Raw genomic sequence first — 112,688 nt, 5'->3', positions numbered from 1 at the left:
CTTTCACGCCTGGCGCGACAGCAGCGGCAATCAGATCCTCACCGTGACCCGGCTGATGCGCCTGCGCGACAACACGCCGGTGAAGGTGATGATGTCGCTCAACCGCACCGACGACAACGCCCTGCTGCAGGCTTACCTGCATTCCACTTTGCTCGCTCTGCCACTGCTGCTGGTCTTGATTGGCGCGGGCGCCTGGTGGCTGATGCAACGCGGCCTGAAACCCCTGCGGCACTTCCGGCGCATTGCCGGGCAGGTATCGGCCCAGGATCTGCAGCATCGTTTGCCCGCCACTGGCTTGCCACAGGAGCTGGCAGAACTGGCCAGCAGCATCAACGTCATGCTCGATCGCCTCGACCAAGGTATCAGCCAGTTGTCGCAGTTTTCCGATGATCTTGCCCATGAACTGCGTACCCCATTGAGCAACCTGATGGGCAAGGCGCAGGTGACCCTGGCCCGTGAGCGGGACAACGCCAACTACCGGGAAGTGCTGGAAGACAGCATCGAGGAACTGACGCGGCTCAACCGCATCATCAACGACATGCTGTTTCTCGCCCAGGTCAGCCAGCCTCAAGTGCAGATCGCGCTCAAGCCGATGGCATTGGCCGACGAGGCTGCAAGGGTGGTCGAGCTGTTTGCTTTCAGCGCCGAAGTGGAAGCCGTTGAATTGCGTGTTCAGGGGTGGGGTACGGCGCTGGGTGACCGGTTGATGCTCCAGCGGGCGTTATCGAACCTGCTAAGCAATGCGATACGGCATGGCCCTGAGGGTGAGCCCATCGAACTGCGTATCGAACGCTATGGCAGCGAAGTAAGGCTATCTGTGGAGAACCAGGGGCCTGGCATTGCTGCCGAGCACCAGTCGCGCTTGTTCGAGCGATTTTACCGGGTGGGATCGGGGCGCTCGCGTCTGGAGGGCGGGACCGGGTTGGGGTTGGCGATCGTGAAGTCGATCATGCAATTGCATGGTGGGCGGGTCGAAGTGAACAGCGGCCCCCTTGGGCCTACCCGCTTCACGCTGGTGTTTCCTGCCGAGTAATCGGTCGCCTGTACCGGCCCTTTCGCGGTTTACCCGCGAAAGGACCGGTACAGGCGACCAAGCTATCAGCGTGAAGCCGCCACGATCAGCGCCTTCATCTCGGCCACGGCAGCCTTGAAGCCAACAAACAGCGCATGCGCCACCAGCGCATGGCCAATGTTCAGCTCATTGATACCCTTGATCGCCGCCACCGCCTCAACGTTGTGGTAATGCAGCCCGTGACCGGCATTGACGATCAGCCCCTGCCCCACGCCAAAGGCCACGCCATCGACGATACGCTTGAGTTCCTCAGCCACTTCAGTCGGGGTCTCGGCATCGGCGTAACGCCCAGTGTGCAGCTCGACGGCCGGCGCGCCTACGCGGCGTGAAGCCTCGATCTGCCGCTCGTCAGCATCGATGAACAACGACACCTCGGCACCGGTGCGCGACAGGCGCTCCACGGCGGCCTTGATTCGCGCCTCTTGTCCCGCCACATCCAGGCCACCTTCGGTGGTCAACTCCTGACGGGTTTCGGGGACCAGGCAAATGTGCGCCGGGCGGATCTTCTCGGCAAAGGCCATCATCTCTTCGGTGACACCCATCTCGAAGTTCATGCGCGTCTGCAGCACATCCTTGAGCAGCACCACGTCACGCTCCTGGATGTGCCGGCGGTCTTCGCGCAGATGCACGGTGATGCCATCGGCGCCTGCCTCTTCGGCGTCCAGGGCAGCCTTGACCGGATCAGGGTAACGCGTGCCCCGGGCCTGGCGCAGGGTCGCCACGTGGTCGATGTTTACGCCAAGAAGCATGCGGTTGCTGTGAGTCACGAAAGGCTCTCCTGAAGATTGAGCCCCACAGCATACGTCGTGATCAGCGCTTGCGAAACAGTTCCCGGCTGACCAGCGGTTTTGCGCCCAGGTGAACGGCCAATGCCTGGCGCATCAGGCGCTTGGCGGCGAGCAAGGCGCCCGGGGCGTTCCAATCGGCTTCGGCCAGGGCCATGAGCTCGGTGCCGCGGAACAGGCCGGGTTGCACCAGCTCTACCCGCTCCAGACCGGCATCCACGCGCAAGCGGTAAAGGCCGTCGGCCACGATGACGTGGTCGTTGACGTCATGGTTCAAGGAAAACGCATAACCGAGCTCGTCCAGCAGCCGCCATTCGAACGAACGCAGCAGCGGCTCCAGCGGGCGCCCGGCGGCCAAGGCCTGCAGGGTCAATGTGTAATGCTCGAACAGGGCCGGGAACGGCGCTTCAGCCGGCAGCAGGCGCATGAGCAGCTCGTTGAGGTACAAGCCGCTGAACAGGGCATCACCGTGTAGCCAGGCCGCAATTCCGGCGCTGTCCATGCGACCGACATTCTTCAGCTCACCACGGCCACGCAGTTCCACCTCCAGCGGCACGAACGGCCGCACCAGGCTGCCGCCCTTGCCGCGCGCACGGCGCAGTACAGCACGCATGCGGCCCTGCGGGGTGAAGAAGTCTACCAGCGCACTGGTTTCCTTGTAGGCACGGCTGTGAAGCACATAGGCTGGCTGGCCGACAGCTTGTTCCATAAGTGATCTCTAAAAGCCACATGCAACTGTGGGAGCGGCTTCACCCGCGAATGCGCCAGTGAACCCACCACAGCATTCGCGGGTGAACCCGCTCCCATAGAGATACCTGAGCCGTCTGGTAGCCTTACAGGTCGCCGTAACCCAGCGAACGCAGGGCGCGCTCGTCGTCGGACCAGCCGCCTTTCACCTTGACCCACAGGTTGAGCATGACCTTGGAGTCGAACAGCACTTCCATGTCCTTGCGCGCCTCGGAGCCAATGCGCTTGATGCGCTCGCCCTTGTCGCCAATGATGATTTTCTTCTGGCCATCACGCTCGACCAGAATCAGCGCGTGAATGTGCAGCACATGACCCTGTTGCTTGAACTCCTCGATCTCCACGGTGATCTGATACGGCAGCTCCGCACCCAGCTGGCGCATGATCTTCTCGCGCACCAGTTCGGCGGCCAGGAAACGGCTGCTGCGGTCAGTGATCTGGTCTTCCGGGAAGAAGTGATCGTTTTCAGGCAAGTGCTTGGCGATCTGTGCTTCCAGCGCTTCGAGGTTGTGACCCTGCTGCGCAGAGATCGGCATCACCTCGGCGTTCGGCAGTTGCTCCTGCAGCCACTGCAGGTGCGGAATCAACTCGGCCTTCTCTTCCATGCGGTCGGTCTTGTTGACCGCGATGATCAGCGGGCCAGTCACGTACTGCACGCGCTCCAGCACCAGTTGGTCCTCGTCGGTCCACTTGGTGCGGTCGACCACGAAAATCACCACGTCGACGTCCTTCAGGGCCGCCGAGGCGTTGCGGTTCATGTAGCGGTTCAGGGCCTTGTCGTTGGCCTTGTGCATACCCGGAGTATCGACGTAGATCGCCTGCACGTCACCCTCGGTCTTGATGCCGAGCATGTTGTGGCGGGTGGTCTGCGGCTTGCGCGAAGTAATCGCCAGCTTCTGGCCGAGGATGTGGTTGAGCAGGGTCGACTTGCCGACGTTGGGGCGGCCGACAATGGCGACGTAGCCGCAGCGGGTCGGGTTGTTATCAGTCATTGCCATTCTCCACGCCCAGGGCGATCAGTGCAGACGCGGCAGCTACTTGCTCGGCAATACGCCGGCTAACGCCCTGACCACGGCTCTTGTTGTTCAGCAGCACCACTTCGCATTCGACGAAGAACGTGCGGCAGTGCGGTTCACCCTGGATATCCACCACTTCGTAGCGCGGCAGCTCACAGCTGCGCGACTGCAGAAACTCTTGCAGGCGGGTTTTCGGGTCCTTGTTGGTATCGACCAGGGTCAAGCCCTCGAACTCATCGGCAAGCCAGGCCAGGACGCGCTCCCGTGCGGTTTCCATATCGGCGTCCAGGTAGATGGCACCGATCAGTGCCTCCAGGGCGTCGGCCAGGATCGACTCGCGACGAAAACCGCCGCTCTTGAGCTCACCCGAACCCAGGCGCAAGTATTCGCCCAGGTCGAAACCACGGGCCAGCCGGGCCAGGGTTTCGCCCTTGACCAGCCGCGCACGCAGGCGCGACAGCTGGCCTTCACGGGCCTGCGGGAAACGCTCGAAAAGCGCTTCGCCGGCGACGAAGTTGAGAATGGCGTCACCGAGAAACTCCAGGCGCTCGTTGTTGCGCCCGGCATAGCTGCGATGGGTCAGCGCCAGGAGCATCTGGTCCTGGTTCTTGAAGGTATAACCGAGCTTTCGCTCCAGACGGGCAAGGGAAGCACTCATGCGGCCACCCGTTCGTTGTTCAACGCGTTGTTCAAATCAACATCCTGAAAGACTGTTTGGCTGTGGTTCGCCACGCGATGTGCGGCGAATCTCCCGATCCCTGAGAACACAGCCTATGTCAGAAATGCATTCGGCGCTGTCTGCTGGACAGCGCCGATGGGTATCAATGGATCAGGCCAACCCGCGACAGGTTGGGCAGGTGGCTGAGCTTGGGTTCTGGCCAGCTCATCCACACCGCAAAGGCCTTGCCGACGATGTTCCGGTCCGGAACCATGCCGTGCAGCTCCTTGGGAATGTTTGGGTCATCCCAGAAACGGCTGTCGTTGGAATTGTCGCGGTTGTCGCCCATCATGAAGTAATGGCCTGCCGGCACGGTCCATTGCTGGTCCGGCGGCATGCGGTAACGGCTCATTTCCTTGCGGATCAGGTGTTCGGCCTCGCCGAGTTTTTCCTTGTACAGCTCGGCGCTGCCCAAGGTACCTGGCTCGGTGCCCACCAGTTGTTCGGCAATCGGCTGGCCGTTGACGAACAGCCGCTTGTCGTTGGTGTAACGAACCACATCACCCGGCAAGCCAACCACACGCTTGATGTAGTTGACGTTCGGGTCGCTCGGGTAGCGGAACACCATTACATCACCGCGTTGCGGGTCACCGACCTCGATGACCTTCTTGTCGATCACCGGCAAACGAATGCCGTACGAGAACTTGTTCACCAGGATGAAGTCGCCCACTTCCAGGGTCGGTTTCATCGACCCCGAAGGGATCTGGAACGGCTCGACCAGGAACGAGCGCAGCACCAGCACGATGAACAGCACCGGAAAGAACGACTTGCCGTACTCGACCAGCAGCGGTTCCTTGTTCAGGCGCTCGACCACGGCCATCTCGGGCTGGCTGACGCTGCCCTGGTAGTTGGCGATTGCTGCGCGCCGGCGCGGGGCCAGGAACAGCAGGTCGATCAAGCCCAGCAGACCGCATACGAAGACGGCGATGACTAGCAACAGCGGGAAATTTAGCGACATAGGACCTAGCTATCCAACCTGAGCACGGCGAGGAAGGCTTCTTGTGGAATCTCCACGTTACCCACCTGTTTCATGCGTTTCTTACCGGCCTTCTGCTTCTCCAGCAGTTTCTTCTTACGGCTGACGTCACCACCGTAGCACTTGGCCAGTACGTTCTTTCTGAGCGCCTTGACGGTTGTCCGCGCGATGATCTGGCCGCCGATAGCTGCCTGGATCGCCACGTCGAACATCTGCCGAGGGATCAGTTCCTTCATCTTTTCGGTCAACGCACGGCCTTTGTAGGCCGCGTTGTCGCGGTGCACGATCAATGCCAGGGCATCGACCTTGTCGCCGTTGATCAGTACATCCAGCTTGACCAGGTTGGCCGACTGGTAGCGGTCGAAATGATAGTCCAGCGAAGCATAGCCGCGGCTGGTGGACTTGAGGCGGTCGAAGAAGTCCAGTACCACTTCGTTCATCGGCATGTCGTAACGCACCTGAACCTGGCTGCCGAGGAACTGCATGTCGCGCTGCACGCCACGCTTCTCGATGCACAGGGTGATGACGTTACCCAGGTGCTCTTGCGGTACCAGAATGGTCGCGGTGACGATCGGCTCACGGAAGTCGGCCACAGCCGATACGTCTGGCAGCTTCGACGGGTTGTCGACAACGATGGTTTCGCCGGTTTTCAGCTCCAGCTCGTAGATCACGCTAGGTGCGGTAGTGATCAGGTCCAGGTCGTATTCGCGCTCCAGGCGCTCCTGGATGATTTCCATGTGCAGCATGCCAAGGAAGCCGCAACGGAAGCCGAAGCCCAGGGCGTCAGAGCTTTCCGGCATGTACTGCAGCGACGAGTCGTTCAGGGTCAGCTTCTGCAGGGCATCGCGGAAGTCTTCGAAGTCGTCGGAACTGACCGGGAACAGGCCGGCGTAAACCTGCGGCTGGATCTTCTTGAAGCCTGGCAGCACTTCGACCTCAGGGGTCGAGGACAGGGTCAGGGTGTCACCCACAGGGGCACCGTGAATGTCCTTGATGCTGGCGATGATGAAGCCTACTTCGCCGGCTTTCAGGTCTGCGGTCTGGGTGTGTTTCGGGGTGAATACACCCACGCTGTCGACCAGGTGCACCTTGCCGGTGGACTTGACCAGGATCTTGTCACCCTTCTTGACGCGGCCCTGACGCACGCGCACCAGCGAGACCACGCCCAGGTAGTTGTCGAACCAGGAGTCGATGATCAGCGCTTGCAGCGGGGCATCGATCTCGCCCTCGGGTGCAGGAATGGAGTGAACCAGGCGCTCGAGCACCTCGTCCACGCCCATGCCGCTTTTGGCACTGCAGGCCACGGCGTCGGTAGCGTCGATGCCGATGATCTTCTCGATCTCGTCCTTGACGCGGTCCGGGTCGGCCTGGGGCAGGTCCATCTTGTTCAGCACCGGCATGACCTCCAGGCCCTGCTCGATGGCGGTGTAGCAGTTGGCCACGGACTGGGCCTCTACGCCCTGGCCGGCGTCGACGACCAGCAGCGCACCTTCACAGGCCGCCAGCGAGCGCGAGACTTCGTAGGTGAAGTCGACGTGGCCGGGGGTGTCAATGAAGTTCAGCTGGTAGGTCTTGCCGTCCTGCGCCTTGTAGTGCAGCGTGACGCTGTGGGCCTTGATGGTGATACCGCGTTCACGCTCCAGGTCCATGGAATCAAGCACCTGGGCTTCCATTTCGCGTGCCGACAGGCCACCGCACATCTGGATGAAACGGTCGGCCAGCGTCGACTTGCCATGGTCGATGTGGGCGATGATGGAGAAATTGCGGATATGACTCAAATCACTCACGGGTCAACACTCGAAAAGGCTGCGAGCCGGACGCCCGCCGAAAAATAGCCGGGAATTGTACCTCAAGCTGCCGGGATATGGGAGATTCCTATGTCCGACTGTACACAGCAATCCACCGTCCAATTGTGAATAATCATGAAAAAGGGCAGCCGTAGCTGCCCTTTCTCCCTTGCCAGACCGCTTATTCAGCGAGCTTGAAGGTAATGAAGCTGGCACGGCCCTGACGCAGCACGCGCATCGACACCGAACGGTTCTTCGGCAGCTCCTTGGCGATTTCGGTGAACTCTTTGGCCGAACCGATGGCCTGGTTGTTCAGGTGGCTGATGACATCACCCGGACGCAGACCGATCAGCGCTGCCGGGCCATCCTGCACTTCCTTGATGACCACACCGCCTTTGAGCTCCAGGGATTTCTTCTGCTCGGCGGTCAGGTCGGCGACCGACACACCCAGACGGTTACTGCTGCGCTCTGCACTGCCATCGGCACCGGTGCCGATGTCGGCATCATCGTCCGGCAGCGCGCCGACGCTGATGTCCAGGGTCTGGCGCTTGCCGTTGCGGATGATTTCCAGCTTGGCCTTCTCGCCATCCTTGAGGCCGCCGACCAGGTGTGGCAGGTCGGCCGACATGATGATTGGCTGACCGTTCATGCTCAGGATCACGTCGCCCACCTGCAGGCCGCCCTTGGCTGCCGGGCCGTTTTCCAGCACCTGGGCCACCAGGGCACCGGCCGGTTTGTCCAGGCCGAAGGATTCCGCCAGGTCCTTGTTGACCTCCTGGATGACCACGCCCAGCCAGCCGCGGCTGACCTTACCGTCTTTCTTCAGCTGGTTGGACACATCGATCGCCACATCGATCGGGATGGCGAACGACAGACCCATGAAGCCACCGGAGCGGGTGAAGATCTGCGAGTTGATACCCACCACTTCGCCCTTCATGTTGAACAGCGGGCCGCCGGAGTTCCCCGGGTTGATGGCCACGTCAGTCTGGATGAACGGTACATAGGTGTCGTTTGGCAAGGTACGGCCCTTGGCGCTGACGATACCTTTGGTCACCGAATGGTCGAAGCCGAACGGCGAACCGATGGCCAATACCCATTCGCCCACCTTGAGCTTCTCGGAGTCACCCAACTTGACCGTCGGCAGGTTCTTGCCTTCGACCTTGAGCAGCGCCACGTCGGTGCGCGGGTCGGTGCCGACCAGCTTGGCCTGCAGCTCGCTGCGGTCCGACAGGCGGACGATGATCTCGTCGGCATCGGCCACCACATGGTTATTGGTCAGCACGTAGCCATCGCTGGAAATGATGAAGCCCGAGCCCAGCGACTGCGCCTCGCGCTGGCGGTCACCACGCGGCGAACGCGGCTGCTGCGGCATGTTGCGCTCGAAGAACTCGCGGAACATCGGCGGCAGGCCTTCCAGGTCCGGCATCTGCCCGACGGCGACGCGGTCGGGCAGCTTCTGCTTGGTACTGATGTTGACCACGGCCGGCGAGGCCTGCTCGACCAGGGTGGTGAAGTCCGGCAGGGCTTCCTCGGCCTGGGCGGTGAGCACCTGGCCAAGCATCAGCACGGCGGCGAACATCGTTAGGTAGGATTTCAAACGTGGTATTGACATACGGCTCCCGTCACAACGAGCGGTAGTTTAGAAAGACCCCTGCACAAAGCAGTAAAGGCCAGGCTCCTGAAAGCCTGACCTATAGAAAATTTGCCGGTGGATTGCAAATGACAATGCTTTAATTTCATTTCAGCCGTATGTCCGCCTGCCTTGGCACGGCCCGCAAACGCGCGCCATCACTAGCGCGCCTTGGCATCCTGAGGGCGCATCGACAAAGCGACGCGTTCTGCCGTACCGAGCGGAATTTCGCCCACCACGGTCACCATCACCTTGCCCTTTGGCGTATTCAGGCGACGCGAAACAGCCGAAGTCGGGCCGAGCTGGGTGCGCATGTCGGTGCCGCCATCATCGTTCACCGGTTCGAGGAACACGGAAAAACGTGCGAGGCCATCGTCATACATCAGGCTGCTGACCGAACTGTTGTGTTTGGGGTCGCGGCGTACCGAGCTGTTGACCAGTTCGAACCCGGGTGGCAGCCAGTCCGAGCGCCAGCCAGCAACACTGCCATTGCTGACGGGCGCGCCATGCTGCACAGGCTTGCAGGCAGCGCTGGGGCGCAAGTCATCGTCGCCAGGCGGCTCATCGGTATCGAGGCGGGTCATCTGGAAGCGCTCCAGCAACTGCCCTTTGTCGTTGAGCATCAACGAGCGCAGTGGCAGGCCGGTATTACGGTCCAGGTGCAGTTCGAAGGCATAACGGTGCTGGTCGCGGGGCGTGAGCGTCACGATCACGGCGTCGCGCCCGGCGACCCGTGACTTGCCCGCCACGCTCAAATCGTACCAGCCCATCAGTTTCAGCGGATCAAGCACACGCGGCGCGGTGTCTGGCGGTGCCGCGACACTGCTGACCAAGGTCCCACTGACACACTCCACCCTCCCATCCACACGCACGATTTCCTGGGCGGCGCCATCGAGCTGCAGCAGCCGCTCGCTGACCTTGCCGTCCTCGACCCGGTGCCAGATATCGTGGGAAGAGAAGCTGCCGTTGCGCTCGTAGACGAAAGAGCCTTGGTAGCTCAGCTTTTGCTCGGCCTGTGCCAGCTTGTTCAGCCACTCACTCGCTTGGGGCGAGGAGTTGGCCGCCAATGCTGGCACCATCACGCAGCTGCCAATCAGCAGCGACAACAGAGGTAGCGCGCGCATGATCCTCCTTACTTAACGGTTTTCCAGGCTGGCAGCGCGGGCGTAAGGCAATGCGGTTTCAGTGCCCTTGAGCGCAGATTCCTGCGCATGCTGGCGCAGGTAGCCTGGCAGACGCTGATCCCAGCCGGCTTGGTTCTGCAGCACGCCGTTGGCCATTGGCCCGGTCGGTTGCTCACTGCTCTCACTATAGCCTGCCAAAACGGCCGGGCCTTGTGCTTGTGGCACGCTCAGGCCTTGCTGGGCAGGCTGCTGGGCTGCAAGCTCCGCACCGGTGATCTCGTCCTGGTTGTACATGCGTACACCGGCGAGCACCGCAACGGTGACCGAAGCCGCTACAGCCAGGCGGCCAATGCTGCGCCACGGGCCTTTCTTGACCTTGGCCGGCACCGCTTCGTCAGCCAGCGCAGCAGACACCGCCGAGGCGATATCCAGGTTAGGCAGCAGCAGCTCCTTGTGCATGGCTGCACGGGCCACCTGGTAACGCGACCAGGTGGCACGGGTTTCGGCATCGTCGACGGCGTTCAACACCCGACGCAATTCCAGTTCGTCCGCTTCGTTATCCATCACCGCGGACAGCGATTCCTGCAAAGCTTCACGACTCATGGCGGTTCCTCTCTTGGCTGTCGCCGCTGTCTCAGGTTTCCTGCAACAACGGCTGCAGGGCTTTGTCTATGGCCTCCCGAGCGCGGAAGATTCGAGAGCGCACGGTACCCACCGGACATTGCATGACACTGGCAATGTCTTCGTAACTCAGTCCGTCGAACTCGCGCAGGGTCAGTGCCGTACGCAAATCTTCGGGCAGTTGCTGGATGGTGCGATGGACGGTGCCTTCGATTTCATCCCGCAACAACGAGCGCTCTGGGGACTCGAGATCCTTGAGGCCATGATCGCCGTCGTAAAACTCCGCATCCTCGGAGCTCACATCACTGTCTGGCGGCCGTCTTCCACGGGACACCAGGTAATTCTTCGCCGTGTTGATGGCGATACGGTACAGCCAGGTATAAAACGCACTGTCACCGCGAAAGTTGCCAAGCGCACGGTAGGCCTTGATAAAGGCTTCCTGCGCCACATCCTGGGCCTCGTGGGTATCGTGAACGAACCGCACGATCAACCCGAGAATCTTGTGCTGATACTTCAGCACCAACAGATCGAACGCTCGCCTGTCACCGCGCTGCACGCGCTCGACAAGCTGCTGATCCTCTTCCTGGGTTAGCATGAACACTCCTCGATAAACTCGAAGGAGCGTTGCAACAGCGATCGTTCAGGCTTGCAACCATAGACTCGGGCTTTACGCAAAAGTTCTCCCCTCCAAGCAAGTTTCCTGCAGCCCTTGGTCGGCTTGCACGGAAGACGCGGCGCGGACACGGCCGGCTACGTCGATAATCAGGTTTCGAATACGCAGAGACAGCCCGGACAGGCCTGCCGCCCTGCGTCGCCGCGGCAAATTGTGGCGTGCGGGCAGCCTTCATAGGATTTCCGGCCATGTCGGAAAGTTCCCACAAAGGTTGCCGCAACCTGGCAAGTGGCATGGAAATTGGCCACCCCGGGCTGCTATAAAGGCATCCCGGCCAAGTTTAACGATAGTTTCACAATGCCATCTGCGCGTGACTATTGTGCCGCGCCCCTTCCAAAGATTACTAGTGTCCCGACATGAGCCAACAATTCCAACATGATGTCCTGGTGATCGGCAGCGGTGCCGCCGGTCTCAGCCTGGCACTTAACCTTCCCAGCCACCTGCGCGTTGCCGTGCTCAGCAAGGGCGACCTGGCCAACGGCTCGACCTTCTGGGCCCAGGGCGGGGTCGCTGCGGTGCTCGACAACACCGATACCGTGCAGTCGCATGTCGAGGACACCCTCAATGCCGGCGGCGGCCTGTGCAACGAAGAGGCGGTGCGCTTTACCGTCGAGCACAGCCGGGAAGCCATTCAATGGCTGATCGAGCAAGGCGTGCCCTTTACCCGCGACGAGCACTACAGCGTTGATGACGGCGGTTTCGAGTTTCATCTCACCCGTGAGGGCGGCCATAGCCACCGGCGCATCATCCACGCGGCCGATGCGACCGGCGCGGCCATTTTCACTACGCTGCTGCAGCAGGCTCGCCTGCGCCCAAACATACAGCTGCTGGAGCAACGTGTAGCGGTCGACCTGATCACCGAACGCCGCTTGGGCCTGCCTGGCGAACGCTGCCTGGGCGCCTATGTGTTAAACCGCAATACCGGCGAGGTAGACACCTTCGGCGCACGTTTCACCGTGCTGGCCACCGGTGGCGCGGCCAAGGTCTACCTCTATACCAGCAACCCCGATGGCGCTTGCGGTGACGGTATCGCCATGGCCTGGCGGGCGGGTTGCCGGGTGGCCAACCTTGAGTTCAACCAGTTCCACCCGACCTGCCTGTACCACCCGCAGGCCAAGAGCTTCCTGGTCACCGAAGCCCTGCGCGGCGAAGGCGCACTGCTGCGCCTGCCCAACGGCGAACGCTTCATGCCACGCTTCGACCCACGCGAAGAACTGGCCCCGCGCGACATCGTGGCCCGCGCCATCGACCATGAGATGAAGCGCCTGGGCGTGGACTGCGTCTACCTGGACATCACCCACAAGCCGGCAGACTTCATCAAGAGCCATTTCCCCACCGTGTACGAGCGCTGCCTGGCGTTTGGCATCGACATCACCCGCCAACCGATCCCGGTGGTGCCTGCCGCGCACTACACCTGCGGCGGGGTGATGGTCGACGACCGTGGCCACACCGACGTACCGGGCTTGTACGCGATTGGCGAAACCAGCTTCACCGGCCTGCACGGCGCCAACCGCATGGCCAGCAACTCATTGCTGGAATGCTTCGTCTATGGCCGGGCCGCCGCTGCCGACATCCAGGCGAACCTGGAGGCAGTGGCCATGCCCAAGGCCCTGCCGGGTTGGGACGCCAGCCAGGTCACCGACTCGGACGAGGACGTGATCATTGCGCATAACTGGGACGAACTGCGGCGTTTCATGTGGGACTATGTCGGCATCGTGCGCACCAGCAAACGCCTGCAACGCGCGCAGCATCGCATTCGCCTGCTGCTGGATGAAATTGACGAGTTCTACAGCAACTACAAGGTCAGCCGCGACCTGATCGAACTGCGCAACCTGGCGCAGGTTGCCGAGTTGATGATCCTGTCGGCCATGCAACGCAAGGAAAGCCGTGGGCTGCATTACACCCTGGACTACCCTGGGATGCTGGACGAGGCCAAGGACACCATCCTCAGCCCGCTCTGAACGTTGTAGCGCCTGCGAGATCGAGCGCCGCCCGCGCGGCGCTCGATCTCGCAGGCGCTGAAGCTGCCACGGCGAACACCTGTCAGCCCTGACTCGCCCCCACCTCTGCCCACCTGCGCCGGCTGAACTTCAACCGCACCCGCAAGCGCCGGTGCTCATCAGCCCCTAGTGCATCCCTCGGTACGCATTGGCTCTGCCCCAACCAGCGCCCTGCCCGTTCAAAGCGCAACACCACCAGCCCCGGCAACGCCACGCTGTCCCGGCACAAACGCACCGGCTGCCAGCCACGGGCACGGCTGAGCACCTGCCAGCCACGCACATCACGGCGCAAGCCAACAACGGCATGCTCATGCGTCAACAAGATACGTCGGGGAATGGCCCAGCCAGCGTGGGCAATACAGACGGCGATAACAGAGAGGGCCAGCCACCCGGGCAGCGGGCTCGCCCACACGGCAAGCCACGCCAGTACCTGGCACACCAGATAGGCCGCTAGCAGCAGGCGCGAGCCTTGCCAGCGGCACTCGAAGCACTCACTTGGGCTGGACACGGTCCAGGATAATGCGAACCATGCGCTGCAGCTCCGGGTCTTCAGACTCGGTGCGCTCCATGAACCAGCCGAACATGTCCTGATCCTCGCAACTCAACAGACGCACGTACAGTTCGCGGTCGGTCTCGTTGAGGGTGGGGTAGACTTCCTGGGTGAAAGGCACCAGCAGCACGTCCAGTTCCAGCATGCCACGGCGGCTGTGCCAGAAAAGCCGGTTGAGTTCAGTTTGTTCGACCATGGGGCCCTCCTCGAATGGCCCGCCAGTATACAGCCAGGCACGCGAAGCGACACCGGGCGTTGGTCTAGTCACCTACCTATTTTGTTACCGGCGTTCTATGATGGCCGCCAGTCTTTAGCCACCGCGATGACCCATGGCCGATTCCGCTTTCTTCTGCCCCCTGTCCCACGAGGGCATCCTCGCCGTCCGCGGCTCCGATGCAGGCAAGTTCCTGCAAGGCCAGCTGACCTGCAACATCAACTACCTCAGCCAGGAACACGCCAGCCTCGGCGCCCGCTGCATGGTCAAGGGGCGCATGCAGTCCAGCTTCCGCATCCTGCCCGAAGGCAACGGCTACCTGCTGGCCATGGCCAGTGAACTGCTCGATGCGCAACTGGCCGACCTGAAGAAGTACGCAGTGTTCTCCAAGGCCACGCTGACCGACGAAAGCGCCGCCTGGGCACGCTTTGGCCTGCAAGGTGGCGAAGCTGCGCTGCAGGCGCTGGGGCTCGACGTGCCCGCAGCTGCCGGCAGCACCGTGCGCCATGAGGGCCTGATTGCCATTGCCGTTTCTGCAGGCCGCGTAGAACTGTGGGTGCCGGCAGACAACGCCGACACCGTGCGCCAGGCCCTCGTCGGCGCCCTGCCCGAGGGCAACCTCAACGACTGGCTGCTTGGGCAGGTTCGCGCCGGTATCGGCCAGGTCATGGGGCCGACCCGTGAGCTGTTCATCCCGCAGATGATCAACCTGCAAGCCGTCGATGGTGTCAGCTTCAAGAAAGGCTGCTACACCGGCCAGGAAATCGTCGCCCGCATGCAGTACCTGGGCAAGCTCAAACGCCGCCAGTACCGCCTGGCACTGGACCAGCAGGCCATCCCGGCACCGGGTGCCGAAATTTTCTCGCCCACCCATGGTTCGTCGGTCGGTGAGGTGGTCATTGCTGCTGGCAACGGCGCAGGCTGTGAACTGCTTGCGGTGCTCAGCGCCGAGGCAGTGGAAGATGACAACCTGCACCTGGGGAGCCTCGAAGGCCCGCGCCTGCAGGTACTGACCCTGCCTTACGAACTGGACCGCGACCGGGAAATCCAGCGCTGACCAGCCTGCCCCGCCCTTGTGGCGGGGCCGCACCACCACTGCGGTAGACACGCCCATGAACAAGCTGGCCGAGATGGTTCAAGCACAGTTGCTCGATGCCATCGAAAAGGATGACCTGGTCCTGCCGACCCTGCCAGAGGTTGCCTTGAGCATCCGCGAAGCAGCGGAAGACAGCGAGATCAGCGTAGCGGCCCTGAGCAAGGTGATCGGTCGCGATGCGGCCCTTTCTGCGCGCCTGATAAAGGTAGTCAACAGCCCGCTGCTGCGTGCAGCGGTCGAGGTCACCGACCTGCACACTGCCATCACGCGGCTGGGCATCAATTACAGCTGCAACCTGGCCATTGGTCTGGTGATCGAGCAGATTTTCCATGCCCGTGCGCCGGCCGTTGAACAAAAACTGCGCGACATCTGGGCCAACAGCCTGGAAGTTGCGGGTATCAGCTACGAAATCTGCAGGCGCTACACGCACCTCAAGCCCGACCAGGCTACCTTGGGTGGGCTGGTCAACCAGATTGGCGCACTGCCGGTACTCATTTACGCCGAAGAGCACAACGAACTGCTGTCCGACCCGGTTTGCCTGCATTACGTGATCGAGCAGATCCAGCCGGTGCTGGGGGACAAGATCCTCAAGGCCTGGGAGTTTCCGGAGCAACTGGTCAACCTGCCCAGCCAGGTTCAGGACCTGGACCGGCAGACTGACAAGGTCGATTACATCGATATCGTGCAGATCGCCCGCTGCATCAGCCAGCGCGGGCGCCATCGGCCATTGGCGGCGCTGCCGGCTTATCGCCACCTGGGGTTGCCGTTTGGTACTGAGCTGGAGGTGGAAGAGCTGCTTGAAGCGCGGAGCATGTTCCGCTGAGCAGTGCCAGCCTGTTCTGGCCCTATCTGGCTTGCCGGCGATAGGGCCAGAACAGCAACACATCAATCGGCGATAAAACTCACCCGCACCCGCAGCCCGCCGTTCTCGCCATCATGCAGGCTTACCTGCGCCAGGTGCGCCCGGCAGATCTCACCGACAATCGCCAGCCCAAGCCCGCTCCCTTGCGCACTGCGCCGGTAGAACCGCTCGAACACCCGCTCACGCTCAGCCTCGGGAATACCCGGCCCGTCGTCTTCCACCTCCAGCACCGCCGGCGCCACCACCCGCAAGATCACATTGCCACCCTCTGGCGTGTGCGCCAGGGCATTGTCCACCAGGTTGCTCAACAGCTCGTTGAGCAGCGTCGGCTCACCCTTCAGCCACACAGGCGCCTCGGCCTCCAGGGCCAGCGCAACGCCGCGTTTGTGTGCCAACGGGGCCATGGCCATGCCCAACTCACGGGCCAGCTGGCTCAGGTCCAGGCGCTGCGCGCCGCCCTCGGCAATTGCCCGTGCTCCGTTCTCCACCCGTGCCAACGACAACAGCTGGTTAGCCAGGTGGGTCAGGCGGTCAGTGCCTTGCGCCGCAGATTCCAGCGTCTGCCGCCACGCTTGCGGCTCGGACGAGCGAAGGCCCAGCTCCACCCGCGCCTTCAAGGCAGCCAGCGGCGTACGCAATTCATGGGCGGCATCGGCAATGAACTGCGCCTGGCGCTCGAATTGGCCGCGCAGGCGCTCGGTAAAGTGGTTCAAGGCTCGCACCAGCGGGCCGAGCTCACGCTGCACCTGCACCACCGGCAAGGCCCGCAAGTCATCTGGCTGGCGCTCTTCCACCGCCGTGCGCAGGCGCTCCAGGGGCCGCAATGCCGCACTCACGGCAAACCACACCATCACCAACGCACCCAGCGCCAGCATACCCAGGCGCAACAGGGTGTCGGCCATCAGCCCACGGGCCATGCGCACCCGCGCCTCCTCCGTCTCGGCCACGCGGATTTCCGCCATGCCGTTCATGTTCGGCTCGGTCACTGCCTTCAGCAGGCTGACCACCCGCACATCCTGGCCCAGATAGGTGGCGTTGTAGAACCGCGCAAGCGCCGGGTAATCGTCAGTGCGCGGCGTGCCGGGCGGCGGCGGTGGCAGGTTCTCGTAGCCGGAGATCAGCCGCTGCTTGATGTCCAGTACCTGGTAGTAGATGCGCCCGGCGCTGTCGTAGGCGAACGTATCCAAAGCCACGTAAGGCACATCCGCGCTCAGCGAGCCGTCACGCTGCGACAGGCCAGCGGCGATGGTGCGCGCCGAGGCCAGCAGGGTGCGGTCGTAAGCGGTATCGGCGGCCTCACGGCCATTCCAGTAGGCGCTCAGGCCGCTGGCCAGCATCAGCACCACCAGCAGCAGGGCCAGGTTGCCCAGCAGGCGCCCGCGCAAGCTGCCGTTGTCACGCATCGCGGTGCTCTAGCAGGTAGCCCAGCCCACGGAAGGTGACAATGGCCACCGGGTGGCCGTCGAGCTTTTTGCGCAGCCGGTGGATATAGATTTCGATGGCATCCGGGCTGGCTTCTTCATCCAGGCCGAACACCTGGGCAGCCAGTTGCTCCTTGCTCATCACCCGACCAGGGCGTGCGATCAGCGCTTCCAGCACGCTTTGCTCGCGCGACGTCAGGGTCAGGTTGTCGTCGCCAAGGGCAAAGCGCCGGGTATCCAGGTCGTAGACCAGCGGCCCGCAACGCTGCTGGCGCTCGCCACCGAGCACACTGCGGCGCAGCAACGCCTTCACCCGCGCTTCCAGCTCGGTCAGCTCGAACGGTTTGGCCAGGTAGTCGTCTGCCCCCAGGTTCAGGCCATGAACCCGGTCCTTGACGTCGCTGCGCGCGGTCAGCATCAGCACCGGGACAGTCTTGCCACGGCCGCGCAGGCGCGCCAGCACCTCAAAGCCATCCATGCGCGGCAAGCCGACATCCAGCACGGCCACGGCGTATTCCTCGCTGGCCAGGGCCAGGTCGGCAGCCACGCCGTCATGCAGCACATCCACGGTAAGGCCGTGGCTTTTCAAGGCCTGGGCCACGCTTTCGGCCAGTTGCAGATGGTCTTCGACCAGCAGCACACGCATCGGATTCTCCCTGCTCGGGTGGGGCGGTTGGCGCGGAGTGTACCGCTGTCGCTAAGCCTGTGAAGCCCCTCGTAACAAACCTTTCACGCTGAAAGGTTAGCGAAAGGTTCGTTACCTAGCATCGCACCACGGTCGCCCTTCGCGCCGAAAAAAGCACCAGCAAGGTGCAACGAATAAGAACAATAAACGGAGTCATCGACGATGCTGTCATCGCAGCCGCAGGCGTTCGCGCCTACCCGTTCCTTTGCCGCACGCCCCTCCGCCATCGCCAGCGCCCTTGCGCTTGCCGGTGTCGCCCCGATGAGCCAGGCCGCCTTCTTCGAAGACAGCACGGCAACCTTCGAAACCCGCAACATGTACTTCAACCGCGACTTCCGCGACGGCACCAGCGCGCAGCAATCCAAGCGCGACGAGTGGGCCCAGGGCTTCATCCTCAACTTCGAGTCCGGCTACACCGATGGCACCGTAGGCTTTGGCCTGGATGCACTGGGCATGCTCGGCATCAAGCTCGATTCCAGCCCCGACCGCACCGACACCGGCCTGTTGCCGACCCACGATGATGGCAAAGCCGCCGATGAGTATTCCAAACTCGGCCTGACCGGCAAGGTGAAGATTTCCCAGACCGAACTGAAGATCGGCACCCTGATCCCCGAGCTGCCAACCCTGCAGCCCAACGACGGGCGCATCCTGCCGCAAACGTTCGAAGGTGGCCTGCTCACCTCGAAGGAAATCAAGGGCCTGACCTTCACTGGCGGTCGCCTGGACAAGGCCAAGGACCGCAACGACACCAACTGGGAAGACCTGGCGCTGAACAACAAGAACGGCCGCTTCGGTGGCAGCTTCAGCGCCGACAACCTGGCCCTGGGCGGGCTGGACTACCAGTTCACCGACCGCATCACCGGCAGCTATCACTTCGCCCAGCTCGACGACATCTACCGCCAGCACTTCATCGGCATGGTCGCCACCCAGCCGTGGGGCCCGGGCACCTTTGGCGCCGACCTGCGCCTGGCCGTGAGCGACGACGCCGGTGCGGCCAAGGCGGGCAACATCGACAACACCACCGTCAACGGCATGCTCAGCTACGCCCTGGGCGGGCACAAGGTCAGCGCCGCCTGGCAGCAGCTGTCAGGGGACAGCGCCTTCCCGTATGTCGATGGTGCCGACCCTTACTTGGTCAACTTCGTCCAGATCAACGACTTCGCCGGCGCCGACGAGCGTTCCTGGCAAGCGCGCTACGACTACAACTTCGCCGCACTCGGCGTGCCCGGTCTGACCTTCATGACCCGCTACATCAGTGGCGACAACGTCAGCCGCGCCGCCGGCGGCGAGGGCAAGGAGTGGGAACGCAACACCGAGCTCAAGTACGTGGTACAAAGCGGCCCGTTGAAGAACGTCGCCGTGCGCCTGCGCAACGCCACCTTCCGCTCCAACTTCGCCCGTGACGCGGACGAAGTGCGGCTGCTGGTGAGCTACAGCGTCGCCCTGTGGTAACCCAATAACAACAACGCTCACGGAGATAGACGATGACCTTTTCACTGCGCCGCCTCGTCCTCGCTACCGGCTGCCTGCTGTTGGCCGGCAATGCCCTCGCTGCCGAACCGAAACGCCCCGAATGCATCGCCCCCGCCTCGCCCGGCGGTGGCTTCGACCTGACCTGCAAACTGGTGCAAAGCGCCCTGGTGCAGGAAAAGATCCTCAGCAAGCCGATGCGCGTCACCTACATGCCCGGCGGTGTCGGCGCGGTGGCCTACAACGCCGTGGTCGCCCAGCGCCCGGCCGATGCCGGCACCCTGGTGGCCTGGTCCAGTGGTTCGCTGCTGAACCTGGCACAAGGCAAGTTCGGCCGCTTCGACGAGAACGCGGTGAAGTGGCTGGCCGCTGTCGGTACCAGCTATGGCGCCATCGCGGTGAAAAGCGACTCCCCTTACAAAACCCTCGACGACCTGGTCGCGGCGCTGAAGAAAGACCCGAGCAAAGTGGTGATCGGCTCTGGCGGCACCGTGGGCAGCCAGGACTGGATGCAGACCGCCCTGATCGCCAAGGCTGCCGGCATCAACCCGCGTGACCTGCGCTACGTGGCCCTGGAAGGCGGTGGCGAAATTGCCACGGCGTTGCTGGGTGGCCATATCCAGGTTGGCTCGACCGACATCTCCGACTCCATGCCGCATATTCAGAGCGGCAACATGCGCATCCTTGCGGTGTTCTCGGAAAACCGCCTGGACGAGCCCGAGATGAAAGACATCCCCACGGCCAAGGAACAGGGCTACGACATTGTCTGGCCGGTAGTACGCGGTTTCTACCTGGGGCCAAAGGTGAGCGACGAGGACTACGCCTGGTGGAAAGCTTCGTTCGACAAGATGCTGGCCTCGGAAGACTTCGCCAAGCTGCGTGACCAGCGCGAGCTGTTCCCGTTCGCCATGACCGGCGACGAGCTGGACGGCTATGTGAAGAAGCAAGTGGCTGACTACAAGGCATTGGCTAAGGAATTTGGGCTGATTCAGTAAGTCATCCACAACCTTTCACAGATACCTGTGGGAGCGGGCTTGCCCCGCGAAGAAGGCACCGCGGTGCATGGCACCGGCTTCGCCGGTGTTCGCGGGGCAAGCCCGCTCCCACAAACGAGGCCTTTCCCTATGATCCTGCAACGCATCTTCGCCCTGGCCCTGCTGGCGGTGTGCGCCGCTTTGGCCGTGATGGCCTTGCCCTACCAGGCGGCGTTTTCCTATGAGCCGGTCGGCCCACGCGCCTACCCGCTGCTGATGCTCGGCCTGATGAGCCTTGGCCTGCTGTACCTGGTGTTTCGCCCTACGCCCATCGTGCGCAAGGACGACGAACCGGAACTGGACCGCGAAACCCTGACCAAGATCGCCGCCTGCGTTGGCCTGTTGGTTGTTTTCGCCGCCACCTTCGAGCCTTTGGGCTTCATTCTCAGCGCCATGCTGGTCGGTATACCCATGGCCCGGCTGTACGGCGGTCGCTGGCTGCACAGTGCCATGGTGGTGGTCGGCATGAGCGTCTTTCTCTACTGGCTGTTCGACCGCGTAATGGACGTGCCCCTGCCCCTTGGCCTGCTGAGCGTACTGGAGAACTGACACATGGATACCTTGAGCTACCTGGGCCAGGGCTTCGGCGTCGCCCTGTCCCCCTACAACCTGGTCACCGCCCTCTCCGGCACCCTGATCGGCACCGTGGTCGGCCTGCTGCCAGGCCTGGGCCCGATCAACGGCGTGGCCCTGCTGATTCCCATCGCCTTCGCCCTGGGCTTGCCACCGGAGTCGGCGCTGATCCTGCTGGCGGCGGTGTACCTGGGTTGCGAGTACGGTGGGCGTATCAGCTCGATCCTGCTGAACATCCCGGGCGAGGCCTCGACCGTGATGACCACCCTCGACGGTTACCCGATGGCCCGACAGGGCTTGGCCGGCGTGGCCCTGTCGCTGTCGGCATGGAGTTCGTTCATCGGCGCCTTCATCGCCACCTGCGGCATGGTGCTGTTCGCGCCGTTGCTGGCGAAATGGGCCATTGCTTTCGGCCCGGCCGAGTACTTCGTGCTGATGGTGTTCGCCATCGTCGCCCTGGGCGGCATGGCCGGTGACAAGCCCCTGAAAACCTTCATTGCTGCCCTGATCGGCCTGTTCCTGTCAGCGGTCGGCATCGACGCCAACAGCGGCGTCTACCGCTTCACCGGTGACAGCGTGCACCTGGCCGACGGCATCCAGTTCGTGGTGCTGGTACTGGGCCTGTTCTCCATCAGCGAAATCCTCCTGCTGCTGGAAAAGACCCACCATGGCCACCAGGCAGTCAAGGCTACCGGCCGCATGCTGTTCAACTTCAAGGAAGCGGCTTCGGTGTTCGTGGTGAACATTCGTTGCGGTCTGCTTGGTTTCATCATGGGTGTTCTGCCTGGCGCCGGGGCAACGTTGGCCAGTGCCGTGGCCTACATGACCGAGAAGCGCCTGGCGGGTGAAAGCGGCAAGTTCGGCAAGGGCGATGCCCGTGGCCTGGCCGCGCCGGAAACAGCCATCGGTGCTTCGTGCTGTGGCGCCCTGGTGCCGATGCTGACCCTGGGTGTACCGGGCTCTGGCACCACCGCCGTGATGATCGGCGCCCTGACCCTGTACAACATCACCCCCGGCCCACTGCTGTTCGAACAGCAGCCAGACATCGTCTGGGGCCTGATCGCCTCGCTGTTCATCGCCAACATCATGCTGGTGATCCTCAACATTCCGATGATCCGCATTTTCACCCGCATCCTCGCCGTGCCGAACTGGGCGCTGGTGCCAGTGATCGCCATCATCACCGCCATCGGCGTGTACGCCGTGCATGCCACCACCTTCGACCTGTTCCTGATGGTCGGCATCGGCATCATGGGCTACATCCTGCGCAAGCTGGACTTCCCGCTGTCGCCGATCCTACTCGGTTTCATTCTCGGCGGGCTGATGGAGCAGAACCTGCGCCGCGCACTGTCGATTTCCAACGGTGAGCTGGGCATCCTCTGGTCGAGCCCGATCAGCATGGGCGTGTGGGCGCTGGTGGTGCTGATGCTCGCCTTGCCGCTGCTTCGCATTTGGCGCAAACGCAGCCAGCAGCGCCGGGCCCTGGCCGATGCCTGATCGCGCGTTGCCGTTGTTTGTCGCAACCGGGCTGGTCGGCCTTGCTGGCGGTTATATCGCCAGCAGAGTCGGCTGGCCTTTGCCGTGGATGGTCGGCTCGCTGCTGGCCATCATCCTGGTGCGCTGCCTGACGCCCTGGCAACTGTCAGAGATACCCAACGGCCGCAAGTGCGGGCAGTGCATCATCGGCATCGGCATTGGCCTGCACTTTACCCCGGCAGTGATCGAGCAGGTGGGCAGCCATTTTGCGCTGATTTTCTTCGGTGCCCTGTTCACGACCCTGTCCAGCGTGATCAGCGTGTGGCTGCTGCGAAAAACCGGTGAAGACCGCGCCACGGCTTTTTTCGCCAGCATGCCAGGAGGCTCGGGGGAGATGGTCAACCTCGGCGCACGTAACGGCGCGGTACTGAGCCAGGTGGCTGCGGCGCAAAGCCTGCGGGTGCTGGCGGTGGTGCTGTGCGTACCGGCGCTGTTCAAGTTCTTGCTGGGTGACGGGGTGCCACTGAACCACGCGGGCAGCGTCAGCTGGAGCTGGCTGGCCTTGATCGCGCCGTTGGGCGTTGTCGTTGCGCTGCTCTGGCAACGCTTGCGCCAGCCCAATCCGTGGCTGTTCGGGCCATTGCTGGTAGCGGCCACGGTCAGCCTGGCCGGCAACCTGCAAATCGCACTGCCCAATGGTGCCAGCCAGATCGGCCAGTGGCTGATAGGCAGCGGCCTGGCTTGCCACTTCAACCGCGCCTTCTTCCGCCGCGCACCGTCGTTCCTGGGGCGCACGCTGTTAGCCACGGCGCTATGCATGGCGATTGCCGGCAGTGCCGCGTGGGTACTAAGCGTGATGACCGCGCTGGATTTGCGTTCGCTGACGCTTGGGATGATGCCGGGCGGGATTGCCGAAATGAGCCTGACGGCAGAAACCCTGCAACTGTCGGTACCGCTGGTGACGGCGCTGCAGGTGATGCGTCTGCTGTTCGTGCTGTTTTTGGCAGAGCCGTTGTTCAGGTATTGGGTAAGGAACCAGCACTAGGGGCCGTTGCACGGCCCCGGTAATCCTCAAAGCGGCGGCAACGCCCAGTTGATCGGCGCCATGCCACGCTGCTCAAGGAAGCTGTTGGTCCGGCTGAAATGCCCGCACCCCAAGAAACCACGGTAAGCCGACAGTGGCGACGGATGCACCGACTTCAGCACCAGGTGCTTGGTTCCATCGATCAGCTTCTGTTTGCTCTGCGCATGCGAACCCCACAGCAGGAACACCACGTTCGGGCACTGCTCACTGACTACCTGGATAACCCGGTCGGTAAAGAACTCCCACCCCTTCTTGGCGTGCGATGCCGCATTGGCTCGCTCCACGGTCATGGTCGTGTTCAGCAGCAATACACCCTGCTCGGCCCAGCTTTGCAGGTAGCCATGGCTGGCAATCGGGATGTTCAGATCGCGCTGCAGTTCCTTGTAGATGTTGACCAGCGACGGCGGCGTGGCCACGCCCGGTTGCACCGAGAAACACAGACCATGCGCCTGGCCCGGCCCGTGGTAAGGGTCCTGGCCAAGGATGACCACCTTCACCTGGTCCAGCGGTGTCGAGTTGAGTGCATTGAAGATCAGCGGCCCTGGCGGGTAGATCTCCTTGCCGGCGGCATATTCGCTGCGCAGGAACTCTCGCAGCTGATGCATGTAGGGCTGGTCGAATTCGGCGCGCAGTGCAGCCTTCCAGCTGGGTTCGAGTTTGATGCGATCGTCGTCAGTCATGGGGCAATCCGTAAACAATGGCGCGACACTAGGTAAGCCCTTCCCGCTTGTCAAACGATCCAACCGACAACCGGCATGTTCGGCCAGGCAGGCCATACTTGTGCGATGACTTGAGCGAGGTAGTCCATGGCCATTCATTGCGAGGTTCTCATCGGCGCCGATGGCGCCCGCATCGGCATTGCCACCCTGGATGCACCCAAGGCACTCAATGCCCTGAACCTGCCCATGATCGAAGTATTGGGCGAACAACTGCATGCCTGGGCCCACGACCCGGGCGTTGTCTGCGTGCTGCTGCGCGGCACCGGCGCAAAAGCCTTCTGCGCCGGTGGCGATGTACGTGCACTGGTACAAGCCTGCCGCGACCACCCCGGCAGCGTGCCGCCCCTGGCTGCCGCCTTCTTCGCCGCCGAATACCGCCTGGACTTTGCCCTGCACACCTACCCCAAGCCGCTGCTGTGCTGGGGACATGGGCATGTGCTAGGTGGCGGCATGGGGCTGTTGCAGGGGGCCAACGTGCGTATCGTCACACCCAGCAGCCGGCTGGCCATGCCGGAAATCAGCATTGGCCTGTACCCGGATGTGGGCGCGAGCTGGTTTCTGGCACGGCTGCCGGGCAAGCTGGGGTTGTTCCTGGGGCTGACGGGGGCACCGATCAACGCCCGCGATGCCCTTGACCTGGGCCTGGCCGACCGCTTACTGGGCGAGTACCAGCAGGAGGCATTGATCGAAGAACTGCTGCAGTTGAACTGGCAAGAGCAGACCGCCCTGCAGCTGAACAGCCTGCTCAAGGCCGAACAGCACCGCGCCTGTGCCGAGTTGCCCGAGGCCCAGTGGTTGCCAAGGCGGCAGGTGATTGATGCGTTGCTCGACGTGGCCGATGCGGCGGCGGCCTGGCGTGCGCTGGAAGGGCTCAAGCACCATGACGACCCGCTGCTGGCCGATGCCGGCCAACGGCTGCATCAGGGTTGCCCACTGACGGCGCACCTGGTCTGGGAGCAAACCCGCAGGGCACGGTATCTGTCGCTGGCACAGGTGTTCCAGATGGAATACAGCATGAGCCTGAACTGTTGCCGTCACCCCGAGTTCAGCGAAGGCGTACGCGCCCGCCTGCTGGACAAGGACGACCAGCCGCACTGGCACTGGCCCGATGTGACGCAGGTGCCGGCGGCGGTGGTCGAGGCGCATTTTGCCAAGGTGTGGGAGGGGCGGCACCCATTGGCAGATCTGGGTTAGGCTTGCCGGCGATGGGGCGCAAAGCGCCCCCGCTTCACTTCACCTTACCGCCGCCAGTTGCCTCCTTGCCCTTGGCCACGCTGGCCATCCCAACGCCCGCCACCATTCCCCTGCCTATTGGAATGCGAATCGCCACGCTGGTAGCGCTGGCTGCCATCACGATAATCATGGCGATCCCGGTCTTGCCTGTAGTCTTGCCGTTGACGATTGCCATAGTCGTAGCGGGGGTTGCCATGCCAACGGTTCATCCCCGGCTGCGGATACGGCCGGTATTGTGGCGCGGGGGCTGGCCGGTAGTAATAGCGTGGCGCCGGCTGGTAGTAATAGCGCGGTTGCGGCGTGACGTAGTAGCGGTCATAACGGTAATAGCCTGGCGAGACGTAACGGTCGGTGGAGTAGTAGTCCGAACGGTAATAGCCCCCGCTCTCGTAGTACGGGGCGCAGGCGGAAGTCATCAGCCCCAGCAGGGCGATCAACAGGATTCGATAGGACATGGCGGCCTCCTGGACCGCTGGAGTGCCCGAACAGCGGCGCTGGCGAGCATCGATGCGTGATGCGTTCATCGACACCGAATAAGACAGCGACGCCGAGGTGCAGTGCCATTTCTGCAACAATTTGATACAGGTGCGATAGCCCCTAAAAACTTGCAGTCATTTATCGGTCATCTCACTAGAATGGGCGGCTCGGCACACATCATGGGAAGATCATGCCCTCACGTTCCGCTCTGTTCTCGCAGCGCTCGCTGATCGTTACCCTGCTGGTGCTGCTGGCCTGCGGCTTCCTTGCTACCTCGCTGCTCAGCTACTTCTCCTCGCGCAGCGCCATCCGCGACGGCATTATCAATACCGAATTGCCACTGACCTCCGACACGGTCTACTCGGAAATCCAGAAAGACCTGATTCGCCCGGTGCTGATCGCCTCGATGATGGCCCAGGATACTTTTTTGCGTGACTGGGTACTGTCGGGCGAAAAGGACACCCAGCGCATGACACGCTACCTGGGCGAGGTCATGGGCAAGCAGGACACCTTCACCTCGTTCTTCGTCTCCGACCGCACCCTCACCTACTATCAAGCCAAGGGCGTGCTCAAGCAGGTGCAAGCCGGCACATGGCGCGATGCCTGGTATTTCCGCCTGCGCAACCTCAAGGCCCCCTACGAGATCAACGTCGACCTCGACATGGCCAACCAGGACAGCCTGACCGTGTTCATCAACTACCAGGTGCACGACTACCAGCACCGCTTCATTGGCGCTGCCGGGGTGGGGCTGAGTGTGTCCTCGGTGGTCAAGCTGATCGACCAGTACCAGCGCCGCTACCAGCGGTCGGTCTTGTTTGTCGATGCCAAAGGCAAAGTGTTGCTGACCGGTTCCGAAGGTGGCCCGCACGGTTTGCGGGTCGGCCAGCCACTGAGCGACAACGCCGAATTGAGCGATGTGCTGGCCGAACAGCTTGTACCCGGCGAAGGCAGCCACGAGTACCACGACAGCGACAACCACAGCCACTTCCTCAACGTGCGTCACCTGCCCGAGCTGGACTGGTACCTGTTGGTGGACAAGCGCGAAACCGGCGCCCTCGACCGCATTCGCCATTCCCTGTACCTGAACCTGGCCATCTGCACGATGATCACCTTGGTGGTGCTGGCGCTGGTGCATGCCATGGTGCGCCGTCATCAGGCCAGCACCGAGGCCCTGGCCACGCTCGACAGCCTTACCAGCCTGCCCAACCGGCGCAGTTTCGACTTGCTCGCCGCCCAGGCGTTGCACGAAGCCAAGCGCGACAGTGGGCCGCTGGTGGCGCTGCTGATCGACCTGGACCACTTCAAGGCGCTGAATGACACCCACGGCCACCTGGCAGGCGACGAAGTGCTGCGCCAGTTCGCCAATGTGCTGCAGGGCAGCCTGCGCCAATCGGATATACTCTGCCGCTGGGGCGGCGAGGAGTTCATCGTGCTGCTGCGTGAAGCCGAGGGTCGGCAGGCCATCGAGGTTGCGGAAAAGATCCGCCGCCGCACCGAACAGCTCACGTTCAGCTACGACGAACAACCCCTGCGCCTGACCACCAGCATCGGCCTGAGCAACCTGCAACCGGGAGATACCCTGCACGCCCTGCTGACCCGCGCCGACCGAGCGCTCTATCGTGCCAAGCAGGCCGGCCGTAACCGCGTCTGCAGTGAAACCCAAGATGAATGACAGCCAACACTGCCCCGCTTGCGGTGCCCTCAACCAGTGCAGCCTGGCCGACCCACGCCGCGCCACCCAGGCCTGCTGGTGTTACAGCGTGAGTATCGACCCGGCGGTGCTCCAGGCCCTGCCCGCCGAATTACGCGACAAAGCCTGCCTGTGCCCACGCTGCGCGGCCGTTGAAGAACAACTTCGATCAACCACTTCTCACTGACCTGTTGCAATGCGCCTCGACCGCTTCCTTGCCAACCTGCCCAGCCTCAACCGCCAACAAACCCGCCTGATGCTGGTACAACGTCGTGTGCGGGTAGATGGGCAGGTGGTCAGCGACCCGCTGACCGAGGTACGCGAATTCAGCCGCGTGGAACTGGACGACCAGGTGCTGCAGGCTGGCCGACCGGCGCGCTACCTGATGCTGCACAAACCCACGGGCTGCGTCAGCGCCACCCAGGACCCGCAGCACCCTACAGTGCTCGACCTGCTGCCCGAAGCATTGCGAGGCGACCTGCACATAGCCGGGCGCCTGGACTTCAACACCACCGGGTTGATGATCCTGACCAACGATGGCCAATGGTCACGGCGCCTGACCCAACCTGCCACCAAGCTGCCCAAGCACTACCTGGTGGACACCGAGGACGAGATTGGCGAGCACTATGAGGCCAAGTTCCGTGAGGGTTTCTACTTCGCCTTTGAAGACCTCACCACCCTGCCCGCCCAGCTGGACATCCTCGGCCCGCGCCAGGCGCGGCTGGCGATCGTCGAAGGGCGCTATCACCAGGTCAAACGCATGTTCGGGTTCTTCGACAACAAGGTGGTGGGGTTGCACCGGGAAAGCATGGGCGCGATTCGCCTGGATCCTGATTTGGCTCCGGGGGCGTTTCGCGAGCTGACGGCGGATGAAATCGCCACTGTCTAGACTGCCCGTTCTGGCCCAAGGTGGTCATACGACCGCTCAGCGACAAAAGTCACAAATTCTCCCGAACGGCACTTGCAGGATCCCCGGCCCACTGCTTGAATCCAAATCGTCAGTCTGCATGTGACTAACAAGTCACGCCCGCAGTCGAAGACGCCTTTTGCCGGCCACCCAGGGCCTTGATGCCTTGGGGCACGGCAAATTGCCCGCCAAAAACAATACCGTCGACGCATGTGCCAAGGATCGACACAGGGCCCCCCGGTTACTCTTCAGGCGAATGCCTACCTGTCATAAAGAACGTGCACCCTAGGTGACGCGAATACCCTTTTTGCGCCAGGAGTCGATGACATGAGGCCAGAAATCGCTGTACTTGATATCCAAGGTCAGTATCGGGTTTACACGGAGTTCTATCGCGCGGAAGCGGCCGAGAATACGATCATCATGATCAATGGTTCGCTGGCCACCACGGCCTCGTTCGCCCAAACGGTACGTAACCTGCACCCGCAGTTCAACGTAGTGCTGTTCGACCAGCCGTATGCCGGCAAGTCCAAGCCACACAACCGCCAGGAACGGTTTATCAGCAAGGAGACCGAGGCGCATATTCTCCTTGAGCTGATCGAGCACTTCCAGGCCGACCATGTGATGTCGTTCTCATGGGGTGGCGCAAGTACCCTGCTGGCGCTGGCGCACCAGCCGCGGTGCGTGAAGAAGGCCGTCGTGAGTTCCTTCTCGCCGGTGATCAACGAACCGATGCGCGACTACCTGGACCGTGGCTGCCAGTACCTGGCCGCCTGCGATCGCTACCAGGTCGGCAACCTGGTCAACGACACCATCGGCAAGCATCTGCCATCACTGTTCAAGCGCTTCAACTACCGCCACGTCAGCAGCCTGGACAGCCACGAGTACGCGCAGATGCACTTCCACATCAACGAGGTGCTGCATCGCGACCTGGACCGGGCGCTGGAGGGTGCGCGCAATATCGACATCCCTGTGCTGTTCGTCAACGGCGACCGCGACGAGTACACCACGGTCGAAGATGCCCGGCAGTTCGGCAAGCATGTGGGCAAGAGCCATTTCAGCGTGATTCGTGACGCTGGCCACTTCCTGGACATGGAGAACAAAACGGCCTGTGAAGACACCCGCAGCGTCCTGCTCGGTTTCCTCAAGCCGACCGTGCGTGAAACGCGTCACCGCTACCAGCCTGTTCAACAAGGGCAGCAGGGGCAGCATGCATTGGCCATTTGAGCGCATCGGCGCCTTGTGGCTGATCCCGCGGGCTATAGGGTGCCGACAAGCTTTTTTATAACTTGGGCTTCTAATTCGTGGAGGGTTCTGGTAAAAAGTGCTGCGCAGACGCGGGTATAGTTTAGTGGTAAAACGAAAGCTTCCCAAGCTTTAGTTGAGGGTTCTTACTGGACAACCGCTTTTGTGAGCGAGCTTTACTAGCAAGACATGCGGGTATAGTTGAATGGTACAACTATTGCTTCCCAAGCAATCGGTGAGGGTTCGATTCCCTCTACCCGCTCCACATTCCGTGATCTAGAGCACTTCCTGGCTTTCTGCCTAGTGCTCTGAGTCCCTCGAAACTCCCTATCTCCCTCCAGAAATCCTGACACGACCTCACTCACAAACGTGATGGCTCGCACCCATGCCCATTGGGTAGCGCACACACTGCATACCAATGCCTGAGCCCCCCCCCGAAAAGCCCTACCTGCAGGTGGCGATCAGCTCATCCTTCTCCCCTACGAAAAGTCGATTTTCCAGAAAATTGGATCGTGCTAAATCGAAAAGGGCCGGCCAGATATTGCTTCAGGCCAGCCCCCAGACAATTCATTCCAACGCCATCAGGCGATACGACCGCCGCCATCCACGTGCAACACAGCCGCATTGATGAACTCGTTACCGACCAGCGAGATCATCAGCACGCCCTACCCGTCCGCCCGGCAGCCCCGAGCGCACCTGATCGAACAGGCCGGCACGATCCTGCCCTGAGGCGCTTCAGATAGCAAAGGCGGTGAACCGGCGCTTCTCAACCGCCGCGTTGTGATAGCGACGAAGCCAGAAATACTTCTCCAGAACGCGACGATTGCTCTTCCTGCAGTCCTTATCGGCGTAGTCCTTACGGTAGGCAGCGTAGAAGTCGCGGATCATCTCGACCACCAACACCTTCTGAGCTCCGAGGTAGGTCTCAATCTGCTCCCGCGCGGCCATCACAGCGATCCGCCCCTCATGCACACGAATTGCATGCGACACCGCAGGTGTTCGCAGATCGCCTGCTGCGAGCATAAAGTCGAGCGCGTTAACGTAGGTCACCCCGTCTTCTTCGACCAGGAACTCTGAGTCGCCATACATCTTGCGGAACAGCTTGCGAATCCACTCCATGAGCTCTGCGTTGCGTACGACATCATCGGCAAGGGCGAGACGAGCATAGACAGCCTTGCCTTCTGCCTCGTTGGCTGCGCTGAGCCCAGCCCCAACGGCGAAAGTCCCGTGGATGTCACAATACTGGCTGGATATGCCACCACGGAAGGTGATCTGCTTGTCCAATAGACATTTGTGCATCAACGCCCCGAGTCTCATCATGATAATCATCAGGGCGTTGGCTGAGTGCATCAGAACCCTGTCGGCATTGGTTTCCCTGGCCACTTCCCTGGGCTTGAACGTCAAAACGACAGAGTCAGAGATGAAGGCGCTTTTTGGCTGATACCATTCGTATAGGTTGAAAACCGAATCCTGCTTGTAGCGCTGCTCCACCTCGCCCTCAAGGTCTAGCAACACCTCCTGATTCCCAGTCATGAAGTCGAGCAAATCCTGCGCCTGCTCGTCAGACGTCACCGCCGAATTCAGTTTCTTGAAGCCCAACATGTCGATAAACATGAATCGCCCCTGGTTTCGTAGACACCTCCAAGCCTCATAATGAGGCCCAAATAGGAGGTGCCATGAGTCGTCAGCGTTACCCTGAAGAATTCAAGATCGAAGCGGTCATGTAGTGGTCAACTAATCCCGGACACCGGATTAAGTTTTTCCTCGGCAATCGCCGGAGGTAACCCACCGTTGAACTGATGCGGTCGCTCCCAGTTGTAGCGCTGCATCAGAAACCTGCCGATGTCCTGCTGTGCCTGCGCAGCACTCATGTAGCCCACACTTGGCACCCACTCCGTTTTCAGGCTGCGGAACAAACGCTCCATAGGCGCATTGTCCAGGCAATTACCTCTGCGGCTCATGCTTTGCTTGAAGCGGTAACGCCACAACCGCTGACGAAAAGCTCGGCTGCCATACTGGCTGCCCTGATCACTGTGAAACAGTACATTCTGCGGCCGCCCGCGGTGCTCGTACGCCATGTCCAGCGCCTTGATGACCAATTCGCTGTCCGGTTTGGGTGAAAACGCCCAACCCACCATGCGACGTGCAAAAAGGTCGATAACTGCCGCCACATAGTGCCACTGGCCTTGAGCCCACACATACGTGATGTCGCCGCACCATACTTGATTCGGTGCCGTAACATCGAATGCGCGCTCCAGCACGTTCGGGATGTCAGGGCGCTCTACTGTGGCCTTCTTGTAGGCATGTGAACCCGGTTGCTTACTGATCAGCTTCATTTCGCGCATCAACTTGCGCACCTTGAAGCGGCCGATCTGAATGCCTTCTTGGCGCATCATGCACATGATGGTTCGACTACCTGCGGCACTACGGCTCTGTGTAAATAGCTCGTTAACCCGAACGCGCAGTGCCAGTCGCGCAACGTCCGGAGATCGCCGTTTATGGCAATGCGCGTAGTAACACGAGCGAGTGACTTCAAACACCGAGCAGAGTAATTCGACAGGCTCCTCGCGGCGGAGCTGATCAATCAACGCGAGCGCTCGTGTTCCTCGGCCATCAAGAGCGCGGTAGCCTTTTTTAAAATCGATTTCTCCCGTTCCAGCCGGTTGATCCGAGCTTCCAACTCTTGGATCTTCTGCTGCTCGGGGGTCAGCGCCTTGCTCGTTGGCGTAGCACCGCCACGTTCTGACTGGAGTTGATTCACCCAGCGGCGCAGCGCCGATTCAACCAAGTCGAGCGACCGGGCGGCTTCAGTAAGGCTATAGCCCTGGTCGAGCACCAGGCCGGCTGCCTCGCGCTTGAATTCGGGGGTGAAAGTACGTCGTTGTCTGCTCATCGAACACCTCTGTGTGGCGACCATTTTCGCCTAAAAAGGTGTCCGGGGTTAGTAGACCACTACAGTACTCAAGGCCACCGCCCTCAACCTGGGAAGTCCCGAAAAGATCGATGGGCTGTTCAGCGCGCTGAGCAAGATCGAGGGCGCGGAAGGCACTCTACGTGGTTGTCTGTTCGAATATCTGTGCGCCGAGCTGGCAAATGAGTCGTACCTGAAACACTACATCTCCATTAACAAGCTGGTGCGCGGCTCTGATGGCGCCCGCGCCGAAGTTGATGTGCTTGTGGAGGCTCGAACCGGGACTGTGTTCATCGAGTGCAAAGGCCACCTGCCTACTGGCCAGGTGGATGACTCAGAGGTCGAGAAGTGGCTGAAAAAGCGGCTACCCGTGCTGCGCGATTTTGCCAAACATAATGAAGATCTTCGCCATTTGAAACAGACCTATGAGCTCTGGACGAATGCGACCATCAGTGCAGCGTCCAAAGCACTGATCGAAGCTGAGAACGCCAAGACAACTCGTTACTCAATCGCCTATCGAGAAGGCTCCGAGCTTCTCAGCATGATCAAGGAATCTGGGAACAGATCGCTGCTCAAGACCTACGAGCAGCACTTTTCAAATCATCCACTCGCCTTAGCAGCCAGGCGAAAAACCAGCCAAGCCACTGACGACGGCGAAGCTCAACGAAAGAGTGACTGAAGCGCCTTCCGCGCCTCATGCTGGCATTGTAGAATCAGCCGCGAAGGGGCGGGTTCTTCCTCTCGTACCAACGAGGGCGGTTCTGATAATTAACAGCTTCGGCTGTTGGGTTTCGGCCCACTGATCCCTACGGGATGTTCAACGGTACTCAAATCCCCCTGCCCCTTCACCAATTTCTATGGAGAGGTGTGCGTGAAAAAGGACAGCGTCTGGTTCACCTACAAGGCACGCATACAGGCTCACAAGCGCCTGGAGTGGCTGGACTTTCACTCGCAACTCTTGTTGGTATGGTACGCAATCCTCAGCACAGCGCTGGGGGTGCTGACCATAAGACACAGCACTATCCTTGGCCCCGACACTGACATCATGGCGACGATTCTTTCGGTTGCCTTGCTCGGCATTTCGCTGGCAGTTGCCAACCGCGACTTCCGGGGCCGAGCCATGCTGATGCGCACCAACTACCTGGAGCTACAAAAGCTTCATCGGGGAATACCTGACGGCCCGCCCAATACTCCCCCACCTGCACCGACCTCAGAACAAATCAACAGGTATGACGAACTGCTGGCTGAGTCAGAGAATCATCGAGAGATTGATGATCGGATCGCCCGCATTTTTGCAGGCCCAACCACTAGGCCGCCAACAGGCTTCGAGTATTTTTCCGCAGTATTTTGGCTGACGATGCGGTTTGTGATCACGGCGATGTTATATGCCTTACCGGTACTGGTAGGCCTATATGCTTTCTGGAACAAGCCATGAGTGCAGCGAAAAGCTTCAAAAAGATCTTTACCCGAAAGCGTCTCCAAGAGATCTACACCGACAGAATCAAAAACTCCGGCGCCATCGGCCTCGATCGCATGCGCCCGGCTAGCCTGGATAAACAGCTGACTGCAGAGCTCGACTACATAGTCGACAAGGTGCACCGGGGGGAGTATCGGTTCACTGCCTACAAAGAAAAACTGATCCTTAAGGGGGCATCGTCGCCGCCTCGTCAGATATCCATTCCGACGGCCAGGGACAGAATCGTCCTACGCGCACTGTGTAATTGCCTATCGGACGTTTTCCCCGATGCCAAACTCACCCTCCCCCAGACAGTCATCGACTCTCTAAAATCGGCGCTCGACTCTGGCGCGTATGCCGAATATGCAAAGATCGATCTTCAAAAATTCTATCCAACCATACCTCATGAATTAGTAGCAGCCGCGACGCGGAAGAAAATTCAGAAAACTGAGTTCAGGCAGCTGATCACCGCCGCACTCACAACGCCCACGGTGCCTGAATCAAGAGGCAGTAAGGATGCCGATCGCCCCACCGTAGGAGCGCCGCAAGGTCTCGCGATTTCAAACGTGCTCGCAGAGATTGCGCTGCAGGGCATTGATAGCCTTTTCGAGGCCCGGACAGGAATTTGGTACAAGCGCTACGTTGACGACATCCTGATCCTGGGGCCAGCAGGAGTGGCACGCTCTACCGCTCATGAGCTCATCGCCGAATTGAAAGCCCTGAAGCTCAATCCGCATGACTTCGAACCAGGGTCGAAATCCAAGGTGGAGAGCCTGACCGACCCTTTCAGCTTCCTTGGATATCAAATCGAAGGCAACCAGGTGCTCATTCGCCATGAGAGCATCCTCAGGTTCGAGTCTTCGATCGCCAAAATCTTCACGGCATACCGGCACAAACTGGTAACAGCTCGACGACCTGCCGATAAGGAGCGCGCCCTGGCCTACTGCCAGTGGAAGCTGAACCTAAGGATTACTGGCTGCATATTCAAAGGCAAGCGCCTCGGCTGGGCTGCCTATTTCTGCCAGATCACCACGACGTCCCAGTTGCGAGCCATCAATCACACGATCAGAAAGCTTACAGACCGATTCTGCCCAAGCGGTGAGATCCATCCGAAATCGCTGATCAAGACCTTCTACGAACTGCAGAGAGGCATGAAGGCCGATAATGGCTACATCCCAAACCTCGATGCTCTTACGATCAATCAGAAACGCGAGAAACTCGCCATGTGGCTAGGCGATGATGCGTTTAAGCTGAGCGACGCAGAGGTAGAACGCAGGTTTGAAATCAAAGCCAGTAAGGCTGTGCGCGAACTGGAAGAGGATATAGCGCAGACGTCCTAAACGCTGACCTCCACACCGCGTGTTCCGTTGGAGCGACATCCTTCTGCCATGATCATTTGTGTAGGAGTAGGAAAACTGGATAGTGGTTATAAAAACAGTGCTGTATTTATAGCCAGTTAAATTGATTGTCAATTCAACGATAAATCGTAGACCTACCACTGGCCATTTGATAGCGTCGCCTAACGCGGTGCCTAGCACCCTATGCGATATCCGAGGTCGACATTCGCTCCCTCGGAAATGGACTAATCGATACGCGTGATAAGGCAGGCGAGCTTTGATTATCACTCCAATGGGGCCTTTCAACGGAACGACCTGGGAGGCGACACTTCAGCTCGTCCTGAAGGCAAAATTCGGCGCTGCTGGATACCAGCACGTTCCTGCAACGCCGGGCGATTTCGGCATCGAGGGGTTTACCAAACATACCGGGCTTGCTTTCCAGTGCTATTGCCCAGACACGCACTATGAGCGCAAAGAGCTCAATAAGAAGCAGCAGGACAAGATCACAAAAGATCTCAAGAAGCTGAAGGACAACCAGACCAGCCTTCTGGGCATTCTCGGAGATACCAAAATTAAAGACTGGTATTTCATCACCCCCGAAATTGCGCACAATGCCTTGCTGACCCATGCTCAGAAAAAACAGGATGAGGTAAGAGCGTGGGGCCTTCCCCACTTGGACGATAATTTCACCGTGCTCGTCCAGGACATCGGGTTCTACACCCACGAAATAAACCAGCACCGGATAGCTGCCGGGATACCGATCTCTATCGGCCATGACAAGCAGTCCATTCCCAAGGTGAACAGCAGCACAACGGCCTACGACGAAAACTTGCAGCGAAAGACTCAACTGCGTATGTCAGACAAGGGGGAGCGCGCGACCGCCGCCCTGTTCGGCAAAACCAAGGACTCTTTCCTGGATCACGACAGCTTTTTCCAGACGCTGTACGAAAAAGCCCCACAGACATATTTTCATGTCGCGAAAACCCTCAACGGCTTTGAGCAAGATGTGGACGAATGGAGCCTGACAGCCTCGGGTCACCCCAACGATCTGGTGAAAATGGTCAAGGATCGGCTCTCTGATCGGCTGATGGGCGATGAGCAGCTGCTGATTGATGGAACACTTACGGACGACATAGTGCGCAGAACAGTCGCCCGTTGGCTCGCGGTCTGCCAACTGGACTTCTACAGCTGATGGCAACAATCAACTTCACCGTAAGGCCGATGCCGGTTCTGACCGAACTCAGACCGATGTACAAGATCAGCCAAGCGGTGCTGATCCTATCGATCTGTGGGCACGGCAGCAAATGCAGCCTGGTCAAACTGCACCTGATGCACTGGGCGATGAAAACGCCTCGACGCATGGAAACGTTGATTCTTGCTGCACAACTCGGTCAAATCACCCTTCCCGTCTGGGGATTCGACCCTGCGCTGTCCATTGCCCTGCAGCTCGCCTACAGGGACGGGTTGATTGAGCCTACAACAAATGGCTTCAAGCTTTTGTCCAAAGGGGCGTTGCTGGTGAAAGACATCATGAGCGATGACACCGTCATGCTCGAAGAGAAGGCCGCACTTTTGAAGATCGGCAGGAAGATCACTGAAACTATGGTCAAGACCATATCCAAGGAATGGGAATAGCCTTGTTTATAAAACGTATCAAAATCGCAATCGAAACCACCGGCGGCCCGTTTGGCTTTATGGCGAAGTTCGATCGTAATCTAAACATCATCCGTGGTCGGAACTCGTCGGGCAAAAGCAGCATCGTCCACAGCATACTTTACGCTCTGGGAATGGAAGAGCTGCTGGGCGCACAGAACGCCGCAGCACTGACCTATGTTCTGAAGAATCATGTCGAGTTTGAGGACACTCAGTACCCGATCCTGAGTTCCAAGGTCATGCTGGAGCTGGAATCGCTTGGCAAGACGATCACTGTCACTCGCAAAATCAAAGATGACAGCGTCAACCCCAAACTGGTCGAGATTCAGGAGTGCGCTGTTCTCAGCGAAGGGCAGTCCGGGCAAGTCATCTATCGGTTCCTCCATGACGGTGGCAGCGCCCAGATCCGGGAAGGATTCTACACTTATCTGGAAAATTTCCTTGGGCTCAGGCTGCCCATGGTGCCTCATACGAACGGCAAGCAGGTGAAGCTGTACCTACAATATATTTTCGCGGCGATGGTCATTGAGCAAAAGCGGGGCTGGACGGACTACATTGCCAACCTTCCCTACTTCGGCGTTAAGGAAGCCCGGATCAAGATCGTCGATTTCCTGGTTGGCACCAATGTGTTTGAGATGGAAGCCAATCGCGCACGGCTGGATCATGAATCGCAGGAGCTGAGCACCACTTGGCAAGATACTTACCGGGCAATTAACAACGATGCCCTAAAAAACTCAATGAAGGTTCTGGGGCTACCCAAGAACCCTGTGTTGGGGTTCCAGCCAGAGAGCGTGGCTTACCAGAAGTCCACCCTTCAAGGCTTGATAGGGCTGGATCAGTTCAAAAGTAATCAGATCCTGGCTCTTCAGAAGTTGACTCAGGATGAGGCAAAGTGGAAAGACACTCTGCCTGACGAAACCCTGAAACTCATTGAAAATGAGAATTCTGCGCTTCAAGGGCTGACTGTCGCATACGAGACCAGCACTGGGGAGTTGACTCTCCAACGGGCAGCGCGGAACGCCAACGCCATCCACCTTCGGCAAGCTGAAGAAGAACTGTCGAAGAATCAGGCAGCTCAGAAGCTGATCAAGTATGGCGCTTCACTCAAACTTGATGTGGCCAGCGACGTCTGCCCCGCATGCCACCAGAATATCGGCAACTCCCTGACCGACCTCCATGAAAGCACCCCGCACATGGATATCGACACCAACATCGATTATCTGAAGTCTCAGATTAAAATGTTGGAACGAGATACTGCCGGTATCGAGCAATCGATCAAAGAAACCACTGTGGTCGGTGAAGAACTGGCCAAGCGGATCAATATTTCCAAGTCCAAACTTCGCGCACTCAAGTCTGACCTAACCACCAATGCCGTAGTATCGAGGGCCAACCTGCGTCAGCAAATTCAGATTGAAATGAGCATAGAAGAAGTCTCGCAGTTTGTTCAGCGCAACGAAGCTCAACTTGAGATCCTTGTTCAACTGTCGGCCCAGTTCAAGCTGAACCAGGAAGCCAGGGCTGCTTTACCGAAAGAGCATTACTCCGATGTAGACCTTGCCAAGTACGAGTATTTCGCGAAGGTATTCAGGTCGTATGTGAGCTCTTTCGACTATCAAAGTGCCTCTGTGAGCGGCATCAGGTTTAACGTGGAAAACCTGCTGCCGGAGCTGGATAAAATTGAACTCAGGGAGATATACAAAAAGACTTCGCCGAAGAGAAAAGCGCCTCAGCGACCAGCACTTCGAAGAGCAGCTCCAACATCGCACGAGAGTCCAGCGCTAGTGATTTCGTTCGCCTGATATGGAGTTACATCCTGACCCTGTACGTAACGTCAGCGAATTTCACGGTGAAGGGCAATCACCCAGGCTTCATCTTGATGGATGAGCCAGGACAGCACTCCATGGCGACGAAAAGCCAGCTGGCACTGCTTCAGCAATTGTCTGCTCAAAAGGGCCTTCAGAGCATCGTTGCCGCGTCGTTCGACGATAGTGAGGCGGCATACCTTGAGGCCACCCATAACGTTGAATTCAACCTGATTCGTTTGGGCGACAAGGCTATTGTGCCGAATGGGGATACGGTGCTTCTGGGGGCTAGAGTAGTTCGGGGTGCTGGTGAGTCTTGATCTTGGTGAGTCCTCATCATGGCCAGTTCTGGCGTCGGCAGGGGTCGGCGTCGGAGAGTCGCCAAAGAGGGCTTGGAGCATATTTTCCTATGTCAGATCTGCGTCCATTGTGTAGTAGTCAACTGATCCCGGACACGACATTAAGTTTTTTCTCGGACTGAGCTGGGGCCAGCTCACCGTTGAACTGATGTGGTCGATCACCAGCGCTAGCGGGAGATCGACACATTGGTACCGTCCTCTCAGACGTCGGAAGCCTCTCGGCGTTTCCATAGCTGCTTTGTCACCAATTTGAAGAGATGCCCAGCCCTGTATTTATCCAGTTCGGCTGTCGCCCCCAAAAGCTTCGATAGCCGACCGGGCCGTGCTTCCAATCGCTCCGCGAGTGCTCTTCGCTCAATTTGCGCCAAGGCATTAAGTTTCACGGAACGAATTGTCCTCTGCCCCTTTCTAGATTTGCCCGTGAATATCCATCCTTTCTCGATCTCAATGTTATCTGAATACCGATCGAAATAAGGATGAATCCACCGATAGCTAGCAGAAGAAACGGGCATTGGAGCATTAGCGGAAATTCTCACAGCGAGTACTGGACAGTACTTGCTGGCTTTCTGCCCTTTACGTTTTGCACGCTTCTTAATCAGGCTATTGAGTGTACGGTTATATCCACTCTTCTTTATATTGCACGTCCCACAGGACAAAGATAAATTCGTAACTTCGTATGTGAAGTCCCGATGTATACCTTTCTCGATAAAATGCTCCAAGTGAGTAGCATAATCATCGTAAAGAAACCGCCGACACAGACTACATCTTCCCTGTTGTACCTTACGCAGCATGGGCTTGAGTGTGTCCTTGAATGCAGTGACAGCATTCACACCACTACTCCAGCTAAGGCCCTTCAGATTCGCGACAACAATGTCAGCGGGGAGGACAGGGATCGGATGGATTTGCTCGAATCCTATTTTAATCATTGTCCGACACTCCAAGGATCGCATCAATCACCTCAACTAAAGGATCTTCTCTCCTCAGAGCCGACTTGATTGAGAGCAGCTGATCCGTCAATGCGAGTAAATCAGGATGTGCAAAGCCGTCTTTTTCTATGATAGAAACCGCGCGCTGGACGACATCCACTACGATTCGATTTCGACTGGAAGTCAAGCCAAACTGCTCTAGCAAAATTTCATCAGATGACGCGCCATAAGATGCAACGCTAATCACGGGTTCATCATTGGAGAGATCAACGATTGTACTGCCTTCTAATGAGGCACTGACGATCAATGGAGAGTGAGTGCATACAACCAGATGTCCAGATTTCATTCCTATCCGGCAGATCCCATGCACTGCCGCCATAAAGTCTCGCTGCCATTGTGGATGGAGGCTATTATCAGGCTCATCCAAGAGCATCAGCGACCTCTCTTCGACCCCGAACCCTAGCCCCATCAGGTTTGTATACATATGATACTCGCCCGAACTCAATTCAAAAATTGAAAATTCAAGATCACTTCCGGCTCGCTTTACTGTAACATCGCGAAGCGAAAAAATGTCGAGCATAAACCCCAAGCGGACTACTTCGTTAGAGGCAGTATTGCACTGAATCCCCTCCCCCCCATACTCAAGATCAGTCGAGCCTTAGTGGAAGACATGAATTTAATAAAGTCGTTGAAGACGTCTTCACTGAATTCTTCCAGTATATGCCGGGCCACATCATCAGACACAGGGCCAGAAAGATCAGCGTCCTCCATATTCAACAATCGCTTCAGTTTGCGCACTGAGTAACCGCTTTCCTCCGCGCTCCGCCTGCTGGATCTCTTAAGCCCATCCTTACGCACCAAGACCGACACGTTTAGATCCGGCATGATGTTAGCAAACTCATGAGCCTGCTTATAGAAAGGCCATGTGAAACGTTGGCTCTTGCTTTTATCTAAAGCAAATACAATCACGGTCTCAAAAGGTCGTTTCTTGCTAAGGAGGTTCGCCCCAACCCTCTGACCGATATAAGCATACTGTTCTGTCGCAAACTCGGTACTACCACCACCTGCTTTTTCCTTAGAGGGAAATCTGTCAGCAACAGAGCCGGATGCGCAGATGACGTGGTTCATGACTGAACCATCGCTGACATCAAGCATCGTCTCAGTGGATTGGGGAGCAATCAGGCCAGCCACCAATTCTCGAAGCATTGTGCTTTTATACGAGCCGTTCTGCCCGGTGACTACAGTGCACCTAAAGCCGTGTTTTTCACAGCCTACCTCGGATGCTACGAAGGGAATGCTCCTCCAATCACCGTCCCACGCTTGAAAATTTATTGCATTAATCATCTAGCCAAACTCCTTTTTGTGATTTTCACTCACCCATGCCGATGGAAATACCCTTTGCACTTTCATTAAATAAGCTGGATTGCGGAAAATATATGGTAGCGATGGTAGGAGATCGAGAGATCTTTCAGGAACCACCAGATCTTCCGCAAGAACGACTTGAGATATGGCTTATCGATGGCTGAGTTTTGATTGGTTCGCCGATCCATGCTGGGCTCCTACGCGCCGCCCCCGCGCAGGGCAAGCTCGCTGGGCATTCGACTGCCCTTGAGTGATGGCTCAATACTATCTCTTTGACAATGCAAGGGGGAACCGGCTGGCCCATTTCTGAAGGCCATTCGGATTCAGTTGCCAAGGGGCACAAATTCACACCCTGGCTCACATGTGAGTAAAGAGAGGATCACCGGATGTTCTGGCGTCGCTTACGATGCGGCACAAAGCTATAGGCATCGTGGAGTACACACCTACACGCTTTTCAAGGATTTTCGAGAAGTGGGCACCTACACATCTACACGTTGCTGGGATTTTTTGTCCTATAAGAGTTCGATTCCCTCTACCCGCTCCACATTGCATCACCGCATGGCGTTCCAGCAACGTCATCGCTGTCAAAAGGGGCCTCGGCTCCTTTTTTCGTTTCTGCCCTCCCGGTTTGATCTGGCCCATGGCCAATTGCCTGCCGATCCGCTTCAATGCGTAGATGGTTACGTGAAGCATTTCGAAAGGACGACGCATGTTTCTCTCCCGCTGGCTACCGGGCCTTGCCAACCTGCTGCACTACCGCCGCGAATGGTTCCATGCCGATTTGCAGGCAGGCCTCTCGGTCGCGGCGATTCAGATACCCATCGCCATCGCTTACGCACAAATTGTCGGTTTGCCGCCACAGTACGGCCTGTACGCCTGCGTGCTGCCAATGATGGTCTATGCCCTGATCGGCAGCTCGCGCCAGCTGATGGTTGGCCCTGACGCCGCTACCTGCGCGATGATCGCCGGTGCCGTGGCGCCGCTGGCCATGGGCGACCCGCAGCGCATTGCCGAACTGTCGGTGATCGTCACCGTGCTGGTGGGGGTAATGCTGATCGCTGCCGGCCTGGCACGGGCCGGGTTCATCGCCAGCTTCTTCTCGCGGCCGATCCTCATCGGCTACCTCAACGGCATCGGCCTGAGCCTGATCGCCGGGCAGCTGTCCAAGGTGGTGGGGTTCAAGATCGAAGGCGACGGTTTTATCCTCAGCCTGATCAACTTTTTCCAGCGCCTGGGTGAGATCCACTGGATCACGTTGTTCATCGGCCTGGCCGCTCTGGGCCTGCTGATCTGGCTACCACGGCGTTTCCCACGCCTGCCCGCCGCACTGACCGTGGTGGCACTGTTCATGTTGCTGGTCGGCCTGTTTGGCCTCGACCGCTTCGGCGTCGCCATCCTCGGCCCGGTGCCGGCCGGCATCCCGCAGCTGGCCTGGCCGCACAGCAACCTGGCGGAAATGAAGAGCCTGCTGCGCGACGCCCTGGGTATCGCCACCGTCAGCTTCTGCAGCGCCATGCTCACCGCACGCAGCTTTGCCGCCCGCCACGGCTACGCGATCAACGCCAACCACGAATTCGTCGCCTTGGGCGTGAGCAACCTGGCGGCCGGGGTATCCCAGGGCTTTGCCATCAGCGGCGCCGACTCGCGCACCGCCGTCAATGACATGGTGGGTGGCAAGAGCCAGCTGGTGGGCATCGTCGCCGCGCTGGTCATTGCCCTGATCCTGTTGTTCTTCACCGCGCCGATGGCGTGGATCCCGCAGGCTGCATTGGGCGCCGTGCTACTGATGGCCGGCTGGGGGCTGATCGACATCAAGTCGCTGGGGCTCATCCGCCGCCTGAGCCGCTTCGAGTTCTGGCTCTGCCTGCTGACCACGGCGGGCGTGCTGGGCCTGGGCGTGCTGCCCGGCATCGTGTTTGCTGTGACTCTGGCGATCCTGCGCCTGCTCTACAGCATCTACCAACCCACCGACGCCGTGCTTGGCTGGCTGCCGGGCACCGAAGGCCAGGTCGACATCCGCAAATTCAAGGACGCCCGCACCGTGCCGGGCCTGGTGGTGTACCGCTTCGACGACGCGATCCTGTTCTTCAACGCCGACTACTTCAAGATGCGCCTGCTCGAAGCGGTGCAGAGCCAGGACCAGCCCAAGGCCGTGCTGTTCGATGCCGAAGCCGTCACCAGCATCGACGTCAGCGGTATCGCCGCCCTGCGTGAAGTGCGCGACACCCTGGCCGCGCAAGGCATCTTCTTTGCCATCGCCCGCGCCCGGGGCACCTTCCTGCGCATGCTGGTGCGCTCGGGGATGGCACGGGAAATGGAAGACAAACTGCTGTTCGGCTCGGTGCGGGCGGGGATTCGGGCGTATCGGGTGTGGCGTAACCGCAAGCGCAGCACGCTCATTACCGGAGAGGGCTGAACAGAACGCTTTCGCAACCCATTCGGCCCCTACAGAGAAAAGGACTACCCGCCCCCCGGAAAAGGATGATCGCCCAGTGAGGAGCGGATTCACCAGCCTCGCTGACCCGATCCTGAATACGGCCGGGCAATCCTTCTCCGTGGCGCTGGACAACCAGCAGCTACGCCAATGGCGTACAACCTGTTATGCTTTTTACCGAAACAGCCTTGTTCACCAAGCGAGTCAAGGAACTCCTTGATGACGATGCCTATCGCTTGCTCCAAGTCCGGCTCATGACTCCTGGTGCGTAACATCCGCAAGGCAACGGGGCTCACGCAAGCACGCTTTGCCGAGATCATCGATGTTCAGGTAGCAACATTGAGGAATTGGGAACAAGGGCGACGAGAACCTACCGGGCCTGCCAAGGCATTACTACGCGCAATACGTAATGATCCTGATCATGTATCAAAGGCCCTTGCGCACTGACAAGGGCCTGCAGGCGTCGCACACCCTGCACGACATGCTAAAGTCCCCCCGCTCCCCGCTCCACCCAACGGACTCCAGCATGCCTGCACTTGACGCCACCCTCACCCCTTGGCCAGAACTCGCCGCCCGCCACCCCTGCGAAGCCCTGCTGCTGGGCAACGGCGCCAGCCGCGCAGTGTGGAAGCCTTTCGGCTATTTCTCGCTGTTCGAGGAGGCACAACGCGCAGGCCGCAAGAAAGGCCTGGCGGTCAGTGACCAGGCCCTGTTCAAGTCGTTGGGTACGGAACTGTTCGAGCCGGTGCTCAGCGCCCTCAACACCACCGTGCGCGCCAACGCGGCGCTGGCCATCAACTCCACCGCACCGCTGAACCGCTATTACTCGATCAAGGAAGCGTTGATTCACGCCGTGCGCACGGTACACCTGCCGTGGCCGCTGATGCCGCCAGCCACCCTCGCGACCCTCAACCAGGCCCTGTGTGGCTACCGCAGCGTCTACACCAGCAACTACGACCTGCTGCTACCGTGGGCTGTACAGAGCGCCCCACACGGCTTCGCCGACCTGTTCGACGAACAAGGCTTCTTCGACGTGCGTCGCACCCGCAGCGAAGGCACGCGGGTGATGCACCTGCACGGCGGCCTCCACCTGCTGAAGCTACCCGACGGCACCACCCGCCAACGCAGTGCCGACAGCGCCGAACTGCTTGATGGCTTTGCCGTGAACATCCCAGGTGAAGTGCCACTGTTCGTCAATGAAGACCGCAGCGAGGAAAAACTGCGCGCCATCCGCCATTCGGATTACCTCAGTTGGTGCCTGGGGCAGCTGGCCCAGGAAAGCCAAGGGTTATGCCTGTTCGGTCAGCACCTGGACAGCAGTGACCAGCACCTGCTCGAAGCCATCCGCCAGGCCCGACCGAAGCAGCTCTCGATTGCTATCCGGCCGGTGAGCGAAGCTTCGGTGATCAACCAGAAGCAGCATTTTGTTGATCGGTTTGGAGATTTGTCGGGGACGCAGGTGCATTTCTATGACGCCAGTACGCATCCGCTGGGGCTACCAGATTTGGCGATCGATCGACCAGCGGCTAGACGCTAGCACGCCCGCTGCACGAGCACGCCAGCAGGCTTGCCAGTGGTTGCTTTCAAAGCAAGCCATCCGCCCGCAGCAATGTTTCCAGGCAATGCTCCTGCACCCCATAAAACGCCTTGAGCTGGGCAATCTTCTCCAGCAACTCGCCGTTAGCCACCGGCTGCCGCCGCTTCACCGCAAGAATCATCTTGTTCTTGTTGGTGTGCTCCAGCGAGATGAACTCGAACACCTTGGTTTCGTAACCGCAGGCTTCCAGGTACAACGCGCGCAGGCTGTCGGTGAGCATTTCGGCCTGCTGGCCCAGGTGCAAGCCGTATTGCAGCATGGGTTGCAGCAACCCCGGGCTGTGCAGTTGCGGGCGGATCTGCTTGTGGCAGCACGGCGAGCACATGATGATCGCGGCGTTGCAGCGGATACCGGTGTGAATGGCGTAGTCGGTGGCGATATCGCACGCATGCAGGGCGATCATCACTTCGATGGCCTCGGGAACCACGCTACGTACATCCCCGCACTGGAATTCCAGGCCCGGGTGCTCCAGGCGCGAAGCGGCGGCGTTGCACAAGTCGACCATGTCCTGGCGCAGCTCTACACCGGTGACCTGCGCCTCACGGCCCAGGCTGTTGCTCAGGTAGTCATGCATGGCAAAGGTCAGGTAGCCCTTGCCCGAGCCGAAGTCGGCCACCCGCAGTGCCTGTTTCGCAGGTACCGGCGCACTGGCCAAGGCATGGTCGAAGACCTCGATGAACTTGTTGATCTGCTTCCACTTGCGCGACATGGACGGGATCAATGCACCTTGTGCGTCGGTCACGCCAAGGTCACGCAGGAACGGCCTGGACAAATCCAGGTAGCGCTTCTTCTCGCGGTCATGGCCACTGCTCGCCGCGGCCTCGCGTGGAGCCTGCGCGCCGTGGCGTTGCAACATCGGCTTGCCCTTCTTGCTGAAGGTCAGTTGCACTTCGCCATCTGCGTCGAACAGGTGGGCATTGCGGAAGCTGTCCGGCAGCAGCTCGGCTACCAGCGCCTGCGCCTGTTCCAGCGACAAGTTGCGGGTGATGTCGCGGGTCTGGTGGCGGTAGACCAGCGACAGGCATGGCTGGCCCTTGACCTGCAGCGGCTTGGCGATGATCCGTTGCAAGGTCTGGTCGGCACCGACATGGCGCGCCAGCACCAGTTTGACCAAGGTGTTGCCGTGCAAGGCTGCATTCAGAAGGCCGAGAAACCGGGCGCGTGCATCTGACGCAGAGAGGGCGGAAGAACTGGCGGACATGGAGAAACGGTGCCTCGAATAGCGGGAAACGCATTCTACACCCTGCAGGTTCCAAGTCAGTCCAGGATCACCAACCGGTTGGGCAACTCGTTGCGCGCATGGGTAGGCGGCACATGCTCGCTAAGCAGCTCGCCGCACGCATCGATGCACTCGACAAACCCCTGCAAGGTCCGCCCCTGACGCACCTGCTCGGCAAAGCGGGCGACAATGGCCGCCCGCGCGTTGGTATCCAGATAATGCTCGATACCGCAGTCTACCAGGATCTCCACATGCCGTTCCGCCTCGCTGACGAAGATCAGCACGCCCGTGGCGCCTGCCGTGCGCTGCAAGTTCTGCTCGCGAAACTGCTGCCGAGCTAGCCGTGAGGCGCGCCAGCGACGCAAAGCACGAGGAATCAGCCAGCCGGCCAGAAGCGGGTTGCGCAGCAGCAGGCACAAACCGACGAATAGCAACACGTTGGCCACCAGCAAGCCACGCACGCTGGGCCAACCCAGCAGCCAATGCAACAGCCCCGGCACAGCCAGTGCCAGCACGGCGGCCCACAACAGCGGCCAATAGGCGTAATCGTCAGCACGGCGGGCCAGTACCGTCACCAGTTCGGCATCGGTTCGCTTTTCAGCACGGGCAATGGCTTCGGCAATCTGCCGTTGATGGTATTCGTCGAAGGGGGTCATGCCGTCGGTCTCTTGAGCGTTCTTATAGTTGTTGTCCCGGCATTCGGGGCTTCGTCCCCAGGCGACATATTCAGGCATAATCCGCCGCTGGAAAATGAGCGTGTCAATCGTACAACAATAGCCGCCTGAAAACTTCGGCCGCGCACGTATCACCGCTGGATACGGCAGAGGCCCCACAACGGAATTGATGATGAAATTGTCTTTGCTGGGCCTGGCCATGGGCCTTGCCAGTCAGGCGGCCCTCGCCGCCCCCTCCGCCCCGCCCCTGCAGGACAAGCAGGCGTTCATCGACCATCTGATCAGCCAGATGACCGAAGCCGAGAAAATCGGCCAGTTGCGCCTGATCAGCATCGGCCCGGAAATGCCTCGCGACAAGATTCGTGAGGAAATCGCCGCCGGCCGTATCGGTGGCACGTTCAACTCACGCACCGCGCCCGAAAACCGCCCGATGCAGGACGCGGCCATGCGCAGCCGCCTGAAGATCCCGATGTTCTTCGCCTACGACACCGTCCACGGCGAGCGCACCATCTTCCCGATCGGCCTGGGCATGGCTGCCACCTGGGACATGGACGCCGTGGCCAAGGTTGGCCGCACCGCCGCCATCGAAGCCTCGGCCGACGCCCTGGACATGACCTTCGCACCCATGGTCGATATTGCCCGCGACCCACGTTGGGGCCGCACCAGTGAAGGCTTTGGTGAAGACACCTACCTGACCTCGAAGATTGGCCAGGTGATGGTGCGCTCGTTCCAGGGCAGCAGCCCGGCCAACCCCGACAGCATCATGGCCATCGTCAAGCACTTCGCCCTGTACGGCGCCGTAGAAGGCGGGCGCGACTACAACACGGTCGATATGAGCCTGCCGAAGATGTACAACGACTACCTGCCGCCCTACCGCGCCGCCCTCGACGCCGGTGCCGGCGGGGTGATGGTGGCACTGAACTCGATCAACGGCGTGCCGGCCACCTCCAACACCTGGCTGATGAACGACCTGCTGCGCAAGGAGTGGGGCTTCAAGGGTGTGACCATCAGCGACCATGGCGCCATCCAGGAGCTGATCCGCCACGGTGTCGCCCGGGACGGTCGCGAAGCCGCCAAGCTGGCGATCAAGGCCGGCATCGACATGAGCATGAACGACACCCTGTACGGCGAAGAGCTGCCAGGCCTGCTGAAGTCCGGTGAAGTGACCCAGGGCGAGCTGGACCAGGCGGTGCGCGAAGTACTCGGAGCCAAGTACGACATGGGCCTGTTCAAGGACCCTTACGTGCGCATCGGCAAGGCCGAAACCGATCTGAAAGACTACTACGGCAACGACCGCCTGCACCGCGAAGCCGCGCGCGATGTGGCCCGCCGCAGCCTGGTACTGCTGGAAAACCACAACCAGACCCTGCCGCTGAAAAAAACCGGCACCATCGCCCTGGTCGGCCCGCTGGCCGATGCACCGATCGACATGATGGGCAGCTGGGCCGCCGACGGCAAACCCGTGCACTCGGTGACAGTGCGTGAAGGCTTGCGCCGCGCCGTAGAAGGCAAAGCCAAGCTGGTCTACGCCAAAGGCTCCAACGTCACCGGCGACAAGGCGATATTCGATTACCTGAACTTCCTCAACTTCGACGCACCGGAAATCGTCGACGACCCACGCCCGCCTGCGGTGCTGATCGACGAAGCCGTGAAGGCTGCCAAGCAGTCCGACGTGGTCGTAGCGGTTGTCGGCGAGTCGCGTGGCATGTCCCACGAGTCGTCCAGCCGCACCACCCTGGAAATTCCAGCCAGCCAGCGTGAGCTGATCAAGGCCCTGAAGGCGACCGGCAAGCCGCTGGTACTGGTGTTGATGAACGGCCGGCCGCTGTCGATCGGCTGGGAACGCGAGCAGGCCGACGCCATCCTCGAAACCTGGTTCGCCGGTACCGAGGGCGGCAATGCCATCGCCGACGTGCTGTTTGGCGACTACAACCCATCCGGCAAGCTGGCAATCACCTTCCCGCGTTCGGTCGGGCAGATCCCGATGTACTACAACCACACGCGCATTGGCCGGCCGTTCACGCCGGGTAAGCCGGGTAACTACACCTCGCAGTACTTCGAAGAGCCTAACGGCCCGCTGTACCCGTTCGGCTATGGCCTGAGCTACAGCAGCTTCGAGCTGTCCGGCCTGAAGCTGTCGCACAAGGACCTCAAGCGCGGTGACAACCTGGAGGCCAAGGTGACGGTGAAGAATACCGGCAAGGTGGCCGGCGAGACCGTGGTGCAGCTGTACCTGCAAGATGTGTCGGCTTCGATGAGCCGCCCGGTCAAGGAACTGAAAAACTTCCAGAAGCTGATGCTCAAGCCGGGTGAGTCGCGGACCTTGACCTTCCGCATCAACGAGGATGACCTGAGGTTCTACAATGGCCAGCTGCAGCGGGTTGCCGAGCCAGGTGAGTTCAATGTCCAGGTAGGGCTGGACTCCCAGGCGGTGCAACAGCAGAGCTTTGAACTGCTGTAACTGAAACCGGCCGCCTGTACCGGCCCTTTCGCAGGTAGACCTGCGAAAGGGCCGGCCCCGATCCCCAAATATTCCGGATCCGCCCCAATGCCCTTTTCCTTTCGCGCCCTGCGTCTGGGGCTGATCACCTTGCTCATCCTGCTGGGCACCGCCCTCAGTGCCGGCTGGGCCATGCACCAGGCCAAGCGCCAGGCCATGGAAGACGACGCCCGGCGTGCCAGTCAGCAACTGGGGCTGTACGCCAATGCCCTGCACACCCTGATCGACCGCTACCGCGCCCTGCCCGCTGTACTGGCGTTGGACCCGGAACTGATCGCGGCCCTGCGCGGCCCGGTCAATGAACAAGTGCAGGACGCCCTGAACCGCAAGCTGGAACGCATCAATGGCGCGGCCAATTCCTCCACCCTTGAGCTGCTCGACCGCACCGGCCTGGCCATTGCCGCCAGCAACTGGCGGCTGCCCAGTAGCTACGTCGGCTCCAACTACGGTTTCCGCCCCTATTTCAAGCAAACCCGCAGCCAAGGCAGTGGCCGCTTCTACGCCGTGGGCGTAACCAGTGGCGTACCGGGCTACTTCCTCGCCAGCGCGGTAAATGACGAGCATGGCCGCTTTCTCGGTGCCATGGTGGTCAAGCTGGAGTTCCCCGAGCTGGAACGCGAGTGGCGCCAGGGCAGCGATATCCTGCTGGTCAGCGACGCACGTGGCATCACCTTCATCGCCAACCAGGATGGCTGGCGCTACCGCGAGCTCCAGCCGCTGAGTGGTGCCGACCGTGCCGAGCTGGCTGAAACACGCCAGTACGACAAACAGCCGCTGGTGCCCCTGCAGCACCAGGTGCTGACCCGTTTTGCCGAGTACAGCACCCTTAGCCGCGTGCAAGGCCCGCAGGGCAGTGCCGAGTACCTGTGGGAAAGCCTGCCGCTGGAAGGTGACCACTGGACCTTGCACCTGTTGCGTAAGCCACAGGTGGCCGCTGATGGCCGCAATGCCGCCCTGGGCGCCGCAGCCGTGTGGCTGAGCCTGGTGTTCGCCGCCCTGTTCGTCAGCCAGCGCCTGCGCCTGGCCCGGCTGCGCCAGCGCAGCCGGCAAGAGCTCAAACGCCAGGTCGAAGAACGCACCCGTGAGTTGCGCACCGCCCAGGAGGGCCTGGTGCAGTCGGCCAAACTGGCCGCCCTCGGGCAAATGTCGGCCGCCATGGCCCACGAAATCAACCAGCCGCTGACCACCCAGCGTATGCAACTGGAAACCCTGCGGCTGCTGCTGGACCACGGCCGTTACGACGAAGCGCGCCAGGCTCTGGAACCGCTGGAGCAAATGCTCACACGCATGGCGGCACTGACCAGCCACCTGAAAACCTTTGCCCGCAACAGCCCGGTCGGCCTGCGCGAGCGCCTCGATCTGGCCACCGTGGTCGACCAAGCCTTGCACCTGCTGGAAACCCGCATCCGTAGTGAAGAGGTCGAGGTGGCCTTGTACCTGGCACGCCCAGCCTGGGTGCGCGGCGATGCCATTCGCCTGGAGCAAGTGCTGATCAACCTGCTGCGCAATGCCCTCGACGCAATGGCCGACAAGCGCTACAAACGCCTGGAGGTGCGCATCGAGCCAGATGGCGAGCTGTGGCGCCTGAGCGTGCTGGATTCAGGTGGCGGCATCGCCGAGGCCGATCTGGCCAAGGTGTTCGACCCGTTCTTCACCACCAAACCGGTGGGTGAAGGGCTGGGCCTGGGCCTGGCCATTTCCTACGGCATCGTCCACGAGGCCGGTGGCCAACTGCGGGCCGAAAACGTACCCGGTGGCGCACGCCTGAGCCTGACCCTGCCCCGTGACCTGGAGCCTGTATGTTGAATTCAGTGATCGTCGTCGATGATGAAGCCAGCATCCGTACTGCCGTCGAGCAATGGCTGAGCCTGTCCGGCTTCACTGTGCAGTTGTTCGCTCGCGCTGAAGAATGCCTGGCACACCTGCCACGGCACTTCCCGGGGGTGATCATCAGCGATGTGCGCATGCCAGGCATGGACGGCCTGCAATTGCTCAAGCGCCTGCAGGCGGACGACCCCGACCTGCCCGTGATCCTGCTGACCGGCCACGGTGATGTGCCCATGGCAGTAGAAGCCATGCGCAACGGGGCCTATGACTTCCTGGAAAAACCCTTCACCCCGCAGCACCTGCTGGGTAGCCTGCGCAGGGCACTGGAAAAGCGCCAGCTGGTCCTTGAAAACCGTCGGCTGCACGAACAGGCTGACCTCAAGTCACGCCTGGAAGGCACACTGCTGGGGATGTCCCAGGGCCTGCAGCAACTGCGCCGGCAGGTGCTGGACCTGGCCGGCCTGCCAGTCAACGTGCTGATTCGTGGTGAAACCGGCAGCGGCAAAGAGCGGGTCGCCCGCTGCCTGCACGATTTTGGCCCGCGCGCCGGCAAACCATTCGTTGCCCTCAACTGCGCGGCCATCCCCGAAGCGCTGTTCGAAGCCGAACTGTTCGGCCATGAAAGCGGTGCCTTCACCGGCGCCCAAGGCAAGCGCATCGGCAAACTGGAGTACGCCAACGGTGGCACTGTGTTCCTCGACGAAATCGAGAGCATGCCACTGGCGCAACAGGCCAAGCTGCTAAGGGTGATCCAGGAGCAGAAACTGGAGCGTTTGGGGGCTAACCAGAGCATCAGCATCGACTTGCGAATCATTGCCGCGACCAAGCCCGACCTGCTCGACGAGGCCCGTGCCGGGCGTTTTCGCGAAGACCTGGCCTACCGCCTGAACGTGGCCGAATTGCGCCTGGCGCCGTTGCGTGAGCGGCGTGAGGACATTCCGCTGCTGTTCGAACACTTTGCCCGTGCAGCAGGCGAAAAGCTTGGGCGCTGCGCACCGCCGCTGTCGGGGGCACAGCTGGCACAACTGCTGTCGCATGACTGGCCAGGTAATGTTCGCGAGCTGGCCAATGCGGCGGAGCGGCACGCGTTGGGGCTAGGTTCGCCGAACATCGAGGTAGCGCCTGCCGGGCAATCGCTGGGCGAGCAGATGGAGGCGTTCGAGGCGCAATGCCTGCGCGCAGCGTTGCGACAGCATGGGGGCGAGATCAAGGCGGTGATGGAGACCTTGCAGCTGCCGCGGCGCACGCTTAATGAAAAGATGCAGCGGCACGGGTTGGTGCGCGAGGATTTTGTTGAGCGAGAATGAGCGGATTTCCGCTTATGAACGACTGGAGATAGGCGGGTTTCCGCTTATTTTTGTGAGATTTTGGGGCTGCTTTGCAGCCCGTCGCGACACGTGGCCGCTCCTACAAGGGCCGTTCAAAGCCTTCTATTTCGGGGCTCAAGAAACTCGCAACGCCTTCAAATGAATCACCCTGCCCCCATTTGGCACACCTTCTGCTATTGCCTTGGCAAGCTGCGCCACGGCGCGCTCCACACAAAAACAACGAGAAGGTATCTCTGATGGATAACGCCACCTCCCTGCCCGCCGGGGCGGCCACTGCGCCCGCCGCGGAAAAAACCACCGCCAGCCGCCTGAAGTCGATCTTCAGCGGGTCCATCGGCAACATGGTCGAATGGTACGACTGGTACGTCTACGCCGCATTCTCGCTGTACTTCGCCAAGGCCTTCTTCCCGGCCGGCGACTCCACCGCACAACTGCTCAACACCGCCGCGATCTTCGCCGTGGGCTTCCTGATGCGCCCGATCGGTGGCTGGTTGATGGGCCTGTACGCCGACCGCAAGGGCCGCAAAGCTGCATTGATGGCCTCGGTACTGCTGATGTGCGCAGGCTCGCTGGTCATCGCCCTGACCCCGGGCTACGAAACCATCGGTGTCGCCGCACCGATCCTGCTGGTGATCGCGCGCCTGATGCAGGGCCTGTCGGTGGGTGGTGAATACGGCACCTCGGCCACCTACCTCAGCGAAATGGCCAGCAAGGACCGCCGTGGTTTCTTCTCCAGCTTCCAGTACGTGACCCTGATCTCCGGGCAACTCATTGCCCTGGCGGTACTGATCATCCTGCAGCAGACCCTGACCACCGAGCAGCTGTACGCCTGGGGCTGGCGCGTGCCGTTCGTGATCGGTGCGCTGTGCGCCGTGGTGGCCCTGTACCTGCGTCGCGGCATGGAAGAAACCGCCTCCTTCACCAAGAAGGAAAAGGCCAAGGAAAGCCTGATGCGCACCCTGATGCGCCACCCCAAAGAGCTGATGACCGTGGTCGGCCTGACAATGGGCGGCACCTTGGCCTTCTACACCTACACCACCTACATGCAGAAGTACCTGGTCAACACCGTGGGTATGAGCATCAGCGACTCGACCACCATCTCGGCCGCCACGCTGTTCCTGTTCATGTGCCTGCAGCCGTTGATTGGTGGGCTGTCCGACAAGATCGGCCGTCGCCCGATCCTGATCGCCTTCGGTGTGCTCGGCACCCTGTTCACCGTCCCTATCCTCAGCACCTTGCACACCATCCAGACCTGGTGGGGCGCGTTCTTCCTGATCATGGCCGCGCTGATCATCGTCAGCGGCTACACCTCGATCAACGCAGTGGTCAAGGCAGAGCTGTTCCCGACGGAAATCCGCGCTCTGGGCGTGGGCCTGCCGTACGCCCTGACCGTGTCCATCTTCGGCGGCACCGCCGAATACGTGGCCCTGTGGTTCAAGAGCGCAGGTATGGAAAGCGGCTTCTACTGGTACGTCACTGCCTGTATCGCCTGTTCGCTGCTGGTATACGCAACCATGAAAGACACCAAACAGCACTCGCGGATTACTACTGAGTGAGTTTGAACCTGCCGCAATGAAGAAGGGCGCACCGTTTCGGGCGCCCTTTTTTCATGCATTGTGAATGCATGATGTGATTCGATGAGCCAATGATTGATCCTATTCGGCTCATCATGTGAGCCGAATAGCTCAATTAATCGGCTCACCAGCGCCTGAAACCTGGCTCAGGACATCTCCAACGCCTGACGCGGCTCACGGCGCTGGTACCAGCTGGCCATCAGCACCAGCACCAGCAACACCCCGCCCAGCACAGCCGAAGAGCCGACCGTGCCAAAGTCCAGGCCCCCCTTTTCATGGGGTTTGGTCAGGACATCGCCCAGCGTGGCGCCAAACGGACGGGTAAGCACGAACGCCACCCAGAACAGCACAACGCCTGGGATACGCGTCCAGTAGCGGGCTACCACTACCAAGGCAATGGCACTGCCGATCAGCAACGCGCCGCCAGCAAAGCCGAGCCCCGAATCATCGGCCAGGTAATCGCCCAGGGCGGTGCCAAGCGTGTTGGAAAACAGGATCGCTACCCAGTAGAACAGCTCGCCCGTGCGGTTATTGATACGGGTGACATCAAGTGGGTTGCCGCTCAGGCGCCACACCAGGAAGGTCAGCAGCAGGATGCCGATGAGCAAGGCCGACCCCGTGGCATAACCCAGGCCCAGAGTGCGGTCCATGAAGTCGGACATGGTGGTGCCGGCGGTACTGGTGGAGAGGATCACCAGCCAATACAGCATTGGGTGGTAACGGCGCGAGTAGAGTTGGCCGAGCAACGTCAGCAGGAACACGCTGATCAGCAGCAGCGAGCTGACGGCATAGCCAACGTTCAGCGTCATCGACAGCAAGTCGCCCGCCGTTTCGCCAAGGGTGGTAGCGCAGATCTTCATGACCCAGAAGGCCAAGGTGATTTGCGGGAGTTTGTTCATTGTTGTACCGCTCCAGTTTGAGGTGCGGCGATGGTGCTGATCGTTGCCTAAAAAATCGGTTGGTGATGCATGAAAAAAGCGTTGATAGATCTTTGAAACAAGATATTTCGTTCTTAACGTCTCATTAATCCCCACCCTTCAAGCTGAAATAGCTGAAAGAACGACAACGCGCGGGCATGCGGCTCCTGGGTGATGCCACAGCCTGATTCACGAAAAGCGCTCCTACACACATCGAATAATTAGATTTTTAATCGCTATTTTTTGCGCTTTTTAATCAAATTAATCGGCGTAGGATTAAACCCATAGAAACAAACAACCCCTGAAGCCCTTGGAGCAACGACCATGAAAAACAAACTGATCCTTACCCTGGCCCTCTCGGTTTTCGCAGCTGGCGCTTACGCCGAAGATGGCTTCGACCGTACCAACGCCCACACATTTGCAGCGGTACAGAGCCAGTCCGCTACCTACGCTGAAGATGGTTTCGACCGCACCGGTGGCCAACGCTTCGCCGAAGACGGCTTCGACCGCACCGGTGGCCAACGCTTCGCCGAAGACGGCTTCGACCGCACTGGCGGCCAACGCTTCGCCGAAGACGGTTTCGACCGCACTGGCGGCCAACGCTTCGCCGAAGACGGCTTCGACCGCACCAACGCCCACCGCATCAGCTGATCCCTGATGCGTGCACCCAGCCCGGCTTTCGCCGGGCTTGATCATTTGCAGACGGGCACAGGCTTGGCACACTAGGCACCTCGCAACCCAGGAGGTGGGCCAGCAAGCCCAGCACAGATGTATTACTACGAACCCGCCAAAGGCCACGGCCTGCCCCACGACCCGTTCAACGCTATCGTCGGCCCCCGCCCCATCGGTTGGATCTCCTCGCAAGACCGTGAAGGCCGCCTGAACCTGGCGCCCTACAGCTTTTTCAACGCGTTCAACTACATCCCGCCGATCATCGGTTTCTGCAGCGTCGGGCGCAAAGACAGCCTGAACAACATCGAACAGACCGGCGAATTTGTCTGGAACCTGGCCACCCGCCCGCTGGCTGAGCAGATGAACCAGAGCTGCGCACCGGTTGCGGCCGAAGTAAACGAATTTGAATTGAGCGGCCTCACTGCCACGCCGTCGAGCATCGTCAACGTACCGCGCGTGGGGGAAACACCCGTGGCCTTCGAGTGCAAGGTCAGCCAGATCGTGCAGCTCAAGCGGGCAGACCAGGCGCTGGTGCCCAGCTGGCTGATCCTGGGTGAAGTGGTGGCGGTGCACATTGCCGAGCACCTGCTGAAAAACGGCATCTACGACACCGCTGCCGCCGAACCGATCCTGCGTGGCGGTGGCCCGGCGGACTACTTCGAGCTGGGCAACCTGTTCAAGATGGCCCGCCCGCCGGCCTGATCACCAGATCAGCTCGCCCTCTTCGCTTACGCCTTGCAGGCGTTGCAGCTCGGCCGTAGCCGCTTCGTCGGCGGCCACGGCCCCCTTGAACACCTGCCCGTCCAGTACCTTGTGAAAACGCGGCGCGCCGCCCATGCCCAAGGCCTTGACCGCGATAGCCGCGTTGTAGCCGCCCCCCTCGACCGGGACCATTGCCGAAACCGCTTCGAAATGCGGGAATTCCCTACGTGCCATGTTGCTATCCACTTGATTGAACAAGGCAGTCATTTTACCCCATCACTGATCAATCGAAGGTATGCAGGTCCAAGCTGCTGACCACCTGTGCCTGTACCAGCTCGCCAAACACCTCCAACGTTGGCGAAGCAAAGTAGCCACTCATCGCCTGCTGGTCCTGCCAGCTACCGCTGAGTAACCAAAGGTCGGCATCCGCCTGGGAGCGCTGCACCGTGAAACTCAGACAACCCGGCGCCCGCAGCGAGGGTTCGAGCAGGTCACGCAGTCGCGCACCCAACTCGGCTGAGCGCCCGCTGCTGGCACGGATGAAAGCAAGGTGGGTGACCGGTTGTTTTGAGGTCATTGCACAATCTCCTTGAAGCAGGCGGACGGAAAAGCCAGGCTGCCAAGGTTAGGGGCTACCTCGCGCGACGCGTTAGGCCATTACTGCATGCCGATTGCCTAATCCTGCAGCGCGACAGGATCAGGCAATCGACGTGCAGCTTTCGACTAGCGCCCGTCCTTGCCCAAACCTATGCTGCGTCGGTCAGCAGAGGAAATCCACCATGACCACACCGACACCCATCGACCCGCCCCTGGAATTGCAGCGCAAGGAGCTTGCGGAACTGATCCGCCGTCATGCCGGCGATCCTCACGGCCCGGCCTCGGCCATCGATGGCTTGTTCCTGGTGCGCTACACCGAGAACGTGCGCTCGGTGCCGACTCTCGCTCAACCCGCGCTGTGCATCCTGGCCCAGGGCAGCAAAAGCCTGTTCCTCGGTGACGAACAATATGCCTACGACCCGCTGCACTACATGGTGGTTTCGGTAACCTTGCCACTGAGCGGCGTAAAGCTCGACGCCAGCCCCGAACACCCCAGCCTTGGGTTGCGCATAGACCTGGACCCGGCAGAGATCAGCCAGCTGATTGCCGAGAGCGGGCCGATGCTGGTGCCTAACCGGCCTTCCGGCCGCGGTTTGTATGTGGACAGAACCGATGCGCCATTGCTTGATGCCCTGCTGAGGCTGATCCGACTGCTGGACACGCCGCGCGATATCGCGATGTTGGCGCCGTTGTTCCGCCGTGAAATTCTCTACCGTTTGTTGCGCGGGCCACAGGGTTATCGGCTGTACGAAATTGCCTTGGCCAACAGCCAGACGCACCGGGTTTGCCAGGCCATTACCTGGCTCAACAACAACTATCAACAGCCGCTGCGTATCGAGGACCTGGCCCGGGAGGTCAACCTCAGCACCTCGACCCTGCACCACCGCTTCAAGGCCGTGACGTCGATGAGCCCGTTGCAGTACCAGAAGCAGCTGCGCCTGCAGGAGGCGCGCAGGTTGATGCTCAATGACGGGCTGGAGGCGGCGGTGGCGGCTTATCGGGTGGGGTATGAAAGCCCATCGCAGTTCAGCCGGGAGTACAGCAGGCTGTATGGAGCGCCGCCGATTCGGGATGTCGCCAGATTGAGAGCCACTGCTGTCTAGGACTTGTTGGTGGCTGTACCGGCCTCTTCGCGGGCTCGCCCGCGAAAGGGCCGGTACAGGCAACAGCTTCACTTCAACCCAAAACTGTCCCTTGCCACTGATTCTGGTCAACCTGAATCAAGGTAGGCCCCTTGCGTTCCACCGCCTGCCCCAGCGCCGCCTGCAACTGCGCCACATTCGTCACATTCTCCGCCGCAGCCCCCAACGCCCGTGCCACGCCGATGAAGTCCGGCGTATGAATATCCACGCCAACCGGCTCGATCGCCCGGTTGACCATGTACTTCTTGATTTCCTCATACCCCTGGTTATTCCACAGCAGCACGATCAGCGGCACCTGCGCCTCCACCGCGCTGGCCAGCTCCGGCAGGGTGAATTGCATACCACCATCGCCAATCAGGCACACGGCAGGCGCACGCTGGCCGATTTGCTCCGCACTCCCGAGCCAGGCGCCCATGGCCGCAGGTAGCGCATAACCCAGGGTGCCGTAGCCGGTCGAGGCATTGAACCAGCGACGTGGCTGATCCATGTCCAGGGTCAGGTTGCCGGTGTACACCGGCTGGGTCGAGTCGCCCACCAGAATGGCATTGGGCAGGCGCTCAAGAATGGCGCTCAGCAAACGCGTCTGGCTCAATGTCGGCTGGTCCCAACCTGCCGCCAGAGCCTTGCGCAGGTTGGCCACCCGGGCCACACCCCAGGTGCTTTCACGCACGGGTTGCGGCTGAGTCTGCAAAGCACCGAGCAGCGCTTCGGCGGCCAATTTGGCATCAGCCACCAGCGCCAGCTCCGGCAGGTAATTGCGCACGGTCTGGTCCGGGTCGATATCGATGCGCAGCAGGCTTCCCGGGATCTCGAAGCCACCCTTGAAGGTCACGTCATAATCGGTTTCGGCCAATTCGGTGCCGATCGCCAGCACCACGTCGGCCTCGGCGACGAGCGCCCGCGTGGCAGGCAACGACTGGGTCGAACCGATTTGCAGCGGGTGGCTGGCCGGCAGCAAACCCTTGGCATTGATGGTCAACGCCACCGGAGCCTGAAGGTGTTCGGCCAGGCGTGCCAAGGCAGCACCGGCTGCCAACGCGCCACCGCCGGCCAGAATCAACGGCCGCTTTGCACCGGCCAGGCGCTCGGCCATCTGTGTTACGGCTTGCGGGGCAGCCCCCGCACGGCTACCGCGCACGGGCCGGCCCGGCAGCAGGAAATCGGCCGGTTCGACCAGCACGTCGAGCGGGATTTCGATATGCACCGGGCGTGGTCGGGCGCTGTCGAACACGGCAAATGCCCGGGCCAACACCTGCGGCAGGTCTGCTGCACTCATCAAGGTGTGGGAAAACGCAGCCACGCCCGACACCAGCGCCGCCTGGTTGGGCAGCTCGTGCAGCTTGCCACGGCCACCGCCCAACTGATCACGGGACTGCACGCTGGAAATCACCAGCATCGGGATCGAATCGGCGTAGGCCTGGCCCATCGCCGTGGTGATGTTGGTCATGCCTGGGCCGGTGATGATGAAGCACACTCCGGGTTTACCACGGGTGCGCGCATAGCCGTCAGCCATGAACCCGGCACCCTGCTCGTGGCGCGGAGTGATGTGTCGAATGGACGAACCCGCCAGGCCGCGATAGAGCTCCACGGTATGCACACCGGGAATGCCGAAGACATGGTCCACGCCATAGCCTTCAAGGAGTTTGACCAGTACTTCGCCGCACGTTGCCATCAGGGTTCACCATGAATCTGCTTGGGTTATGTGCTTATTGGACCCAACCCACGACTACCACCACAATGCAAAAAAACACATACTAGCCATGTCTTCTAATCATGGCTTATCGCAATGAAACGCCTACCGCCCTTACCCGCCCTGTACACCTTTCTGGTGACCGCCCAGCACTGCAACTTCACCCGTGCCGGGCAACAGTTGCACATCACGCAAGGCGCCGTCAGTCGCCAGATCGCGGCCCTTGAGGAGCACCTGGGGTATGCACTGTTCCAGCGCCAGGCCCGTGGGCTGAGCCTGACCCGTGAAGGCCAGGACTGGCTGCCACGGGTGCAGCAGGTGTTCGCACTGATCGAACAAGGCGTGAATGAGGTGGGCGGACGCAGCACGACCTTGCAGCTCAAGGCACCCACCTGCGTGATGCGTTGGTTATTGCCACGCCTGATGGAGTGGCAAGCACTGCGCCCGGATGTGCCGGTGGAGCTGACGACTACGGTGCAGCACGGGGTGGACTTTCGCCGGGAGGGCTTCGATGCGGCAGTGGTCTATGGCGACACGCCGAACCACGGGTTACAGGTGCGCAAGTTGTTCGATGAACAGCTGACGCCGGTGTGTGCGCCGTCGCTATGCGACGGGCCAATACCCTTGCGGCAGGTGGATGACCTGTCGCGGCACATGTTGCTGCACCCCTCGCGGGACGAGCATGACTGGCGGTTGTGGTTGCAGGCGGCCGGGGTGACGTTGGCCGCTCATGGGCCCAAGCAGCACTTCGAGACGCTGGACATGGCAATGGCCATGGCCTCGCAGGGGACCGGAGTGGCGATTGGCGACTGGTCGCTGATTGGTGATGACCTGCGCGGGGGGCGGCTATGCATGCCATTTGCGCTGAAGGTGATGACCGGTAAGGCGTACTACCTGGTGAGCCAGGCCAGGAGCTTGCCGCCGGGGTTGGTGGAATTGCTGGACTGGCTGGAGAGCCAGGCCAGCCTATGAAGGCCTCTTCGCGGGCGTGCCCGCGAAGGGGGCGACTCAATACCCGACGGTAAAACGCTGCCGCGTATGCGCCGGCTTTTCCAGCTCATCGATCAAGGCAATCGCAAAGTCGGCGAAGGTGATCCAGCTTTTGCCGTCTGCACCAATCAGCAGATAATCCTTGCCCAGCGTGTACCGCCCACTGCGCTCACCTTCAACGAACTCCGCCGATGGCGACAGGAAGGTCCAGTCCAGGTTCGGCTCCCGCTGCAACGCCTCCAAAAAGCGCACGCCTGCAGTCGCCTCGGCCTTGTAGGCTTCCGGGAAGTCCGGGCTGTCGATCACCCGGTGCCCCGACGGCAACAGCAGGCTGCCCGCACCGCCTACCACCAGCAAGCGCCTGACCCCGGCCCGCTTGACCGGCTCGATGATCGCGTGCGGCTCGATGGTCGAGAAATGCGCGGCGCTCAGCACGGCATCCACGCCCGCGACCGCGGCCTGCAGGGCCGCGCTGTCCTTGGCATCCAACGCCTTGACGGTCACGCCTTCCCGGCCCTCCAGTTTCGAAGGGTCACGGGCGATGGCCAATACACTGTGGCCACGGCGCAGGGCCTCTTCCAGCAACTGGCTGCCAGCACGACCAGTGGCACCAATGATTGCGATCTTGCTCATGGGATACTCTCCATCAATTGAACGGAATTACCACTTCATCTCGCCCTTGGCGACCTTGGCTCCCAGCTCCAGGGAGCTTTCATCGGCCAGGCCCGGGTAACGCTGCTTCATCGCCTCGATCAAGGCACCCGCGTCTTTTGCCTTGGCCGTTTCGGCATCGAAGTCACGAATGTAGTTCGCCGTGAAACGCACAGCCTCCAGCGAGCGGCTGCTGTCCCTCAGGTAATGACCCGGGATGACCGTACGCGGCGCCAGCGCTTCGATGTGCGCCAGGGTGCCGAGCCAGTCGGCATGCGACTGGGCCGTCTGGGTATCGGCCATCCACACATGAATGTGCTCGGACACCACCACGCCGCCGACCACCGCCTTGATCGACGGGATCCACACAAAGCTGCGGTCTGGTTGCGGACCGTCAAGGCCAACCACCTCAAGGGCCTGCCCTTCCAGCGTCAATCGGTTGCCTTCCAGTACCTGTGGCAACACCAGCCGTGCCGGTTTGTCCGCCCCCATCTGCGGGCCCCAGTACGCCAGCTTGGCGTCCATGGTCTGACGGATATGCGCGACAGTGGCGGCCGAGGCCAGCACCTTGGCGTCGGGGAAAGCGTTTGTCAGGGTGTCCAGGCCGAAGTAGTAATCCGGGTCACCGTGGCTGATATAGATGGTAGTCAGGTGCTTGCCGCCAGCTCGCAGGCGCTGCACCAGTTGCTGGGCCTGGGCCTTACCGAACTGGGCATCGACCAGCACGGCATCGTGCTCGCCACTGACAATCACCGAACTGACCGGGAAGATGGCCTCATGCCCAGGGTTGTAGACTTCCAGCTTCAAGGGTTCGGCGGCCAGCGCCGGGCCGGCCAGGGTAACGCAGGCCAGCAGCAGGCCCCGCAAGGGAGTGAACAGGGACATTGGCAACGCCTTCCAGATAACGTTGGCCAACAGCTTAGTTGCCCGATCCATGACAAAAAATGCGATGCTCGAACATAGTTTGTTTCTGAAACCGGGCAAATCATGGACCGTCTCAACGCCATGCGCGTTTTCGTCACCGTCGTCGACCTGGGCAGCCAGTCGGCAGCGGCGGATCATTTGCAGCTATCGCGGCCGGTGGTGTCGCGCTACCTGGCAGCGCTGGAAGACTGGGTGGGCGCGCGCCTGATGCAGCGCACCACACGCAAGCTCAGCCTCACCGCCGCCGGCCAGGAAACCCTGCCACGCTGTCGGCAGTTGCTGGAGTTGGCCGGTGACCTGCAGGCTGCCGTGCAACAGCCAGATGACGCGCCCAAGGGCGCATTGCGCATCAGCGTCAGTACGTCCTTTGGCCAGGCGCAACTGGTGGATGCAGTGGCTGCCTATGTGCGGCGCTACCCAGGCGTGAAGGTGGAACTGCAGATGCTCGACCGTACCGTCAACCTGGTGGATGAGCGTATCGACCTGGCCATCCGCACCAGCAACGACCTGGACCCCAACCTGATCGCCCGGCGCCTGAGCATATGCCGCTCGGTGGTGTGTGCGTCCCCCGCCTACCTGCTTGAGCATGGCACGCCGAAGCGGGTCGAAGAACTGAGCCGGCACAACTGCCTGACCCATGCCTATTTCGGCCATAGCCTGTGGCATTTCGAGGTGGGCGGCCAACAGATCGCCGTGCCGATAACAGGGAACATCAGTGCCAACGAAGCCATGACATTGCAAAAGGCCGCGATGGCTGGCGCGGGTATCGCCATGCTGCCAACCTACCAGGCCGCCGATGCCCTGCGCCGGGGCGAACTGGTGCGCCTGCTGCCCGAGGCAAAGCCCCGCGAACTGAACCTGAATGCGGTGTACACGTCACGCAAGCACATGCCGCCCACCTTGCGCAGCATGCTGGATTTTCTGGTGCAGCGGTTCAAGGACGAACCCGAGTGGGACCGGGATCTCTGATGTAACGTGAGAAATGACCTACGATTAAAGGTATCACCTGTCGCTGTAACAGGAGGTGAGTACCATGGGCATCAAATCAAGAAGAGTCGCCCTTGTCATGGCCCTGACTGCTGTCGCAGGGCTGTACGGCTCAGCCTGTTGGCGCGCCGAGCTGCTACGCAGCCAGCCCAGTGCCGCCAACAGCTGCGAGCAGGCACATTGCGTGCCTCACACCGCAACCTTGAGCGCCGTCCGTTGAGTTGACGGCGCGCCGCCGGTCACTCTTCCACGCTCATGTATTCCTTGGCCCAGCGGATGTAGTCCTCGGGCTGGGTGTAGGTGTGCGAGAGTTCGGTCGCGCTGAGGTTTTCCGACTTGTTCTGCTGGCCACGTTGCAGGCGCAGGCAGTCGTAGGTGGCCTTGATGGCAGCAAAGTAGGCCGCGTGACCATCGACCACTATACGCACGCCCAGGCGCGCCAGGCGCTCGTCATCGCGCAGGTTCGGGTTGCCATAGGTGACCAGCATCAGCGGTACGGTCAGGTGCTCGGCAATTTGCTCAAGCTGCTCGAAGTCTTTTACCCCCACCATGCAGATACCATCGGCACCGGCTTTCTGGTAGCTCTGGGTGCGCACGATGATTTCTTCGGTGGTGAGCACGCCTGCGTTGGTGCGGGCAATGATCGACAACGACGAATCGACCCGCGCCTCCAGCGCCGCACGAATCTTGCCAACGCCCTCCTCGACCGGAATAAGGTCGGTGGACTTGCGCCCGAACTGGGCGGGCAGCAGGGTGTCCTCGATGGTCAGCGCAGCCACGCCGGCGCGCTCCAGCTCGATCACCGTGCGCATCACGTTCAATGCGTTGCCATAGCCATGGTCGGCGTCAGCCAGGAACGGCAGCTGCGCTACCCGGCCAATACGGGTGGCTTGTTCGACGAACTCGCTGAGGGTAATGAGGGCAAAGTCCGGCGCGGCCAATACCTGCAACGAAGCAACGGAGCCACCGAGGATACCGACCTCGAAGCCGAGGTCTGCGGCAATGCGCGCAGACATCGGGTCGAACACCGATGCAGTGTGGTAACAAGAACCTGAAGCGAGCAGCTCGCGGAAGGCAAAACGCAGATCTTGATGGGAAGCCTTGGGCATGATCACTCCGCAATTTAAGTTGAAATTTGAACGGTAACTACCGACCCCTGTAATCGGGTCTACCTGACCTGTTCCAACCGTCGCCATCTGGGCGGTCATGCTCGACATGCAGGCAGAGGAATAAAAGGTGTGGGAGACAGCACACTGAAAAACCTGCGGCAGAATGTTGCACCAAGCTGGTGCAGGCCGCGAATTTCAGCCTCTGTGGCATACCAACGATATCACGCAGCCATGCCGCACTGGATGAATGCGCCAATGCCGATTCGGCATAGGGGATGCAGATAGTACATAGGAAGCTACCTAACTCAGGTTACAATCCGACTTGCCCAAAGAGGCCGTAACAGACAGACAAGGTATTCCCGTGACCGCCGCCCTGCCCCCCACCACCCTGCGCAACGTGCTCACCGCTCTCATGCTGGCCATTTTTCTCGGCGCACTGGACCAGACCATCGTCGCCGTCTCGCTGCCGGCAATCTCGGCCCAGTTCAACGATGTCGGCCTGCTGGCCTGGGTCATCTCCGGCTACATGGTGGCGATGACCGTGGCCGTGCCGATCTACGGCAAACTGGGCGATCTGTACGGGCGGCGGCGGATGATCCTGACCGGTATCAGCCTGTTCACCCTGGCCTCCATCGCGTGCGCCATGGCCCAGGACATGCAACAGCTGGTGCTGGCCCGTGTACTGCAAGGCATTGGCGCGGGCGGCATGGTCTCGGTCAGCCAGGCGATCATCGGCGATTTCGTGCCACCGCGTGAGCGCGGCCGCTACCAAGGTTACTTCAGCAGCATGTACGCCGTGGCCAGCGTCGCCGGGCCAGTGCTGGGCGGCTGGCTGACCGAGTACTTGTCGTGGCGCTGGGTATTCTGGATCAACCTGCCGCTGGGGCTGGTTGCCTTGTGGGCGATCCGCCGTGCCCTCGGTGGCATGCCGGCGCAACGCCGCGAGGCCCAGGTGGATTACCTCGGCGCCGTGCTGCTGATCCTCGGCCTGGGCAGCTTGTTGCTAGGCATCACCTTGGTCGGTCAGGGCCACGCCTGGATTGATCCTGCCGTACTGGCCCTGTTCGCCTGCGCTGTACTGGGCCTTGCGTTGTTCATCGCACATGAGCGGCGCTGCCCGGAGCCGCTATTGCCCTTGGGCCTGTTCAGCAATCGGGTGGCGGTGCTGTGCTGGGGGGTGATCTTTTTCGCCAGCTTCCAGTCGATTTCCCTGACGATGCTCATGCCGTTGCGCTACCAGGGCATCACGGGTGCTGGCGCCGACAGCGCCGCGCTGCACCTGTTGCCACTGGCCATGGGCCTGCCCCTTGGCGCCTTCACCGGCGGTCGCATGACCAGCCGCACGGGGCGCTACAAGCCGCAGATCCTGGCAGGTGCATTGTTGATGCCCGTGGCCATTTTCGCCATGGCGCTGACGCCGCCACAATCGGCTTTGCTCAGCGCGCTGTTCATGCTGCTGACCGGCATCGCCTGCGGGCTGCAGTTCCCGACATCGCTGGTGGGCACGCAAAGCGCGGTGGAAAGCAAAGACATTGGTGTGGCCACCAGTACCACCAACCTTTTCCGTTCGCTGGGCGGGGCCATGGGCGTGGCCTGCATGTCCAGCCTGTTGCTGGCGCTGCTGCATCAGGGCGGATTTGAAATGCTGGGTAACCCGTTGCTGGGGAGCCTGAAGGCCGGTGAAGTGGACTTGGTGACACAGGCGCGCCTGACTGAAACATTCCGTCATTTACTGATGGGGAGTGCCCTGATTGCGGTGCTCGGGCTGGCAGCAGCAGTGGCATTGCCCGACCGGCAACTGCGGGGGCGCTGAAGCGCGGGGCCACCCGCCGGCCCCGCCTTTAATCACCGCTTAATACAGAGGGGAAACACTCCCTCACAATCCTTAACAAAGTGTCATTTGCGCAGTGCCGGGCTCAAGCGCAGCATATCCAACCCGGTGTCGACCCATTTTTCGACATCACCCAACAGATCGACACTGTCAGGCAGCAACAGCCAGCGCCCGATCAGGCCATCGACAAAGGCAAACATGGCCACCGCCGCGCGCTCGACATCCAGCTCGCCAGGCAACTGGCCCCGGCGCACGGCATTGGCCAGCGCCAGGGTGATGCCCTTGTGGCAATCCAGCACCGCGCCCTGGCGCTGCTGGCGAATTTCACACATGTCATCGGTGAACTCGCACTTGTGATGCAGGATTTCATTGATACGCCGGGTTCGGGCATCGAGCACCAGCTCGTTGAACACCTGCAACAACAGCTTGCGCATGCAGCCAAGCGGGTCGACTTCGTCCTCGCTTTCGCTGGCCCGCGCCAAATGGTCATGGGTCTCGTGCAGGCTGTCGAGCAGCGCCTGCACCAGTTCGGCCTTGTTGTTGAAGTGCCAGTAGATCGCCCCGCGCGTCACACCCGCCAGTTCGGCGATGTCGGCCAGGGTGGTTCGCGCAACCCCGCGCTTGTAGAAGGCCTTTTCCGCCGCCTCGATGATCTGGGCGCGGGTTTCCTGGGCTTCCTCTTTGGTTCGACGGACCATGGCAGTACAACCTCATCTGGCCCGAACGCGCAGCGCGTACGGGGAACGCTCCGGGGGCACCTCTGCAGGGGCCTCGCGGATGAGCTAATCAAGGGCTGTGGCGGTACCTCAGTACAACTCAGCGGTATTTACAAACAACCATGAATGTAAGTATATTCCTTAGCAAGCTATTTATCCACCGGATAGCAACTTTTCCAGATCAAGACACTTCCACTACTCTTGAGCGTCTCCCTGCTCCAGCGACCCGAGGATCCTCATGCAATTCAAGCCAGCCGTTACCGCTCTGGTTTCCGCCGTCGCCCTGGCAACCCTGCTCAGTGGCTGTAAGAAAGAAGAAGCAGCGCCAGCGGCGCAGGCTCCTCAGGTCGGCGTCGTGACCATCCAGCCCCAAGCCTTCACCCTGACCTCGGAATTGCCGGGGCGTACCAGTGCCTACCGCGTCGCCGAAGTGCGCCCGCAGGTCAACGGCATTATCCTCAAGCGCCTGTTCAAGGAAGGCAGTGAGGTCAAGGAAGGCCAGCAGCTCTACCAGATCGACCCTGCCGTGTACGAAGCCACCCTGGCCAATGCCCAGGCAAACCTGCAGGCGACCCGCTCGCTGGCCGAGCGCTACAAGCAACTGATCGACGAGCAAGCCGTTTCCAAACAGGAATACGACGACGCCAATGCCAAACGATTGCAGGCCGAGGCTTCGCTGAAAAGCGCCCAGATCGACCTGCGCTACACCAAGGTGCTGGCACCGATCAGTGGCCGTATCGGCCGTTCTTCGGTCACCGAAGGTGCGCTGGTGAGCAATGGCCAGACCAACGCCATGGCCACCATCCAGCAACTCGACCCGATCTACGTCGACGTCACCCAGTCCACCGCCGAGCTGCTCAAGCTGCGCCGTGACCTGGAAAGCGGCCAGTTGCAGAAGGCCGGCGACAACACCGCCTCGGTACAGCTGGTGCTGGAAGACGGCAGCCTGTTCAAGCAGGAAGGTCGTCTGGAGTTCTCCGAAGTCGCGGTTGACGAGACCACCGGCTCGGTCACCCTGCGCGCCATCTTCCCCAACCCCGACCACACCTTGCTGCCTGGCATGTTCGTGCATGCGCGGCTGAAGGCCGGTGTCAACGCCAACGCCATCCTGGCGCCGCAACAAGGCGTGACCCGCGACCTCAAAGGCGCGCCAACCGCGCTGGTGGTCAACCAGGAGAACAAGGTCGAGCTGCGCCAGCTCAAGGCCAACCGTACCTTGGGCAGCGACTGGCTGATCGAGGAAGGCCTCAACCCGGGTGACCGCCTGATCACCGAAGGGCTGCAGTACGTACGCCCGGGCGTCGAAGTGAAGGTCAGCGAAGCCACCAACGTCAAGAAGCCGGCCAGCCCTGATCAGGCCAACGCGGCGAAAGCAGACGCCAAAGCGGAGTAAACCATGTCGAAGTTCTTTATCGATCGCCCGATCTTCGCCTGGGTGATCGCCTTGGTGATAATGCTGGTCGGCGCCTTGTCGATCCTGAAGTTGCCGATCAACCAGTACCCCAGCATCGCGCCGCCGGCCATCGCCATCGCCGTGACCTACCCGGGCGCCTCGGCGCAAACCGTGCAGGACACCGTGGTACAGGTGATCGAGCAGCAGCTCAACGGTATCGACAATCTGCGTTATGTGTCGTCGGAAAGTAACTCCGACGGCAGCATGACCATTACCGCTACCTTCGAACAAGGCACCAACGCCGACACTGCGCAGGTGCAGGTACAGAACAAGCTGAACCTGGCCACCCCGCTGCTGCCGCAAGAAGTGCAGCAGCAAGGTATTCGCGTTACCAAGGCCGTTAAAAACTTCCTGCTGGTGATCGGCCTGGTGTCCGAAGACGGCAGCATGACCAAGGACGACCTGGCCAACTACATCGTCTCCAACATGCAGGACCCGATCTCGCGTACTGCGGGGGTGGGTGACTTCCAGGTGTTCGGTGCCCAGTACGCCATGCGTATCTGGCTCGATCCGGCCAAGCTGAACAAGTTCCAGCTGACCCCGGTCGACGTCAAGACCGCCGTGGCCGCGCAGAACGTGCAGGTGTCTTCCGGTCAGCTCGGCGGCCTGCCAGCGTTGCCGGGTACCCAGCTGAACGCCACCATCATCGGCAAGACCCGTCTGCAGACTGCCGAGCAGTTCGAGAAGATCCTGCTCAAGGTCAACAGCGACGGTTCGCAGGTACGTCTGGGTGATGTCGCCCAGGTAGGCCTGGGCGGTGAAAACTACGCGGTCAGCGCCCAGTTCAACGGCAAGCCGGCTTCCGGCCTGGCGGTAAAACTGGCAACCGGCGCCAACGCCCTGGACACCGCCAAGGCGCTGCGCCAGACCATCGCCGACCTGGAACCGTTCTTCCCGCCGGGGGTGAAAGCCGTATTCCCGTATGACACCACCCCGGTGGTCACCGAATCGATCAGCGGCGTGATCCACACCCTGATCGAAGCCGTGGTCCTGGTGTTCCTGGTGATGTACCTGTTCCTGCAGAACTTCCGCGCCACCATCATCACCACCATGACCGTTCCGGTGGTGTTGCTGGGTACCTTCGGCATCCTGGCCGCTGCGGGCTTCAGCATCAACACCCTGACCATGTTCGCCATGGTCCTGGCCATCGGCTTGCTGGTGGACGACGCCATCGTCGTGGTGGAGAACGTCGAGCGGGTAATGTCCGAGGAAGGCCTGCCGCCCAAGGAAGCGACCAAGCGCTCGATGGAGCAGATCCAGGGTGCCCTGGTGGGTATTGCTCTGGTGCTGTCGGCGGTACTGCTGCCCATGGCGTTCTTCGGTGGTTCCACCGGTGTGATCTACCGGCAGTTCTCCATCACCATCGTCTCGGCCATGGGCCTGTCGGTGCTGGTGGCGCTTATCTTCACCCCGGCCCTGTGCGCCACCATGCTCAAGCCGCTGAAGAAGGGCGAGCACCATGTGGCCAAGCGTGGCTTCTTTGGCTGGTTCAACCGCAACTTCGACCGCAGCGTAACCGGCTACGAACGCAGCGTTGGTACCATCCTGCGCAACAAGGTGCCGTTCCTGCTGGCCTATGCACTGATCGTGGTTGGCATGATCTGGCTGTTCGCCCGTATTCCTACCGCCTTCCTGCCTGAGGAAGACCAAGGCGTACTGTTCGCCCAGGTACAGACCCCGGCCGGTTCGAGTGCCGAGCGTACCCAGGTGGTGGTTGACCAGATGCGTGAGTACCTGCTGAAGGAAGAAGCCGACACCGTGGCCTCCGTGTTCACCGTCAACGGCTTCAACTTCGCCGGTCGCGGCCAGAGCTCGGGTATGGCGTTCATCATGCTCAAGCCTTGGGATGAGCGTTCCAAGGAGAACAGCGTGTTCGCCCTGGCCCAACGTGCCCAGCAGCACTTCTTCACCTTCCGCGATGCAATGGTGTTCGCCTTCGCCCCGCCAGCAGTACTGGAGTTGGGTAACGCCACCGGCTTCGACGTGTTCCTGCAGGACCGCGGCGGTGTCGGCCACGAGAAGCTGATGGAAGCGCGCAATCAGTTCCTGGCCAAGGCTGCACAAAGCAAGATCCTCAGTGCCGTGCGCCCTAACGGCCTGAACGACGAGCCGCAGTACCAGCTGACCATCGATGACGAACGTGCCAGCGCCCTGGGCGTGACCATCGCCGACATCAACAACACCCTGTCGATTGCCTTGGGTGCCAGCTACGTCAACGACTTCATCGACCGCGGCCGGGTCAAGAAGGTGTACATCCAGGGCGAACCAAACGCCCGGATGAGCCCGGAAGACCTGCAGAAGTGGTACGTGCGCAATGGCGCTGGCGAGATGGTGCCGTTCTCTTCCTTTGCCAAGGGCGAGTGGACCTACGGTTCGCCGAAGCTGTCGCGCTACAACGGTGTCGAGGCAATGGAAATTCTGGGTGCACCAGCGCCGGGCTACAGTACCGGTGAAGCCATGGCCGAGGTCGAGCGCATTGCTGGCGAACTGCCAAGCGGCATTGGCTTCTCCTGGACCGGCATGTCCTACGAGGAAAAACTCTCCGGCTCGCAAATGCCGGCGCTGTTCGCCCTCTCGGTACTATTCGTGTTCCTGTGCCTGGCCGCCCTGTACGAAAGCTGGTCGATCCCGATCGCCGTAGTGCTGGTCGTACCGCTGGGTATCATCGGTGCCCTGATCGCCACCAGCCTGCGCGGCTTGTCCAACGACGTGTACTTCCTGGTCGGCCTGTTGACCACCATCGGCCTGGCGGCGAAGAACGCCATCCTGATCGTCGAGTTCGCCAAGGAACTGCACGAGCAAGGCCGCAGCCTGTACGACGCGGCGATCGAAGCGTGCCGCATGCGTCTGCGCCCGATCATCATGACCTCGCTGGCGTTCATCCTCGGCGTGGTACCGTTGACCATCGCCAGTGGCGCCGGCGCCGGCAGCCAGCACGCCATTGGTACCGGCGTGATCGGCGGCATGATCAGTGCGACCGTGCTGGCTATCTTCTGGGTACCGCTATTCTTCGTCGCAGTGTCGTCGCTGTTCGGCAGCAAAGAGCCGGAAAAAGACGTCACCCCTGAAACTCCACGTTATGAGGCTGGGCAATGACCAAGTCTTTGTTGTCCCTGGCGGTAACCGCTTTCATTCTTGGCGGCTGCTCGCTGATTCCCGACTACCAGACCCCGGAATCGCCGGTGGCAGCGCAGTGGCCGCAAGGCCCTGCGTACTCGCCGACCCAGTCGGCAGACGTTGCCGCCGCCGAACAGGGCTGGCGCCAGTTCTTCCACGACCCGGCACTGCAGCAGCTGATCCAGACCTCGCTGGTCAACAACCGCGACCTGCGCGTCGCCGCGTTGAACATCGACGCCTACCGCGCGCAATACCGCATCCAGCGTGCCGACCTGTTCCCGGCGGTTTCGGCCACCGGCAGCGGCAGCCGCCAGCGCGTGCCGGCAAACATGTCGCAAACCGGTGAATCGGGCATCACCAGCCAGTACTCGGCCACCCTGGGCGTCAGTGCCTATGAGCTGGACCTGTTCGGCCGTGTGCGCAGCCTCACCGAGCAGGCGTTGGAAACCTACCTGTCCAGCGAGCAGGCGCGCCGCTCCACGCAGATCGCCCTGGTGGCCAGCGTGGCCAACGCCTATTACACCTGGCAGGCCGATCAGGCGCTGTTCAAGCTGACCGAAGAAACGCTGAAGACCTACGAGGAAAGCTACAACCTCACCCGTCGCAGCAACGAAGTCGGCGTGGCTTCAGCACTGGATGTCAGCCAGGCGCGCACCGCCGTGGAAGGCGCCCGCGTCAAGTACTCGCAGTACCAGCGCCTGGTCGCCCAGGACGTCAACAGCCTGACCGTGTTGCTGGGCACCGGTATTCCGGCCGACCTGGCCAAGCCGCTGCAGCTCGATGCCGACCAACTGGCCGAAGTGCCAGCCGGCCTGCCGTCGGACATCCTCCAGCGTCGCCCAGACATCCAGGAAGCCGAACACCTGCTCAAGGCCGCCAACGCCAATATTGGCGCCGCCCGCGCAGCGTTCTTCCCGAGCATCAGCCTGACGGCCAACGCTGGCAGCCTGAGCCCCGACATGGGCCACCTGTTCTCGGGCGGCCAGGGCACCTGGCTGTTCCAGCCGCAGATCAACCTGCCGATCTTCAACGCCGGCAGCCTGAAGGCCAGCCTGGACTACTCGAAGATCCAGAAGGACATCAACGTCGCCAAGTACGAAAAAACCATCCAGACCGCCTTCCAGGAAGTCTCCGATGGCCTTGCGGCGCGAAAAACCTTCGAAGAGCAACTGCAGGCCCAGCGTGACCTGGTGCAGGCGAACCAGGACTACTACCGCCTGGCCGAACGCCGCTACCGCATCGGGATCGACAGCAACCTGACCTTCCTCGATGCCCAGCGCAACCTGTTCAGTGCCCAACAATCGCTGATCACCGACCGCCTGTCGCAGCTGACCAGCGAGGTCAACCTGTACAAGGCGCTTGGTGGTGGCTGGTATGAGCAGACCGGGCAGGCCAATCAGCAGGCATCGGTGGACGTACCGAAAAGCTGACTGGTCATGTAACAGCATCAGGCCCACCCTTGCGGTGGGCTTTTTATTTGCCGGAGGAAATTAATTAACCAACCGGAACATTCCGTTCGATTATCGCCCCATTCCGCTTGCGGCGAATTGCCTCAGCCCCGCACAACCCCGCACCATCCCCTCACGCAACGTTGCCCAAGTTCATCCAAAAGACCCGCACCTGCCGGTTCGATCCGGCAGTGCACCGGCTCGCCCCATAAAAACAAGAGATCCACGACAGATGAGCACTTTGCAACCCGCACGCCAGCTGCTGCCCGGCCTGTTGGCCATGTCCTGCGCCTTCCCGCTGTTCGCCGCCGAAGGCGGTTTCATGGAGGACGCCAAGGCCACCCTCAACCTGCGCAACTTCTACATCAACCGCAACTTCGTCGACCCCGCCCACCCGCAGGCCAAGGCCGAAGAATGGACACAAAGCTTCATTCTCGACGCCCGCTCCGGCTTCACCCAAGGCACCGTCGGTTTTGGCGTGGACGTACTGGGCATGTACTCGGTCAAGCTCGACGGCGGCAAAGGCACCACCAACACGCACCTGCTGCCGGTGCATGATGACGGTCGCCCGGCCGATGACTTCGGCCGCCTGGGCGTGGCACTTAAAGCCAAGCTGTCCGAGACTGAGCTGAAAGTCGGTGAATGGATGCCGGTACTGCCCATTCTGCGCTCGGACGATGGGCGCTCGCTGCCGCAGACCTTTCGCGGCGGCCAGTTGACCTCGAAGGAAATCGCCGGCCTGACCCTGTATGCCGGCCAGTTCCGCGGCAACAGCCCGCGCAACGACGCCAGCATGGAAGACATGTCGATGAACGGCAAAGGCGCGTTCACCTCCGACCGTTTCAACTTCGGCGGCGGTGAGTACACCTTCAACGACAAGCGCACCATGATTGGCCTGTGGGATGCCCAGCTCAAGGACATCTACCGCCAGCAATACCTCAACCTGACGCACAGCCAACCGCTGGGCGACTGGACCCTGGGTGCCAACCTGGGCTACTTCATCGGCAAGGAAGACGGTGCCGAACGCGCCGGCAAGCTGGACAACCGCACCGCCTCGGCCATGCTCTCGGCACGCTACCAAGGCCACACCTTCTACGTCGGCCTGCAAAAGGTCAGCGGCGACGATGCCTGGATGCGGGTCAACGGCACCAGCGGCGGCACCTTGGCTAACGACAGCTACAACTCCAGCTTCGACAATGCCAAAGAACGCTCCTGGCAGGTGCGCCATGACTTCAACTTCGCCACCGTTGGCGTGCCTGGGTTGACGTTGATGAACCGCTACATCAAGGGTGACAACGTCACCGTGGGCAGCGTGGATGATGGCAAGGAGTGGGCACGCGAGACCGAACTGGCGTACGTGGTGCAGTCGGGCGGCTTCAAGGACCTGTCGGTGAAATGGCGCAACTCCACCATGCGCCGGGACTTCAGCACCAACGCGTTCGATGAGAACCGGTTGATTGTCAGCTACCCGCTGAATTTGTTGTGATCTGAACTGGCCTCATCGCGGACAAGACCGCTCCTACAGGGCCCCACAATCCCCTGTAGGAGCGGGCTTGCCCGCGATGAGGCCAGATGCACCAAAAATAACTTTAAGGTATAAATAAATCGATAAACCTTCTTTGACGGAATAAAATGTAACCGCTTGAATAGGCCCCTGATCCCCGCCCCAGAGCCGTGACATGGACCTCCGCCAGCTGCGCTACTTCATCGCCCTTACCGAATACCGCAGTTTCGTCCGTGCCGCCGAGGCCATGGGCATTACCCAGCCCGCCTTCAGCCGTGCCATCCAAGGCCTGGAACACACCTTCGGCTGCCCGCTGGTAGACCGCGCCAGCAAAGCCCTGCCGCCTACCCCCGAAGGTCTGGTGGTGCTGCAACATGCCCGCCGATTGGTTCAAGGCGCCGCGCAGCTGAGCAACGAAGTGCTGCAGATGACCAAGCTCGACGCCGGCGAGCTTCACTTCGGCAGCGGCCCGGCCCTGGCTGTGCGCCTGGTGCCCGACGCCCTGCGCCACTTCATCGAGCGCCATCCCGGTATCCGCACTTCCCTGCTGGTGGACAACAGCGAACGCCTCGGTCAGGCCTTGCGCCGCGAACAGATCGAGTTTTTCGTCGATGATATCCGCCCGTTCGAAGCCGACCCCAATTTCCACACCGAGCCCCTGTCGCCACGCCCAGGGCTGTTCTTCTGCCGCCCGGGCCATCCGCTGCTGGCCAAGGACAGCCTGTCGACCAACGACCTGTTCAGCTACCCGCTGGCCAGCGCCCTGCTCGCCCCCGGTGTGCGCAAGCGCCTGGCTAACCTGAGCGGGCGCAACGACTTCACTCCGCACCTGCAAACCGAGCATCTGGCGGTGCTGCGCAGCGTGGTACAGGCCAGCGATGCCATTGGTACCGCCAGCGAAGAGGCCGTGGCCGAAGATTTGGCCGCAGGCACACTGGTGCGCCTGCACTGGCGCAACCTGCCGCCTGCACTGGAGGTGTTGAGCGTGCGCTGTGGCGTGGTCAGTCGCAGTGGCTATCGATTGTCGCCGGCTGCGCGGGCGATGATCGAGACGCTGGTGGGGCTGGATATGCCAGTGCGGGCTGCTGCCATTCGCTGAGCTGATGATGGTGGTGGCTGCGGGCTATCCTGTTCACTATCAGGCAAACAACGCTGAACAGGGAGGCACAACAATGAAAAACCTCGTCGACCACCTGAGCCAGTACGCCAGCTACCACCGCGATCCACGCAACATCGCCACCCACTTCGTCGGCATCCCCATGATCGTGCTGGCCGTCACCATCTTGCTATCGCGCCCAGGCTGGGAGGTGGCCGGCATGTGGCTATCCCCGGCCCTGCTGGCCGCAGCGGCCTCGGTATGGTTCTACCTGCGCCTGGACCTGCGCTTCGGGCTGGTGATGGGGCTGCTGTTGGGGTTGTGCCTGTGGGTAGGCCAGGTGCTGGCAACGCAGACCACAATGCTGTGGCTAAGCGCCGGGCTGGGGGCATTCGTGCTGGGCTGGGTCATCCAGTTCGTCGGCCATTACTACGAAGGCCGTAAACCGGCCTTTGTCGACGATGTCAGCGGCCTGATAATCGGGCCGCTGTTCGTGGTGGCAGAAGCTGCGTTCATGCTGGGCCTGTGCCCGGCCCTGAAGTCGGCCGTGGAAACCTCAGCAGGGCCGGTCAGGCTTCAGCAATAACGCTTACTGGCGCGATTCTACGCCCAGTTCGTCCCACACCGACTCGGCCAGGTGGAAGGTGGCGTTGGCCGCCGGGATGCCGCAGTAGATCGCGCTCTGCATCAGCACTTCCTTGATCTCGTCGCGGGTCACACCGTTGTTGGCCGCCGCGCGCAGGTGCAGTTTCAGCTCGTCGTTGCGGTTCATGCCGATCAGCATGGCAATGGTGATCAGGCTGCGGGTATGGCGCGGCAGGCCCGGGCGGGTCCAGATATCACCCCAGGCATGGCGGGTGATCATCTCCTGGAACTCGCCGTTGAAGTCGTTGAGCTTTTCCAGGCTGCGGTCCACATGGGCATCGCCCAGCACCGCACGGCGCACTTGCATGCCGGCGTCGTAACGTTGTTTCTCGTCCATGGCGTTGTCCTCAGTGAGCCAGCAGGAAGTCGAGCACGCGGCGGCTGAAGGCCTCACCGATTTCGACGTTCGACAGGTGTGCAGCCGGGAAGTCGACGTACTCGGCCCCGTTGATACCGGCTTGCATGAAGCGGCCATGCTCAGGGGTGGTCACCACGTCTTCGGTACCGGCAACGATCAGCGCCGGCACCTGGATGCGGCCCAATTGCTCACGGTAATCGGCATCACGCACGGCTGCGCAATTGCCGGCATAGCCTTGCGGGCTGGTTTGCGCCAGCATCTGACAGATACGCTGAGCCTGCGCGGGCTGGGCCTGGGCGAAGCCTGGAGTGAACCAACGGGCGATGGACGCATCGCGCAGGTCGACCATGGCCTGCTGGCCGCCTTTTAGCACGGTGTCGATACGGGTGTTCCACACCTCGTCATTGGCGATCTTGGCGGCGGTGTTGCACAGGGTCAGACTGTGCAGGCGATCACCGGCGTTGATGCCCAGCCACTGGCCGATCAAGCCGCCCATCGACAGGCCCACGAAGTGCGCTTTCTGGATGTCCAGGCCATCGAGCAGGGCCAGCACGTCCCGCCCCAGTTGCTCGATGCTGTAGGGGCCTTCAGTAACCAGCGAGGCACCGTGGCCACGGGTGTCGTAGCGCAGCACTCGGAAATGCTGGCTCCACAGTGGAATCTGGGTGTCCCACATGCCCAGGTCAGTGCCCAGCGAGTTGGACAGGACGAGTACCGGGGCGTTTTCCGGGCCATCGATCTGGTAGTTCAAAACGCCATCGGCCAGTTGCAAGTGCGCCACAGCGGTCTCCTTCAGGCAGTGAAATGTTGATGTTCGGTCACGGCGCGCGCCACCCAGACGCGCGCCTGGCCCAGGTAGTGGGCAGGGTCGAGCAGGCGATCAAGTTCTTCGGCAGACAGTTCGGCACTGACCTGCGGTTCGTCACCCAGCACGGCACGCAAGTGACGCTGTTCGGCCACGGCGCGCTGGCAGCATTGCTCCAGCAGGTGGTGGGCACGGTCGCGGCCCAGGCGCTGGGCCAGCACGATGCTCACCGCTTCGGCCAGCACCAGGCCTTGGGTAAGGTCGAGGTTACGGCGCATGCGCGCTGCATCCACTTCCATGCCCTCGGCGATGACCTGGGCCTGGCGCAACGCGCCGGAAACCAGGCAGCAGATATCCGGCAGGGTTTCCCACTCGGCATGCCACAAGCCCAGGCTGCGCTCGTGTTCCTGCGGCATGGCGGCGAACAGGGTAGATACCAGGCCAGGGACGCGGGTCGCGGCGCCGATCAGCACTGCAGCGCCCACCGGATTGCGCTTGTGCGGCATGGTGGAGGAACCGCCCTTGCCCGGCGCGGAAGGCTCGAACACCTCCCCCGCCTCGGTCTGCATCAGCAAGCTGACATCGCGGCCGAACTTGCCCAGGCTACCGGCCACCAGGCCCAGCACAGAGGCAAACTCCACCAGGCGGTCGCGCTGGGTGTGCCAGGGTTGCTCCGGCAACGTCAGCTTCAGCTGTTCCGCCAGGGCCTCGGCCACCGGCATCGCCTTGCTACCCAAGGCCGCCAGGCTGCCCGAAGCACCGCCGAACTGCAGCACCAGCAGGCGCGGGCGCAGTTCCTGCAGGCGCTGGCGGTGGCGGGTCAAGGCGCCCAACACGCCAGCCAGTTTCATGCCCAGGGTCACCGGGGTGGCATGCTGCAACCAAGTGCGACCTACCAGTGGGGTATCAGCATGCTTCAAGGCTTGCTGCGACAGGGTGTCGGCCAGCTTGCCAAGGTCGGCTTCGATCAGGTCGAGGGCATTGCGCAGCTGCAAGATCAGCCCGGTGTCCATCGCATCCTGGCTGGTGGCGCCCAGGTGCACATAGCGCTCGGCCTCAGGCACGCCGCTGGCAATCACCTTGCCCAACGCCTTTACCAGCGGGATTGCCGAGTTACCCGCGGTGGCGATGGCATTGGCCAGCGCGCCAACGTCATAGCGCTCGGCCTGGCAAGCTGCCTCAATGGCGGCCACGGCGCTATGCGGCACCAGCCCGGCAGCGGCTTCGGCACGGGCCAGCGCAGCTTCGAAATCGAGCATGCCCTGCAAGCGGCCACGGTCGGAGAAGATCTCGCGCATGGCCGGCGCGGTGAAATAGGCGTCGAACAGTTGGTTGGTCATGCCACGTCCTTAATCATCGTGGTGCAGGTACGCCGCCTGCTTCGGCAAGCGCAGGCTAAACAGGAAGGCAATCGCCATCATGGCCGTCACGTACCAGTAGAAAGTGTTTTCCATACCCAGGGTCTTCAGGCCCAGGGCCACGTACTCGGCAGAGCCGCCGAATGCCGCGTTGGCCACTGCATAGGCCAGGCCCACACCCAGCGCACGCACCTGCGGCGGGAACATCTCGGCCTTCACCAGGCCGCTGATCGAGGTGTAGAAACTGACGATACACAACGCCAGGCTGATCAGTACAAAGGCCATGAACGGGCTGGTCACCGTTTTCAGGGCCATCAGCAGCGGCACGGTGCACAGGGTACCGAGCGCCCCGAACAGCAGCATCGAATTACGCCGGCCGATGCGATCGGACAGCATGCCGAAGAACGGCTGCAGCACCATGAACAGGAACAACGCACCGGTCATCACGTAGCTGGCGTTTTTTGCCGTCATGCCGGCCGTGTTCACCAGGTATTTCTGCATGTAAGTGGTGAAGGTGTAGAAGATCAGCGAGCCACCTGCGGTATAGCCGAGCACGGTCACAAAGGCCGCTGCGTGATTGCGGAACAGGCCCTTGATGGTGCCGGCGTCCTTGTCCTGGCGAGTCTCGGCGCTGCTGGTTTCGTGCAGCGAACGGCGCAGCATCAGCGAGATCAGCGCGGCAATGGCGCCAACCACGAATGGAATGCGCCAGCCCCAGGCACGTAGCTCATCTTCTGTGAGCAGCTGTTGCAGGATCACCACCACCAGCACCGCCAGCAACTGGCCTCCGATCAGAGTGACGTACTGGAACGAAGCAAAAAAGCCGCGCTGACCGCGCAACGCCACTTCACTCATGTAGGTGGCAGTGGTGCCGTATTCGCCGCCTACCGACAGCCCCTGGATCAGGCGAGCCAGCAACAGCAGCGCTGGCGCCCAGGTGCCGATGCTGGCATAGGTGGGCAGGCAGGCGATCATCAGGGAGCCGAAGCACATCATCAGCACCGAGATCATCAGGGAATTCTTGCGACCATGGCGGTCAGCGAGGCGGCCGAAGATCCAGCCACCGATGGGGCGCATCAAAAAGCCTGCGGCGAAAACACCTGCCGTGTTCAACAACTGCACGGTAGGGTCGTCGGAAGGGAAGAAGGCCGGGGCAAAGTAGATCGCGCAGAACGCGTAGACGTAGAAGTCGAACCATTCCACCAGGTTGCCTGATGAGGCACCGATAATAGCGAAGATGCGCTTGCTGCGTTCTTCGCCGGTGTAATAGGTTGAGGTCATGACGGTTTTACTCCAAGAGGGTCCCAGGTAAGTCTAGACATACCTGGTAACACACTCGTTCCGCTTTCTGGCTGGCAATTGGCCTTGTGTCTAACAAGACCGGCCTCTTCGCGGGCAAGCCCGCTCCCACAGGTTTCCGTTGTGCAGTGGGCAACAATCATCCTGTGGGAGCGGGCTTGCCCGCGAAGAGGCCGGTACAGGTCACACCCGCTCGATGGCCAAAGCCAGACCCTGGCCAACCCCTACACACATGGTTGCCAGGCCCTTGCGCCCACCACTCTTCTCCAGCTGGTGCAGTGCCGTCAGCACCAGGCGCGCACCGCTCATGCCCAGCGGGTGGCCCAGGGCGATCGCGCCGCCATTAGGGTTCACCTGCGGCGCATCATCGGCCACACCCAGCTCACGCAGCACCGCCAGACCTTGGCTGGCAAAGGCTTCGTTCAGCTCGATCACATCGAAATCATTGACTGCCACACCCAAGCGCTCGGTCAGCTTGCGCACCGCCGGCACCGGGCCAATACCCATTACCCGTGGGGCAACACCGCCACTGGCCATGCCCAGAACGCGGGCGCGTGGCGTCAGGCCGTGCTTCTTCACAGCTTCAGCCGACGCCAGGATCAGCGCCGCAGCACCATCGTTCACGCCCGAGGCATTGCCGGCGGTCACTGTCTTGTCCGGGCCGTTGACTGGCTTGAGTTTGGTCAGGGCTTCCAGTGTGGTATCCGGGCGCAGGTGTTCGTCACGCTCGACGATGGTTTCGCCTTTCTTGTGCGCAATGCGCACCGGCACGATTTCTTCGGCGAAGAAACCGGCGGCCTGGGCGGCTGCCGCTTTTTGCTGGCTGCGCAGGGCGAAGGCGTCCTGGTCAGCACGCGAAACCTGATAATCGTCGGCCACGTTGTCGGCGGTTTCCGGCATGGAGTCCACGCCGTACTGGCTCTTCATCAGCGGGTTGATGAAACGCCAGCCGATGGTGGTGTCTTCCAGCTTCATGTTGCGCGAATAGCCGCTTTCGGCCTTGCCCATGACGAACGGGGCACGCGACATCGACTCGACGCCACCGGCAATCGCCAGCTCCATTTCGCCGCTGGCGATGGCGCGGAAGGCAGTGCCGATGGCATCCATGCCCGACGCGCACAGGCGGTTCAGGGTAACACCCGGGATGCTATCGGGCAGGCCGGCCAGCAGCAGCGCCATGCGCGCCACGTTACGGTTGTCTTCACCGGCCTGGTTGGCGCAGCCGAAGAACACTTCGTCGACTTGATCCCACTGTACGCTCGGGTTGCGCTCGATCAGCGCCTTCAGCGGCACGGCAGCCAGGTCGTCGGCACGCACGCCGGCCAGGGCGCCGCCGAAGCGGCCGATCGGGGTGCGGATGGCGTCACAGATAAATACGTCGCGCATTAAGCTTCTCCTGCGGTACGGGCTTCGAGGTCACGCAGGGCGGACGGCTCGACTTCAGTGGTTCGGGGGTGGTCTGCTGGAGGCTACTGGTCAGGGTGCTTCAGTGAGCTCAGATTAAGGAGACTGGCAGGTCGCTTACAATCCGATAATCGACTATTTGTGCGATTAGCGAACCATTTGTTGCAAACCTACCGATCCCCTTCTTGCGCTTTACCGACCTCAGGTCGCGTCTGCGTGGCTCACCAGCCCTTTCACGATCACGCCCACGGTCGCCAGCGCCGCCGGCACCAGCAATGCCGTCAGCACCTGCTCGAAGTTCCAGCCCAGGCCCAGCAGCATTGCGCCACTCCAGGCCCCGAGAATCGCGCCAAAGCGGCCAATGCCCAGCATCCACGATACCCCCGTGGCCCGGCCCTGGGTCGGGTAGAAGCGTGCCGCCAGCGAAGGCATTGCCGACTGCGCGCCGTTCACGCACATACCCGCAATCAGTACCAGCGTGGCCAACACGGTGATGTTGCCCAGGCTCTGCCCCACGGCGTAAGCGAACACCCCGGCCAGCAGGTAGAAAATGCCGATGACCTTGTGCGGGTTGAAACGGTCCATGGCCCAACCCACACCGACCGCACTGAGCACACCGCCAAACTGGAACAGCGCACCGATGAACGCGGCCTGCTCCATGCTCGCACCGCTGTCTCGCATCAGGGTTGGCAGCCAGCTGGTCAGCAGGTAGACGATGACCAGGCCCATGAAGTAGGTCAGCCACAGCAGCAGGGTGCCCAGGCCATAAGTGCCGGAGAAGATCACCGCAAACACGTTGCGTGCGGCCACGGCCTTTTGTTCCGGTACGGTGAAGCTGCCGGCCTCGGCCACCACCTGTGGCGCGATGGGCGACAGGGTCTTGCGCACCTTGTCGGTGCCTCGGTTGCGTACCACCAGGAACCGCGCCGACTCCGGCAGCCAGACCATCAGCACCAACGCCAGCAGCAGCGGCAGTACCCCACCGATAACCAGCAGGCTGTGCCAGCCGTAAGCCGGGATCATCTTGGCGGAAATGAAGCCACCACCCGCCATGCCCAAGTTGAAACCACAGAACATGCTGGTGACCAGCAACGACTTGAGGCGCTCAGGGGTGTATTCGGACAGCAGCGTAGTCGCGTTGGGCATACCGGCACCAAGGCCCAGGCCCGTCAGAAAGCGCAGTACCAGCAACTGGTCGACGTTGGTGGCATAGGCCGAAGCCAGGCTGAAACCGCCGAACACCAGCACCGCGCCCACCAGAACACCTTTACGGCCGAAGCGGTCAGCCAGCGGCCCGGAGCCCAAGGCGCCGAACACCATGCCGATCAATGCGGCACTCATGACCGGGCCGAGGCTGGCACGGTCGATCCCCCACTCCTGCGACAGGGCCGGGGCGATGAAGCCCATGGCGGCAGTGTCCAGGCCATCGAGGAAGACGATCAGAAAGCACAACAGCACGACCCGCCACTGATAGCGGGACAGCGGCTGCTGATTGATGAACGACTGAACGTCGAGGCTTTTACCGACGTTGTTTTGCGCTTGGTTCATTGTTGTTATCCAGAATGTAGGGCACAGCCAGACCACTGCACACGGGCAACCGGCACAGAGGGCGATGAGTAGGGAATATGGCCTGCGTCAGCCTGGATACAACGGTACTGCGCGCGGGTGCGGCCGCGGCAGCGAGGGGACAGTATTCATGTTATGTGCCTCTTATGTTTTTCTTGTTCGGTAGGCAGGGCCGACCGTTGCGAGAAACATTAATCAGCGGGCGCAGGTGAAGCAATTCACCCGGAACGACACTGTGCGTTTATCGCACAGGAAACGGTTTTGCCTGTTCTATTTTGGGGCCGCCTTGCGGCCCCGGCAATTTCAACCAAACAACTGATGACAAAGGTCGCGGCTGGCAGCGAGCAAAATCGGCAAGAAACGCTGCTCCAGTTCACTACGCGTTACTCGCCCGACATGGGTACTCACGTTCAACGCCGCCAACACCTGCCCCGAAGCGTCATACACCGGCACCGCAATCGATCGCAGCCCCTGCTCCAGTTCCTGGTCCACCACGCACCATCCCTGAGCGCGCACCTGCTGGATGCAGGCGAACAAGGATTCAGGGTCATGCAGGGTACGGCTGGTGCGCGCTTTCAGGTCGGCACGCTCCAGGTACTCGCGCAGGCTGGTGTCGTCCAGGGCTGCCAGCAGAATGCGCCCCATCGACGTGCAGTAGGCCGGCAGGCGCCCGCCCACCGACAGGTCGACCGAAATCAGCCGCTCCACCGTGGCCGAGCGGGCTATATAAAGGATGTCGTCACCCTCGAGCGTGGCCATGTTGGCCGCCTCGTGCAACTGGTCGCTGATGCGGTCCAGGTATGGCTGGGCAGAAATCGCCAGCGGTGTCGACGACAGGTATGCATGCCCCAGGGTCAGCACTTTAGGCAACAGCGAATAGGTACGCCCGTCGGTGGTGGCGTAACCCAGCTTTATCAACGTATGCAGGCAACGGCGCACCGCTGCACGAGGGATTTCCGTACGGTGGCTGATCTGGGCGATGGTCAGGTGGCGCTTGCGCTCCTGGAACGCCTGGATCACGGCCAGGCCACGTGCCAGGGAGGTCATGAAGTCCGGGTCGCCGGTAAAGGCCTGGATGCGCTTGGCCGGAGAAGCCACGATCGGCGGCGCCATGGCAGCCGAAGCAGGCCGTGCCACCTCCGGATTGCCAGAATCGTTGCCCAGGGTTTCGTCACTCATCGCACACCTCAAAAAAACGCCGGTTCGTGCGATTATCGAACAAACGGCCGATAATCGCAATTGACCGCCGACACGTTTGCTTATACCTTTCTCATGCCACTTGTGGCTTCTTTGGAGAGACTGGTCAGGTACCCACCGTAGAAGTCCCCAGGCAACGGCCTCGCCTTCTGGCGAGGCCGTTTTTCATTCGGGCATCATCCCGACGTTGCAGCGAACTTTTATCCGCCTTGCCTTTCAAACTTGTACGAAAGGTCCAAACTGTTTCCAGGCACATCCCACTACTTACGTCAGATGATGCCAGGGCCGGGTAAATAACGATGTTCGGCGAATTACCGGTTGCTATAATCGATTGCGCAGGCACCCGACGCCAGCGTGGTCAAGGAACCTTCTGTTGTATCAAGCCTTGTATCAAGCCGTTGCGGCCCGCATAGCCTGTGCATGCTGCACAGTGCATAACAACCGTCATTACTCTTAATTCAGGTACTGCATGTGACGAAAGATGAACTGCGCGCAGAACTCGAGCGCCAGGCTGAACGTTACAAGGATGTTTACGGCGGCGAAGTCACCACTTATGCCGCACAACCGGATCCGGAACGCAAACCTTGGCGCAAACGTGCCAGTGTGCGCGACCAGGCTTTCAGCCAGGAACTGGAACGCATTGAAAAGGAACTGCGCAGCGACACCCCCTGACCCCAGGACTACGCCAGCGCGTCGTCGCCCGGCCAGCCCGGGCGCGGTCAAAATTGCCTCGATCTTTACCGCCTGACCGATGATGAAATGGAATTACACAAATTTCATACGATCGTTTGAATGATGGCAAGCCAGCATTTTCTTGGCTTTTATGCCTGATTTCGCCAATATTTACGCTTGTTAGCCGATATTTCCCTGCCTGAATGCCCCACCTTGCACGGCGCACCCACGCCATGAAGATCGCCATCGGTCTGTAGCAGGTGCATCGATTGCCAAGGTTTTCTGGCATAATCCCGCCCCCCTATGACCGCCAGACAACCTTCATGATCGATTTATTCAGCGGACTGGATGCCTGGGTGTTGGTGAGCCTGCTGCTCGCCTTGACCTTCGTACTCGCCTTCGAGTTCATCAATGGCTTTCATGACACCGCCAACGCGGTAGCTACCGTCATCTATACCAAAGCCATGCCGCCGCACCTCGCCGTGTTCTTCTCCGGCGTGTTCAACTTCCTTGGCGTTCTGCTCGGCGGTGTCGGGGTGGCCTATGCCATCGTGCACCTGCTGCCGGTAGAGCTGCTGATCAACGTGAACACCGGACACGGCCTGGCCATGGTCTTCTCGCTGCTGGCTGCGGCCATCACCTGGAACCTGGGCACCTGGTACTTTGGCATCCCCGCTTCCAGCTCGCACACGCTGATCGGCTCCATTCTCGGCGTCGGCCTGGCCAACGCCCTGATCAACGACATTCCGCTGGGTGACGGCGTCAACTGGCAGAAGGCGATCGACATCGCCATGTCGCTGGTGGTCTCGCCAATGGCCGGCTTCGCCGTTGCCGCCTTGGTGCTGATCGGCCTGAAGTGGTGGCGCCCGCTGTCGAAGATGCACAAAACCCCCGACCAGCGCCGCAAACTCGACGACAAGAAGCACCCGCCATTCTGGAACCGCATGGTGCTGGTGGTTTCCGCCATGGGCGTCAGCTTCGTGCACGGTTCGAACGACGGCCAGAAAGGCATCGGCCTGATCATGCTGGTGCTCATCGGTATCGTCCCGGCCAAGTTCGTCCTCGACCTGAACAGCACCACCTACCAGATCGAGCGTACCCGCGACGCCACCCTGCACATGAGCCAGTTCTATCAGCGCAACGCCGCCACCCTGGGCGAGTTCCTGGCGCTGGGCAAAGCCAAGGCCAGCGACCTGCCGGAGCAGTTCAGCTGCAACCCGCAGCAGACCGAGCCGACCATTGCCGCGCTGCAGGCCTCGCTGCAAGGCGTGACCGACTACCACAGCCTGAGTGCCGAGAAGCGTGTCGAAGTGCGCCGCTACCTGCTGTGCCTGGATGACACGGCGAAGAAGGTTGGCAAGCTGCCAGGCCTGGAGGCCCGTGAAAAGGCCGACCTGGAGAAACTGCGCAAAGACCTCACTGCCACGACCGAATACGCCCCGTTCTGGGTGATCGTGGCCGTCGCCCTGGCCCTGGGCCTGGGCACCATGGTTGGCTGGAAGCGTGTGGTACTGACCGTCGGCGAGAAGATCGGCAAGCAGGGCATGACCTATGCACAGGGCATGTCGGCACAGATCACCGCGGCCTGCGCCATCGGCATGGCCAACGTGTTCGCCCTGCCGGTATCGACCACCCACGTGCTGTCGTCCGGCGTGGCCGGCACCATGGTCGCCAACAAAAGCGGCCTGCAAGGCGGCACCGTGAAGACGATCCTGTTGGCCTGGGTCCTCACCCTGCCGGCCTCGATGGGCCTGGCGGCCGGCCTGTTCTGGCTGGCGTCCAAAGCCATTGGCTGAGTGATACCGCAATGAATGAAGGCGCCCCCGTGGCGCCTTTTTCATGAGCGTTATTCCTGTGCCGGCCTGTTCACGGCGGTTCGGCGCGAAGAGGCCGGCACAGGCAGATCACCTCTTCTTGCCCCCCAGCAACGACCCCATCAACCCGCGCACCAGTTGCCGCCCCAGCTGATTGGCCGCCTGGCGCACCGCCGATTTGATCGCCTGCCCCGCCGCACCTTGCAAGAAGTCCCCCGCCTTGTCGGCAAAGCTTTCCTCATCCGCCTTCGGCTGCGGCGCCGGTTCCACAGCCTCGCCCTTGCGCTGGGTCAGCATTTCATAAGCCGACTCGCGGTCAACCGGTTTGTCATAACGCCCCGCCAGGGGCGAAGCGGCAATCAGTGCGCTGCGTTCAGCCGCAGACAATGGTCCGATGCGCGACTGCGGCGGCGCAACCAGCACCCGCTGCACCATGGCCGGCGTGCCCTTCTCTTCCAGCGTACCCACCAGCGCCTCGCCAATTCCCAGCTCGGTCAACACTGCCAGGGTGTCGAACGCCGGGTTGGGGCGAAAGCCATCGGCCACCGCTCGCAACGACTTCTGCTCCTTGGCGGTAAAGGCCCGTAAGCCATGCTGAATACGCAAGCCCAGCTGGGCCAACACCGCATCCGGCAGGTCGCCGGGCGACTGGGTAACGAAGTACACCCCCACACCCTTGGATCGAATGAGCCGCACCACCTGCTCCAGCCGGTCCTGCAACGCCTTGGGCGTGCCGTTGAACAGCAAGTGCGCTTCATCGAAGAACAATGCCAGCACCGGTTTGTCGGCATCCCCGCGTTCGGGCAACTGCTCGAACAACTCCGCCAACAGCCACAGCAGGAAGGTGGCGTAAACCTTGGGCGCTTCATGCACCAACCGGCTGGCATCGAGCAGGTGGATGCGCCCACGGCCATCCGGGTCCGGCCGTAGCAGGTCTTCAAGCTGTAATGCCGGCTCACCGAACAGTGCCTCGGCGCCCTGCTGCTCCAGAGTCGCCAGCCGCCGCAACAACGCCTGGGTAGAGGCAGTGGTCATCAGCGCGCTGTCTTCACCCAACAATTGCGGGTTGTCCTTCAGGTGCGCGAGCAGCGCCTTGAGGTCTTTCAGGTCCAGCAGCAACAGGCCCTCGCGGTCGGCAACCTTGAAGGCAGCGTACAGCGCGGCTTGCTGGCTGTCGGTCAGCTCCAGCAGGTTGCCCAGCAGCAGCGGCCCCATCTCGCTGAGCGTGGTGCGCAAGGGGTGGCCGGACTGCCCCGCTATATCCCACAAGCTCACGGGATAGGCCCGAGGCGTATGCCCCAGCCAGGGCATGCCGGCGATGCGCTCGGCCACCTTGCCCTGTGGCGCACCGGCAGCCCCCAGGCCACAGAGGTCACCTTTGACGTCGGCCGCGAACACGGCCACCCCTGCGTCGCTGAACACTTCCGCCAGGTGCTGCAGGGTGACGGTCTTGCCCGTGCCCGTCGCACCTGCCACCAGACCGTGACGGTTAGCCAGCCGCATCGCTTGCCCTACTGGCTGGCCATCCGGGCCAGCGCCTACAACGATGGTCGAAGATTCCGACATCTCATTAATCCTCTGCTCAAGCTTTACCTTAATTCGGCCGATACCTTTGGGTGATATTCGCCTTAATAGAGAGGAACAACCGAAAAGGGATATTTCGGGATGTTGCACTGCCTTGCGCTCCCCCGGAGCGAACGCCTGATATAACACCTTAGCGGAACCGATTACGCCATGAACAAAAGCCTTCGTTTCAGCCACAAGATCCTTTTGGCCGCATCACTGATTGTGATGCTCGCCTTCAGCCTTTTCACCCTCTACAACGATTACCTCCAGCGTAATGCGATCCGCGAGGACCTGGAAAACTATCTGGCTGAAATGGGCGCCTCCACGTCGACCAACATTCGTAACCTGTTCGAAGGCCGTATCAAACTGGTAGAGAACCTGGCGCAGAACATTGCCCAGGCCCCGACCAACGCCGAAACACTGATGGGCCAGAATGCCCTGATTTCCAGCTTCCTTACCGTTTACCTGGGCAAAACCGACGGCGGCTTCAGCGTACGGCCGGACGCCAAGATGCCCGATGGCTACGACCCGCGCACCCGCCCCTGGTACAAGGAAGGCATGAATGCGGCGGGCGCGACCCTGACCGAGCCGTACATCGACATGACCACCAACAAGATGGTCATTGGCATCCTCAGCAAGGTGTCCAGCAGTGTCGGCGTGGTGGGTGGCGACTTGGCCCTGGACGGCCTGGTGCAGATCATCAACTCGCTGAACTTCGGCGGCATGGGCTACGCCTTCCTGGTCAACGATCAGGGCAAGATCCTGGTACACCCGGACAAAGACCTGGTGATGAAGTCACTGTCGGACCTGTTCCCGCAGCACACGCCGAAACTGACCGGTGAACTGACCGAAGTGCAGAGCGATGGCCAGGCCCGCCTGCTGACCTTCACCCCGATCACCGGCCTGCCGTCGGCCAACTGGTACATCGGCCTGTCGGTGGACAAGGACAAAGCGTTCTCGATGCTCAGCACCTTCCGTACCTCGGCGGTGATCGCCACGTTGGTAGCGGTGGTGATCATCATCGGCCTACTGGGCCTGCTGATCCGCGTGTTGATGCAGCCGCTGCACACCATGACGCGCGCCATGGAAGACATTGCCGAAGGTGAAGGCGACCTGACCAAGCGCTTGCGCATTCACAACCACGACGAGTTCGGCATCCTCGGTAACGCCTTCAACCGGTTCGTAGAGCGCATTCACAGCAGCATCCGCGAAGTGTCCTCGGCCACCGAGCAGGTCAACGAAGTGGCACTGCGCGTGATCAGTGCTTCGAATTCGTCGATGACCAACTCTGACGAGCAGTCCAACCGTACCAACAGCGTGGCAGCCGCCATCAACGAACTGGGTGCCGCCGCCCAGGAAATAGCCAGCAACGCTGCCCAGGCTTCACAGCATGCAAGCTCCGCGCGCCTGCTGGCCGAGGAAGGCCAACAAGTGGTCGAGCGCAACATAGCCGCGATGAACCGCCTGTCCAACCTGATCGTCACGTCCAGCGAGCACATCGAAACGCTGAACAGCAAGACCGTGAATATCGGCCAGATCCTCGAAGTGATCACCAGCATTTCCCAGCAGACCAACCTGCTGGCGCTGAACGCCGCTATCGAGGCGGCCCGCGCCGGTGAAGCCGGGCGTGGCTTTGCCGTGGTCGCCGATGAAGTGCGCAACCTGGCGCACCGCACCCAGGAATCGGCGCAACAAGTGCAAACCATGATCGAAGAGCTGCAGGTCGGCGCCCGTGAGTCGGTCGAGACCATGGACCAGAGCCAGCGCCACAGCCAGGACAGCGTGCAGATCGCCAACCAGGCCGGTGAACGGCTGGACAGCGTGACTGTGCGCATTGGCGAGATCGATGGCATGAACCAGTCCGTAGCCACTGCTACCGAAGAGCAGACCGCCGTGGTCGAGGCCATCAACATGGACATCAACGAGATCAACATGCTCAATCAAGAAGGCGTGGAGAACCTGCAGGCCACCCTGCGCGCGTGCTCTGACCTGGAGCAGCAGGCCGGCCGTCTTAAACACCTGGTGGGCAGCTTCCGCATCTAAGCACGTACCGCGCCGCATGCTTCGCGGGTTTACCCGCTCCCACAGGAGGCAGCGCAAGCATCAAGGCCTGCGCTGTCCCTAGGGGAGCGGGTTTACCCGCGAAGAAGCCCACGCCGCTCCCCCCAACCCCGATCGAACAAACTATCCTTCTGAAAGGTCAACCTTTAGGCGCGTCATCGCCGGCCCGTTACCGCCGGATGACAGACCCGAAGACGATCCCGGAGGGATGCTGATCGTGCACATCGCCGACATCACCATGTTCTACGCCCCGGCCAGCGGTGGCGTACGTACTTATCTTGATGCCAAACACCGCCGCCTCGACGCCATCCAAGGCGTACGCCATAGCCTGTTGATTCCCGGACCAAGCGCCCGGCATGCCGATGGCATCTTTCAGGTACCCGCCCCACCCCTGCCGTTTGGCAAGGGCTACCGCTTTCCGGTACGCCTCGCCCCTTGGTGCAAGACGCTGCGCACGCTCAAACCCGACCTGATCGAAGTCGGCGACCCCTACCTGACCGCCTGGGCGGCACTGGAGGCAAGGCGCCAACTGGATGTGCCAGTGATCGGCTTCTACCATTCCGACCTGCCGTTGCTGGTCAGCAACCGCATGGGCAACTGGTTCACGCCCAATGTCGAGGCCTACGTGAGCAAGCTGTACGGCAATTTCGACCGGGTGCTGGCGCCCAGCCAGATCATGGCCGACAAACTGCGCCGCCTGGGCATACGCAACGTGCATGTGCAACGCCTGGGCGTGGACCTGGCCACGTTCAACCCCGACCAGCGCGACCCGCACTTGCGTGCGCAGCTGGGCATTGCCGACACCAGCCGCCTGTTGATTTACGCCGGCCGCGGCTCGCGGGAAAAGAACCTGCCGGTGCTGCTCGACTGCATACAGCAGCTCGGCGCCCCCTACCACCTGGTGTTGGTAGGTTCGAACATGCCCGCCAACGTGCCACACAACGTCAGCGTCATCGACCACTTCTGCCCGGCTGCAGAGGTGGCCCGGCTGATGGCCAGCGCCGACCTGCTGGTGCACGCTGGCGACCAGGAAACGTTCGGCCTGGTCATTCTCGAAGCCATGGCCAGCGCTACGCCGGTGGTGGCCGTGCGCGCGGGTGCCTTTGGTGAAATCATCAATGATCAGTGCGGCCTTCTGTGCCGCGCCAACGATGGCCGCGCCATGGCAACCGCTGTGCGCGAAGCGTTCGAGGCTGGCGTAGGCACGCTGGGTGCGCAGGCCCGTCTGCATGTAGAACAGCATTACTCGTGGGATAACGTGGTCGCGGGGCTGCTCCAGCACTACCAGGCCGTGCTCGGTTATCAGCCACAGGTGCGTGCCCATGCCTGAGCCTTCCTCCAGCCACCGCTACCTCATGCTGGTACTGCATGATGTAGCCCCGGAAACCTGGCCGGACTACCAGCCATTCGTAGAGGCCGTCGACGCGCTGGGCAACGTACCCATGACATGGCTGGTGGTCCCGGACTTCCATCGGCGCAATCCGCTGCAACTGGCGCCCTCGTTCTGCCGTCTGCTGGACAAACGCTTGGCCAACGGGGACGAACTGGCGCTGCACGGCTACGCCCATGCGGACGAAGGGCCGCCACCGCGCAGCCCCATCGACTACTTCATGCGGCGCATCTATACCCATGAAGGCGAGTTCTACAGCCTTGATGAAGCCGAAGCACTTACCCGCCTTCAGGATGGCCTGGCATTGTTCGAGGGCCAAGGTTGGCCTGTGGCAGGGTTTGTCGCACCGGCCTGGCTCATGAGCCAAGGCACTCGGCAAGCCTTGCGTCGCCTGCCGCTGAAGTACACCAGCACACCACAGCACCTGTACCGTTTGCCTGACTTCATCCCTATCGATGCGCCTGGCCTTGTCTGGAGCGCCCGCAGTGCATGGCGTCGCACGTTGTCCCGCGTGCTGTGCGACTGGCAATGCCGTCGCTGGAAAGGCGCGACCACATTACGCCTGGGGCTGCACCCGGTAGACATGCGCCATCGCTCGTCCCGCGACTATTGGCTGCGAACACTGGAACAACTGCTGAAGGATGGCCGCGAACCGCTGACCAAATCGGCCTGGCTGGAGCGCCAGGTGGCAGCATGAACCGCTGGGCCTTGCTGATGCTGGCATTGTTGGGCGCAGCACTGGTGCCAGCGCTGTTGGGAGGTAGCCAACTGCTTCCCAGACTAAGCCGGTTCGACCCGCAACTGCTGCTCATATTGCTTGGCATGATTCTGTCGTGCTGGGTCATCAACACGCTGCGCTTGCGCTTGTTGCTGGGTGAGCAGGCAAAACAGTTAAGCCATGCACGCAGCCTCGGCGTGGTCATGGCCACGGAGTTTGCCATCTGCACGACCCCAGGTGGCAGTGGCGGGCCATTGACCCTGATGGCGCTGCTGGCGCGTCACCGCATCGGCCCGGCGCGCAGCGGCGCCGTGTTCGCCATGGACCAGCTGAACGATCTGGCGTTCTTCTTCTGCGCAATGCTCGCGATAGCCGGCTACGCCTTGTTCCACAGCCTGGGCCGCAGCCAGGAAAGCATGCTGCTGGGCAGCGCACTGCTGCTATGCGCAGCACTGGCCGGAGTGATCCGGCTGTTGCGCTACCGGCGTACGGTAATGCGCATGAACGGCAGGCTGCTGCAGCACTTGGGCGTAGCTCAGCCGCGCCAGCGCCGCTGGGCACGCAAACTGCTGCACTTCATCGATGCACTGGCACAGACCTGGCGCCTGCCCAAACGCACCCTGAGCCTGGTATTCACCCTGACCTGCGTCCACTGGGGCCTGCGCTACAGCGTGCTGTACCTGGTATTGAGAGGGCTGGGTGTGGACTTGGCGTGGATCCCCAGCTTTCTGGTGCAGATGCTATCGCTCAGTGCTGGCCAGTTCAGCCTGTTGCCTGGAGGGGCGGGGGCCGCCGAGTTGACTTCAGCCAGCCTGCTGACGCCCTTGGTGGGCAGTTCGACCGCAGCGGCGGCGATCCTGATTTGGCGGGCGGTTACTTACTACTTTTATCTGCTGGCGGGTGGGCCGGTGTTCGTGTGCCTGCTTGCGCGTCCGTTGCTGGAGCGCTGGCGACGTCAGGCGGGTTGAGCTGCTGCCAGAGTTCGGCGGCGCCAGGGAAGTCGGTGCCGTCAGTGTCATCCAGGGCTTCGGGGTCGTAGCGGGCCAGGCAGCCTTCGCCGAGGGTAGGCGGGGGTGAAGCAGTGGGGGTGTTACGTTGCTTGGCCATGGGTATTCCTTTCAGGATTCCCGGGGGCGCTTTGCGCCCCAGAGTCTCAGAGCCAACCAGCCAGTGTCAGTCAAACACCACGGTCTTGTTGCCATGCACCAGCACCCGGTCTTCCAGGTGATAACGCAGGCCTCGGGCCAGCACCATCTTTTCGACATCGCGGCCAAAGCGGACCATGTCTTCGATGCTGTCGGCATGGCTGACGCGTACCACGTCCTGCTCGATGATCGGGCCGGCGTCCAGCTCTTCGGTAACGTAGTGGCAGGTCGCACCGATCAGCTTCACGCCACGCAGAGCGGCCTGATGGTAAGGCTTGGCACCGACGAACGACGGCAGGAAGCTGTGGTGAATGTTGATCACCTTCTCGGCATAGTCCTGGCACAGTTGCGGCGGCAGGATTTGCATATAGCGGGCCAGCACTACCACGTCAGCGGCATGCTCATTGACCAGGCGCGACACTTCGGCAAAGGCCGGGGCCTTGTCCTTGGGGTCGACCGGTACATGGAAGAACGGAATACCGTGCCACTCGACCATGCTGCGCAGGTCGTTGTGGTTGGAGATCACGCAGGGGATCTCGCAGTCCAGTTCGTCTGTATGCCAGCGATGCAGCAGGTCGGCCAGGCAGTGCGACTCGCGGCTGGCCATCAGCACCACGCGCTTTTTCTGCGCCGAGTCGGTAATGCGCCAGGTCATGGAGAACTCTTCGGCAATTGGCGCAAACGCCTCGCGGAAGGCTTCGATACCGAACGGCAGCGATTCGGCGCGGATTTCATGGCGCATGAAGAACCAGCCGCTGTGCTCATCAGAGTGGTGGCTGGCCTCGTTGATCCAGCCATTGTACAAGGCCAGGAAATTACTGACTTTCGCCACGATGCCTACGCGGTCGGGGCAGGCGATCACCAGACGATAGGTGCGCATGAATGAGACTCCAGAACTTCGCAAAGGCGCCTATTCTAGCGGCCCGACAGAAAAAACGCAGTATTGATCGCAGCCGCGTGGGTCAATGCTGGCCTGCAAACGCAGCAGCGCGCTTTGACTGACAGACATGACGAAATAGCGGGCCTTTATGTAAATTTTTGTTCACGTGGAGAAATGTTGTCACAGCTTAATTAACAGTTAATTGTCCAATAGCATGTTTACTTGCGACTATCGCCTGTCTATTATTGCCCCACACATTTCTGAACACGCATTAAGGAACACTCCATGTCCCTGATCAACGAGTACCGCGCCACCGAAGAAGCCATCAAGGAACTTCAGGCCCGCCTGGCCAACCTGTCGCAGGATGACAAGCTGAAGAAAGAACTGGAGTTCGAAGGCAAACTGCGTGCACTGATGGGCGAGTACTCCAAGTCGCTGCGCGACGTGATTGCCCTGCTCGACCCAGAGTCGAAACTGAGCAAGGCACCTCGTGGTGCGGTCAAGGCTGTTGCCACCAAGCGTGCACGCAAGGTCAAGCAATACAAAAACCCGCACAACGGTGAAGTGATCGAAACCAAAGGCGGCAACCACAAAACCCTGAAAGAGTGGAAAGCCACTTGGGGTGGCGATGTGGTTGAAAGCTGGGCGACCCTGCTGGACTGATTGTCCATCTACGCCTTTTGCTTATCGCAACAAAAACGCCGGCACATCGCCGGCGTTTTTGTTTGTCTGGTGATCAGCCAACTGCAAATTGTGCCTGCAATTGCCGGGCATGCACTTGCCAAGCCTCCAGCACACGCCGGCCCGCTTCGTCCGCGCCCTCCCAGGCTTGCTGGCGTGCCTGCTCAAAGTCACCCAGCGTGTTCGGTGCCCCCCATCGCGGGTCGCTCAGGCGCTGCTGGCAGAAGCCATGCCAGCGCTGGCGTTCTTCGCTGTTCAAGGTGTCGGGGAAGTTACGCGCCCGGTAACGGAACAGCAGTTCGGGTAAGCGCGGGTCATCGAACATCCAGTGCCCATGGCTCAACTGCGCCGGTTCCAGCGCACGAACTTGCTCGCATAAGCGCCGGTCACGGTCGTCAATAAAACCCTCGTACAATTGCTGTTCCGGGTCCTCACTCGGGGCAAACTCATCCTTGCCATAGATGTGCTCCAGCTTGTCTTGCCATTGCGCCTGTTGATTGGCCAACTCTTCACCGCGCAATTGTAACAACGTCAAGTCCAGGCCCAATCGCTGTTGATCGACCGGGCGCAATACCGACAACGGCGCCAGTACCGGGCAGCGATTGATCTGCACCAATTTGAGCGGTACCGGTAATTCCCCCTCGGCCAATTCATCATGCCGGGTGTACAAACGCTGGCGCAAAACTTCAGCACTTTCCCGTAGTAACGGTAGGGTTTCCTGATGCAGGTCGCACACAATCAGTGCATTGCGATTACGCGGGTGCCAGGCCAGTGGCAATACGACACCCAGGTAACTACGCGCCGCCGAAAAGCGCCCGGATATATGCACCAGCGGCTGTAACAAACGGATGTGCTCCATCACTTTATGCTTACTGCGTAACTGGAACAGCCAGTCATACAATTTTGGCTGCTTTTGCCGAATCAGGCGGGCCAGGGCAATGGTTGCCCGTACGTCGGAAAGCGCTTCGTGGGCATGCCCGTGATCAATGCCATTGGCCTTGCTCAGCAGCTCCAGGCGCAGGCTGGTACGGCCGTCCTGCTGCGGCCATTCAATACCGTCCGGGCGCAAGGCATAGGCGGTACGCACGATATCGATCAGGTCCCAGCGGCTGTTGCCGCCCTGCCACTCACGGGCATAAGGGTCGAAAAAGTTGCGGTATAGACTGTAGCGGGTCACTTCATCGTCAAAGCGCAGGGTGTTGTAGCCGGCACCACAGGTGCCCGGTTGAGCCAGCTGTGCATGCACCCGGGTCATGAACTCGGCTTCGCACAACCCCTGCTCGGCCAGCAGCTGTGGCGTGATGCCGGTCACCAGGCAAGCGGCCGGATGCGGCAGGATATCGTCAGAGGGCCGGCAATAAAGGCTGATCGGCTCGTCAATCTCGTTGAGGTCAAAGTCAGTGCGCACACCGGCCACCTGCAGTGGGCGGTCGCAGCGCGGGTTGATGCCGGTGGTTTCGTAGTCGTGCCAGAAAATGCTGGAGGTCACGGGTTCGTCCTGTATCGAGGTCGACCCGATTCTAGCGCAGCCTCAGACAGAAGCGTTGGCGGGGTGGAAACTGAAGTAATCACGCAACGAATGCACGAACTCGTCGTATTCGCGCGGTGCCTGCAGCAGCATGAAGCCCGAATCATAGTGCCCGGGCGTCTGGTCTTCGCGGCACCACAGGCAACTGGCGGTGAGGTTGACGAACTGATGCCCCCCGCCGCCCAACGGCATGCGCAGTTGCAGCTCGTAATCCGGCCCGACCAGCACGGGCAGCTGGCTGATGACCATCAAGCCATCTTCGGAGGCATTGCCTAGCTGGCCGATTTCCTGGTTGGTAAACCGGTTGAACACCTTGAGGACACAAGGCAGCTGATGGCGTTCGATGTGGCGCTTGTTGAACATGATCGCAAGTGTATTCCGTACCTGATGCCAGGAATACAAGGAACTGGCGGTTGTTGTAACAGCTGAGTTACAGATTAGCGCAGCACGCGCTGCAAATCTCGTGAAATAAACCACACCTTGGTGTTAGCGCCAAGGTACGGTAGTCACCGGCTTGGCCACCGCTGTTTCACCGCCGCGCAAATGGCCCAGTTTCTCCAGCGTCTGCAGGCGGGCCTGGGCGCGATAGGCATACTCGTTGCCTGGATACTGCTGGATCAGGTACTGATAGGTCTGCGCGGCATCCACATAAAGCGCCTGGCGCTCCAGGCATTGGCCGCGTAGCAGCGACACCTCAGGGTGGATGAATGGCCGCGCACGGCTGGTGCGGTCGACCTGCGACAGTTCCAGCATGACCCGGGCGCAATCGCCACGGTCGTAGGCACGGTAGGCATTGTTCAGGTGGTGGTCCATGGACCAGCGGGTACAGCCGACGACGCTGGCGGCCAGGGCTAAAACGATCAGGGCTCGCATGGGGATCTCCTTTGATGCCTGTTTATCGGCCAACGCCAACAAATCTTCACAGCGTTTTGCAAGCATACCCTGCCCGTTCAAATGCCACCCTGCCTTGGTCGCAGGTAGTGCAACGGAACAATGACTACAACGAGATTCAGGAGTAGCCTTTCGCTGCGCTTCACTATAGGAGTCTGTGCATGAGCATCCGCCGTACCAAAATCGTCGCCACCCTTGGCCCCGCCAGCAACTCGCCGGAAGTGATCGAACAGCTGATCCTCGCCGGCCTGGACGTGGCACGTCTGAACTTCTCCCACGGCACTCCGGACGAGCACAAGGCCCGCGCGCGCCTGATCCGTGACATCGCCGCCAAGAACGGCCGCCATGTAGCATTGCTGGGCGACCTGCAGGGTCCGAAGATCCGCATCGCCAAGTTCGCCAACAAGCGCATCGAATTGAAGATCGGTGACAAGTTCACCTTCTCTACCGCCCACCCGCTGACCGAAGGCAACCAGGACATCGTCGGTATCGACTACCCCGACCTGGTCAAGGACTGCGGCGTCGGTGACGAACTGCTGCTGGACGATGGCCGCGTGGTCATGCGCGTCGAAACCGCCACTGCAGATGCCCTGCACTGCGTGGTGATCATCGGTGGCCCACTGTCGGACCACAAAGGCATCAACCGCAAAGGTGGCGGCCTGACTGCTCCGGCCCTGACCGAAAAAGACAAGGCCGACATCAAGCTGGCGGCGGAAATGGACCTGGACTACCTGGCCGTGTCCTTCCCGCGTGACGCCAGCGACATGGAATACGCGCGCAAGCTGCGTGACGAAGCCGGTGGCAGCGCCTGGCTGGTGGCCAAGATCGAACGCGCCGAAGCGGTTGCCGACGACGAGACCCTCGACAAGCTGATCGCCGCCTCCGACGCGGTGATGGTTGCCCGTGGCGACCTGGGCGTGGAAATCGGCGATGCCGAGCTGATCGCGATCCAGAAGAAGATCATCCAGCACGCCCGCCGCAACAACAAAGCGGTGATCGTGGCGACCCAGATGATGGAGTCGATGATCCAGAACCCGATGCCGACCCGTGCCGAAGTGTCCGACGTGGCCAACGCCGTGCTGGACAATACCGACGCGGTGATGCTGTCGGCTGAAAGTGCTGCAGGTTCGTACCCGATCGAAGCCGTTCAGGCCATGGCCCGCATCTGCCTGGGCGCTGAAAAGCACCCGACGAGCCAGAAGTCCAGCCACCGCCTGCACACCACCTTCGAGCGTTGCGACGAAAGCATCGCCCTGGCGGCCATGTACACCGCCAACCACTTCCCGGGCGTGAAGGCGATCATCGCCCTGACCGAAAGCGGCTACACCCCGCTGATCATGTCGCGCCTGCGTTCGCACGTGCCGATCTTCGCCCTGTCGCCGCACCGCGCCACCCAGGCACGCGCCAACATGTTCCGTGGCGTGTACCCGATCGCCTTCGACCCGGCTTCGCTGCCGGCCGACAAGGTGAGCCAGGCCGCAGTCGACGAACTGCTCAAGCGTGGCTTGGTGGAGCAAGGTGACTGGGTGATCCTGACCAAGGGTGACAGCTACCACACCATCGGTGGCACCAACGGCATGAAGATCCTGCACGTTGGTGACCCGCTGGTCGGCTGATAGCCCTCGGGGTCCGCTTGACGGCCTCATCGCGACCTTCGGTCGCTCCTACAGGGGATCGCAATTCTCTGTAGGAGCGACCGAAGATCGCGATGAGGCCGGTACAATCAACACATGCCTCAGGCATGCTCGACAAATACATCGGCAAACACCTGCCCCCGCGGCACCCCGGCAATGAACAGCCGCCGGGCAAACCGCTCGACACTCCCCGGTGCCCCACACACCAGTACCACCGTCTGCCGTGACGTCGGCCGTAACCCCGCCAGCGCCTCCTCCATCTGCTCCGCCAATACCAACCCGACAGTCACACCTGCCATTTCCTTCAACGGCCCAGCCAGATAATGCCCGGCGCTGTCCCCCGCCACATGCAGCACCCGAATCTCGCCGCGATGCCCCTGCCGCACCGCCTCGCGCAGGATGCCCCACAACGGCGCAAGCCCGGTGCCCGCAGCCAGCAGCCATAGAGGCCGATCCTGCCAGTCCGGATCGTAATGCAACGCACCGCCTCTGAACTCACCCAGGCGCAGCACATCACCCAGCCGCAAGCCACGGGCCTTGTCGCAGAAAGCGCCAGGGCGCTGGCAATCGATGTGGAACTCCAGAAAGTCCTCTTCCCCCGGCAGACTGGCCAGCGAATACGGCCGCGCCACCGAACCATTCCATAACACCACATGCTGCCCCGCCTGGTAACGCACCGCCCGCTCAGGCCGCAGCCGCACGCGCAATACATCACCGAACCAGTCCAACGCACAGACATGGGCCGGCACGCCATCGCGCTGCGGGTCGAACAACGCTACTTGCAGGTCTTCGACCACCCGGCACTGGCAGGCCAGGCGCCAGCCCAGGGCATGCTTGTCCAGCGCCAGGGCCTCGGGCAAGGCATCCAGCGGTTGCCCGGCCAGGCAATGCACCAGGCAGGCATGGCAACTGCCGGCGCGGCAGCTGTAAGGCACGTTGAGCCCGGCATCGTTCAAGGCATCGAGCAGGTTGCTGCCGGTTGGCACCGCCCAGCGGCGCTCGCCCACGCAAAGTTCGGGCATGGTTGGTCGTTCTCCACAAATCACAGTCCACTGTAAGCCAAGCGCGCAATGGCAGCAAAAAGGATGCCCAACCACTGCCGACCATGGTCCAGACCGGCCGCAGGTGTGCCCGGCACGGATGCGCGCTATACTGCCGCGCCTTTTTCCGTCGGCCTGACCTGCCGGCGCCTTGCAAGGCGCTTCGACACGCTGGTCGGCACCGTCGAGCGCCTTAATGAATGTTCCCGTCTTTAAGAGGAGCGCGCTGCATGACCGTGATCAAGCAAGACGACCTGATTCAGAGCGTCGCCGACGCCCTGCAATTCATTTCGTACTACCACCCCGTCGATTTCATCCAGGCCATGCACGAGGCCTACCTGCGTGAAGAGTCGCCCGCTGCTCGCGATTCCATCGCCCAGATCCTGATCAACTCGCGCATGTGCGCCACCGGCCACCGCCCGATCTGCCAGGACACCGGTATCGTCACCGTGTTCGTGCGCGTGGGCATGGACGTGCGCTGGGACGGCGCTACCCTGAGCGTCGACGACATGATCAACGAAGGTGTGCGTCGCGCCTACAACCTGCCGGAAAACGTCCTGCGCGCTTCGATCCTGGCCGACCCGGCCGGTGCCCGCAAGAACACCAAGGACAACACCCCAGCGGTCATCCACTACTCGATCGTCCCTGGCGACAAAGTGGAAGTGGACGTGGCTGCCAAAGGCGGTGGTTCCGAGAACAAGTCGAAGATGGCCATGCTCAACCCGTCCGACTCGATCGTCGACTGGGTACTGAAAACCGTCCCGACCATGGGCGCTGGCTGGTGCCCGCCTGGCATGCTCGGCATCGGCATCGGCGGTACCGCCGAGAAAGCCGCCGTCATGGCCAAGGAAGTGTTGATGGAGTCCATCGACATCCATGAGCTGAAAGCCCGTGGCCCGCAGAACCGCCTCGAAGAAATCCGTCTGGAGCTGTTCGAGAAGGTCAACCAACTGGGCATCGGCGCCCAGGGCCTGGGTGGCCTGACCACCGTGCTCGACGTCAAGATCATGGATTACCCGACTCACGCCGCCTCGCTGCCGGTGTGCATGATCCCCAACTGCGCCGCTACCCGCCACGCCCATTTCGTGCTCGATGGCTCCGGCCCGGCCGAGCTGGAAGCACCGTCGCTGGACGCTTACCCGGAAATCGTCTGGGAAGCCGGCCCGAGCGCCCGTCGCGTCAACCTCGACGACATCACCCCGGAAGAAGTCGCCAGCTGGAAGCCGGGCGAGACCATCCTGCTCAACGGCAAGATGCTGACCGGCCGCGATGCTGCGCACAAGCGCATGGTCGAGATGCTCAACCGTGGCGAAGAGCTGCCAGTAGACCTGAAAGGCCGCTTCATCTACTACGTAGGCCCGGTCGACCCGGTCGGTGACGAAGTGGTAGGCCCAGCCGGCCCGACCACCGCTACCCGCATGGACAAGTTCACCCGCCAGATCCTTGAGCAAACCGGCCTGCTGGGCATGATCGGCAAGTCCGAGCGTGGCCCGACCGCCATCGAAGCGATCAAGGATAACAAAGCCGTCTACCTGATGGCCGTGGGTGGCGCTGCCTACCTGGTGGCCCAGGCCATCCGCAAGTCGAAGGTCCTGGCCTTCGCCGAGCTGGGCATGGAAGCGATCTACGAGTTCGAGGTCAAGGACATGCCGGTGACCGTTGCCGTAGACAGCAACGGTGAGTCGGTACACATCACTGGCCCTGCCCTGTGGCAGAGCAAGATTGCCCAGAGCCTGGCAGTCGAAGTGAAGTAAGCCTGATGTAACTGCGGCGGCCCCTTCGCGGGCTTGCCCACTCCCACAGGGACAGCGCAGGCCTCAGGGCTAGGCGATACCTGTGGGAGCGGGCAAGCCCGCGAAGGGGCCGTCGTTGTTTCCACAGGACTCTAGGTACAGGCCGCCACGCTGCTCAAATCGGCAGCTCCTTGAGCCAGTAGGACATCAGTTTGTCGGTGCTTTGCGTCTCATCCAGGTCTCGCCAGGCAAAGCTTGTGCGCAACGATGGGTCGTGCAGAAAACCACGGTTACGCCAGAAGCCGTGCAATGGTTTGTAGTCTGCAGGCCGTCTCGGATGCACGCCTGGCCGCTCGACTGCACAGAATGCGCAGTAATCAAATTCGGCCAGCTTGTGCGCGTAAGATTCACGTTCGATGAAGAAGCGCACCCCCAGGCCCTGACCACGGTATTCCGGCAGTACCAGCGACCCACCGAAGTAGTACACGCTGGCCGGGTCACGCCCTTGGGCCAGGAACGGCTGCTGGAACTCGGGGGCTACATCCACCAATGGCAAGCCGGTGGAGGCGCCAACCACCTTGCCGTTGTCCAGTGCCAGCACCGCCAGGCTGCGCCCGGAGCGGGCATAGGTAGCGAGGTGGTCGGCCTCGTATTCCGGAGTGCCGTCGTAAAGGTAGGGGAACTCGCGAAACACGCTAAGGCGCAGGCGAGCAAGGTCATCGATGTAAGGCGCGATAGCGGCGCCGTGCAACAGGCGTATTTCCATGCTTGGCGGTCGTTTTGTCGATGTGGATGACGCGCTCGGCTAAGCCGGGCTTGAGGGGAAACCCTATCATCCGGGGCGACGACCGGCCTTTTCCCTACACGACAGGTATTGTTCCATGACCGCTACCGAACTGGTAAATGCTTACTACGCCGCCTTCAACGCCGGTGACCTGCAGGGCTTTCTGGCACTACTGAGCGAGGATGTGATCCACGACATCAACCAGGGCGAGCGGCAGATGGGCAAGGCCCGGTTTGCCGCGTTCATGGACAAGATGAACCGCTGCTACCGCGAGCGCCTGGCCGACATCGTGGTGATGCAGAACGCCGATGGCAGCCGTGCGGCGGCAGAGTTCACGGTACACGGTGAATACCTGGCCGATGACGAAGGACTGCCAGCGGCCAACGGGCAGACCTATGTGCTGTCGGCGGGGGCTTTCTTCTATATCCACTGCGGCAAGATTGCCCGGGTGACCAACTACTACAACCTCAATGACTGGGTTGAGCAGGTTGCCTAAGCCTGTACCGGCCTCTTCGCGGGCAAGCCCGCGAAGAGGCCCGGTCAGGCAATACGAGTACCTAACACCTTGAGGAAGGCAGCCAGCCACGCAGGGTGCGCTGGCCATGCCGGTGCCGTCACCAGATTGCCATCCACATGGGCCTGGTCCACCGCTATATCAATGAACGTCCCACCCGCCAACCGCACTTCCGGCGCACACGCCGGGTACGCGCTGCATTCACGCCCTTCCAGCACACCCGCCGCCGCCAGCAATTGGGCGCCATGGCACACCGCCGCAATCGGCTTGCCGGCCTGGTCGAACGCCCGCACCAGCTCCAGCACTTTTTCATCCAGGCGCAGGTACTCTGGCGCACGGCCCCCGGGGATCAACAGCGCGTCATAACGCTCGGCCCGCACGCGCACGAAGTCATAATTCAGGGCAAAGTTGTGCCCCGGCTTTTCGCTGTAGGTCTGCTCACCCTCAAAATCATGAATAGCGGTGCGTACCGTCTGCCCCGCCAGTTTTTCCGGGCACACCGCATGCACCGTGTGGCCGACCATGCTCAAGGCCTGGAACGGCACCATCGCCTCGTAGTCCTCGACGTAATCGCCCACCAGCATCAGGATCTTCTTCGCCGTCATCGCACCCACTCCTTCGGTTAACAGATACTGCACGATAGCCCCTGTCAGTCACGGCGGTCGAGCAAGTTGACCACCAGCCGGTCGATCCATCCCCAGATCCGCTGCTTCACCCTGCGCCACAGCGGCCGGGCATGCCAGTGGTCGAGGTCGACTTCCTCGCTCAAGGCAAAGTCACGCTCGAAGCTGGCCACCACAGCCGCCGTCAGTGGCGGGTCCAGCGCCTCGATGTTGGCTTCAAGGTTGAAGCGCAGGTTCCAGTGGTCGAAGTTGCACGAACCGACGCTGACCCAGTCATCTACCACGGCCATCTTCAGGTGCAGGAAGCACGGCTGGTACTCGAAAATCCGCACCCCGGCACGCAGCAGCCGTGGGTAGTAGCGGTGCCCGGCGTAGCGTACCGACGGGTGGTCCGTACGTGGGCCGGTCAGCAACAGGCGCACATCAAGCCCTTTGCTGGCAGCACGGCGTAACGAACGGCGCACGCTCCAGGTCGGCAGAAAGTAAGGTGTGGCCAGCCATACCCGCTGCTTGCCACTGTTCAGCGCCCGCACCAACGAATGCAGAATGTCCTGGTGCTGGCGGGCGTCGGCATAGGCCACTCGCCCCATGCCTTGCCCATGCGCAGGCAGTTTGGGCAGGCGCGGCAAGCCAAAGCCCTCGGCGGGGCGCCAGGCGGTGCGGCGGTTGTTGGCGGACCACTGGCGGTCAAACAGCAGTTGCCAGTCGGTAACCACCGGCCCCTGGATCTGCACCATCACCTCATGCCATTCGCTGGTCGCATCGCCCGGCGTCCAGAACTCGTCGGTAACGCCCGTGCCGCCCACCACTGCCCAGCGTTCATCCACCAGCAGCAGTTTGCGGTGGTCGCGGTACAGGTTGCGCAGGCCGCGCTTCCAGCGCAGGCGGTTATACCAACGCAGGTACACGCCGGCCTCCAGCAGGCGCTGGCGCAAGGTGCTGTTGAACGCCAGCGAGCCATAGTCATCGAACAGGCAGCGCACCCGTACACCGCGCCGTGCGGCCTGTTCCAACGCCTCGACCACGGCTTCGGCACACGCGCCAGCCTCGACCAGATACAACTCCAGATCGACCTGGAACTCAGCACGCACGATCGCCGTGAGCATGCGCGGAAAGAACTCGGGGCCGTCGATCAGCAGTTCGAACTGGTTACCATCCCGCCAGGGGAAGACCGGCCCCGGCATGTCAGCGGGCGGTAAAGATCAGCACCGCGCTAACCGGCACCGACGGGTTGATGGACTTGAGCCCGGCGAGCTTGCGCAGGGTTTGCAGCCCAGGCAGCAGGCCGAAATCCTCGGCACATAGCACCAGGGGTTCGAGGGTTACCACCTGAAAGCGTCGCTCATCCAGACGCGTGGCCAGCAGCAGGGCGTTGTAGCTGTGCGACTGGCCATGCAGGGTAACGGTAAGCGGCAGGCGCAGTTCGATCTGGGCACCGTTGGCCAGGTCGTTGATTGGCCGCAGGTCCAGTTGCGCCTGCACCTTGGCTTCGGCAAAACGTTCGACCTCGAACAGGTCGTCACGCATACGCTCGTCACGCAGCGGGATGCCGCTGCTGACCGAATCCATCTCGATACTCAAGCCGGCCGCGCCCTTGCGGTCGACCTTGCCATGCAGCACCAGAAAGCGATGCACCTCGGCCGTGTCACCGTTCTTCCCGGTAATGAAAGACAGGCGCGACGATTCGCCATCGAGGTGCCAATTGGCGTGGGCGGGCAGGCACAAAGCCAGCAGCAGGGCGGGCAAAAGACGGGGCAGCTTGAACATGACAGATCTCGTGAAACCAGGCCGCCAACCTTACCCGCCCGCCTTCATGGCAGCAAGCGGCAGCCCTCGCGCGGGCCCAGCCAGACAGCCTGGTTGCGCCGCCCCAGGCCCTCGGCAGTGATGTGCCGCTGCGGGGTGTTTTCTTCAAGCAGGCTCAGCGGCAGCCACTGTTTTACATAGCCTTGGCAATACGCCTGCTCGAAGCCCATGACGAAGCGGCACGAGCAGTATTCCTTGGCCGAGTAGGCCGAGAGGATACCGGGGAAGTCTGCCAGGGCCTGACGCTCGTACCAGGCCCAGAACACCAGCCCTGGCACCACCAGTAGCAGTACGCGCTTCATGCCCCCTCCCCGGCCAGTGCGGCCAGCACTCGCTTGAGCAGTTCGTCATGCTGGTAAGCACCGTCCCGGTCATCGGCATAGCGCACGATCACCAGCTTTTGCGTGGGCAAGATGTACAGCGCCTGGCCCCAATGGCCCAGGGCGGCGAAGGTGTCTGCGGGCGCATTTGGCCAGGGCCGCGTAGCGCCGGCCAACGGCTGGTTGAGCCACCAGTGGCCGCCTGGGTTGGCCTCTGCGGGGACAGGTTCGGCATGGGCAAACGGTGTACGGTTGAAGGCCACCCAGGCCTTGGGTAGCAGTTGCCGACCTTGCCACCGCCCCTCCCGTTGCATCAGCAAGCCGACACGGGCCAGGTCACGGGCGCTGAGGTAGAGGTAGGAAGAGCCCACGTAGGTGCCCGCCTGGTCACGTTCCCACACCGCGCTGTCGATACCCAGCGGGGTGAATAATGCGTGCCAGGGGTATTCGGCGTACTGCCCGGCATCGAGCATGCCGCGCAGTGCGGCGGCCAGCAGGTTGCTGTCGCCACTGGAATAGAGGAACCGCTGGCCGGGGCTGGCCGTCGCACCCCGTGCTGCCGTGTAGGCCGCCATGTCTTCGTGGCCACGGGTATACAGCATGGCCACCACCGAGGACTTGAGCGGGGCATATTCGTAGTCTTCCTGCCAGTCCAGGCCACTGGCCCAGTGCAGCAGGTCGGTCATGCGCACGCCCGGGTGGGTGCGCATGGCGGGATAGAAGCGTGTAACCGGATCTTGCAGCTGGAAGCGTCTCTCTCCTTGGGCCACGCCCATCAGCGTGGCGAGCACGCTTTTGCTGACCGACCAGGTCAGGTGTGCGGTGGCGGCAGTGGTGGGGGCGGCATAGCGTTCGTGGAGGATGCGGCCGTCGCGGATGATCAGCAGGGCGTCGGTGCGGATGCCGCTGCGATCAGGGGTGCGGGCGGGGAAGGCGTAAGTGTCGACGGCTTGCCAGTTGAGGGTGTCAGGGTCGGTCTGCCACTGCGGATCAGGCCAGTCCTCGGCCTCGGCGGTTGCCATAGCCATGCAAAAAAGCAGCAGCAGACCTTTCAGCATCCGGTTCAAGGCTCGCAAATTTGGGGCTGCTGCGCAGCCCCTGGAGTCAGAAGTTCATGAAAAACTATCAGGCATTCATGACAATCCCGCAGCAGCCCAAGCTTTGTTCAGCCGCTTCTCCCGGGCCGCCGCCGCCAGCGCCATCACCCCTTGGTCCCGCTGCCAGATCTGCGCCCAATGCGCCGGCCCCGCTGCCAGTGCCGCATCAACCTCCCCCCGCAACGCCTGGAACTGCGCAAACAACCCACCCAGCAGCAAATGGCACCCCACACTGTCGGCACACTGCCGGCTGCCCTCGGTACACCCGGCCAGCAACCCAAGCAATTGCAGCCGCAACCCCTGCGGCCAGGCGCACTCCTGTCCGACGCCATATAACCAGGCCGTCAACGCCGCCAGCACATACAAGTCTTCCAGCGAGCGGAACGGTTTCACATAGGCATCCCAACCGTCACCGGCCAGCAACTCGCATGCGGCTTGCTCCAGCACCAGCCGGCCATGGCCCACTTCCGGCATCAACGGCAGGACTGGTAGCGGCTCCAGCGTTACACCCGGCTCCCCGGGATAGACCACCGCCAGGTTCAACTGTGGCGCCGCGCCAGCCTCCTCGCTACGTGCCGCCACCAGTAGCCACTCGGCATCCAGCCCGGCCGTGACGAAATCCTTGCTGCCCGTGAGCCGCAAGTTGTCGAGCCGCGTATGCATGTCCGCTGGCCGCACGCTGCGCCGCTCGGTGGCGCACAGGGCGCCGAGGCTTGGCGGGGCACTGGGCCATAGCACGCGCAAGGCTGCCTGGTAACCCACCAAGAACGCCAGGCCCGGCGTGGCCATCGCACGCCCGCCCAACACCGCCAGTTCAAAAGGGGCAACCGGGCCGAGGCGCTCAAGCAGCGCGGCGTAGGTTTCGCCCAGGGTGCCCGCCAGCGCTTGGCGAAGCGGGTCGTTCAGACGTTGCAACCAGGCCATTTGACGGCTCCTTGCTGGGGCTTTCTGGTCGAGGTTTTAGGGGTGTCACGCAAGCATCACCAAAGATTCACAGGGGTGACACCGCGCCTACCTAGGCTGACTTTGCACAACAAAGCCGACCGGCCGCAACCCTTCATGGCTGGCTTATGGAGACTCGCAATGACTCGGATCGCTCTCTCTGGCGACAACAGCACTGAACGCCGTCTGCAAGCCGAACGCCTGGTTGGCGCCACGGCGCTGCAAGAGGCCCAGGCCCTGCGCTACAAAGTGTTCAGCGCAGAATTCAAGGCCAAGCTCAAGGGTGCCGAGCAAGGTTTGGACATGGACGACTACGACGTGCATTGCCGCCATATCGGTGTTCGCGACCTGAGCACCGGCGAGCTGGTCGCCACCACCCGTCTGCTCGACCACCAGGCCGCCAGCAGCCTGGGCCGCTTCTACAGTGAAGAAGAATTTCGCCTGCACGGTCTTTTGCAGCTGCAAGGGCCTATCCTCGAACTGGGCCGAACCTGCGTCGCCCCCGACTACCGCAACGGCGGCACCATTGCCGTGCTGTGGGGCGAACTGGCCGAAGTGCTCAACGAGGGCCGCTACAGCTACCTGATGGGCTGTGCCAGCATCCCCATGCAAGACGGCGGCGTGCAGGCCCATGCCGTGATGCAGCGCCTGCGTGACCGTTACCTGTGCACCGAGCACCTGCGCGCCGAGCCGAAGAACCCGCTGCCGAACCTGGCCCTTCCGGGTAACGTCATCGCCGAAATGCCACCGTTGCTCAAGGCCTACATGCGCCTGGGCGCAAAAATTTGCGGCGAGCCGTGCTGGGACGAAGACTTCCAGGTGGCTGACGTGTTCATCCTGCTCAAGCGCGACGAACTTTGCCCGCGCTACGCTCGCCACTTCAAGGCGGCAGTCTGATGCCGAAGCTGCGGGTAATGGCCCGCCTGGCTCGACTGCTGCTGGTGCTGTTGCTGGGCATGTTGATGGCCAGCCTGATCGCCCTTGGCGAACGCTTGGGCTACAAGGCCCCCATCGAACGCCGCCAGCGCTGGACCTGCCTGTTCATGAAACGCCTGGTCGCCGCCCTGCCCTTCGACATACGTGTGGTGGGCGAACTGCCGCAGCGGCCGATGCTGTGGGTGAGTAACCATGTTTCCTGGACCGACATCCCCTTGCTGGGCATGCTGCTGCCACTCTCGTTCCTGTCCAAGGCCGAAGTGCGTCACTGGCCGGTGGCCGGCTGGCTGGCGGAAAAAGCCGGAACGCTGTTCATTCGACGTGGCGGTGGCGACAGCCAGCGCCTGCGCGAGCAGATCGCCGGGCAACTGGGCCTGCCCCGGCCGCTGCTGATCTTCCCCGAAGGCACCACCACCAGCGGTCGCACCTTGCGCACCTTCCACGGCCGGCTGCTGGCAGGCGCCATCGACCGGGGTGTGGCGGTGCAGCCGGTGGCTATCCAGTACTTGCGCGATGGCCAGATCGACCCGATTGCGCCGTTCATTGGCGATGACGATTTGGTGTCACACCTGATGCGCCTGTTCGCCCAGCCACGGGGGGAGGTTTGCATTCACCTGCTGGCGCCAATTGGCAGTGTAGGTAAAGAGCGGGCGGTGCTGGCGTTGCAGGCGCAACAGGCAATTCACCTGGCGTTGTTTGGGGTTGAGGAAGTCGAGCTGGCGCCACGGCGGCAAGCGCGGGCTGCCTGAGGATTTGCACTACCAGTGCTGGCCCTTTCGCGGGTAAACCCGCGAAGAGGCCGGCACTACCAATACAGAACTAACTGTCAGACATCCGCCCCGCCGCCGCAAACGCCTGCAACTGCGGGTAAAACTCCCGGAAGTCCGCCATCAGCGGCTCATACAAACGCTCCAGCTCCCCCATCACACCGGCCATCCCTTCCGGCCGGGACAGTCTCCGGGCAATGCCGTTGAACACCTGCTCCAGCGTGGCAAAATCGCCATACGCCCCCAGCCAGTCATCCGCCGCCATGAACGGCGCAATCCGTGCCAGCCGCCCCGGCAGCTCGGGCTCCGCCAACAACACCCGATAAAAATCACCGGTGAACTGCGCCAGCGGTTGCTCGGCATAATCCTGCCAATGCCGCGCCAGGCAGTGGTCAAAAAACACATCCAGCACAATGCCCGCAAAGCGCCGCCGCTCGCGCGCAAAGCGCGCCAGTGCAGCCAGCACCAACGGGTGCTGGTCGGTGTAGCTGTCGATATGCCGGTGCAACCGTATGGCCGCTTCCAGCGCAGGCGGGAAGCGCCCTTCCAGCGAACCTTTGACAAAGTCGCCATACAGGCTGCCAAGCAGTTGTTGCGGCGCCGGGCCGCCCAGGTGCAGGTGCGCAAGGTAGTTCATGCGCGCAGTCTAGCACCGCTCGCCCCTATATCGTCATAACGCGATATAGCGATTTGTGCTCAGCTCAGAACCTCTTCATATTTGTATATCGGGAACGGACGATTTACATTTCGCTCCATCGCGATATACCGCTACAACGAGCCTCAACCCATGCCTCTCGATCTCGACGAAATCATAAAAGCGCTGGCCCACCCGGTCAGGCGAGAAATCCTCAGCTGGCTGAAAGACCCGGCAACGCAGTTCCCCGACCAGTACCACAGCACCGAAAACGGTGTGTGTGCCGGGCAGATCGACCAACGCTGCGGCCTGTCGCAGTCGACCGTCTCTGCCCACCTGGCCACCTTGCAGCGCGCCGGGCTGATCCGCAGCCAGAAGATCGGCCAATGGCACTTCTTCAAACGCGACGAAGCCACCATCGAGGCGTTCCTCGAACAACTGCGCCAAGCACTTTGACAAAGCAGGTAACCGCTATGACCACGCTTTTCGATCCGATCACCCTGGGCGACCTGCAACTGCCCAACCGCATCATCATGGCCCCACTCACCCGCTGCCGTGCCGACGAAGGCCGCGTGCCCAATGCGCTGATGGCCGAATACTACGTGCAGCGCGCCAGCGCCGGGCTAATCCTCAGCGAGGCGACGTCAGTCAGTGCCATGGGGGTCGGCTACCCGGATACCCCCGGTATCTGGAACGATGAGCAGGTACGTGGCTGGAACAACGTCACCAAGGCTGTGCATGCCGCAGGCGGACGCATCTTCCTGCAACTGTGGCACGTTGGCCGTATCTCCCACCCCAGCTACCTGAACGGCGAGCTGCCGGTGGCCCCCAGCGCGATCCAGCCCAAGGGGCATGTAAGCCTGGTGCGCCCGTTGAGTGACTACCCCACCCCACGCGCGCTGGAAACCGAAGAAATCATCGACATCGTCGAGGCCTACCGCAGCGGTGCCGAGAATGCCAAGGCGGCTGGCTTTGATGGTGTAGAAATCCACGGCGCCAACGGTTACCTGCTCGACCAGTTCCTGCAAAGCAGCACCAACCAGCGCACCGACCGCTATGGCGGCTCACTGGAAAACCGTGCACGCCTGCTGCTGGAAGTGACCGATGCGGCCATTGAAGTGTGGGGCGCGAACCGCGTGGGCGTGCACCTGGCACCGCGTGCCGATGCGCACGACATGGGCGATGCCGACCGCGCCGAAACCTTTACCTACGTGGCCCGTGAGCTGGGCAAGCGTGGCATTGCCTTTATCTGCTCGCGGGAAAAGGAAGCCGATGACAGCATTGGTCCACTGATCAAGGAAGCGTTTGGGGGCCCGTACATCGTCAATGAGCGGTTTGACAAAGCCAGTGCCAATGCGGCGCTAGCCAGCGGCAAGGCCGATGCTGTGGCGTTTGGCGTGCCGTTCATCGCCAACCCTGATTTGCCGGCGCGGCTGGCGGCGGATGCGCCACTGAACGAGGCGCGGCCCGAGACCTTCTATGGCAGGGGGCCGGTGGGG

The 112,688-nt window shown here is 61.5% G+C and carries 104 protein-coding genes, 1 tRNA gene and 2 pseudogenes (2 of these 107 only partly in view); 56 read left to right on the top strand and 51 right to left on the bottom strand.

The features are described 5' to 3' along the window. A protein-coding gene (locus tag D8767_RS06345; protein ID WP_122048287.1) for a heavy metal sensor histidine kinase crosses the window boundary here: on the top strand, nt 1–1,033 show its 3' portion. 350 nt of this gene lie to the left of the window's left edge; only the last 1,033 of its 1,383 coding nucleotides appear in the window; its start codon lies beyond the left edge, outside the window; its stop codon occupies nt 1,031–1,033. A 65-nt stretch (nt 1,034–1,098) separates the two neighbouring features. On the opposite strand, the gene pdxJ is transcribed toward D8767_RS06345, so the two are convergent. The 10 genes from pdxJ to rpoE form a co-directional block, all read right to left on the bottom strand. Further along, entirely contained in the window at nt 1,099–1,821 is a 723-nt protein-coding gene (pdxJ, locus tag D8767_RS06340; protein WP_219857540.1) for a pyridoxine 5'-phosphate synthase, read from the bottom strand. 61 nt (nt 1,822–1,882) lie between these two features. Continuing rightward, entirely contained in the window at nt 1,883–2,566 is a 684-nt protein-coding gene (recO, locus tag D8767_RS06335) for a DNA repair protein RecO (protein ID WP_016713700.1), read from the bottom strand. A 124-nt stretch (nt 2,567–2,690) separates the two neighbouring features. Continuing rightward, nucleotides 2,691–3,593 (bottom strand): GTPase Era, encoded by a 903-nt coding sequence (gene era, locus D8767_RS06330; RefSeq protein WP_016498176.1) that lies wholly within the window; start codon nt 3,591–3,593, stop codon nt 2,691–2,693. Further along, entirely contained in the window at nt 3,586–4,275 is a 690-nt protein-coding gene (gene rnc / locus D8767_RS06325) for a ribonuclease III (protein ID WP_016713699.1), read from the bottom strand. Before rnc ends, era begins: the two co-directional genes overlap by 8 nt. 163 nt (nt 4,276–4,438) lie before the next feature. After that, entirely contained in the window at nt 4,439–5,293 is an 855-nt protein-coding gene (gene lepB, locus D8767_RS06320; protein ID WP_016713698.1) for a signal peptidase I, read from the bottom strand. A gap of 5 nt (nt 5,294–5,298) precedes the next feature. Further along, nucleotides 5,299–7,098, bottom strand: a complete 1,800-nt coding sequence (lepA, locus tag D8767_RS06315; RefSeq protein WP_025754588.1) for a translation elongation factor 4 — start codon at nt 7,096–7,098, stop codon at nt 5,299–5,301. A 181-nt stretch (nt 7,099–7,279) separates the two neighbouring features. Further along, nucleotides 7,280–8,677 carry a DegQ family serine endoprotease gene (locus tag D8767_RS06310; protein ID WP_371058986.1) on the bottom strand — a complete coding sequence of 466 codons (1,398 nt, stop codon included), beginning with the start codon at nt 8,675–8,677 and terminating at the stop codon, nt 7,280–7,282. Nucleotides 8,678–8,889: 212 nt separating this feature from the next. Beyond that, on the bottom strand, nt 8,890–9,852 hold the full coding sequence (locus tag D8767_RS06305) for a MucB/RseB C-terminal domain-containing protein (RefSeq protein ID WP_016713695.1): 963 nt from the start codon (nt 9,850–9,852) through the stop codon (nt 8,890–8,892). A gap of 12 nt (nt 9,853–9,864) precedes the next feature. Next, nucleotides 9,865–10,455, bottom strand: a complete 591-nt coding sequence (locus D8767_RS06300) for a sigma-E factor negative regulatory protein (RefSeq protein ID WP_015271600.1) — start codon at nt 10,453–10,455, stop codon at nt 9,865–9,867. A 31-nt stretch (nt 10,456–10,486) separates the two neighbouring features. Continuing rightward, a complete protein-coding gene (gene rpoE / locus D8767_RS06295; RefSeq protein WP_003252049.1) occupies nt 10,487–11,068 on the bottom strand; it encodes an RNA polymerase sigma factor RpoE in 582 nt (193 codons plus the stop codon). A gap of 434 nt (nt 11,069–11,502) precedes the next feature. Here rpoE and nadB point away from each other — a divergent pair, with 434 nt between their 5' ends. Next, nucleotides 11,503–13,107 carry an L-aspartate oxidase gene (gene nadB, locus D8767_RS06290; RefSeq protein WP_016713694.1) on the top strand — a complete coding sequence of 535 codons (1,605 nt, stop codon included), beginning with the start codon at nt 11,503–11,505 and terminating at the stop codon, nt 13,105–13,107. Nucleotides 13,108–13,189: 82 nt separating this feature from the next. Here the strand turns inward: nadB and D8767_RS06285 are convergent, their stop codons facing one another. Both D8767_RS06285 and D8767_RS06280 read right to left on the bottom strand, forming a co-directional pair. Continuing rightward, a complete protein-coding gene (locus D8767_RS06285; protein ID WP_016713693.1) occupies nt 13,190–13,654 on the bottom strand; it encodes a protein YgfX in 465 nt (154 codons plus the stop codon). After that, complete coding sequence (locus tag D8767_RS06280) at nt 13,638–13,892, bottom strand: succinate dehydrogenase assembly factor 2 (protein ID WP_003252043.1); 255 nt, start codon at nt 13,890–13,892, stop codon at nt 13,638–13,640. Before D8767_RS06280 ends, D8767_RS06285 begins: the two co-directional genes overlap by 17 nt. Nucleotides 13,893–14,025: 133 nt before the next feature. On the opposite strand from D8767_RS06280, the gene D8767_RS06275 reads away from it, so the two are divergent. Both D8767_RS06275 and D8767_RS06270 read left to right on the top strand, forming a co-directional pair. Further along, nucleotides 14,026–14,967: a folate-binding protein YgfZ gene (locus D8767_RS06275; protein WP_016713692.1), complete on the top strand. Its 942-nt coding sequence runs from the start codon at nt 14,026–14,028 to the stop codon at nt 14,965–14,967. A 55-nt stretch (nt 14,968–15,022) separates the two neighbouring features. Continuing rightward, nucleotides 15,023–15,829: an HDOD domain-containing protein gene (locus D8767_RS06270; RefSeq protein WP_025754590.1), complete on the top strand. Its 807-nt coding sequence runs from the start codon at nt 15,023–15,025 to the stop codon at nt 15,827–15,829. A gap of 62 nt (nt 15,830–15,891) precedes the next feature. Here the strand turns inward: D8767_RS06270 and D8767_RS06265 are convergent, their stop codons facing one another. After that, a complete protein-coding gene (locus D8767_RS06265; protein ID WP_016713689.1) occupies nt 15,892–17,271 on the bottom strand; it encodes a sensor histidine kinase in 1,380 nt (459 codons plus the stop codon). Then, on the bottom strand, nt 17,264–17,935 hold the full coding sequence (locus tag D8767_RS06260; RefSeq protein WP_016713688.1) for a response regulator: 672 nt from the start codon (nt 17,933–17,935) through the stop codon (nt 17,264–17,266). Before D8767_RS06260 ends, D8767_RS06265 begins: the two co-directional genes overlap by 8 nt. A 201-nt stretch (nt 17,936–18,136) precedes the next feature. Between D8767_RS06260 and D8767_RS06255 the strand changes: the two genes are divergently transcribed. The 5 genes from D8767_RS06255 (at nt 18,137) to D8767_RS06235 (ending at nt 23,569) form a co-directional block, all read left to right on the top strand. After that, nucleotides 18,137–19,426, top strand: coding sequence for an OprD family porin (locus D8767_RS06255; RefSeq protein WP_016713687.1), 1,290 nt, complete (start codon nt 18,137–18,139; stop codon nt 19,424–19,426). 32 nt (nt 19,427–19,458) lie between these two features. Beyond that, a complete protein-coding gene (locus D8767_RS06250) occupies nt 19,459–20,439 on the top strand; it encodes a tripartite tricarboxylate transporter substrate binding protein (protein ID WP_016713686.1) in 981 nt (326 codons plus the stop codon). A gap of 129 nt (nt 20,440–20,568) precedes the next feature. Beyond that, nucleotides 20,569–21,027 (top strand): tripartite tricarboxylate transporter TctB family protein, encoded by a 459-nt coding sequence (locus tag D8767_RS06245; protein ID WP_016713685.1) that lies wholly within the window; start codon nt 20,569–20,571, stop codon nt 21,025–21,027. Between the two features lie 3 nt (nt 21,028–21,030). Then, on the top strand, nt 21,031–22,545 hold the full coding sequence (locus tag D8767_RS06240) for a tripartite tricarboxylate transporter permease (RefSeq protein WP_016713684.1): 1,515 nt from the start codon (nt 21,031–21,033) through the stop codon (nt 22,543–22,545). Beyond that, entirely contained in the window at nt 22,538–23,569 is a 1,032-nt protein-coding gene (locus D8767_RS06235; RefSeq protein ID WP_016713683.1) for an AbrB family transcriptional regulator, read from the top strand. The genes D8767_RS06240 and D8767_RS06235 overlap by 8 nt, the downstream gene beginning before the upstream one ends. 26 nt (nt 23,570–23,595) lie before the next feature. Here D8767_RS06235 and ung read toward each other — a convergent pair whose 3' ends face one another. Further along, nucleotides 23,596–24,288, bottom strand: a complete 693-nt coding sequence (gene ung, locus D8767_RS06230; RefSeq protein WP_016713682.1) for a uracil-DNA glycosylase — start codon at nt 24,286–24,288, stop codon at nt 23,596–23,598. 126 nt (nt 24,289–24,414) lie between these two features. Between ung and D8767_RS06225 the strand changes: the two genes are divergently transcribed. Further along, on the top strand, nt 24,415–25,521 hold the full coding sequence (locus D8767_RS06225; RefSeq protein WP_016713681.1) for an enoyl-CoA hydratase/isomerase family protein: 1,107 nt from the start codon (nt 24,415–24,417) through the stop codon (nt 25,519–25,521). 44 nt (nt 25,522–25,565) lie between these two features. Here the strand turns inward: D8767_RS06225 and D8767_RS06220 are convergent, their stop codons facing one another. Further along, nucleotides 25,566–26,015, bottom strand: coding sequence for a hypothetical protein (locus D8767_RS06220; RefSeq protein WP_016713680.1), 450 nt, complete (start codon nt 26,013–26,015; stop codon nt 25,566–25,568). A 212-nt stretch (nt 26,016–26,227) separates the two neighbouring features. Here D8767_RS06220 and D8767_RS06215 point away from each other — a divergent pair, with 212 nt between their 5' ends. From D8767_RS06215 to D8767_RS06195, 5 genes are all read left to right on the top strand, one after another. After that, nucleotides 26,228–27,709 (top strand): diguanylate cyclase, encoded by a 1,482-nt coding sequence (locus D8767_RS06215; protein WP_016713679.1) that lies wholly within the window; start codon nt 26,228–26,230, stop codon nt 27,707–27,709. Then, the gene (locus D8767_RS06210) at nt 27,702–27,914 is read left to right on the top strand and encodes a cysteine-rich CWC family protein (RefSeq protein ID WP_060497939.1); all 213 of its coding nucleotides are present in this window, start codon (nt 27,702–27,704) and stop codon (nt 27,912–27,914) included. Before D8767_RS06215 ends, D8767_RS06210 begins: the two co-directional genes overlap by 8 nt. Nucleotides 27,915–27,923: 9 nt before the next feature. Next, nucleotides 27,924–28,616 (top strand): pseudouridine synthase, encoded by a 693-nt coding sequence (locus tag D8767_RS06205; protein WP_016713678.1) that lies wholly within the window; start codon nt 27,924–27,926, stop codon nt 28,614–28,616. Between the two features lie 345 nt (nt 28,617–28,961). Next, on the top strand, nt 28,962–29,858 hold the full coding sequence (locus D8767_RS06200) for an alpha/beta fold hydrolase (RefSeq protein ID WP_016713677.1): 897 nt from the start codon (nt 28,962–28,964) through the stop codon (nt 29,856–29,858). A gap of 209 nt (nt 29,859–30,067) precedes the next feature. After that, nucleotides 30,068–30,141, top strand: a tRNA-Gly gene (locus D8767_RS06195). Between the two features lie 470 nt (nt 30,142–30,611). Here D8767_RS06195 and D8767_RS06190 read toward each other — a convergent pair. Next, nucleotides 30,612–31,490 (bottom strand): hypothetical protein, encoded by an 879-nt coding sequence (locus D8767_RS06190; protein WP_063977594.1) that lies wholly within the window; start codon nt 31,488–31,490, stop codon nt 30,612–30,614. A gap of 116 nt (nt 31,491–31,606) precedes the next feature. Further along, nucleotides 31,607–32,769 (bottom strand): IS3 family transposase gene (locus D8767_RS06180; RefSeq protein WP_085982910.1). Its coding sequence is split into 2 segments (ribosomal slippage): nt 31,607–32,514 and nt 32,514–32,769, totalling 1,164 coding nucleotides; the frame shifts between segments, so codons are not numbered across the junction. 241 nt (nt 32,770–33,010) lie between these two features. Between D8767_RS06180 and D8767_RS06175 the strand changes: the two genes are divergently transcribed. From D8767_RS06175 to D8767_RS29085, 7 genes are all read left to right on the top strand, one after another. Then, a complete protein-coding gene (locus D8767_RS06175; RefSeq protein WP_177412716.1) occupies nt 33,011–33,466 on the top strand; it encodes a hypothetical protein in 456 nt (151 codons plus the stop codon). Nucleotides 33,467–33,658: 192 nt separating this feature from the next. Further along, the gene (locus tag D8767_RS06170; protein ID WP_016713675.1) at nt 33,659–34,222 is read left to right on the top strand and encodes an SLATT domain-containing protein; all 564 of its coding nucleotides are present in this window, start codon (nt 33,659–33,661) and stop codon (nt 34,220–34,222) included. Continuing rightward, nucleotides 34,219–35,583, top strand: coding sequence for a reverse transcriptase domain-containing protein (locus D8767_RS06165; RefSeq protein ID WP_121757788.1), 1,365 nt, complete (start codon nt 34,219–34,221; stop codon nt 35,581–35,583). The genes D8767_RS06170 and D8767_RS06165 overlap by 4 nt, the downstream gene beginning before the upstream one ends. A 274-nt stretch (nt 35,584–35,857) precedes the next feature. Beyond that, nucleotides 35,858–36,772, top strand: a complete 915-nt coding sequence (locus tag D8767_RS06160; RefSeq protein ID WP_029380279.1) for a hypothetical protein — start codon at nt 35,858–35,860, stop codon at nt 36,770–36,772. Continuing rightward, nucleotides 36,772–37,215 carry a hypothetical protein gene (locus D8767_RS06155; protein WP_016713672.1) on the top strand — a complete coding sequence of 148 codons (444 nt, stop codon included), beginning with the start codon at nt 36,772–36,774 and terminating at the stop codon, nt 37,213–37,215. Before D8767_RS06160 ends, D8767_RS06155 begins: the two co-directional genes overlap by 1 nt. A 2-nt stretch (nt 37,216–37,217) precedes the next feature. After that, nucleotides 37,218–39,032 carry an AAA family ATPase gene (locus D8767_RS06150; RefSeq protein ID WP_232859883.1) on the top strand — a complete coding sequence of 605 codons (1,815 nt, stop codon included), beginning with the start codon at nt 37,218–37,220 and terminating at the stop codon, nt 39,030–39,032. A 101-nt stretch (nt 39,033–39,133) separates the two neighbouring features. After that, the gene (locus tag D8767_RS29085) at nt 39,134–39,355 is read left to right on the top strand and encodes a hypothetical protein (protein WP_232859882.1); all 222 of its coding nucleotides are present in this window, start codon (nt 39,134–39,136) and stop codon (nt 39,353–39,355) included. A 957-nt stretch (nt 39,356–40,312) separates the two neighbouring features. On the opposite strand, the gene D8767_RS06145 is transcribed toward D8767_RS29085, so the two are convergent. Beyond that, entirely contained in the window at nt 40,313–40,900 is a 588-nt protein-coding gene (locus D8767_RS06145; protein WP_121757789.1) for an AAA family ATPase, read from the bottom strand. A gap of 14 nt (nt 40,901–40,914) precedes the next feature. Next, nucleotides 40,915–41,664 (bottom strand): hypothetical protein, encoded by a 750-nt coding sequence (locus tag D8767_RS06140; RefSeq protein WP_016713669.1) that lies wholly within the window; start codon nt 41,662–41,664, stop codon nt 40,915–40,917. A 727-nt stretch (nt 41,665–42,391) separates the two neighbouring features. On the opposite strand from D8767_RS06140, the gene D8767_RS06135 reads away from it, so the two are divergent. The 3 genes and pseudogenes from D8767_RS06135 to D8767_RS06125 all read left to right on the top strand — a co-directional run bounded on the left by D8767_RS06135 (nt 42,392) and on the right by D8767_RS06125 (nt 45,653). Next, nucleotides 42,392–44,098 carry a SulP family inorganic anion transporter gene (locus D8767_RS06135; RefSeq protein ID WP_016713667.1) on the top strand — a complete coding sequence of 569 codons (1,707 nt, stop codon included), beginning with the start codon at nt 42,392–42,394 and terminating at the stop codon, nt 44,096–44,098. Between the two features lie 276 nt (nt 44,099–44,374). Beyond that, nucleotides 44,375–44,563: pseudogene (locus D8767_RS06130) on the top strand (helix-turn-helix domain-containing protein); the annotation flags it as partial. Nucleotides 44,564–44,642: 79 nt separating this feature from the next. Further along, entirely contained in the window at nt 44,643–45,653 is a 1,011-nt protein-coding gene (locus D8767_RS06125) for a DUF4917 family protein (protein WP_028698576.1), read from the top strand. Between the two features lie 46 nt (nt 45,654–45,699). Here the strand turns inward: D8767_RS06125 and D8767_RS06120 are convergent, their stop codons facing one another. Together D8767_RS06120 and D8767_RS06115 are read right to left on the bottom strand one after the other, a co-directional pair. Next, entirely contained in the window at nt 45,700–46,914 is a 1,215-nt protein-coding gene (locus D8767_RS06120) for an SAM-dependent methyltransferase (protein ID WP_016713664.1), read from the bottom strand. A 56-nt stretch (nt 46,915–46,970) separates the two neighbouring features. After that, nucleotides 46,971–47,588 carry a TPM domain-containing protein gene (locus D8767_RS06115; RefSeq protein ID WP_016713663.1) on the bottom strand — a complete coding sequence of 206 codons (618 nt, stop codon included), beginning with the start codon at nt 47,586–47,588 and terminating at the stop codon, nt 46,971–46,973. Nucleotides 47,589–47,775: 187 nt separating this feature from the next. Here D8767_RS06115 and bglX point away from each other — a divergent pair, with 187 nt between their 5' ends. The 4 genes from bglX to D8767_RS06095 all read left to right on the top strand — a co-directional run bounded on the left by bglX (nt 47,776) and on the right by D8767_RS06095 (nt 54,817). Next, nucleotides 47,776–50,067 carry a beta-glucosidase BglX gene (gene bglX, locus D8767_RS06110; protein WP_016713662.1) on the top strand — a complete coding sequence of 764 codons (2,292 nt, stop codon included), beginning with the start codon at nt 47,776–47,778 and terminating at the stop codon, nt 50,065–50,067. Nucleotides 50,068–50,154: 87 nt separating this feature from the next. Next, nucleotides 50,155–51,912: an ATP-binding protein gene (locus D8767_RS06105; RefSeq protein WP_016713661.1), complete on the top strand. Its 1,758-nt coding sequence runs from the start codon at nt 50,155–50,157 to the stop codon at nt 51,910–51,912. Next, nucleotides 51,906–53,240 carry a sigma-54 dependent transcriptional regulator gene (locus D8767_RS06100; RefSeq protein WP_016713660.1) on the top strand — a complete coding sequence of 445 codons (1,335 nt, stop codon included), beginning with the start codon at nt 51,906–51,908 and terminating at the stop codon, nt 53,238–53,240. Before D8767_RS06105 ends, D8767_RS06100 begins: the two co-directional genes overlap by 7 nt. Nucleotides 53,241–53,497: 257 nt before the next feature. Beyond that, nucleotides 53,498–54,817: an MFS transporter gene (locus tag D8767_RS06095; protein ID WP_016713659.1), complete on the top strand. Its 1,320-nt coding sequence runs from the start codon at nt 53,498–53,500 to the stop codon at nt 54,815–54,817. A 164-nt stretch (nt 54,818–54,981) separates the two neighbouring features. Here D8767_RS06095 and D8767_RS06090 read toward each other — a convergent pair whose 3' ends face one another. After that, nucleotides 54,982–55,734 (bottom strand): membrane protein, encoded by a 753-nt coding sequence (locus D8767_RS06090; protein WP_016713658.1) that lies wholly within the window; start codon nt 55,732–55,734, stop codon nt 54,982–54,984. A gap of 342 nt (nt 55,735–56,076) precedes the next feature. Here D8767_RS06090 and D8767_RS06085 point away from each other — a divergent pair, with 342 nt between their 5' ends. Both D8767_RS06085 and D8767_RS06080 read left to right on the top strand, forming a co-directional pair. Next, nucleotides 56,077–56,403, top strand: a complete 327-nt coding sequence (locus D8767_RS06085) for a hypothetical protein (RefSeq protein WP_019097252.1) — start codon at nt 56,077–56,079, stop codon at nt 56,401–56,403. Between the two features lie 117 nt (nt 56,404–56,520). Then, nucleotides 56,521–57,126: a flavin reductase family protein gene (locus D8767_RS06080; RefSeq protein WP_016713656.1), complete on the top strand. Its 606-nt coding sequence runs from the start codon at nt 56,521–56,523 to the stop codon at nt 57,124–57,126. Here the strand turns inward: D8767_RS06080 and D8767_RS06075 are convergent, their stop codons facing one another. Together D8767_RS06075 and D8767_RS06070 are read right to left on the bottom strand one after the other, a co-directional pair. Further along, nucleotides 57,127–57,393, bottom strand: a complete 267-nt coding sequence (locus D8767_RS06075) for a hypothetical protein (RefSeq protein WP_016713655.1) — start codon at nt 57,391–57,393, stop codon at nt 57,127–57,129. It abuts the gene before it with no gap. A 16-nt stretch (nt 57,394–57,409) separates the two neighbouring features. Further along, nucleotides 57,410–57,703 (bottom strand): putative quinol monooxygenase, encoded by a 294-nt coding sequence (locus tag D8767_RS06070; protein ID WP_016713654.1) that lies wholly within the window; start codon nt 57,701–57,703, stop codon nt 57,410–57,412. A gap of 202 nt (nt 57,704–57,905) precedes the next feature. Between D8767_RS06070 and D8767_RS06065 the strand changes: the two genes are divergently transcribed. After that, the gene (locus tag D8767_RS06065) at nt 57,906–58,826 is read left to right on the top strand and encodes an AraC family transcriptional regulator (RefSeq protein WP_016713653.1); all 921 of its coding nucleotides are present in this window, start codon (nt 57,906–57,908) and stop codon (nt 58,824–58,826) included. Nucleotides 58,827–58,899: 73 nt separating this feature from the next. Here the strand turns inward: D8767_RS06065 and D8767_RS06060 are convergent, their stop codons facing one another. Next, entirely contained in the window at nt 58,900–60,537 is a 1,638-nt protein-coding gene (locus D8767_RS06060; protein WP_016713652.1) for a 5-guanidino-2-oxopentanoate decarboxylase, read from the bottom strand. Between the two features lie 114 nt (nt 60,538–60,651). Between D8767_RS06060 and D8767_RS06055 the strand changes: the two genes are divergently transcribed. Then, nucleotides 60,652–61,527 carry a LysR substrate-binding domain-containing protein gene (locus D8767_RS06055; protein ID WP_016713651.1) on the top strand — a complete coding sequence of 292 codons (876 nt, stop codon included), beginning with the start codon at nt 60,652–60,654 and terminating at the stop codon, nt 61,525–61,527. 36 nt (nt 61,528–61,563) lie between these two features. Here the strand turns inward: D8767_RS06055 and D8767_RS06050 are convergent, their stop codons facing one another. After that, the gene (locus tag D8767_RS06050) at nt 61,564–62,178 is read right to left on the bottom strand and encodes an NAD(P)-dependent oxidoreductase (protein WP_016713650.1); all 615 of its coding nucleotides are present in this window, start codon (nt 62,176–62,178) and stop codon (nt 61,564–61,566) included. A 27-nt stretch (nt 62,179–62,205) separates the two neighbouring features. Then, a complete protein-coding gene (locus tag D8767_RS06045; protein WP_016713649.1) occupies nt 62,206–63,081 on the bottom strand; it encodes an MBL fold metallo-hydrolase in 876 nt (291 codons plus the stop codon). Nucleotides 63,082–63,183: 102 nt separating this feature from the next. Here D8767_RS06045 and D8767_RS06040 point away from each other — a divergent pair, with 102 nt between their 5' ends. Further along, complete coding sequence (locus tag D8767_RS06040) at nt 63,184–64,089, top strand: LysR family transcriptional regulator (RefSeq protein WP_016713648.1); 906 nt, start codon at nt 63,184–63,186, stop codon at nt 64,087–64,089. Between the two features lie 257 nt (nt 64,090–64,346). Here the strand turns inward: D8767_RS06040 and D8767_RS06035 are convergent, their stop codons facing one another. Beyond that, on the bottom strand, nt 64,347–65,216 hold the full coding sequence (locus D8767_RS06035) for an oxaloacetate decarboxylase (protein WP_016713647.1): 870 nt from the start codon (nt 65,214–65,216) through the stop codon (nt 64,347–64,349). A gap of 361 nt (nt 65,217–65,577) precedes the next feature. Here D8767_RS06035 and D8767_RS06030 point away from each other — a divergent pair, with 361 nt between their 5' ends. After that, a complete protein-coding gene (locus D8767_RS06030; RefSeq protein ID WP_016713646.1) occupies nt 65,578–67,029 on the top strand; it encodes an MDR family MFS transporter in 1,452 nt (483 codons plus the stop codon). Between the two features lie 83 nt (nt 67,030–67,112). Here the strand turns inward: D8767_RS06030 and ttgR are convergent, their stop codons facing one another. Continuing rightward, nucleotides 67,113–67,745, bottom strand: a complete 633-nt coding sequence (ttgR, locus tag D8767_RS06025; RefSeq protein WP_016713645.1) for an efflux transport transcriptional regulator TtgR — start codon at nt 67,743–67,745, stop codon at nt 67,113–67,115. A gap of 256 nt (nt 67,746–68,001) precedes the next feature. Here ttgR and ttgA point away from each other — a divergent pair, with 256 nt between their 5' ends. From ttgA to D8767_RS05995, 6 genes are all read left to right on the top strand, one after another. After that, on the top strand, nt 68,002–69,156 hold the full coding sequence (gene ttgA, locus D8767_RS06020) for a toluene efflux RND transporter periplasmic adaptor subunit TtgA (protein ID WP_016713644.1): 1,155 nt from the start codon (nt 68,002–68,004) through the stop codon (nt 69,154–69,156). A 3-nt stretch (nt 69,157–69,159) separates the two neighbouring features. Then, complete coding sequence (gene ttgB, locus D8767_RS06015; RefSeq protein ID WP_016713643.1) at nt 69,160–72,312, top strand: multidrug efflux RND transporter permease subunit TtgB; 3,153 nt, start codon at nt 69,160–69,162, stop codon at nt 72,310–72,312. Beyond that, nucleotides 72,309–73,763: an AdeC/AdeK/OprM family multidrug efflux complex outer membrane factor gene (locus D8767_RS06010; RefSeq protein WP_016713642.1), complete on the top strand. Its 1,455-nt coding sequence runs from the start codon at nt 72,309–72,311 to the stop codon at nt 73,761–73,763. Before ttgB ends, D8767_RS06010 begins: the two co-directional genes overlap by 4 nt. A 250-nt stretch (nt 73,764–74,013) precedes the next feature. Then, nucleotides 74,014–75,267: an OprD family porin gene (locus tag D8767_RS06005; protein ID WP_016713641.1), complete on the top strand. Its 1,254-nt coding sequence runs from the start codon at nt 74,014–74,016 to the stop codon at nt 75,265–75,267. A 193-nt stretch (nt 75,268–75,460) separates the two neighbouring features. After that, nucleotides 75,461–76,384 carry a LysR family transcriptional regulator gene (locus D8767_RS06000; protein WP_016713640.1) on the top strand — a complete coding sequence of 308 codons (924 nt, stop codon included), beginning with the start codon at nt 75,461–75,463 and terminating at the stop codon, nt 76,382–76,384. A 73-nt stretch (nt 76,385–76,457) separates the two neighbouring features. Further along, nucleotides 76,458–76,967 (top strand): DUF962 domain-containing protein, encoded by a 510-nt coding sequence (locus tag D8767_RS05995; protein WP_016713639.1) that lies wholly within the window; start codon nt 76,458–76,460, stop codon nt 76,965–76,967. Nucleotides 76,968–76,970: 3 nt separating this feature from the next. On the opposite strand, the gene pcaC is transcribed toward D8767_RS05995, so the two are convergent. From pcaC to pcaR, 7 genes are all read right to left on the bottom strand, one after another. Further along, nucleotides 76,971–77,363 (bottom strand): 4-carboxymuconolactone decarboxylase, encoded by a 393-nt coding sequence (pcaC, locus tag D8767_RS05990; protein WP_010952489.1) that lies wholly within the window; start codon nt 77,361–77,363, stop codon nt 76,971–76,973. 10 nt (nt 77,364–77,373) lie between these two features. Beyond that, nucleotides 77,374–78,165, bottom strand: coding sequence for a 3-oxoadipate enol-lactonase (gene pcaD, locus D8767_RS05985; protein WP_016713638.1), 792 nt, complete (start codon nt 78,163–78,165; stop codon nt 77,374–77,376). Nucleotides 78,166–78,176: 11 nt separating this feature from the next. Continuing rightward, entirely contained in the window at nt 78,177–79,529 is a 1,353-nt protein-coding gene (locus D8767_RS05980) for a 3-carboxy-cis,cis-muconate cycloisomerase (protein ID WP_016713637.1), read from the bottom strand. A gap of 9 nt (nt 79,530–79,538) precedes the next feature. Continuing rightward, nucleotides 79,539–80,828 carry an MFS family transporter gene (locus D8767_RS05975; protein ID WP_016713636.1) on the bottom strand — a complete coding sequence of 430 codons (1,290 nt, stop codon included), beginning with the start codon at nt 80,826–80,828 and terminating at the stop codon, nt 79,539–79,541. A gap of 201 nt (nt 80,829–81,029) precedes the next feature. Next, nucleotides 81,030–82,232 (bottom strand): 3-oxoadipyl-CoA thiolase, encoded by a 1,203-nt coding sequence (gene pcaF / locus D8767_RS05970; protein WP_016713635.1) that lies wholly within the window; start codon nt 82,230–82,232, stop codon nt 81,030–81,032. A 219-nt stretch (nt 82,233–82,451) separates the two neighbouring features. Next, on the bottom strand, nt 82,452–83,798 hold the full coding sequence (locus D8767_RS05965; protein ID WP_016713634.1) for an MFS transporter: 1,347 nt from the start codon (nt 83,796–83,798) through the stop codon (nt 82,452–82,454). A gap of 321 nt (nt 83,799–84,119) precedes the next feature. Next, entirely contained in the window at nt 84,120–84,995 is an 876-nt protein-coding gene (gene pcaR / locus D8767_RS05960; protein ID WP_016713633.1) for a pca regulon transcriptional regulator PcaR, read from the bottom strand. A 489-nt stretch (nt 84,996–85,484) separates the two neighbouring features. On the opposite strand from pcaR, the gene D8767_RS05950 reads away from it, so the two are divergent. Both D8767_RS05950 and D8767_RS05945 read left to right on the top strand, forming a co-directional pair. Then, nucleotides 85,485–85,685, top strand: a complete 201-nt coding sequence (locus D8767_RS05950) for a hypothetical protein (protein WP_016713632.1) — start codon at nt 85,485–85,487, stop codon at nt 85,683–85,685. A gap of 323 nt (nt 85,686–86,008) precedes the next feature. Next, nucleotides 86,009–87,481: an inorganic phosphate transporter gene (locus D8767_RS05945; RefSeq protein WP_028698590.1), complete on the top strand. Its 1,473-nt coding sequence runs from the start codon at nt 86,009–86,011 to the stop codon at nt 87,479–87,481. Between the two features lie 108 nt (nt 87,482–87,589). Here D8767_RS05945 and D8767_RS05940 read toward each other — a convergent pair whose 3' ends face one another. Then, nucleotides 87,590–89,065 carry a helicase HerA-like domain-containing protein gene (locus tag D8767_RS05940; RefSeq protein ID WP_016713630.1) on the bottom strand — a complete coding sequence of 492 codons (1,476 nt, stop codon included), beginning with the start codon at nt 89,063–89,065 and terminating at the stop codon, nt 87,590–87,592. 168 nt (nt 89,066–89,233) lie between these two features. Between D8767_RS05940 and D8767_RS29555 the strand changes: the two are divergent. The 5 genes and pseudogenes from D8767_RS29555 to D8767_RS05915 all read left to right on the top strand — a co-directional run. Continuing rightward, nucleotides 89,234–90,250 (top strand): annotated as a pseudogene (locus tag D8767_RS29555) (cache domain-containing protein); the annotation flags it as partial. A gap of 93 nt (nt 90,251–90,343) precedes the next feature. Further along, nucleotides 90,344–91,108, top strand: coding sequence for a methyl-accepting chemotaxis protein (locus D8767_RS29550; RefSeq protein ID WP_372237802.1), 765 nt, complete (start codon nt 90,344–90,346; stop codon nt 91,106–91,108). A gap of 226 nt (nt 91,109–91,334) precedes the next feature. Then, the gene (locus D8767_RS05925; protein WP_016713628.1) at nt 91,335–92,456 is read left to right on the top strand and encodes a glycosyltransferase family 1 protein; all 1,122 of its coding nucleotides are present in this window, start codon (nt 91,335–91,337) and stop codon (nt 92,454–92,456) included. Continuing rightward, on the top strand, nt 92,449–93,213 hold the full coding sequence (locus tag D8767_RS05920; protein ID WP_016713627.1) for a DUF2334 domain-containing protein: 765 nt from the start codon (nt 92,449–92,451) through the stop codon (nt 93,211–93,213). The genes D8767_RS05925 and D8767_RS05920 overlap by 8 nt, the downstream gene beginning before the upstream one ends. Beyond that, nucleotides 93,210–94,202 (top strand): lysylphosphatidylglycerol synthase transmembrane domain-containing protein, encoded by a 993-nt coding sequence (locus D8767_RS05915; RefSeq protein ID WP_121757791.1) that lies wholly within the window; start codon nt 93,210–93,212, stop codon nt 94,200–94,202. Before D8767_RS05920 ends, D8767_RS05915 begins: the two co-directional genes overlap by 4 nt. A 205-nt stretch (nt 94,203–94,407) precedes the next feature. Here the strand turns inward: D8767_RS05915 and purU are convergent, their stop codons facing one another. Next, the gene (gene purU, locus D8767_RS05905) at nt 94,408–95,259 is read right to left on the bottom strand and encodes a formyltetrahydrofolate deformylase (protein ID WP_016713625.1); all 852 of its coding nucleotides are present in this window, start codon (nt 95,257–95,259) and stop codon (nt 94,408–94,410) included. 285 nt (nt 95,260–95,544) lie between these two features. Here purU and mvaT point away from each other — a divergent pair, with 285 nt between their 5' ends. Further along, nucleotides 95,545–95,922, top strand: a complete 378-nt coding sequence (gene mvaT / locus D8767_RS05900; RefSeq protein WP_016713624.1) for a histone-like nucleoid-structuring protein MvaT — start codon at nt 95,545–95,547, stop codon at nt 95,920–95,922. Nucleotides 95,923–95,995: 73 nt separating this feature from the next. On the opposite strand, the gene sbcB is transcribed toward mvaT, so the two are convergent. The 3 genes from sbcB to D8767_RS05885 all read right to left on the bottom strand — a co-directional run bounded on the left by sbcB (nt 95,996) and on the right by D8767_RS05885 (nt 98,341). Further along, complete coding sequence (gene sbcB, locus D8767_RS05895) at nt 95,996–97,429, bottom strand: exodeoxyribonuclease I (protein ID WP_016713623.1); 1,434 nt, start codon at nt 97,427–97,429, stop codon at nt 95,996–95,998. A 42-nt stretch (nt 97,430–97,471) separates the two neighbouring features. Then, entirely contained in the window at nt 97,472–97,831 is a 360-nt protein-coding gene (locus D8767_RS05890) for a PilZ domain-containing protein (RefSeq protein ID WP_016713622.1), read from the bottom strand. Nucleotides 97,832–97,954: 123 nt separating this feature from the next. Further along, entirely contained in the window at nt 97,955–98,341 is a 387-nt protein-coding gene (locus D8767_RS05885) for a hypothetical protein (RefSeq protein WP_016713621.1), read from the bottom strand. A gap of 179 nt (nt 98,342–98,520) precedes the next feature. Here D8767_RS05885 and pyk point away from each other — a divergent pair, with 179 nt between their 5' ends. After that, nucleotides 98,521–99,975 carry a pyruvate kinase gene (gene pyk / locus D8767_RS05880; RefSeq protein WP_016713620.1) on the top strand — a complete coding sequence of 485 codons (1,455 nt, stop codon included), beginning with the start codon at nt 98,521–98,523 and terminating at the stop codon, nt 99,973–99,975. Between the two features lie 119 nt (nt 99,976–100,094). On the opposite strand, the gene D8767_RS05875 is transcribed toward pyk, so the two are convergent. Next, nucleotides 100,095–101,015: an iron-sulfur-binding ferredoxin reductase gene (locus D8767_RS05875; protein ID WP_016713619.1), complete on the bottom strand. Its 921-nt coding sequence runs from the start codon at nt 101,013–101,015 to the stop codon at nt 100,095–100,097. A 248-nt stretch (nt 101,016–101,263) separates the two neighbouring features. Here D8767_RS05875 and D8767_RS05870 point away from each other — a divergent pair, with 248 nt between their 5' ends. Then, nucleotides 101,264–102,787, top strand: coding sequence for a fumarate hydratase (locus D8767_RS05870; protein WP_012274004.1), 1,524 nt, complete (start codon nt 101,264–101,266; stop codon nt 102,785–102,787). A gap of 154 nt (nt 102,788–102,941) precedes the next feature. Here the strand turns inward: D8767_RS05870 and D8767_RS05865 are convergent, their stop codons facing one another. After that, a complete protein-coding gene (locus D8767_RS05865) occupies nt 102,942–103,532 on the bottom strand; it encodes a GNAT family N-acetyltransferase (protein ID WP_016713618.1) in 591 nt (196 codons plus the stop codon). 115 nt (nt 103,533–103,647) lie between these two features. On the opposite strand from D8767_RS05865, the gene D8767_RS05860 reads away from it, so the two are divergent. Further along, nucleotides 103,648–104,046, top strand: a complete 399-nt coding sequence (locus D8767_RS05860) for a nuclear transport factor 2 family protein (protein ID WP_016713617.1) — start codon at nt 103,648–103,650, stop codon at nt 104,044–104,046. Between the two features lie 44 nt (nt 104,047–104,090). On the opposite strand, the gene D8767_RS05855 is transcribed toward D8767_RS05860, so the two are convergent. The 6 genes from D8767_RS05855 to D8767_RS05830 all read right to left on the bottom strand — a co-directional run bounded on the left by D8767_RS05855 (nt 104,091) and on the right by D8767_RS05830 (nt 108,834). Next, nucleotides 104,091–104,669, bottom strand: coding sequence for a DJ-1/PfpI family protein (locus D8767_RS05855; RefSeq protein WP_016713616.1), 579 nt, complete (start codon nt 104,667–104,669; stop codon nt 104,091–104,093). A gap of 44 nt (nt 104,670–104,713) precedes the next feature. Then, on the bottom strand, nt 104,714–105,871 hold the full coding sequence (locus D8767_RS05850) for a phosphatidylserine/phosphatidylglycerophosphate/cardiolipin synthase family protein (protein WP_016713615.1): 1,158 nt from the start codon (nt 105,869–105,871) through the stop codon (nt 104,714–104,716). Nucleotide 105,872: 1 nt separating this feature from the next. Further along, complete coding sequence (locus D8767_RS05845; RefSeq protein WP_016713614.1) at nt 105,873–106,454, bottom strand: YceI family protein; 582 nt, start codon at nt 106,452–106,454, stop codon at nt 105,873–105,875. A 44-nt stretch (nt 106,455–106,498) separates the two neighbouring features. Next, nucleotides 106,499–106,795 carry a hypothetical protein gene (locus tag D8767_RS05840; protein ID WP_016713613.1) on the bottom strand — a complete coding sequence of 99 codons (297 nt, stop codon included), beginning with the start codon at nt 106,793–106,795 and terminating at the stop codon, nt 106,499–106,501. Next, entirely contained in the window at nt 106,792–107,871 is a 1,080-nt protein-coding gene (locus D8767_RS05835) for a serine hydrolase (protein ID WP_016713612.1), read from the bottom strand. Before D8767_RS05835 ends, D8767_RS05840 begins: the two co-directional genes overlap by 4 nt. A gap of 75 nt (nt 107,872–107,946) precedes the next feature. Further along, nucleotides 107,947–108,834: a hypothetical protein gene (locus D8767_RS05830; protein ID WP_016713611.1), complete on the bottom strand. Its 888-nt coding sequence runs from the start codon at nt 108,832–108,834 to the stop codon at nt 107,947–107,949. A 159-nt stretch (nt 108,835–108,993) separates the two neighbouring features. On the opposite strand from D8767_RS05830, the gene olsB reads away from it, so the two are divergent. Together olsB and D8767_RS05820 are read left to right on the top strand one after the other, a co-directional pair. Further along, nucleotides 108,994–109,749, top strand: a complete 756-nt coding sequence (olsB, locus tag D8767_RS05825) for an L-ornithine N(alpha)-acyltransferase (RefSeq protein WP_016713610.1) — start codon at nt 108,994–108,996, stop codon at nt 109,747–109,749. Continuing rightward, nucleotides 109,749–110,537, top strand: a complete 789-nt coding sequence (locus D8767_RS05820; RefSeq protein ID WP_016713609.1) for a lysophospholipid acyltransferase family protein — start codon at nt 109,749–109,751, stop codon at nt 110,535–110,537. The genes olsB and D8767_RS05820 overlap by 1 nt, the downstream gene beginning before the upstream one ends. A gap of 70 nt (nt 110,538–110,607) precedes the next feature. On the opposite strand, the gene D8767_RS05815 is transcribed toward D8767_RS05820, so the two are convergent. Beyond that, complete coding sequence (locus tag D8767_RS05815; RefSeq protein ID WP_016713608.1) at nt 110,608–111,192, bottom strand: ACP phosphodiesterase; 585 nt, start codon at nt 111,190–111,192, stop codon at nt 110,608–110,610. Nucleotides 111,193–111,342: 150 nt separating this feature from the next. Between D8767_RS05815 and D8767_RS05810 the strand changes: the two genes are divergently transcribed. Then, the gene (locus D8767_RS05810) at nt 111,343–111,645 is read left to right on the top strand and encodes a helix-turn-helix transcriptional regulator (protein ID WP_016713607.1); all 303 of its coding nucleotides are present in this window, start codon (nt 111,343–111,345) and stop codon (nt 111,643–111,645) included. A gap of 17 nt (nt 111,646–111,662) precedes the next feature. Further along, nucleotides 111,663–112,688: the 5' portion of an alkene reductase gene (locus D8767_RS05805; protein ID WP_016713606.1), read on the top strand. Its footprint extends 24 nt past the window's final position; 1,026 of the gene's 1,050 nt are visible here — the first part of the coding sequence; its start codon is at nt 111,663–111,665; its stop codon lies off the right edge, out of view.

Origin of the sequence: Pseudomonas sp. LTGT-11-2Z (assembly GCF_003691445.1) — a bacterium.
In the GTDB taxonomy this organism is placed as follows: Bacteria; Pseudomonadota; Gammaproteobacteria; order Pseudomonadales; family Pseudomonadaceae; genus Aquipseudomonas; species Aquipseudomonas monteilii.
The sequence above is the reverse complement of the archived record's forward strand: the minus strand, read 5'-3'. Positions and strand labels throughout refer to the sequence as shown.

Excerpts from the sequence above, each read along its gene's own strand:
- pdxJ (WP_219857540.1), bottom strand. The coding sequence starts at position 1,821 with ATGCTTCTTGGCGTAAACATCGACCACGTGGCGACCCTGCGCCAGGCC.
- recO (WP_016713700.1), bottom strand. The coding sequence starts at position 2,566 with ATGGAACAAGCTGTCGGCCAGCCAGCCTATGTGCTTCACAGCCGTGCC.
- era (WP_016498176.1), bottom strand. The coding sequence starts at position 3,593 with ATGACTGATAACAACCCGACCCGCTGCGGCTACGTCGCCATTGTCGGC.
- rnc (WP_016713699.1), bottom strand. The coding sequence starts at position 4,275 with ATGAGTGCTTCCCTTGCCCGTCTGGAGCGAAAGCTCGGTTATACCTTC.
- lepB (WP_016713698.1), bottom strand. The coding sequence starts at position 5,293 with ATGTCGCTAAATTTCCCGCTGTTGCTAGTCATCGCCGTCTTCGTATGC.
- D8767_RS06310 (WP_371058986.1), bottom strand. The coding sequence starts at position 8,677 with ATGTTCGCCGCCGTGCTGATGCTTGGCCAGGTGCTCACCGCCCAGGCC.
- D8767_RS06305 (WP_016713695.1), bottom strand. The coding sequence starts at position 9,852 with ATGCGCGCGCTACCTCTGTTGTCGCTGCTGATTGGCAGCTGCGTGATG.
- D8767_RS06300 (WP_015271600.1), bottom strand. The coding sequence starts at position 10,455 with ATGAGTCGTGAAGCTTTGCAGGAATCGCTGTCCGCGGTGATGGATAAC.
- rpoE (WP_003252049.1), bottom strand. The coding sequence starts at position 11,068 with ATGCTAACCCAGGAAGAGGATCAGCAGCTTGTCGAGCGCGTGCAGCGC.
- nadB (WP_016713694.1), top strand. The coding sequence starts at position 11,503 with ATGAGCCAACAATTCCAACATGATGTCCTGGTGATCGGCAGCGGTGCC.
- D8767_RS06280 (WP_003252043.1), bottom strand. The coding sequence starts at position 13,892 with ATGGTCGAACAAACTGAACTCAACCGGCTTTTCTGGCACAGCCGCCGT.
- D8767_RS06275 (WP_016713692.1), top strand. The coding sequence starts at position 14,026 with ATGGCCGATTCCGCTTTCTTCTGCCCCCTGTCCCACGAGGGCATCCTC.
- D8767_RS06270 (WP_025754590.1), top strand. The coding sequence starts at position 15,023 with ATGAACAAGCTGGCCGAGATGGTTCAAGCACAGTTGCTCGATGCCATC.
- D8767_RS06265 (WP_016713689.1), bottom strand. The coding sequence starts at position 17,271 with ATGCGTGACAACGGCAGCTTGCGCGGGCGCCTGCTGGGCAACCTGGCC.
- D8767_RS06260 (WP_016713688.1), bottom strand. The coding sequence starts at position 17,935 with ATGCGTGTGCTGCTGGTCGAAGACCATCTGCAACTGGCCGAAAGCGTG.
- D8767_RS06255 (WP_016713687.1), top strand. The coding sequence starts at position 18,137 with ATGCTGTCATCGCAGCCGCAGGCGTTCGCGCCTACCCGTTCCTTTGCC.
- D8767_RS06250 (WP_016713686.1), top strand. The coding sequence starts at position 19,459 with ATGACCTTTTCACTGCGCCGCCTCGTCCTCGCTACCGGCTGCCTGCTG.
- D8767_RS06245 (WP_016713685.1), top strand. The coding sequence starts at position 20,569 with ATGATCCTGCAACGCATCTTCGCCCTGGCCCTGCTGGCGGTGTGCGCC.
- D8767_RS06240 (WP_016713684.1), top strand. The coding sequence starts at position 21,031 with ATGGATACCTTGAGCTACCTGGGCCAGGGCTTCGGCGTCGCCCTGTCC.
- D8767_RS06235 (WP_016713683.1), top strand. The coding sequence starts at position 22,538 with ATGCCTGATCGCGCGTTGCCGTTGTTTGTCGCAACCGGGCTGGTCGGC.
- ung (WP_016713682.1), bottom strand. The coding sequence starts at position 24,288 with ATGACTGACGACGATCGCATCAAACTCGAACCCAGCTGGAAGGCTGCA.
- D8767_RS06225 (WP_016713681.1), top strand. The coding sequence starts at position 24,415 with ATGGCCATTCATTGCGAGGTTCTCATCGGCGCCGATGGCGCCCGCATC.
- D8767_RS06220 (WP_016713680.1), bottom strand. The coding sequence starts at position 26,015 with ATGTCCTATCGAATCCTGTTGATCGCCCTGCTGGGGCTGATGACTTCC.
- D8767_RS06215 (WP_016713679.1), top strand. The coding sequence starts at position 26,228 with ATGCCCTCACGTTCCGCTCTGTTCTCGCAGCGCTCGCTGATCGTTACC.
- D8767_RS06210 (WP_060497939.1), top strand. The coding sequence starts at position 27,702 with ATGAATGACAGCCAACACTGCCCCGCTTGCGGTGCCCTCAACCAGTGC.
- D8767_RS06205 (WP_016713678.1), top strand. The coding sequence starts at position 27,924 with ATGCGCCTCGACCGCTTCCTTGCCAACCTGCCCAGCCTCAACCGCCAA.
- D8767_RS06200 (WP_016713677.1), top strand. The coding sequence starts at position 28,962 with ATGAGGCCAGAAATCGCTGTACTTGATATCCAAGGTCAGTATCGGGTT.
- D8767_RS06190 (WP_063977594.1), bottom strand. The coding sequence starts at position 31,490 with ATGTTTATCGACATGTTGGGCTTCAAGAAACTGAATTCGGCGGTGACG.
- D8767_RS06165 (WP_121757788.1), top strand. The coding sequence starts at position 34,219 with ATGAGTGCAGCGAAAAGCTTCAAAAAGATCTTTACCCGAAAGCGTCTC.
- D8767_RS06155 (WP_016713672.1), top strand. The coding sequence starts at position 36,772 with ATGGCAACAATCAACTTCACCGTAAGGCCGATGCCGGTTCTGACCGAA.
- D8767_RS29085 (WP_232859882.1), top strand. The coding sequence starts at position 39,134 with ATGGCGACGAAAAGCCAGCTGGCACTGCTTCAGCAATTGTCTGCTCAA.
- D8767_RS06145 (WP_121757789.1), bottom strand. The coding sequence starts at position 40,900 with ATGCTCGACATTTTTTCGCTTCGCGATGTTACAGTAAAGCGAGCCGGA.
- D8767_RS06140 (WP_016713669.1), bottom strand. The coding sequence starts at position 41,664 with ATGATTAATGCAATAAATTTTCAAGCGTGGGACGGTGATTGGAGGAGC.
- D8767_RS06135 (WP_016713667.1), top strand. The coding sequence starts at position 42,392 with ATGTTTCTCTCCCGCTGGCTACCGGGCCTTGCCAACCTGCTGCACTAC.
- D8767_RS06125 (WP_028698576.1), top strand. The coding sequence starts at position 44,643 with ATGCCTGCACTTGACGCCACCCTCACCCCTTGGCCAGAACTCGCCGCC.
- D8767_RS06120 (WP_016713664.1), bottom strand. The coding sequence starts at position 46,914 with ATGTCCGCCAGTTCTTCCGCCCTCTCTGCGTCAGATGCACGCGCCCGG.
- D8767_RS06115 (WP_016713663.1), bottom strand. The coding sequence starts at position 47,588 with ATGACCCCCTTCGACGAATACCATCAACGGCAGATTGCCGAAGCCATT.
- bglX (WP_016713662.1), top strand. The coding sequence starts at position 47,776 with ATGATGAAATTGTCTTTGCTGGGCCTGGCCATGGGCCTTGCCAGTCAG.
- D8767_RS06105 (WP_016713661.1), top strand. The coding sequence starts at position 50,155 with ATGCCCTTTTCCTTTCGCGCCCTGCGTCTGGGGCTGATCACCTTGCTC.
- D8767_RS06100 (WP_016713660.1), top strand. The coding sequence starts at position 51,906 with ATGTTGAATTCAGTGATCGTCGTCGATGATGAAGCCAGCATCCGTACT.
- D8767_RS06095 (WP_016713659.1), top strand. The coding sequence starts at position 53,498 with ATGGATAACGCCACCTCCCTGCCCGCCGGGGCGGCCACTGCGCCCGCC.
- D8767_RS06090 (WP_016713658.1), bottom strand. The coding sequence starts at position 55,734 with ATGAACAAACTCCCGCAAATCACCTTGGCCTTCTGGGTCATGAAGATC.
- D8767_RS06085 (WP_019097252.1), top strand. The coding sequence starts at position 56,077 with ATGAAAAACAAACTGATCCTTACCCTGGCCCTCTCGGTTTTCGCAGCT.
- D8767_RS06080 (WP_016713656.1), top strand. The coding sequence starts at position 56,521 with ATGTATTACTACGAACCCGCCAAAGGCCACGGCCTGCCCCACGACCCG.
- D8767_RS06075 (WP_016713655.1), bottom strand. The coding sequence starts at position 57,393 with ATGACTGCCTTGTTCAATCAAGTGGATAGCAACATGGCACGTAGGGAA.
- D8767_RS06070 (WP_016713654.1), bottom strand. The coding sequence starts at position 57,703 with ATGACCTCAAAACAACCGGTCACCCACCTTGCTTTCATCCGTGCCAGC.
- D8767_RS06065 (WP_016713653.1), top strand. The coding sequence starts at position 57,906 with ATGACCACACCGACACCCATCGACCCGCCCCTGGAATTGCAGCGCAAG.
- D8767_RS06060 (WP_016713652.1), bottom strand. The coding sequence starts at position 60,537 with ATGGCAACGTGCGGCGAAGTACTGGTCAAACTCCTTGAAGGCTATGGC.
- D8767_RS06055 (WP_016713651.1), top strand. The coding sequence starts at position 60,652 with ATGAAACGCCTACCGCCCTTACCCGCCCTGTACACCTTTCTGGTGACC.
- D8767_RS06050 (WP_016713650.1), bottom strand. The coding sequence starts at position 62,178 with ATGAGCAAGATCGCAATCATTGGTGCCACTGGTCGTGCTGGCAGCCAG.
- D8767_RS06045 (WP_016713649.1), bottom strand. The coding sequence starts at position 63,081 with ATGTCCCTGTTCACTCCCTTGCGGGGCCTGCTGCTGGCCTGCGTTACC.
- D8767_RS06040 (WP_016713648.1), top strand. The coding sequence starts at position 63,184 with ATGGACCGTCTCAACGCCATGCGCGTTTTCGTCACCGTCGTCGACCTG.
- D8767_RS06035 (WP_016713647.1), bottom strand. The coding sequence starts at position 65,216 with ATGCCCAAGGCTTCCCATCAAGATCTGCGTTTTGCCTTCCGCGAGCTG.
- ttgR (WP_016713645.1), bottom strand. The coding sequence starts at position 67,745 with ATGGTCCGTCGAACCAAAGAGGAAGCCCAGGAAACCCGCGCCCAGATC.
- ttgA (WP_016713644.1), top strand. The coding sequence starts at position 68,002 with ATGCAATTCAAGCCAGCCGTTACCGCTCTGGTTTCCGCCGTCGCCCTG.
- ttgB (WP_016713643.1), top strand. The coding sequence starts at position 69,160 with ATGTCGAAGTTCTTTATCGATCGCCCGATCTTCGCCTGGGTGATCGCC.
- D8767_RS06010 (WP_016713642.1), top strand. The coding sequence starts at position 72,309 with ATGACCAAGTCTTTGTTGTCCCTGGCGGTAACCGCTTTCATTCTTGGC.
- D8767_RS06005 (WP_016713641.1), top strand. The coding sequence starts at position 74,014 with ATGAGCACTTTGCAACCCGCACGCCAGCTGCTGCCCGGCCTGTTGGCC.
- D8767_RS06000 (WP_016713640.1), top strand. The coding sequence starts at position 75,461 with ATGGACCTCCGCCAGCTGCGCTACTTCATCGCCCTTACCGAATACCGC.
- D8767_RS05995 (WP_016713639.1), top strand. The coding sequence starts at position 76,458 with ATGAAAAACCTCGTCGACCACCTGAGCCAGTACGCCAGCTACCACCGC.
- pcaC (WP_010952489.1), bottom strand. The coding sequence starts at position 77,363 with ATGGACGAGAAACAACGTTACGACGCCGGCATGCAAGTGCGCCGTGCG.
- D8767_RS05980 (WP_016713637.1), bottom strand. The coding sequence starts at position 79,529 with ATGACCAACCAACTGTTCGACGCCTATTTCACCGCGCCGGCCATGCGC.
- D8767_RS05975 (WP_016713636.1), bottom strand. The coding sequence starts at position 80,828 with ATGACCTCAACCTATTACACCGGCGAAGAACGCAGCAAGCGCATCTTC.
- pcaF (WP_016713635.1), bottom strand. The coding sequence starts at position 82,232 with ATGCGCGACGTATTTATCTGTGACGCCATCCGCACCCCGATCGGCCGC.
- D8767_RS05965 (WP_016713634.1), bottom strand. The coding sequence starts at position 83,798 with ATGAACCAAGCGCAAAACAACGTCGGTAAAAGCCTCGACGTTCAGTCG.
- pcaR (WP_016713633.1), bottom strand. The coding sequence starts at position 84,995 with ATGAGTGACGAAACCCTGGGCAACGATTCTGGCAATCCGGAGGTGGCA.
- D8767_RS05945 (WP_028698590.1), top strand. The coding sequence starts at position 86,009 with ATGATCGATTTATTCAGCGGACTGGATGCCTGGGTGTTGGTGAGCCTG.
- D8767_RS05940 (WP_016713630.1), bottom strand. The coding sequence starts at position 89,065 with ATGTCGGAATCTTCGACCATCGTTGTAGGCGCTGGCCCGGATGGCCAG.
- D8767_RS29550 (WP_372237802.1), top strand. The coding sequence starts at position 90,344 with ATGACCAACTCTGACGAGCAGTCCAACCGTACCAACAGCGTGGCAGCC.
- D8767_RS05925 (WP_016713628.1), top strand. The coding sequence starts at position 91,335 with ATGCTGATCGTGCACATCGCCGACATCACCATGTTCTACGCCCCGGCC.
- D8767_RS05920 (WP_016713627.1), top strand. The coding sequence starts at position 92,449 with ATGCCTGAGCCTTCCTCCAGCCACCGCTACCTCATGCTGGTACTGCAT.
- D8767_RS05915 (WP_121757791.1), top strand. The coding sequence starts at position 93,210 with ATGAACCGCTGGGCCTTGCTGATGCTGGCATTGTTGGGCGCAGCACTG.
- purU (WP_016713625.1), bottom strand. The coding sequence starts at position 95,259 with ATGCGCACCTATCGTCTGGTGATCGCCTGCCCCGACCGCGTAGGCATC.
- mvaT (WP_016713624.1), top strand. The coding sequence starts at position 95,545 with ATGTCCCTGATCAACGAGTACCGCGCCACCGAAGAAGCCATCAAGGAA.
- D8767_RS05890 (WP_016713622.1), bottom strand. The coding sequence starts at position 97,831 with ATGTTCAACAAGCGCCACATCGAACGCCATCAGCTGCCTTGTGTCCTC.
- D8767_RS05885 (WP_016713621.1), bottom strand. The coding sequence starts at position 98,341 with ATGCGAGCCCTGATCGTTTTAGCCCTGGCCGCCAGCGTCGTCGGCTGT.
- pyk (WP_016713620.1), top strand. The coding sequence starts at position 98,521 with ATGAGCATCCGCCGTACCAAAATCGTCGCCACCCTTGGCCCCGCCAGC.
- D8767_RS05875 (WP_016713619.1), bottom strand. The coding sequence starts at position 101,015 with ATGCCCGAACTTTGCGTGGGCGAGCGCCGCTGGGCGGTGCCAACCGGC.
- D8767_RS05870 (WP_012274004.1), top strand. The coding sequence starts at position 101,264 with ATGACCGTGATCAAGCAAGACGACCTGATTCAGAGCGTCGCCGACGCC.
- D8767_RS05865 (WP_016713618.1), bottom strand. The coding sequence starts at position 103,532 with ATGGAAATACGCCTGTTGCACGGCGCCGCTATCGCGCCTTACATCGAT.
- D8767_RS05860 (WP_016713617.1), top strand. The coding sequence starts at position 103,648 with ATGACCGCTACCGAACTGGTAAATGCTTACTACGCCGCCTTCAACGCC.
- D8767_RS05855 (WP_016713616.1), bottom strand. The coding sequence starts at position 104,669 with ATGACGGCGAAGAAGATCCTGATGCTGGTGGGCGATTACGTCGAGGAC.
- D8767_RS05850 (WP_016713615.1), bottom strand. The coding sequence starts at position 105,871 with ATGCCGGGGCCGGTCTTCCCCTGGCGGGATGGTAACCAGTTCGAACTG.
- D8767_RS05845 (WP_016713614.1), bottom strand. The coding sequence starts at position 106,454 with ATGTTCAAGCTGCCCCGTCTTTTGCCCGCCCTGCTGCTGGCTTTGTGC.
- D8767_RS05840 (WP_016713613.1), bottom strand. The coding sequence starts at position 106,795 with ATGAAGCGCGTACTGCTACTGGTGGTGCCAGGGCTGGTGTTCTGGGCC.
- D8767_RS05835 (WP_016713612.1), bottom strand. The coding sequence starts at position 107,871 with ATGCTGAAAGGTCTGCTGCTGCTTTTTTGCATGGCTATGGCAACCGCC.
- D8767_RS05830 (WP_016713611.1), bottom strand. The coding sequence starts at position 108,834 with ATGGCCTGGTTGCAACGTCTGAACGACCCGCTTCGCCAAGCGCTGGCG.
- olsB (WP_016713610.1), top strand. The coding sequence starts at position 108,994 with ATGACTCGGATCGCTCTCTCTGGCGACAACAGCACTGAACGCCGTCTG.
- D8767_RS05820 (WP_016713609.1), top strand. The coding sequence starts at position 109,749 with ATGCCGAAGCTGCGGGTAATGGCCCGCCTGGCTCGACTGCTGCTGGTG.
- D8767_RS05815 (WP_016713608.1), bottom strand. The coding sequence starts at position 111,192 with ATGAACTACCTTGCGCACCTGCACCTGGGCGGCCCGGCGCCGCAACAA.
- D8767_RS05810 (WP_016713607.1), top strand. The coding sequence starts at position 111,343 with ATGCCTCTCGATCTCGACGAAATCATAAAAGCGCTGGCCCACCCGGTC.